The 115343-nt window shown below is 51.2% G+C and carries 100 protein-coding genes and 1 riboswitch (2 of these 101 running past the window's edge); of the genes, 54 read left to right on the forward strand and 46 right to left on the reverse strand.

All coding sequences use genetic code 11. The annotated features are described in order from the left end of the window. Positions 1-218: the start of a M20 aminoacylase family protein gene (locus tag GQE98_RS11505; protein WP_161315778.1), read on the reverse strand. Its footprint begins 958 nt before the window's first position; the window shows 218 of its 1176 coding nt (coding positions 1-218); the start codon lies at positions 216-218; the stop codon falls past the left edge of the window. Positions 219-476: 258 nt separating this feature from the next. Here GQE98_RS11505 and GQE98_RS11510 point away from each other — a divergent pair, with 258 nt between their 5' ends. Beyond that, complete coding sequence (locus GQE98_RS11510; protein WP_161315779.1) at positions 477-938, forward strand: PaaI family thioesterase; 462 nt, start codon at positions 477-479, stop codon at positions 936-938. A 2-nt stretch (positions 939-940) separates the two neighbouring features. Here the strand turns inward: GQE98_RS11510 and GQE98_RS11515 are convergent, their stop codons facing one another. Next, positions 941-1633, reverse strand: a complete 693-nt coding sequence (locus GQE98_RS11515; protein WP_161315780.1) for an NnrU family protein — start codon at positions 1631-1633, stop codon at positions 941-943. 123 nt (positions 1634-1756) lie between these two features. Further along, positions 1757-2002 carry a hypothetical protein gene (locus GQE98_RS11520; RefSeq protein ID WP_161315781.1) on the reverse strand — a complete coding sequence of 82 codons (246 nt, stop codon included), beginning with the start codon at positions 2000-2002 and terminating at the stop codon, positions 1757-1759. A 129-nt stretch (positions 2003-2131) separates the two neighbouring features. On the opposite strand from GQE98_RS11520, the gene gpt reads away from it, so the two are divergent. The 5 genes from gpt to GQE98_RS11545 all read left to right on the forward strand — a co-directional run bounded on the left by gpt (position 2132) and on the right by GQE98_RS11545 (position 8504). Beyond that, entirely contained in the window at positions 2132-2632 is a 501-nt protein-coding gene (gene gpt, locus GQE98_RS11525) for a xanthine phosphoribosyltransferase (RefSeq protein WP_161315782.1), read from the forward strand. Between the two features lie 4 nt (positions 2633-2636). Then, positions 2637-3437 carry a 2-oxo-tetronate isomerase gene (gene otnI, locus GQE98_RS11530; RefSeq protein WP_161315783.1) on the forward strand — a complete coding sequence of 267 codons (801 nt, stop codon included), beginning with the start codon at positions 2637-2639 and terminating at the stop codon, positions 3435-3437. Positions 3438-3533: 96 nt separating this feature from the next. Then, positions 3534-5327, forward strand: coding sequence for a chloride channel protein (locus tag GQE98_RS11535; RefSeq protein ID WP_161315784.1), 1794 nt, complete (start codon positions 3534-3536; stop codon positions 5325-5327). A 53-nt stretch (positions 5328-5380) separates the two neighbouring features. Next, positions 5381-7660, forward strand: a complete 2280-nt coding sequence (locus GQE98_RS11540) for an ATP-dependent helicase (RefSeq protein WP_161315785.1) — start codon at positions 5381-5383, stop codon at positions 7658-7660. Next, positions 7644-8504, forward strand: coding sequence for a 50S ribosomal protein L11 methyltransferase (locus GQE98_RS11545; protein WP_161315786.1), 861 nt, complete (start codon positions 7644-7646; stop codon positions 8502-8504). Before GQE98_RS11540 ends, GQE98_RS11545 begins: the two co-directional genes overlap by 17 nt. Positions 8505-8576: 72 nt before the next feature. Here GQE98_RS11545 and GQE98_RS11550 read toward each other — a convergent pair whose 3' ends face one another. After that, complete coding sequence (locus GQE98_RS11550) at positions 8577-9101, reverse strand: DUF1127 domain-containing protein (RefSeq protein WP_161315787.1); 525 nt, start codon at positions 9099-9101, stop codon at positions 8577-8579. A 45-nt stretch (positions 9102-9146) separates the two neighbouring features. Further along, entirely contained in the window at positions 9147-9428 is a 282-nt protein-coding gene (locus GQE98_RS11555) for a hypothetical protein (RefSeq protein ID WP_161315788.1), read from the reverse strand. A 211-nt stretch (positions 9429-9639) separates the two neighbouring features. Between GQE98_RS11555 and GQE98_RS11560 the strand changes: the two genes are divergently transcribed. After that, a complete protein-coding gene (locus tag GQE98_RS11560) occupies positions 9640-11643 on the forward strand; it encodes an aminopeptidase P family protein (RefSeq protein ID WP_202526238.1) in 2004 nt (667 codons plus the stop codon). Between the two features lie 13 nt (positions 11644-11656). Here the strand turns inward: GQE98_RS11560 and ligA are convergent, their stop codons facing one another. The 3 genes from ligA to GQE98_RS11575 are packed head-to-tail and all read right to left on the reverse strand — an operon-like array spanning position 11657 to position 16243. Continuing rightward, positions 11657-13762, reverse strand: a complete 2106-nt coding sequence (ligA, locus tag GQE98_RS11565; protein ID WP_202526239.1) for an NAD-dependent DNA ligase LigA — start codon at positions 13760-13762, stop codon at positions 11657-11659. Positions 13763-13767: 5 nt separating this feature from the next. Continuing rightward, the gene (gene recN, locus GQE98_RS11570) at positions 13768-15471 is read right to left on the reverse strand and encodes a DNA repair protein RecN (protein ID WP_202526240.1); all 1704 of its coding nucleotides are present in this window, start codon (positions 15469-15471) and stop codon (positions 13768-13770) included. Next, entirely contained in the window at positions 15443-16243 is an 801-nt protein-coding gene (locus GQE98_RS11575; RefSeq protein ID WP_161316282.1) for an outer membrane protein assembly factor BamD, read from the reverse strand. The genes recN and GQE98_RS11575 overlap by 29 nt, the downstream gene beginning before the upstream one ends. Positions 16244-16678: 435 nt before the next feature. Between GQE98_RS11575 and GQE98_RS11580 the strand changes: the two genes are divergently transcribed. Beyond that, complete coding sequence (locus GQE98_RS11580) at positions 16679-17065, forward strand: helix-turn-helix domain-containing protein (protein ID WP_161315789.1); 387 nt, start codon at positions 16679-16681, stop codon at positions 17063-17065. Positions 17066-17168: 103 nt separating this feature from the next. Here the strand turns inward: GQE98_RS11580 and lpxC are convergent, their stop codons facing one another. After that, complete coding sequence (lpxC, locus tag GQE98_RS11585; RefSeq protein ID WP_161315790.1) at positions 17169-18104, reverse strand: UDP-3-O-acyl-N-acetylglucosamine deacetylase; 936 nt, start codon at positions 18102-18104, stop codon at positions 17169-17171. A 128-nt stretch (positions 18105-18232) separates the two neighbouring features. Beyond that, positions 18233-18883: a uracil phosphoribosyltransferase gene (gene upp / locus GQE98_RS11590; protein ID WP_161315791.1), complete on the reverse strand. Its 651-nt coding sequence runs from the start codon at positions 18881-18883 to the stop codon at positions 18233-18235. Positions 18884-19131: 248 nt separating this feature from the next. Between upp and GQE98_RS11595 the strand changes: the two genes are divergently transcribed. Genes GQE98_RS11595 through add form a run of 10 tightly spaced genes read left to right on the forward strand, consistent with a single transcriptional unit; the run spans position 19132 to position 31512 of the window. Continuing rightward, the gene (locus GQE98_RS11595; RefSeq protein ID WP_161316283.1) at positions 19132-20115 is read left to right on the forward strand and encodes a BMP family ABC transporter substrate-binding protein; all 984 of its coding nucleotides are present in this window, start codon (positions 19132-19134) and stop codon (positions 20113-20115) included. An 11-nt stretch (positions 20116-20126) separates the two neighbouring features. After that, complete coding sequence (locus GQE98_RS11600; RefSeq protein ID WP_161315792.1) at positions 20127-21680, forward strand: ABC transporter ATP-binding protein; 1554 nt, start codon at positions 20127-20129, stop codon at positions 21678-21680. After that, positions 21680-22801, forward strand: a complete 1122-nt coding sequence (locus GQE98_RS11605) for an ABC transporter permease (RefSeq protein ID WP_161315793.1) — start codon at positions 21680-21682, stop codon at positions 22799-22801. The genes GQE98_RS11600 and GQE98_RS11605 overlap by 1 nt, the downstream gene beginning before the upstream one ends. Further along, entirely contained in the window at positions 22801-23772 is a 972-nt protein-coding gene (locus tag GQE98_RS11610) for an ABC transporter permease (protein ID WP_161315794.1), read from the forward strand. Before GQE98_RS11605 ends, GQE98_RS11610 begins: the two co-directional genes overlap by 1 nt. Next, complete coding sequence (locus GQE98_RS11615; RefSeq protein ID WP_161315795.1) at positions 23772-24638, forward strand: purine-nucleoside phosphorylase; 867 nt, start codon at positions 23772-23774, stop codon at positions 24636-24638. The genes GQE98_RS11610 and GQE98_RS11615 overlap by 1 nt, the downstream gene beginning before the upstream one ends. After that, the gene (gene deoC / locus GQE98_RS11620; protein WP_161315796.1) at positions 24625-25611 is read left to right on the forward strand and encodes a deoxyribose-phosphate aldolase; all 987 of its coding nucleotides are present in this window, start codon (positions 24625-24627) and stop codon (positions 25609-25611) included. Before GQE98_RS11615 ends, deoC begins: the two co-directional genes overlap by 14 nt. A 9-nt stretch (positions 25612-25620) precedes the next feature. Further along, on the forward strand, positions 25621-28005 hold the full coding sequence (locus GQE98_RS11625; protein ID WP_161315797.1) for an aldehyde dehydrogenase family protein: 2385 nt from the start codon (positions 25621-25623) through the stop codon (positions 28003-28005). Next, on the forward strand, positions 27995-29341 hold the full coding sequence (deoA, locus tag GQE98_RS11630; protein WP_161315798.1) for a thymidine phosphorylase: 1347 nt from the start codon (positions 27995-27997) through the stop codon (positions 29339-29341). The genes GQE98_RS11625 and deoA overlap by 11 nt, the downstream gene beginning before the upstream one ends. Then, positions 29342-30544: a phosphopentomutase gene (locus GQE98_RS11635; protein ID WP_161315799.1), complete on the forward strand. Its 1203-nt coding sequence runs from the start codon at positions 29342-29344 to the stop codon at positions 30542-30544. Between the two features lie 2 nt (positions 30545-30546). Next, on the forward strand, positions 30547-31512 hold the full coding sequence (add, locus tag GQE98_RS11640; RefSeq protein WP_161315800.1) for an adenosine deaminase: 966 nt from the start codon (positions 30547-30549) through the stop codon (positions 31510-31512). A 2-nt stretch (positions 31513-31514) separates the two neighbouring features. Here the strand turns inward: add and GQE98_RS11645 are convergent, their stop codons facing one another. Together GQE98_RS11645 and GQE98_RS11650 are read right to left on the reverse strand one after the other, a co-directional pair. Further along, positions 31515-32123, reverse strand: coding sequence for an OmpH/Skp family outer membrane protein (locus GQE98_RS11645; RefSeq protein ID WP_161315801.1), 609 nt, complete (start codon positions 32121-32123; stop codon positions 31515-31517). A gap of 382 nt (positions 32124-32505) precedes the next feature. Continuing rightward, positions 32506-33063 carry a nitroreductase family protein gene (locus GQE98_RS11650; protein ID WP_161315802.1) on the reverse strand — a complete coding sequence of 186 codons (558 nt, stop codon included), beginning with the start codon at positions 33061-33063 and terminating at the stop codon, positions 32506-32508. A 254-nt stretch (positions 33064-33317) separates the two neighbouring features. Between GQE98_RS11650 and GQE98_RS11655 the strand changes: the two genes are divergently transcribed. Continuing rightward, on the forward strand, positions 33318-34142 hold the full coding sequence (locus GQE98_RS11655; RefSeq protein WP_161315803.1) for a universal stress protein: 825 nt from the start codon (positions 33318-33320) through the stop codon (positions 34140-34142). 12 nt (positions 34143-34154) lie between these two features. Here GQE98_RS11655 and GQE98_RS11660 read toward each other — a convergent pair whose 3' ends face one another. Next, a complete protein-coding gene (locus GQE98_RS11660) occupies positions 34155-34709 on the reverse strand; it encodes a pseudouridine synthase (RefSeq protein ID WP_161315804.1) in 555 nt (184 codons plus the stop codon). 174 nt (positions 34710-34883) lie between these two features. On the opposite strand from GQE98_RS11660, the gene GQE98_RS11665 reads away from it, so the two are divergent. After that, a complete protein-coding gene (locus GQE98_RS11665) occupies positions 34884-35906 on the forward strand; it encodes a hypothetical protein (RefSeq protein ID WP_161315805.1) in 1023 nt (340 codons plus the stop codon). Here the strand turns inward: GQE98_RS11665 and GQE98_RS11670 are convergent. After that, a complete protein-coding gene (locus GQE98_RS11670) occupies positions 35903-38065 on the reverse strand; it encodes an HD domain-containing phosphohydrolase (protein ID WP_202526243.1) in 2163 nt (720 codons plus the stop codon). The two genes, GQE98_RS11665 and GQE98_RS11670, sit on opposite strands and share 4 nt — an antisense overlap. A 180-nt stretch (positions 38066-38245) precedes the next feature. Between GQE98_RS11670 and GQE98_RS18290 the strand changes: the two genes are divergently transcribed. Then, entirely contained in the window at positions 38246-38890 is a 645-nt protein-coding gene (locus tag GQE98_RS18290) for a transglutaminase-like cysteine peptidase (RefSeq protein ID WP_161315807.1), read from the forward strand. 69 nt (positions 38891-38959) lie between these two features. On the opposite strand, the gene GQE98_RS11680 is transcribed toward GQE98_RS18290, so the two are convergent. After that, complete coding sequence (locus GQE98_RS11680; RefSeq protein WP_161315808.1) at positions 38960-40303, reverse strand: TolC family outer membrane protein; 1344 nt, start codon at positions 40301-40303, stop codon at positions 38960-38962. A 791-nt stretch (positions 40304-41094) separates the two neighbouring features. Between GQE98_RS11680 and GQE98_RS11685 the strand changes: the two genes are divergently transcribed. The 4 genes from GQE98_RS11685 to GQE98_RS11700 are packed head-to-tail and all read left to right on the forward strand — an operon-like array spanning position 41095 to position 47588. Beyond that, positions 41095-43479: a type I secretion system permease/ATPase gene (locus tag GQE98_RS11685; RefSeq protein WP_202526244.1), complete on the forward strand. Its 2385-nt coding sequence runs from the start codon at positions 41095-41097 to the stop codon at positions 43477-43479. Between the two features lie 2 nt (positions 43480-43481). Beyond that, positions 43482-44810, forward strand: a complete 1329-nt coding sequence (locus tag GQE98_RS11690) for an HlyD family type I secretion periplasmic adaptor subunit (RefSeq protein ID WP_161315809.1) — start codon at positions 43482-43484, stop codon at positions 44808-44810. After that, complete coding sequence (locus GQE98_RS11695; RefSeq protein WP_161315810.1) at positions 44810-45532, forward strand: transglutaminase-like cysteine peptidase; 723 nt, start codon at positions 44810-44812, stop codon at positions 45530-45532. The genes GQE98_RS11690 and GQE98_RS11695 overlap by 1 nt, the downstream gene beginning before the upstream one ends. Beyond that, on the forward strand, positions 45522-47588 hold the full coding sequence (locus GQE98_RS11700; protein ID WP_161315811.1) for an HD domain-containing phosphohydrolase: 2067 nt from the start codon (positions 45522-45524) through the stop codon (positions 47586-47588). The genes GQE98_RS11695 and GQE98_RS11700 overlap by 11 nt, the downstream gene beginning before the upstream one ends. Positions 47589-47600: 12 nt before the next feature. On the opposite strand, the gene GQE98_RS11705 is transcribed toward GQE98_RS11700, so the two are convergent. The 7 genes from GQE98_RS11705 to GQE98_RS11735 form a co-directional block, all read right to left on the reverse strand. Continuing rightward, a complete protein-coding gene (locus GQE98_RS11705) occupies positions 47601-47918 on the reverse strand; it encodes a hypothetical protein (RefSeq protein ID WP_161315812.1) in 318 nt (105 codons plus the stop codon). Between the two features lie 151 nt (positions 47919-48069). Then, entirely contained in the window at positions 48070-48906 is an 837-nt protein-coding gene (locus GQE98_RS11710) for a trypsin-like serine peptidase (RefSeq protein ID WP_161315813.1), read from the reverse strand. 9 nt (positions 48907-48915) lie between these two features. Further along, on the reverse strand, positions 48916-49680 hold the full coding sequence (locus tag GQE98_RS11715; RefSeq protein ID WP_161315814.1) for an SDR family NAD(P)-dependent oxidoreductase: 765 nt from the start codon (positions 49678-49680) through the stop codon (positions 48916-48918). 38 nt (positions 49681-49718) lie between these two features. Then, positions 49719-50282, reverse strand: a complete 564-nt coding sequence (locus GQE98_RS11720) for a DUF924 family protein (RefSeq protein ID WP_161315815.1) — start codon at positions 50280-50282, stop codon at positions 49719-49721. 105 nt (positions 50283-50387) lie between these two features. After that, positions 50388-51815: a cation:proton antiporter gene (locus tag GQE98_RS11725; protein ID WP_161315816.1), complete on the reverse strand. Its 1428-nt coding sequence runs from the start codon at positions 51813-51815 to the stop codon at positions 50388-50390. 115 nt (positions 51816-51930) lie between these two features. Beyond that, on the reverse strand, positions 51931-52680 hold the full coding sequence (locus tag GQE98_RS11730; RefSeq protein WP_161315817.1) for a hypothetical protein: 750 nt from the start codon (positions 52678-52680) through the stop codon (positions 51931-51933). A 73-nt stretch (positions 52681-52753) separates the two neighbouring features. After that, on the reverse strand, positions 52754-53542 hold the full coding sequence (locus GQE98_RS11735; RefSeq protein ID WP_161315818.1) for an ABC transporter ATP-binding protein: 789 nt from the start codon (positions 53540-53542) through the stop codon (positions 52754-52756). Positions 53543-53623: 81 nt separating this feature from the next. Between GQE98_RS11735 and cobD the strand changes: the two genes are divergently transcribed. From cobD to GQE98_RS11760, 5 genes are all read left to right on the forward strand, one after another. Beyond that, complete coding sequence (gene cobD / locus GQE98_RS11740; RefSeq protein WP_161315819.1) at positions 53624-54658, forward strand: threonine-phosphate decarboxylase CobD; 1035 nt, start codon at positions 53624-53626, stop codon at positions 54656-54658. Positions 54659-54695: 37 nt separating this feature from the next. Further along, positions 54696-54884: riboswitch (cobalamin riboswitch) on the forward strand. Between the two features lie 121 nt (positions 54885-55005). After that, positions 55006-56034 carry a cobalamin biosynthesis protein CobW gene (gene cobW / locus GQE98_RS11745; RefSeq protein WP_161315820.1) on the forward strand — a complete coding sequence of 343 codons (1029 nt, stop codon included), beginning with the start codon at positions 55006-55008 and terminating at the stop codon, positions 56032-56034. A 1-nt stretch (position 56035) separates the two neighbouring features. After that, positions 56036-59776, forward strand: a complete 3741-nt coding sequence (gene cobN / locus GQE98_RS11750) for a cobaltochelatase subunit CobN (protein WP_161315821.1) — start codon at positions 56036-56038, stop codon at positions 59774-59776. After that, positions 59773-60405 (forward strand): cob(I)yrinic acid a,c-diamide adenosyltransferase, encoded by a 633-nt coding sequence (gene cobO / locus GQE98_RS11755; protein ID WP_161315822.1) that lies wholly within the window; start codon positions 59773-59775, stop codon positions 60403-60405. Before cobN ends, cobO begins: the two co-directional genes overlap by 4 nt. Beyond that, positions 60405-61868: a cobyric acid synthase gene (locus tag GQE98_RS11760; RefSeq protein WP_161315823.1), complete on the forward strand. Its 1464-nt coding sequence runs from the start codon at positions 60405-60407 to the stop codon at positions 61866-61868. The genes cobO and GQE98_RS11760 overlap by 1 nt, the downstream gene beginning before the upstream one ends. Here the strand turns inward: GQE98_RS11760 and cbiB are convergent. Beyond that, positions 61861-62868, reverse strand: a complete 1008-nt coding sequence (gene cbiB / locus GQE98_RS11765; protein WP_161315824.1) for an adenosylcobinamide-phosphate synthase CbiB — start codon at positions 62866-62868, stop codon at positions 61861-61863. The genes GQE98_RS11760 and cbiB overlap by 8 nt on opposite strands. Before the next feature lie 119 nt (positions 62869-62987). Between cbiB and GQE98_RS11770 the strand changes: the two genes are divergently transcribed. Genes GQE98_RS11770 through cobM form a run of 6 tightly spaced genes read left to right on the forward strand, consistent with a single transcriptional unit; the run spans position 62988 to position 69142 of the window. Then, entirely contained in the window at positions 62988-64013 is a 1026-nt protein-coding gene (locus GQE98_RS11770) for a sirohydrochlorin chelatase (RefSeq protein WP_161315825.1), read from the forward strand. A gap of 3 nt (positions 64014-64016) precedes the next feature. Next, a complete protein-coding gene (locus tag GQE98_RS11775) occupies positions 64017-64652 on the forward strand; it encodes a precorrin-8X methylmutase (protein ID WP_161315826.1) in 636 nt (211 codons plus the stop codon). Continuing rightward, the gene (cbiE, locus tag GQE98_RS11780) at positions 64649-65854 is read left to right on the forward strand and encodes a precorrin-6y C5,15-methyltransferase (decarboxylating) subunit CbiE (protein ID WP_161315827.1); all 1206 of its coding nucleotides are present in this window, start codon (positions 64649-64651) and stop codon (positions 65852-65854) included. The genes GQE98_RS11775 and cbiE overlap by 4 nt, the downstream gene beginning before the upstream one ends. Continuing rightward, complete coding sequence (gene cobI, locus GQE98_RS11785) at positions 65851-66555, forward strand: precorrin-2 C(20)-methyltransferase (RefSeq protein WP_161315828.1); 705 nt, start codon at positions 65851-65853, stop codon at positions 66553-66555. Before cbiE ends, cobI begins: the two co-directional genes overlap by 4 nt. Further along, positions 66546-68381: a precorrin-3B C(17)-methyltransferase gene (cobJ, locus tag GQE98_RS11790; protein ID WP_202526245.1), complete on the forward strand. Its 1836-nt coding sequence runs from the start codon at positions 66546-66548 to the stop codon at positions 68379-68381. The genes cobI and cobJ overlap by 10 nt, the downstream gene beginning before the upstream one ends. Next, a complete protein-coding gene (gene cobM / locus GQE98_RS11795; RefSeq protein ID WP_161315829.1) occupies positions 68378-69142 on the forward strand; it encodes a precorrin-4 C(11)-methyltransferase in 765 nt (254 codons plus the stop codon). The genes cobJ and cobM overlap by 4 nt, the downstream gene beginning before the upstream one ends. Before the next feature lie 8 nt (positions 69143-69150). On the opposite strand, the gene GQE98_RS11800 is transcribed toward cobM, so the two are convergent. Together GQE98_RS11800 and GQE98_RS11805 are read right to left on the reverse strand one after the other, a co-directional pair. Continuing rightward, positions 69151-69891 carry a cobalt-precorrin-6A reductase gene (locus tag GQE98_RS11800; protein WP_161315830.1) on the reverse strand — a complete coding sequence of 247 codons (741 nt, stop codon included), beginning with the start codon at positions 69889-69891 and terminating at the stop codon, positions 69151-69153. After that, positions 69884-70993 (reverse strand): cobalt-precorrin-5B (C(1))-methyltransferase, encoded by a 1110-nt coding sequence (locus tag GQE98_RS11805; RefSeq protein ID WP_202526246.1) that lies wholly within the window; start codon positions 70991-70993, stop codon positions 69884-69886. The genes GQE98_RS11800 and GQE98_RS11805 overlap by 8 nt, the downstream gene beginning before the upstream one ends. 45 nt (positions 70994-71038) lie before the next feature. Here GQE98_RS11805 and cobA point away from each other — a divergent pair, with 45 nt between their 5' ends. Genes cobA through cobS form a run of 4 tightly spaced genes read left to right on the forward strand, consistent with a single transcriptional unit; the run spans position 71039 to position 74466 of the window. Beyond that, complete coding sequence (gene cobA / locus GQE98_RS11810) at positions 71039-71839, forward strand: uroporphyrinogen-III C-methyltransferase (RefSeq protein WP_161315831.1); 801 nt, start codon at positions 71039-71041, stop codon at positions 71837-71839. A gap of 1 nt (position 71840) precedes the next feature. Then, positions 71841-73157: a cobyrinic acid a,c-diamide synthase CobB gene (locus tag GQE98_RS11815; RefSeq protein ID WP_161315832.1), complete on the forward strand. Its 1317-nt coding sequence runs from the start codon at positions 71841-71843 to the stop codon at positions 73155-73157. A gap of 1 nt (position 73158) precedes the next feature. After that, positions 73159-73671: a bifunctional adenosylcobinamide kinase/adenosylcobinamide-phosphate guanylyltransferase gene (gene cobU / locus GQE98_RS11820; protein WP_161315833.1), complete on the forward strand. Its 513-nt coding sequence runs from the start codon at positions 73159-73161 to the stop codon at positions 73669-73671. Positions 73672-73677: 6 nt separating this feature from the next. Continuing rightward, positions 73678-74466 carry an adenosylcobinamide-GDP ribazoletransferase gene (cobS, locus tag GQE98_RS11825; protein WP_161315834.1) on the forward strand — a complete coding sequence of 263 codons (789 nt, stop codon included), beginning with the start codon at positions 73678-73680 and terminating at the stop codon, positions 74464-74466. 14 nt (positions 74467-74480) lie between these two features. On the opposite strand, the gene hrpB is transcribed toward cobS, so the two are convergent. Both hrpB and GQE98_RS11835 read right to left on the reverse strand, forming a co-directional pair. Then, positions 74481-77000 (reverse strand): ATP-dependent helicase HrpB, encoded by a 2520-nt coding sequence (hrpB, locus tag GQE98_RS11830; RefSeq protein WP_161315835.1) that lies wholly within the window; start codon positions 76998-77000, stop codon positions 74481-74483. Next, complete coding sequence (locus tag GQE98_RS11835) at positions 76997-79120, reverse strand: efflux RND transporter permease subunit (protein WP_161315836.1); 2124 nt, start codon at positions 79118-79120, stop codon at positions 76997-76999. Before GQE98_RS11835 ends, hrpB begins: the two co-directional genes overlap by 4 nt. A 61-nt stretch (positions 79121-79181) precedes the next feature. On the opposite strand from GQE98_RS11835, the gene GQE98_RS11840 reads away from it, so the two are divergent. After that, positions 79182-79928, forward strand: a complete 747-nt coding sequence (locus GQE98_RS11840; protein ID WP_161315837.1) for a GNAT family N-acetyltransferase — start codon at positions 79182-79184, stop codon at positions 79926-79928. On the opposite strand, the gene GQE98_RS11845 is transcribed toward GQE98_RS11840, so the two are convergent. From GQE98_RS11845 to GQE98_RS11865, 5 genes are read right to left on the reverse strand one after another with little or no spacing between them, the layout of a single operon-like run. After that, complete coding sequence (locus GQE98_RS11845) at positions 79923-80411, reverse strand: ureidoglycolate lyase (protein WP_161315838.1); 489 nt, start codon at positions 80409-80411, stop codon at positions 79923-79925. The genes GQE98_RS11840 and GQE98_RS11845 overlap by 6 nt on opposite strands. A gap of 2 nt (positions 80412-80413) precedes the next feature. Next, positions 80414-81421: an allantoicase gene (gene alc / locus GQE98_RS11850; RefSeq protein ID WP_161315839.1), complete on the reverse strand. Its 1008-nt coding sequence runs from the start codon at positions 81419-81421 to the stop codon at positions 80414-80416. 30 nt (positions 81422-81451) lie between these two features. After that, positions 81452-81964, reverse strand: a complete 513-nt coding sequence (gene uraD, locus GQE98_RS11855; protein WP_161315840.1) for a 2-oxo-4-hydroxy-4-carboxy-5-ureidoimidazoline decarboxylase — start codon at positions 81962-81964, stop codon at positions 81452-81454. Then, complete coding sequence (puuE, locus tag GQE98_RS11860) at positions 81961-82893, reverse strand: allantoinase PuuE (protein WP_161315841.1); 933 nt, start codon at positions 82891-82893, stop codon at positions 81961-81963. Before puuE ends, uraD begins: the two co-directional genes overlap by 4 nt. After that, on the reverse strand, positions 82890-83645 hold the full coding sequence (locus GQE98_RS11865; RefSeq protein ID WP_161315842.1) for a GntR family transcriptional regulator: 756 nt from the start codon (positions 83643-83645) through the stop codon (positions 82890-82892). The genes puuE and GQE98_RS11865 overlap by 4 nt, the downstream gene beginning before the upstream one ends. A 164-nt stretch (positions 83646-83809) precedes the next feature. Between GQE98_RS11865 and uraH the strand changes: the two genes are divergently transcribed. The 11 genes from uraH (at position 83810) to GQE98_RS11920 (ending at position 97365) form a co-directional block, all read left to right on the forward strand. Further along, positions 83810-84163, forward strand: coding sequence for a hydroxyisourate hydrolase (gene uraH, locus GQE98_RS11870; protein WP_161315843.1), 354 nt, complete (start codon positions 83810-83812; stop codon positions 84161-84163). A 52-nt stretch (positions 84164-84215) separates the two neighbouring features. Beyond that, positions 84216-85682, forward strand: a complete 1467-nt coding sequence (gene xdhA, locus GQE98_RS11875; RefSeq protein ID WP_161315844.1) for a xanthine dehydrogenase small subunit — start codon at positions 84216-84218, stop codon at positions 85680-85682. Beyond that, positions 85675-88029 (forward strand): xanthine dehydrogenase molybdopterin binding subunit, encoded by a 2355-nt coding sequence (gene xdhB, locus GQE98_RS11880; protein WP_161315845.1) that lies wholly within the window; start codon positions 85675-85677, stop codon positions 88027-88029. The genes xdhA and xdhB overlap by 8 nt, the downstream gene beginning before the upstream one ends. Next, the gene (gene xdhC / locus GQE98_RS11885; protein ID WP_161315846.1) at positions 88026-89087 is read left to right on the forward strand and encodes a xanthine dehydrogenase accessory protein XdhC; all 1062 of its coding nucleotides are present in this window, start codon (positions 88026-88028) and stop codon (positions 89085-89087) included. Before xdhB ends, xdhC begins: the two co-directional genes overlap by 4 nt. Positions 89088-89165: 78 nt before the next feature. Next, positions 89166-90719, forward strand: coding sequence for an ABC transporter ATP-binding protein (locus GQE98_RS11890; protein ID WP_161315847.1), 1554 nt, complete (start codon positions 89166-89168; stop codon positions 90717-90719). Beyond that, complete coding sequence (locus GQE98_RS11895) at positions 90709-91785, forward strand: ABC transporter permease (RefSeq protein ID WP_202526249.1); 1077 nt, start codon at positions 90709-90711, stop codon at positions 91783-91785. Before GQE98_RS11890 ends, GQE98_RS11895 begins: the two co-directional genes overlap by 11 nt. After that, complete coding sequence (locus tag GQE98_RS11900) at positions 91785-92714, forward strand: ABC transporter permease (RefSeq protein WP_161315848.1); 930 nt, start codon at positions 91785-91787, stop codon at positions 92712-92714. The genes GQE98_RS11895 and GQE98_RS11900 overlap by 1 nt, the downstream gene beginning before the upstream one ends. A 34-nt stretch (positions 92715-92748) precedes the next feature. After that, positions 92749-93825, forward strand: coding sequence for a BMP family ABC transporter substrate-binding protein (locus GQE98_RS11905; protein WP_161315849.1), 1077 nt, complete (start codon positions 92749-92751; stop codon positions 93823-93825). A gap of 87 nt (positions 93826-93912) precedes the next feature. After that, positions 93913-94920: an adenosine deaminase gene (locus GQE98_RS11910; protein ID WP_161315850.1), complete on the forward strand. Its 1008-nt coding sequence runs from the start codon at positions 93913-93915 to the stop codon at positions 94918-94920. A gap of 3 nt (positions 94921-94923) precedes the next feature. Further along, positions 94924-96156: a cysteine desulfurase family protein gene (locus GQE98_RS11915; protein WP_161315851.1), complete on the forward strand. Its 1233-nt coding sequence runs from the start codon at positions 94924-94926 to the stop codon at positions 96154-96156. A gap of 9 nt (positions 96157-96165) precedes the next feature. Next, a complete protein-coding gene (locus GQE98_RS11920) occupies positions 96166-97365 on the forward strand; it encodes a urate hydroxylase PuuD (RefSeq protein WP_161315852.1) in 1200 nt (399 codons plus the stop codon). On the opposite strand, the gene GQE98_RS11925 is transcribed toward GQE98_RS11920, so the two are convergent. The 4 genes from GQE98_RS11925 to GQE98_RS11940 form a co-directional block, all read right to left on the reverse strand. Next, complete coding sequence (locus tag GQE98_RS11925; protein WP_202526250.1) at positions 97362-98192, reverse strand: GNAT family N-acetyltransferase; 831 nt, start codon at positions 98190-98192, stop codon at positions 97362-97364. The two genes, GQE98_RS11920 and GQE98_RS11925, sit on opposite strands and share 4 nt — an antisense overlap. Before the next feature lie 125 nt (positions 98193-98317). Continuing rightward, positions 98318-99535, reverse strand: coding sequence for a serine hydrolase (locus GQE98_RS11930; RefSeq protein WP_202526251.1), 1218 nt, complete (start codon positions 99533-99535; stop codon positions 98318-98320). A gap of 32 nt (positions 99536-99567) precedes the next feature. Then, on the reverse strand, positions 99568-100413 hold the full coding sequence (locus GQE98_RS11935; RefSeq protein WP_161315853.1) for a fumarylacetoacetate hydrolase family protein: 846 nt from the start codon (positions 100411-100413) through the stop codon (positions 99568-99570). 28 nt (positions 100414-100441) lie between these two features. Next, a complete protein-coding gene (locus tag GQE98_RS11940; protein ID WP_202526252.1) occupies positions 100442-101446 on the reverse strand; it encodes a zinc-dependent alcohol dehydrogenase family protein in 1005 nt (334 codons plus the stop codon). Positions 101447-101548: 102 nt separating this feature from the next. Here GQE98_RS11940 and GQE98_RS11945 point away from each other — a divergent pair, with 102 nt between their 5' ends. Next, positions 101549-102349 (forward strand): TSUP family transporter, encoded by an 801-nt coding sequence (locus GQE98_RS11945; RefSeq protein WP_161315855.1) that lies wholly within the window; start codon positions 101549-101551, stop codon positions 102347-102349. 6 nt (positions 102350-102355) lie between these two features. Here GQE98_RS11945 and GQE98_RS11950 read toward each other — a convergent pair whose 3' ends face one another. The 9 genes from GQE98_RS11950 to GQE98_RS11990 form a co-directional block, all read right to left on the reverse strand. Further along, the gene (locus tag GQE98_RS11950; protein ID WP_161315856.1) at positions 102356-105106 is read right to left on the reverse strand and encodes a sensor histidine kinase; all 2751 of its coding nucleotides are present in this window, start codon (positions 105104-105106) and stop codon (positions 102356-102358) included. Next, the gene (locus GQE98_RS11955; RefSeq protein ID WP_161315857.1) at positions 105106-105372 is read right to left on the reverse strand and encodes a hypothetical protein; all 267 of its coding nucleotides are present in this window, start codon (positions 105370-105372) and stop codon (positions 105106-105108) included. The genes GQE98_RS11950 and GQE98_RS11955 overlap by 1 nt, the downstream gene beginning before the upstream one ends. A gap of 37 nt (positions 105373-105409) precedes the next feature. Continuing rightward, positions 105410-105808, reverse strand: coding sequence for a response regulator transcription factor (locus tag GQE98_RS11960; RefSeq protein WP_161315858.1), 399 nt, complete (start codon positions 105806-105808; stop codon positions 105410-105412). A gap of 191 nt (positions 105809-105999) precedes the next feature. Then, a complete protein-coding gene (gene acs / locus GQE98_RS11965) occupies positions 106000-107940 on the reverse strand; it encodes an acetate--CoA ligase (protein ID WP_161315859.1) in 1941 nt (646 codons plus the stop codon). Positions 107941-108070: 130 nt separating this feature from the next. Next, the gene (locus GQE98_RS11970; RefSeq protein WP_161315860.1) at positions 108071-108796 is read right to left on the reverse strand and encodes an ABC transporter ATP-binding protein; all 726 of its coding nucleotides are present in this window, start codon (positions 108794-108796) and stop codon (positions 108071-108073) included. Beyond that, the gene (locus GQE98_RS11975) at positions 108796-109554 is read right to left on the reverse strand and encodes an ABC transporter ATP-binding protein (protein ID WP_161315861.1); all 759 of its coding nucleotides are present in this window, start codon (positions 109552-109554) and stop codon (positions 108796-108798) included. The genes GQE98_RS11970 and GQE98_RS11975 overlap by 1 nt, the downstream gene beginning before the upstream one ends. 11 nt (positions 109555-109565) lie before the next feature. Then, on the reverse strand, positions 109566-110723 hold the full coding sequence (locus GQE98_RS11980; protein WP_161315862.1) for a branched-chain amino acid ABC transporter permease: 1158 nt from the start codon (positions 110721-110723) through the stop codon (positions 109566-109568). Further along, the gene (locus GQE98_RS11985) at positions 110716-111732 is read right to left on the reverse strand and encodes a branched-chain amino acid ABC transporter permease (protein WP_161315863.1); all 1017 of its coding nucleotides are present in this window, start codon (positions 111730-111732) and stop codon (positions 110716-110718) included. The genes GQE98_RS11980 and GQE98_RS11985 overlap by 8 nt, the downstream gene beginning before the upstream one ends. A 106-nt stretch (positions 111733-111838) precedes the next feature. Then, on the reverse strand, positions 111839-113191 hold the full coding sequence (locus GQE98_RS11990) for an ABC transporter substrate-binding protein (RefSeq protein WP_161315864.1): 1353 nt from the start codon (positions 113189-113191) through the stop codon (positions 111839-111841). A gap of 207 nt (positions 113192-113398) precedes the next feature. On the opposite strand from GQE98_RS11990, the gene GQE98_RS11995 reads away from it, so the two are divergent. Further along, on the forward strand, positions 113399-115015 hold the full coding sequence (locus GQE98_RS11995; RefSeq protein ID WP_161315865.1) for a helix-turn-helix transcriptional regulator: 1617 nt from the start codon (positions 113399-113401) through the stop codon (positions 115013-115015). A gap of 13 nt (positions 115016-115028) precedes the next feature. Here GQE98_RS11995 and GQE98_RS12000 read toward each other — a convergent pair whose 3' ends face one another. Then, positions 115029-115343, reverse strand: the 3' portion of a protein-coding gene (locus tag GQE98_RS12000; RefSeq protein ID WP_161315866.1) for a hypothetical protein. The gene runs 234 nt beyond the window's last position; 315 of the gene's 549 nt are visible here — the last part of the coding sequence; its start codon lies off the right edge, out of view; the stop codon is at positions 115029-115031.

Raw genomic sequence — 115343 nt, forward strand, 5'->3', positions numbered from 1 at the left:
AGCCCGATTGCCCGATTGCCGTTTCCCTGCGTCAAGGTGCCGACGACGCCAGTTTTGGCTAGTCCGCGATGCACTTCAATGCCAAAACTTTCTAGCTTTTCCGCAACAAAATCAGAAGTCCGGTACTCCTCGAAAGCAGTTTCGGGGTGTTTATGAATTTCATGACGCCATTCCGTTAGTTCGGCATGCATCTCTTTGATTTCGGGGAGTATTTTCATTCTTCTGTTCCTTGTGTCATTCCGACTTCTGTTGGGATAACTCTATCACATTAAAATAACCTTCGACAATCAGGGCTGAAAATCTTCTCCTAGCGGGAGTTTCCAGTCAATTTGATATTTTCTAATTAGAAAATTTTAACGATAATCCCAAAGCAGGTTTATATATATTTAAGTAGCGTATAATCGAATATCACCCGTTTTCGTCTTACAGGAAAATCAGATCTTTCAGTCAAGAAAAGCTGAAAAAGGAAAACACCAATGAACGCCCTAGAAAAGAAGAAGAAGCTGGAAGAAACCCGCATGAAAATGACGGGCTTGCAGCAATTGCAGGCCGTGATTGAAGAAGGGCTTACTCCGGCAATTGAAAAGACGCTTGATTTCAAGCTATCCGAACTTTCTTTCGGAAAAACCGTATTTTCTGGATACCCTGGCGAGAAACACCTTAATCCAATTGGCACAGTGCATGGCGGATATGCTGCGACACTCCTTGACAGCGCCCTTGGCTGCGCTATCCACACGGTTTTAGAACCCGGGGAGCGCTATACGACGGTCGATCTCAACGTCAAGTATCTGCGAGCCATGCTGCCCGGCATGGGTAAAGTTACGGCGTCAGCGGAAGTTGTTCACAAGGGTCGGAAAATAGCCACGGCAGAAGCCCGATTGGTCGGCGAAGATGGTAAGCTCTACGCCACCGGAAATACGACCTGCGCCATCTATTAAGCCTATACAGGGCCAGGTGAAACGCCAATGACTAGAGGGTGGAGAAGGTAGAGTGCCGCGAACAGGACGACACCAAGTAAAATGCGCCACCATAACGGCTTGATCGACAGCGTCGCACGGCCTTGGATAATTGCCGCAAAGGGAATGTTGGACGTACGCGCTTCATATGCACCCCAGCCGTCCTTTAATTGCCGCGCTTTTTTTGCATCGATTAAAAATGTCCCGACAAATGCCAGCAGGCCAAAGGTACCAAAAAAGACGATCGATGTGAAATCACCGTTATTGACGATGTGTGCAATAGACCAGAGCATAAAGCTCCACATCATTGGATGACGAGTAATAGCATTGATGCCGCTATAGGCACTCTCTTTTCCAAGCAGTTTATCTGCTCCAACCGCCGTCGGGTTCGGGCTGGTTACCGCACTGAAAAACATTATGGAGGCAAGCAGCATCAGCAGCATCGCAAAATGCCGCCCGCCATTACCGGCATCCCAGAGCATTTCGCCAAAAGGGGCAGCGCGATAAGCCATCACCAACCAAATCAGGATTATTATCGATAGTAGGCTGAAACCAGCCATATACGCCTTTTCACCAATCCGTGAGACGACCCGTTCCCGCAAGACACTTGAGGGAACGATGTGAATTGAGAGAAATGCCAGCGCGGCGAGAATTAGTGCACCGAGGGTCCCTGTCATGATACTGCCTCATCGACTGAAATACGTTTAATTCGAGTTTCTCACCAAATTCCTGACATCAAAAGTGAATTTACATAGAAATTAGCATTATGTGAAAACCATCACCAAATGGAGAAGTCTCATTTAATGGCGATTTCCGTATTTATCAACCACCCGTACCCCCTCTTCTGTGAGCTTACAGACAAGCCAATCAGGTTTGATGGGGTTTTCAAACCACGTCTGCACCCACCCCTTTTTCAGACAGCTTTTAATGACTGTTTTACTAATCTGTTGCCCGTTTGGATCGAAAAGCGGCAGTTTACCGCCCGGCTGGTACCGGCCAAGACGTAGATACTTTATTTGTGCCGCGCTCGGGGATTTCGATGCCATCGTCAAAGCCTACTGCAATTCCATTACCGATAAAAGTCTTCCTGACAGGGCTTCAGGCGAAAAGGACACTTTAATTCTTGTCAAAGCGGGTTTAAAACATTGCCAACATAAATCTTGGGGGAACGTCAGATGTCGATTGGTGCAAACTATACGAAGTATTTTCCTGTTTCCTGGGAGGAATTGCATCGAAACGGCAGGGCGCTTGCCTGGCGTTTGATGGAAAAGGCGCCCTTTAAAGGCGTGATAGCCGTAACACGCGGTGGCCTGGTGCCGGCGGCCATTGTCGCGCGCGAGCTTGATATCCGGCATATTGATACGGTTTGTATCGCTGCCTATCGGGACGATAAATCCGTCGGCGAAGCAAATATCATCAAGGGTCTTAACCTTCCAGATGATGGTGAAGGTTGGGTCATCGTGGATGATCTTGTCGATAGTGGTATTACCGCGCGCCATGTCCGAAAGATGGTTCCCAAAGCCCATTTTGCGACGATTTATGCCAAGCCCAAAGGACTGGATCAGGTAGACACTTTCATTACGGAAGTCAGTCAGGATACATGGATTCTCTTCCCTTGGGATCAGGCTCCGTCCTTCGTTAAACCGATCGTTGAAGAGAATCGCGAGAGGAGCTAATAGGATGCCCCTGAACTTTGCGGCCAATCTAAGCTTTCTCTATCAGGATCTCCCCTTTCTGGATCGATTCGCAGCTGCGGCAGACGATGGGTTCAAAGGGGTAGAGTATCTTTTTCCCTATGCTTTCGATCCGGACGAGATAATTACACGACTAAATGACAATGATCTTACCCAAGTGCTTTTCAATCTTTGGGCGGGTGATTTCGAGAATGGTGAACGAGGCCTATCCAGTCTGCCGGGGCGGGAAGTTGAATTTCAGGCCAGCCTCGATCAGGCGATCGACTTTGCAACGGCGCTTGGATGCAAACGGCTACATGTCATGGCTGGCATCCGGGATACGACCGTTACTAAGGAAAAGCAGCTCACAGTTTACCGGAACAACCTGCTTAAGACCGCAAAAACCTGCGAACGCCTTGGAATTACGGCATTAATCGAACCTATCAATACAAAGGATATGCCAGGATATTTTCTTGATAGTGCAAGCATGGCGGCTGCCATAATTGAGGAAATTAACCACCCCAACCTACGCCTGCAATTTGATATCTATCACGTTCAGCGAACAGACGGTGATATTGCCAACCAATATAAACGACTGGCCCCTCTTATTCGTCATATACAGGTGGCAAACCCACCAAATCGCCATGAGCCGGACAACGGTGAAATCAACTATCCATTTATTTTTGACCTGCTGGAGGCAGAAGGCTATGACGGCTGGATCGGCTGCGAGTATGCGCCATCCGCCGGGACTTCGGAAACGCTGAAATGGGCCCATAGATATTTAGCGCAGGCGCCGGAAAAACATTGAAGTTATTGAAACTTTAAGACAACCACGATACACCTGAACATCATGGCGAATAATTTGCTTAAATAATAATAAATTTACTGGACGTTATGGCTAGACATGGCCGTCTCTGAAAACCCCAGAACCGGGGATAAAATACTCAGCCCTATCCTTACCGCGACGAGTAGTACGCCGGTCAAACTTATAGCTTGCGCCATCGCCATTGGTCTTCTCGCAGGTTATGGGGCCGTGGGGTTTCGGCTTTCTATTAGCGAGATTCAAAAATTGTTTTATGGTTACGGCAGCCAGGAGATTCTTTCTCAGGCGGCGAACCTGCCGTGGTGGCAAATCATGGCTGCACCAATCATTGGCGGGCTTATCGTCGGATTGTTCTGGAAATTTGTTTTACCGAATTACCGCGCACAAGGTGTCGCGGATGTTATGGAAGCGGTCATTGTCAATCGCGGCAAGATGAAGCTGGCACCAGGTATTGGCGGTCTCTTTGTCAACGCCCTGACGCTCGGTTGCGGTGGATCCAGCGGGCGCGAGGGGCCAGTTGTACACTTCTGCGCCCTAATTGCCAGTCAGCTCGGCCAGCGGTTTCGTCTTCCGTCCAAATATTATATGACATTGATTGCCTGTGGAGTCTCTTCCGGAGTCGCCGCATCTTTTAATGCGCCAATTGCAGGTATGTTTTTTGCGCTTGAGGTTGTTGTCGGCTCCTTGGCAACCCAGGCTTTTGCGCCAATTGTAATTGCATCTGTCATCGGAACAGTGATCAGTCGGGTTTATATTGGTGATTTTCCAGCCTTCATCATTCCCAATTACCAAATTGTCTCATTATGGGAATTTCCGGCAATTGCCCTTCTCGGCGTTGTCGCGGCAGCGGTCTCTTTGCTCTTCATTTGGAGCATTGGTTTTTCAGAAAGAACAATTGACCGCTTTCGCATACCGGAAGTCCTGCGGCCCGCCGCGGGCGGTGTTGTCCTCGGCACCATTGCTTTATTCTTTCCGCAAATTATCGGGGTTGGATATGAAGCAACTGATAACGCCCTTCAAGGGCATTATCCCCTCCTTTTGCTTCTCCTGCTGATCGTCGTGAAAACCATCGCCGTTGGAGTCACTTTTGGGGCACGCTTTGGCGGGGGCTTCTTCTCACCCTCGCTCTTTATTGGGGCCATGACTGGCGGGGCTTTTGGACTGATTGCAGCAACGGCATTTCCGGAAATGGCGGCAAGCCACGGCCTGTATGCCATTATCGGCATGGCTGCGGTGGCATCATCAATACTCGGCGCACCTATCTCAACGATCCTGATCGTGTTCGAGCTGACCGGTGACTATAAGATCTCCATCGCTGTGATGGTGGCCGTCTCGGTTGCGACACTGATCACAAAACATATCTATGGCCGAAGTATCTGGCAGACCCAGCTCCTCAACCGTAATGTCGATGTTAATGAAAGCCGCGCCCTCCGTCAGCTTAGCTTCCTTCAGGTACGGGGAATTATGGATCGGGAATTTATCGAAATCCCCAAGCACACACCAATGCGGGAACTGCGCAAAATCGTCAGCAATACCAATCATGATAAATTTGTCGTGGTGGAACCCGAGACCCATGAATTTATTGGCCGGATCGACTATAGCGACCTCAAGACCGGTCTCTTTGGGGACGAGCCACAGGAGAATGTCACTGCGCTTGACCTTGTGCATGAAGATAGCCCGGTTCTCTTTCCTGACACGAGTCTTAAATCTGCGGTAGAGATCATTGAAAAAGCCGGCATTGACCATGTTCCCGTCATTAACCGGGCAAATGAGCGACGACTAATTGGCATCCTTCACCATAAGGATCTGCTACATGCGTATAATGCGGCCCTGCTCTCCGCACAGGACGACGCGCGAGACAAAGTTTTCCGCTAACAACCGAGATCGACGGTAGCTTCAACCTCATCCATGGGCTATATCATTTAGCTATGGAAGACAGGTTTGACATAGGCAGTTTTGACGAAGCTGGAAATCGCCCAGCTACGGCAGACTTTACGTATCTTGAGGGGCTGAACAGTGGCCAGCGTGAAGCCGTTGAGGCGCTGGATGGACCAGTGCTGGTACTGGCCGGCGCCGGCACCGGGAAAACGCGCGTCCTCATCTCTCGTCTCGCGCATATTCTCAATTTACGGAATGTAAAACCTTGGGAGATACTTGCGGTAACCTTCACTAACAAGGCCGCCGCGGAGATGCAGGAGAGGACCGCTCATATTATCGGGCCTCAGGCAATCGAGATTAAACTGGGAACGTTTCACTCCATTGGAGTCTGGCTCCTCCGCCGCCATGCAGAACTTATTGGCCTCGATCGGAACTTTACGATTCTGGATACCGATGATCAGTTGCGCCTTCTTAAGCAGATCATGACCGAAGAGGGGATTGATCAGAAACGCTGGCCACCCCGCGGCCTCGCCGCGACCATTGACCGATGGAAAGATAAAGGCTTGCGCGCCGATCAGGTTCAGGGCGCAAACAGCTCAGAATTTGCCCATGGCAAAGCGGCCGCGCTTTACGCTATTTATCAGGAACGGCTGGCCGCCCAGAATGCCTGCGATTTCGGGGATTTACTGCTTCACGCCCTGACACTGTTTCAGAAGAATTCGGATATCCTGGCGCTCTATCAGAACCGATTTAAGTATATTCTCGTGGATGAGTATCAGGATACGAATGTCGCGCAGTATCTGTTACTCCGCCTGCTCGCCCAGAAGCATCGCAATATCTGTTGCGTCGGCGATGATGATCAATCAATTTACGGCTGGCGTGGGGCTGAGGTCGGCAATATTCTGAAATTCGAAGATGACTTTAGCGGCGCCAAGGTCATCCGGCTGGAACAGAATTACCGCTCCACCTCGCATATATTGGGCGCCGCATCCGGTCTGATTGCTCATAACGAGGGCCGCCTTGGCAAAACGCTTTTCACTGAAGGTAATGAAGGTGATCCCGTTATACTGAATGGCCTCTGGGACGGCCCGAATGAAGCCCGCTGGATTGCGGAAGAAATAGAAAATCATGAGCGTAAGGGCAAAAGCCTGAAAGACATGGCTATTCTGGTCCGCGCCAGTTTCCAAACCCGTGATTTTGAAGAATGCTTTTTAAGCATGGGGATCAAGTATCGGGTCATTGGTGGATTGCGGTTTTACGAGCGACGGGAAATCCGTGATGTGCTGGCCTACCTGCGTGTCATCAACCAGCCAGATGACGACCTGGCATTCGAGCGGATTTACAACCTGCCAAAGCGGGGGCTCGGCACCAAAGCCTTGGAGAAGCTCCGTGAGCTTGGCCGCGCAGAAAACCTTTCTCTGTCCCGCGCCGCCAAAATGGCCGTGGAAAAGGGCTTGTTCAAGGGCAAGCCACTTACCGCATTGAAAGACCTGATGGCCAGTTTCGATGACTGGCGGGCCCAGAAAGACCTGATCCCACCGGACGAACTGGTTGAAGCCGTTTTAGAGGAAAGCGGATATTTCGATATGTGGCGACAGGATAAATCGCCTGAAGCTGAAGGAAAGCGGGAAAACCTGAAAGAGTTGGTGCCCGCAATTGCTGAATATGAAAGCCTCGGGCAGTTCCTTGAGCATGTATCGTTGGTCATGGAAAATAACGCCGACAAAGGTAGCGACATGGTCAGCCTGATGACATTGCATTCGGCGAAGGGGCTGGAGTATGACATTATTTTCCTGCCCGGATGGGAAGAAGGGCTGTTCCCGCACCAGCGCGCGCTTGACGAAAACGGCTTAAAAGCCCTCGAGGAAGAGCGACGGCTTGCTTATGTCGGCATTACCCGCGCGAAGGAACGCTGCTACATCAGCCATGCCAGCAATCGCCGTATCCATGGCCAGTGGCAGTCTTCCCTGCCAAGCAGGTTTATTGATGAGCTTCCAAGTGACCATACAAAGGATCAGTCAGAACAAGGGATTTATAATAGTACGCGCCAGAGTGAAGGGTTTTCCCATACGAGCTGGCGGAACCCTGAAAGCTCTCATCTTGCCGAAATTTTGGGAAAAAGGGCACGCGCCAACCAACAGTTTGTCGATAACAGTACCAAGCCGGTTGACAAAGCGAGTAAGAGTGATGGTTTCGCGATCGGCAGCCGAATCTTTCATCAGAAATTCGGTTATGGCCGCATAGTGCGAAAAGATGGTCCGAAACTCGAAATTGCCTTTGAGAAAGCTGGCGTCAAGAAAGTGATGGAAAATTTTGTCCAGGCCGCCTGAACCAACCCTTTGGCAACTCGCCCTCACACTTCCCTTCGATCAGGTTGAAGGTATCTCCGATATTTTTGAAGAGGAAGCACTCACCATCTCAATGGAAGAAGCGGTTAGCGATGGTTCTCTTTGGCGCCTGAATATCCTGTTTCCGCAAGAGCCGAACGCCCAGCTCCTTGATCGACTCCCCGCAGACATTCCCATGGAACTCGCACCGTTGGAGCAAAAGGACTGGGTAAGTGAAAGCCAAAAGATGCTTCCCCCTGTTGATGCGGGTCGCTTTTACATTCACGGTTCCCACGATTCTCCGCACCCCGCCAACTCCCGCCATAATCTGCTGATTGATGCCGGAGCCGCGTTTGGAACGGGCCTGCATGAAACAACCTATGGATGCCTGCTTGCCCTCAATGATTTACGGAAAAGCCGGAGCTTCAGGAACCCGCTGGATCTGGGCTGTGGCTCTGGTGTCCTCGCCCTAGCCATCGCCAAGGCCTGGAACATTCCTGTCCTCGCCAGTGATATTGATGTCGCCGCCGTCATAGTAACCCGTGATAACGCAAAGAAGAACCAACTTGCACATCTGACAACGGCGGTTCTCTCTGCCGGGCTTAACAACCGGAAACTCTCGGAGATGGCGCCTTATGATCTGATTGTTGCAAATATTCTTGCTTGGCCACTTATGAAAATGGCACCTGACATCTCCAACGCACTTTCAAAGAATGGCGTTCTTGTCCTGTCAGGACTTTTAGGATCACAGGATGTAATGGTACGAAGTGCTTATCTACAGCAGGGATTAAACCTGAAGCGACGCTATGCAATCGGTACCTGGAACGCGTTGGTTCTTGGCCGATAATTTCCTGGAGGAATAAATTGCAGCCGATCCGCCCACAAATTGGGGAGGCGAAGGCGGATCAGCTGCAGACGATCAACCCGCTTTGCGCTGATCGTTTGTGTTGCTCGGTTGGGCGAGGTTGTCATTGGCGCGATATTTGCGGTCGCCTTTGATTGCAGCCTCAATTTCGCTACGTGTCAAACCAATGTCTGCCAACTCCCGGGAATTCATAGCCATCAAATGAACATATGCCGCCCGGGCCGTCTGTGCTTCCAAGAACTTGGTAATAAAGGACGTCCAGAAACCATTTTTCTTAACCGGTTCCAACTCCGGAGTTCCTTCAACAGCGCGGTCAATTTCAGCCCGGGTAATCCCGATGTCCCTCAATTCACGATCGGACATCCTGTATAGGGCGCCTTTAGCTTCCTCAATTTCACGATTCCGCAGATATTTGCCAACAGTGACCTGAAAGAGGGCCGATACTTTTTCAGCAAAATATTTGCTTCTTAGTTCGCGCGCCTTGTTTAGGTAATACTCTGTGTCTATTTCAGTGATATTCGTATTGACAGGCTCGATCAATGCGAGTGCCTCTACCTCTTTTTTACCATAGCTAATCATCTTGCTACTCCATATATTTCGATAATCCGATAGGTCGGATAATTCTTAGCTCTTGTTGCTTTTATTCGTCGGGTAAAAACAGTTTTCGTTTACTGCTTTACCGGTAATTCCATTGCCTTCGTTGAGCGCCTTCCCGAGAGGCCCCATTGACAGGTCAACTACTGCCGTATTTTCTTCAGTCGCAAGGCGCATACGGTTTCGCAGCGACTGCAGCACACCCGAAAGGCCAAAATGTCGATTGACCGAAGTCGGGTCAAACCGGACACCCATTACAGGCCCATACTGCAAATTCAACGCATCACCATATTTTTCGTTTCTTGCGAACATTTCACTTTCCTAACAAAGCAATCTTGATGACGCATATATTGCATTGCATTCATTAAATAACAATGACTTACATCACAATTTTGCCCGCTAAGATCGAAATGGTGCTCTGCAAAAAATGCATAGCTCACGTTGCACTTATGTTAAAAAAGCGCCATATTCTTCCTTAGAACCTCTATATTTTCAGAAGGTTGCCATATTTCAGGACTTTTCCATGGAAACTGCCAAGTTAAAACATGCCGTCGCCACATTACTGCCTCATCACGACAGAGATGAGGCAGAAGATATTTTACGTGCCACCGCGGCGGCTCCCCCGCGGGCAGATGAAAATGTCCTGCTTAGAAAACTTTTCCCCTCACTAGAGCAAGGTGAGATGAAAGAACTTGAACAAATCAAGGAAGGACTGCGTAAGGAAATCCGGTCTATTGTCCTAAATCCGCTTGCATCTGGAGAAAGGTTAGAAAAACTCCGCGAAGTAATGGCCGATCAAAAAGTTGATGGCTTCATTGTACCGTTAAATGATGAATTCCACGGTGAAGCGGCCCCCGCAGCGGCGGAACGATTGAAATGGCTAACCGGTTTTACAGGCTCTGCAGGATTTGCTGTCGTCCTGAAGGACACGGCAGCTATATTCGTCGATGGTCGCTACACCCTTCAGGTACGCAATGAAGTCGATGTTACGCTTTTCACCCCCCGCCACGTAAGCGAAGAACCGATGAGCGACTGGCTGTCCGACAATATGCCCGTTGGCGCCAAGCTGGCCGTTGATCCATGGCTCCATACGGAAGGCAACATGTCGTCTTTAAAAAAGATTGCGGCGGACATAGGGATTACGTTGAAACCCGTTTCAGAAAACCTGATTGACAAGGTATGGGAAGATCGTCCGCCCTCCCCCCTTGCGCTGGTCCAGCCGCAGGAGGAGCGTTTCGCCGGAGAAAGTTCCGCGAGCAAGCGTAACCGCATCGCTGCAAAGCTTGCAGATAATGATACTGATGCCATTATTCATACCTTGCCCGATGTCATTGCATGGCTGCTGAACATCCGCGGTGCAGACCTTCCCTGCACTCCTTTTGCGCTTGGATTCGCCATCACTCACAAGGATGCCACGGTCGACCTCTTTATGGAGGAGAGAAAATTCGCGGCCAATTTGCATGAACATCTCGGCAATATGGTAAGGGTGCATGCCCCTGCAGAGTTTGAATCCACACTGCTCTCGTTCAAAGGCAAGCATGTGCAGATCGACCCCTCGGTTACCAGCCAGTATATTGTTGATCAATTGACGGTAGCCACAGCACGTATCAGCCGTGCAGAAGATCTTTGTCTATTACCCAAGGCCATCAAAAATACCGTAGAAATAGAAGGATCGCGCCGCGCCCATGTTCGAGACGGCGCGGCCGTCGCAAAATTTCTGCACTGGCTTTCCATAAACGGCCCGACAGGAAATGTAGATGAGCTTTCCGCCGAAGCCAAGTTGCGAGCCTTTCGTGAGGTTGGGGAAAATTTCCGGGATTTGAGCTTCAATACTATCTCCGGCGCCGGACCGAATGGGGCCATTGTGCACTACCGGGCGAGCGAGGCCTCGAACCGTCAGTTAGAGACTGGCTCGCTTTATCTGGTCGATAGTGGCGCGCAATATCTTGATGGGACAACCGACATCACCCGAACCATTGCGATCGGGGAGCCAAATGCTGAAATGCGCAAAAATTTTACTTTGGTTCTTAAAGGGCATATCGCTTTAGCACGCGCTGTCTTTCCGAAAGGCACGACCGGTAGCCAGCTTGATACCTTGGCCCGTGCGCCGCTCTGGGCCGCTGGTCTTGATTATGATCATGGCACAGGCCACGGCGTGGGCAGCTATCTTTCTGTACATGAAGGGCCGCAACGGATTTCGAAAGCTCCCAGCACTATCGCTCTCGCGCCGGGCATGATCATCTCAAATGAACCCGGATACTACAAGACTGGCGCATATGGCATAAGGATCGAGAATCTGGTAACGGTTCGAGAAGTTACTCCCCCAGAAGGGGCGGAACGCCTTACATATGGTTTTGAGACATTGACATTCGCGCCAATTGATAAGGCTCTCATTGAAAAAAGCTTGCTGACTGACAGTGAAATCGCGTGGTTGAACGGTTACCACTACGACGTTTACGAAAAGCTTGAGCCTCAGTTGGAAGGAGACGCAGCACAATGGCTCCGCCGGGCGACAGCCCCGCTATAAACATCAAGCCATGCTAGCCGCCAATCAGGTCAAGCCATTCCTGCTCGTCTAGAATAGTGACGCCGAGATCTGTCGCTTTCTTAAGCTTCGACCCTGCATTTGCTCCGGCAACGAGATAATCTGTCTTGGCCGAGATAGATCCGCTCACCTTGGCGCCGAGATTTTCGGCTTTCGCCTTCATCTCCTGACGGGTCATCAATTCCAAAGTTCCCGTAAAAACGACGGTTTTTCCGGCAACGCTGCTCTCCAGTGTCGGAGCTTCAAAATCGACAACCGTAATTTCACGGAGGAGGTCGTCCAGCATACCCTGGTTTCGTTCCTCCTGGAAAAACTCAGTCACGGCATCGGCAACGGCGGCACCGATACCGTCAATATTCAGGAGTTCGGCATAGGCCTCCCCGGCGGCCTTCCCCGTCGCAGTGAGATGATTGCGTAAATTTGCAAAGCCAAGATAGTTCCTGGCAAGCAATCTTGCATTACCCTGACCGATATGACGGATACCCAAAGCATAGATAAAGCGATCCAGTGAAATTTCGCGCCGCTCGTCAATCGCATCAAACAGATTGCGCGTTGCTTTCTCACCGAACCCTTCCCGGTTCTTTATCCGTGTCAGGTTACCCTGCGCACTATCGCGCTTTTCTAATGTGAAAATATCGGCTGGACTCTGGATCAGGCCATCTTCATAAAAGGACTCAATCAACTTCGCACCAAGCCCCTCGATATCGAATGCATTGCGGGAAACAAAATGCTTGAGCCGTTCAACGGCTTGCGCGCGACAGATCAGGCCGCCAGTGCATCGACGGATAGCATCTTCCTTACCCGTACTTTCATTAATTTCCTTCACCGCGTGACTGCCACATATCGGACATTTAGACGGAAATTCGTAAGGCTTGCTGTCCTCTGGTCGTTTATCCAGATGCACCTGTACGACTTGCGGGATGACATCTCCTGCCCGCTGCACAACTACAGTATCGCCGACGCGGATATCTTTTCGGATGATTTCATCTTCATTATGCAAGGTAGCGTTCGACACAACGACGCCCCCCACCGTCACCGGATGCAGTCTGGCGACAGGGGTTAGGGCTCCGGTCCGCCCCACCTGAATCTCTATTTCCTCGATCACCGTTGTCGCCTGCTCCGCCGGAAACTTATGGGCGATCGCCCAACGCGGACTACGGCTGACGAAGCCCAGCCGGCTTTGCCATTCAAGACGATTAACCTTGAAAACGACGCCATCTATATCGTAATCCAGCTCTGCCCGAAGCTCTTCTATCTTCCGATAGGCGTCGATTGCCTCTTCCATATTGGCGCATACCCGTGAAAGCGGGTTTACAGTGAATCCCCAATCCTTAAAAACGGCTAGAACTTCCGACTGTTTCGTACCGGGAATTTCGCTCACTTCTCCCCAACCATAGGCGAAGAAGCGTAGATTGCGGGATTTGGTGATAGAAAAATCGAGTTGGCGCAAACTGCCCGCCGCTGCATTTCGTGGATTTGCGAAAATCTTTCCGCCATTCTCCGCTTGCAGGGTATTAAGAGAAAGAAAATCGGACTTCGGCATGTAGACTTCGCCGCGCACTTCGAAAATATCCGGAACTGAAGATTGCGCATCGGAAAGCTCTAGCGGCAGGTCTGTCACACCGCGTAAATTGGCAGTTATATCTTCACCTTCCTGGCCATCGCCGCGCGTTGCACCCTGTACAAACTTTCCTTTTTCATAACGCAGGCTCGCGGAAAGGCCGTCGATCTTGGGTTCAGCAAAAAAAGCCACGTCTTCTGTGGCTCCCAGACCAAGGAACCGGCGTATGCGCCCCTCAAACTCCCGCAGATCATCACCGCTAAAGGCGTTATCAAGGGAGAGCATGGGAACTTTGTGCCTGACCTTTCCAAATCCCTTGGCTGGCGTTGCACCAACATTTTGGGACGGGCTATCGGCTGTAATCAGCTCTGGGAAGCGCGCTTCCAGTGCAAGGAGTTGCTGTCGTAGTTGATCATATTCTGCATCGGAAACAACGGGGGCGTCATGAGTATAATAGGCTATGTCATGAGCTTTGAGTACCTCGGCCAGCTTGCTATGCTTGGCCCGCGCCTCTTCCGCTGACAGGTTTTCTACATCCACAATGATTATCCTTCAATAAGGCTGAGGGCGGCCGCTCGCGCTTCTTCGGTAATAGTGGCCCCTGAAAGCATGCGGGCAATCTCCTCTGTTCGCGCCGCCGGATTAAGACGGTCGACAGATGTAATCGAGACATCATTAATGTCAGACTTACGGATGTTCCAGTGCGCCTGTCCCGCCGCGGCAACCTGCGGCGAATGGGTAACCACAAGAACCTGCAGACCCTCCGCCAGCCGCTGAAGCCGCTCTCCAACAGCATCCGCCGTTGCCCCTCCGACTCCACGATCCACCTCATCGAATATCAGTGTTGGTGCCGACCCCACACGCGCCAGCACCACTTTCAGTGCTAGCATAAAGCGCGATAGCTCGCCTCCAGACGCAATCTTGAGCAGCGGTCCGGCGGCACTTCCGGGATTGGTAGAGACTAGAAACGCCACTTTATCTATTCCGTTCGGACCCCAGTTTTCATCTGGTAAAGTGCTGACCTCAGTAATGAATTTCGCGGCTCCAAGTTTAAGAGGCTCCAGTTCTGCCATAACCGCCTGATCCATTTCCGTTGCAGCGGCGCGCCTTTTACGGCTCAGGATTTTTGCCGCCTCCATATATTTCTCACGTGCTTTGGCTGCTGCCGCACGAAGGCTCTCTATTTCACGATCGCTTTCCTCTAAAGCTTTCAGGCGGGCCGTAAAGTTCTCAAGTAATTTTGGCAGGCCTTCGACTTCACATTTATGTTTACGGGCAGCCGCCCGGAGCGCAAACAACCTTTCCTCCAGCACCTCAAGTCCAGCCGGATCCATATCAAGGTCACCGGCAACTGAGTTAATGACGGTTTGCGCTTCCGCCATTTCAATCGCCGCCCTCTCCAAACTATCAAGAACTGGATCGAGCTTACCCGCCGCTTTATCAATCACACGCTCGACAGCGCGGGTTGCTGACCTGATCCGGTTTTCCACGCCGCCATGTTCGGCCAGGGCTTTTTCCGCATCCCTTAGCGCTTCCGCAATTTTCTCCGCATGCATCAGATTCGACCGCTGGGCCGCCAGGGTCTCTTCTTCTCCCTCTTCTGGCGCCAATTCTGTCAGTTCCTCTACCATATGCCTGAGGTATTCTTCATCAACGCGCGCTTGCTCAATCTCCCGAAGTACGGATTCGAGCTTTTCATTTGCCTTTTGCAAACTGTCAAAAAGGCCGCTAATGGCGACGACATCTTTTTCCAGGCGTGCATACTGGTCCAGCAACGCGCGGTGGCTCCGGGCATCGAGCAACCCCCGCTCTGCATTCTGACCGTGAATTTCAACAAGCATTTCCCCCACATTGCGAAGCAATCCGGCACTCACAGCCTGATCGTTAATACTTGCCCTGCTGCGGCCATCAGAGCCAAGTGTCCGTCGGAGAATTAGCGGCTCCCCTGCTTCCACCTCAATGTCTTGTAAGAAACTAAAGACAGGGTGGGCCGGACTTAGAGAAAATTCTGCTGTGACAGATCCTTGATCCGTCCCTGCACGAACAAGGCCTGCGTCCGCCCGAACCCCCAGCGCAAGCGCAAGACTATCCAGCAGAATTGACTTTCCTGCACCCGTTTCACCGGTGAGCACACATAGCCCGTTTTCAAAGGAAAGATCCAGTTTATCAATCAGAACTATATTGCGGATAGAGAGTTTTTCCAGCATTTCTGACCGTCGGTTAAAACACAGAGTTCCAGGCTTTAACAATCCAGGAATCCTCGTTCACTTCTGGCCTTAAGTAGTTTTCGTCCAGAAGCGCATAAGAATCTTGATACCATTCACTGCCAGGAAAGTTATAACCGAGAACTGCGGCGGCGGTTTGGGCTTCATTTGTGATGCCCAGCGTCATATAGGCTTCGGTCAACCGATGAAGAGCCTCCGGAACATGCGTCGTTGTTTGATACTGTTCGACGACGACACGAAAACGATTGATCGCACCAATCATATATTTTTGACCAAGATAATAACGCCCAACGGCCATTTCCTTGCCCGCCAGATGGTCACGGGTCAAATCGATCTTAAGCCGGGCATCCTGTGCATACTCGCTATTGGGAAATCGACGCACAAGGTTTTGCAGAGCGTCCAAGGCCTGACTGGTTACTTTCTGGTCGCGTTCCACGCCCGTGATCTGCTCATAATAAGAGATTGCAACGAGATAATAGGCGTAGGCGACGTCCTTGTTACCGGGATGAAGCTCGATGAATCGTTCTGCAGCCAATATTGCCTGATCATATTCATTACTTTGATAATAGGCAAAGGCGGACATAATTTGCGCCTTAGTCGACCAGACCGAATAAGGGTGCTGACGCTCGACCTCATCAAAACCTCTCGCCGCCTCGAGATAATTCTCGTTATTCAGATCCGCAAGCGCCTGATTATACAGCAGCTCCACCGGTTGTTCCACATAGTCTTCCGGTTCGTTCGAACTGCAGGCGGAGATTATAAATAGCAGTAGAAGACCGACGAACGCTCTGCTGATGCGTGAGAAAAAATGATATTGCAACTTGTCCCTCTTGGCTCTTGGCCGAATATACTCAGGTGCCGGGGCATTTTATCCAATCAACACGTTCAGGGGAAGTTATGGTTTCAGATTTCTTCGTTGCACGGCATTCATCTTAGAATTTGCCAGATTTTGAAGACTGGCAGATCGTCAGCTTCGCAAAAATTGTAAATTTTTATTCATAATAAAAGGCAGTATCAGAGCCACCTCTGATAAAATTAATTTATCTAATTATTGTTAGATTTTATGTATTTTCTTTTTCTACTTGCATGTGTTACATTACTTATAAGGGTGGAACTGGTATTCGATTTTCTCCTATAATAATACAAAAATTCTGTCGAATGTCTGGTACCGCTCTCGGCAGTAGCACAACTAAAATGATAAGCAAATGACTAAGAAAGGTACCAACCAACAATGGGTAAAGTCGCGAAAAGAGTCGACGATCATGTCGGCGAGCGGATTCGTGAAAGAAGAACTATGATGGGATTAACCCAGGAACATCTGGCAAAAGCGCTAGATATTTCATATCAGCAAGTTCAGAAATACGAAACGGGCGCCAACCGTGTAAGCGCTGGTAGATTATTTGAAATAGCTAAGCGTCTGGAAGTAGATGTTGCCTATTTTTTCGAAAATCTCGAGCCAGCTACGACAAGTATACCACTGGAGCATGGCGGCAAAAATCGCTCCACTATTGAACTTGTCCGTAATTATGGCGAGATTGACGAACCCGCTGTGAGATCGGCTGTCAGCGGTCTTATCAAAAGCCTCGCGGGAAAAGAAAGACGGCGCAAGTCCGCTTGACGGACAGGCCCAGATGATACCCCCGGCGCGGAAATTATTTCCGCGCCATTTTTATTTCTATTAACATATAAAGGTAAAGTAAGGGGTTACGCTGACTTTAAGGTCAATCTGTGGCTGGCGCGGCCGCCTTTTTGGTCGGCCAATGGGCCCCGCCGACATTACCAATCCGGACTGGGGCTTCCGTCGTATAACACCAGGCATCCTCATCAGAAAGAAACGCATGCAAGAGCTTGTTGTTCAATGCATGCCCGGAACGAAGTCCATAGAACTCCCCAATAATCGGTGAACCGGCCAAGTAAAGATCGCCGACCGCATCAAGGGCCTTATGACGAACAAATTCATCGTCGTAGCGCAAACCTTCTTCATTCAGAATATCCGCCCCGCTCAAGACGATGGCGTTATCAAGAGACCCGCCTTTGGCCAAACCAAGCTTTTTAAGTTGCTCAAAATCTCCAAGAAAGCCAAACGTGCGTGCACGAGACAACTCGTTCTTGAAGGTGCCATTACGCAGGTTGAAACTGCAATTCTGCTTGCCAATGCGCGGGTTGTCGAAATCAATTTCGAATGCAACGGAGATATTATCCGCTGGTGAGAGGCTCGCTTTCGCGGTGCCCTCGCTCACTTCAACCTCTTTCAATACCTTAATATAACGTCGTGGCGCATCCTGCTCAACCACATCAGCGCATTCCACAAGAAAAACGAATGGAGCGGAGGAGCCATCCATAACTGGAACTTCGGGTCCGTCCAGTTCAACAATCGCATTGTCGATACCGCATCCGGAAAAAGCAGCCATCAGATGCTCGATAGTGGCAACCTTGATCCCTGCCCGGTTTTCAACCGTCGTGCACATCATAAGGTCAGATACCGTGTTATATCTCGCCGGGATTTCTGACACTGCTGGATCGACATCGATGCGCTTGAAAACAATTCCGCTATTCACCGGCGCAGGCATCAACTTCATACTGATCAGCTTGCCACCATGCAGGCCAACCCCGGTACAACTAATACTGTTGCGCAATGTCTTCTGAAAAACGACCATTTTCTGCCACTTTAGTTTACTAATACGAATTGTGTAGCCTGAATGTACGTAAGCTACCCGGCAACAACAAATCAAACATTGTTACCAATTATTACTGCGCTGCACAAAATCGTGGTAAACAAAGTGTTTCACAGAGTACCATATAACCGATCACCGGCGTCACCCAGGCCGGGCACGATATACGCTTTCTCGTTTAATTTCTCATCGAGACCCGCAACATAAACAGTTACATCCGGATGGGTATCGAGCATGACCTGCACCCCCTCCGGTGCGGCAACCAGCGCCATGAACCGGATATTCTCCGGCAAAACATTGTGGTCCAGAAGCACATCAACGCCTGCCGCGGCGGAATACCCGGTTGCGAGCATCGGATCGACCAGTATGAAAAGGCGATCCTCGGCTGTTGGCAACTTTCGTAAGTACTCAACTGGCCTCTTCGTCACCGGGTCCCGATACATTCCAATGTGCCCCACCCGCGCCGCCGGCATTAATTCAAGCAGTCCGTCCGCCATGCCAAGTCCTGCACGTAAAATTGGAACAATGGCGGTTTTCTTTCCGGCCAGAACTGTCGCGTCCATCGGGCAAATAGGCGTTTCAATTTTTTCACTAGTTGTTGGGAGGTGACGCGTAATCTCATACCCCATCAACAGCGCTATTTCCCTTAGCAGTTGCCGGAAGGTTTTTGTCGAGGTTTTCTTGTTCCGCATATGACTGAGCTTATGAACAATAAGCGGATGATCAAGAATATGGAGATTCGGAAATCGCGGATCATAGGCCATGGATGAGATGTATTTCCCTATAGTGCAAACAGGTGAGCCCCAAATCATATCCGACTTCACTTTTAAAATCACTACTTAGGGAGCAAGAAAGACGATAAAATATAGCGGTCCGAAAATTTACTTCCTATACTTTACAGGATGCGACCTTAAAACTTAACCTGTCGGCCTAAGTTTGGTTTGGATTTAAGGTCGACCTCTTGTTCCTGAATTTGGAATGAGCCGGGCTTTAACAGGGAGTGACGAATATGATGAAGAAAATTGCCCTCGGGCTAATCGCGACTGCCGCGCTGACAATGAGTGGACTGGCGACAGCTGAAGACTTCAAACCCGCAATCGTCTTTGACATGGGCGGCAAGTCCGACAAGTCCTTTAACGAGGCAGCCTTCAATGGTGTCGAAGAATTCAAGAAAGATACCGGCATCGACTATTTAGAATATGAGGTCACGAAAGTATCTGAGCGCGAACAAGCGACAGAACGCATGGCCCGCAAAGGGGCCGATATTGTTGTCGCCATCGGGTTTGCCCAGGCGGCGGCCGTTGAAAAAGCCGCAAAGGCGCATCCCGATACAAAATTCACCATTATTGACATGGTCGTTGACCTGCCAAACGTGCAATCCGTTGTATTTCGGGAAGAACAGGGCTCCTTCTTGGTCGGCATAGCGGCCGCAATGGCCAGCAAGACCGGGAAGGTCGGGTTTATTGGCGGCATGGATATCCCATTGATCCGGAAATTCGCACTTGGTTACAAGGAGGGGGTCCTCTATGCGAACCCAAATGCGGAAGTGATCGAGAATATGACTGGTACGACGCCTGCCGCCTGGAATGATCCAACAAAGGGCAGTGAACTTGCAAAAAGCCAGTTTGACCGCGGGGCGGATGTCATCTTCGCGGCAGCTGGTGGCACGGGAATGGGTGTCCTGCAATCCGCCGCTGATGAGAATAAACTCGCGATTGGAGTCGACAGCAATCAGGACCATCTGCATCCGGGAACAATGCTGACTTCCATGCTCAAAAGAGTTGATGTCGCTGTCTACAACGCAATGATGTCCGCTAAAGACGGCACATGGAAGCCGGGCGTTCAGGTGCTCGGTCTGAAAGAAGATGGCGTTGGCTTTTCCGTTGATCAATGGAACAAGGGCGTCCTGACAGAAGACATGATCGAAGCGATGAACAAGGCGAAGGCCGACATCATCGCCGACAAGATCAAGGTCACAAACTATATGGACAAGTAAATCTGACCGTCATGTCAGAACAAAGTCCGGCGCTGGAACTGCGCCGTATCAATAAAAGCTTCGGCCCGGTCCACGCGAACAAGGATATTTCCCTGTCCGTGGATCGGGGAACCATACATGGCATTGTCGGCGAAAATGGCGCCGGAAAATCGACATTGATGAGTATTGTGTATGGCTTTTACCAGGCCGATAGCGGTGATATCTTGGTCAATGGCAAAACCTGCCGCATTGAAAACCCGCAAAGCTCAATAGAAGCGGGCATCGGTATGGTTCATCAGCATTTCATGCTGGTCGATACCTTTACGGTTCTTGAAAATATAATCCTCGGGATCGAGGGTGGATATCGATTGAAGGAAGGCCTGTCGGCGGCACGCAAGGAGCTTGTGCGCCTTGAAAAAGAGTACGCACTGGAAGTCGATGTCGATGCGATCGTTGGCGATTTGCCAGTTGGTCTTCGCCAACGGGTGGAGATTTTAAAAGCTCTTTATCGCGGTGCAGAGATTCTTATTCTGGATGAACCGACAGGTGTTTTGACCCCGCAAGAGGCGGATCATCTCTTTCGTATTCTTGATACCCTGCGTGAACAGGGAAAGACGGTCATCCTGATTACACACAAGCTTCGGGAAATCATGGCCATCACCGACAATGTTTCGGTTATGCGGCGCGGGGAAATGGTTGCGCATGTAAGAACAGGAGACACCAGCCAGGCTGCCCTTGCAGAACTGATGGTTGGTCGCTCGGTGCTTTTACATGTCGAGAAGGAGACAGCTGCTCCCAAAGAGACATTGCTTGCTATCCGCAATCTTAATTATGTGGATATTGACAGTGTTCCGCGCCTCAAAAATATAAATCTTGATCTCAGGGCAGGTGAAATTCTGGGCATTGCCGGTGTCTCGGGCAACGGTCAGTCAGAGCTGCTTGAAGTTCTTGGCGGCATGCTGGCCCCAACTTCGGGAAGTATTAAGTTTAAAGGGCAGGAGCTTGTCGGAAATAAAACTTTCACAGCCCGGAACCTCAGAAAAATTGGGCTGGGTCATGTACCGGAGGATCGGCACCGATCTGGTCTCGTTCTCCCCTTTAGTGCAAATGAATGTTCCATTCTCGGTTATCATGACAAGCCAGAGTACAACAGAGGTTTGCAGCTTGATCGCAACTCAATGGTCGAAACCTGTAACACCTACATCGAAAAGTATGACGTGCGACCGCCGGATCCTTACCTGAAAGCATCGGGCTTCTCCGGCGGAAATCAGCAAAAGCTGGTTCTCGCGCGCGAAATGGAACAGAACCCGGACGTCCTGCTGGTCGGTCAGCCGACGCGCGGTGTCGATATCGGCGCCATTGAATTTATTCATAAGCAACTTATCAAGATGCGTGATGCGGGCAAGGCTATCCTCGTCGTTTCCGTTGAAATCGAGGAAGTGATGTCCCTCGCCGATCGTATCGCCGTCATGTTTGATGGAGGAATCGTCGGTGAACTTCCCGCTGCGGAAGCAACCGAAACCCAGCTCGGATTAATGATGACTGGTGTTCGAGAACCCAAATCTGATGCAAAGGCAACTATCTGATGGCGGGAGAACAAGTCAAATTCGGCGCACCCCTCAAGATCCCCGGATGGGTAAATTATGCGTTGATCCCGTTCATAAACCTTGTTGCCGCCCTCCTTATTTCGGGCATAGTGATCCTGATCATCGGCGATAATCCAATTGAAGCACTACACGTCCTATTATATGGGGCGTTCGGATATCCCGAGGCTGTAGGCTACACGCTTTACTACACAACCAATTTCATTTTTACCGGCCTTGCAGTGGCCATCGCGTTTCATTGCGGCCTGTTTAATATCGGAGCGGAGGGACAGGCTGCACTCGGCGGATTGGGTGTCGGTCTGATTTGCCTAAACTTTGACGGGTTGCCTCTGTGGATCATTTTACCGCTCGCCATGCTGGCCGCTGCTAGTTTTGGGGCAGCCTGGGCCTATATTCCGGCCTATCTTCAAGCCAAGCGCGGCAGTCATATTGTGATCACGACGATCATGTTCAATTTCATCGCTGCCTCGCTCATGACCTATCTACTTGTGGAAGTATTAATCGATCCAAACGGTCAGTCCCCGGAGAGTCGCCCCATTGCCGAGACAACATGGCTCCCCTATTTCCATGATATCCTGAGCATGCCGCAGACGCCGCTTAACCTCTCTTTTCTCTATGCTCTTATATTAAGCGCTGGCTTCTACTTTCTCATCTGGCATACAAGATGGGGATACGAAATACGTGTCGTCGGCCAGAATGAGACCGCAGCCCGCTATGCTGGCATTTCATCTTCAAAAAACATCATCCTCGCCATGATGATTTCTGGCGCCCTTGCCGGTTTTGTCGGCATTAATGAGATTCAGGGCGTGCACCACCGTCTTATTCTCGATTTTACAGGCGGTTACGGTTTTGCCGGAATTGCAGTGGCACTGATGGGGCGCAACCACCCCATTGGCATATTTGTGGCGGCATTACTCTTTGGAGCGCTTTATCAGGGCGGGTCAGAACTGGCTTTCGAGATGAAATCCGTCAATAAGGAAATTGTCATTGTTATTCAGGGCCTCATTATCCTGTTCTCCGGCGCGCTTGAGCATATGTTCCGTCCCAAGATAGAAGCCGCTTACCGACGATTGGCTCGCGCCCGAACAGTGGAGGCGGGCTGATGGAGACATTCCAAATCATCATCCTGTTGCTCGACGCCACCTTCCGTATTGCGACGCCACTTATCCTTGCAGCACTTGCCGGTATGTTCTCAGAACGCGCCGGGGTTGTTGATATAGGCCTGGAAGGAAAAATGCTCGGCGCTGCCTTCGCCGCAGCTGCCGTTGCCGCCGTTTCAGGCTCGGCTTGGGTGGGCCTCGGCGCGGGAATTCTTACCTCAATTGCGCTGTCGATGCTGCATGCCTATGCCTGTGTTACCCATAAGGGTAACCAGGTGGTGTCTGGCATGGCCATCAATATCGTCGTTGCCGGGCTGTCGCCAACCCTCGCCTATGCATGGTTTAGTATGGGCGGACAGACCCCGCCCCTTGGCGGAGATGCCCGATTCAAATCCATAGTTCTGCCCTATGCTGAAACAGCAAGAGATGTTCCGGTTATTGGGTATATCTATGCGGAGCTGATCTCGAACCATAACATCATTGTTTATATGGCTATTGCGGCCGTACCGATTTGCGCCTGGATCCTCTATAAGACCCGTTTTGGCCTTCGCGTGCGTGCTGTCGGTGAAAACCCCCATGCGGTGGACACGGCTGGTATTTCCGTTGATTGGCTGCGCTATAAAGCATTGATTATGACAGGATTTCTCTGCGGCATTTCGGGTTCCTACCTCTCGACTGCCCATGGTGCGGGGTTTATACGCGATATGACCGCTGGCAAAGGCTATCTGGCCTTGGCCGCCCTCATCTTTGGCAAATGGCGCCCCGTGCCCACATTGTTTGCCTGCCTGCTTTTCGCCTTTACCGACGCGGTTCAGGCGCGCCTGCAAGGCGTGGAACTTCCTATCGTTGGCGTAATTCCGGTTCAGTTTATCCAGGCACTCCCCTATATACTCACTGTATTGTTACTCGCAGGGTTTGTTGGCAAAGCCCAGCCGCCGAAATCCATCGGCGAACCCTATATTAAGGAAAGATGATGACACTTGATCCGCATAAAGCCGCCGACTTCGTAAAGGATGCCGCGCCGGGGTTCACGCCGCGTGTCGGCATTGTCCTCGGCTCCGGGATCGGCGATCTCGCGGAAAAGATCGAGTTGGTGGCTAGTATCGATTACGAAAATATTCCTGATTTCCCGACCTCCTCGGTGGAGGGACATGCCGGGAGGCTCATTCTCGGTCGCCTCGGCGGGATGCCCGTTGCCTGCATGCAGGGCCGCGTTCATTACTACGAAGGTGTCAACCCTCAGGACCTCACGCTTCCCGTCCGGATGCTCAAACTTCTTGGTATCGAAATACTGCTTCTCACAAATGCCGCAGGTAGCTTCAAGAAGAAAATGGGCCCCGGCAGCCTGATGATGATTAGCGATCATATCAATTTCACGGGCCTCAACCCGTTGGTCGGTCCAAATGACGATACGTTTGGACCACGCTTCTTCTCGATGGAGGATGCTTACGACCCCATCCTCCGCAAGCATCTGGCGGCGGTCGCCAAAGAACTCGGCATCACGCTTCATGAAGGTGTCTATCTGCATTATCTCGGCCCCAATTTCGAAACACCCGCAGAGATCCGTGCTTTCAAGACACTTGGCCCCGATGCTGTCGGGATGTCGACAACGCCGGAGGTGCTTGTCGCCCGTCATTGCGGCCTTCGTGTCGCGGCAATCTCCAATATTACCAACCTCGCCGCGGGGATGAGCAAGACCCGGCTCAGCCATGAACAGACACTCGAATGCGCAAAAATAGCGGCGGCGGATCTTGAAAGTCTGGTTATCGTCTTTTTGGAAACCCTGAAAAGGGAGCTATTGAAAGCTCATATTCGGAGTACGGAAAATGGCGTCCATTAGCCCTCTAAAACCGGCCCCAGAAGGCCACGCGCGCAATCCCGGCATGCCGCTCGATCTGGATGTACTGGACCGAGTTCGCGTAAATTTAAGCGCGGTCGAGCGCCGGGCCGCCACCCTCCCCGGTCGGCGCACAGTGAAGAAGGCCTATCAAGCCGCCTGGCTGCTAAAGGCTGTAACCTGTATCGACCTCACTACATTAAGTGGAGATGACACCCCCGGCCGGGTCAAGCGCCTCTGCGCAAAGGCAGCACAGCCCGTTCGTTCGGATATTCTGGAAGCGATGGGGATGGCGGATCGCGCTATCACAACCGGAGCCGTCTGCGTTTATCACAGCATGGTCGAAACGGCGGTAGAGGGATTAAAAGGAACGAATATTCCTGTTGCTGCCGTCTCAACCGGCTTTCCGGCAGGGCTCAGCCCGTTCGATCTTCGTGTGAAGGAAATCGAAGCCTCTGTTGCAACTGGCGCGAACGAGATTGATATCGTCATCACCCGCGGCCATGTTCTGACTGGCAACTGGCAGGCGCTCTATGACGAAGTGAAAACCTTCCGCGCCGCCTGCGGGGATGCACATATGAAGGCCATCCTCGGAACCGGAGATATTGCCACCCTCCGCAATGTCGCGAAAGCCAGCATGGTTGCGATGATGGCGGGTGCAGACTTTATCAAAACCTCCACGGGAAAGGAAAGCGTAAATGCCACCCTGCCCGTTACCCTCGTCATGCTGCGGATGATCCGCGAATATCTTGAGATGACGGGGCATAAGGTCGGCTATAAACCGGCGGGCGGAATCAGCACCGCGAAAGATGTCCTGAACTACCAGATCATGATCAAGGAGGAGCTTGGTTCAGACTGGCTGGAGCCAGATCTATTTCGCATTGGCGCCTCGAGCCTGCTCGGCGATATTGAACGTCAGCTGGAGCATTTCGTCACCGGGCGCTATTCCGCTGATTTTCGCCATCCGATGGCCTGAGGAACAACCATGAGCATTGCAGAAATATTTGATAATATGGACTACGGACCAGCGCCCGAGAGCAGCGAAGCCGCGCTTCAGTGGATTGCAGCCCGAAAAGGCAAGTTTGATCACTTCATCAATGGGGACTGGGTCAAACCATCATCCAAAAAATGGTTTGAGAGCCTCAATCCCGCGACCGGCAAGTCGCTTGCGAAAATCGCCACGGGGAATGCGAGGGACATTGATGCCGCCGTTTCCGCAGCCCGCGCTGCGCAAAAAGGATGGCGTGATCTCGGCGGCCCTGCCCGTGCGCGGTATCTATATGCTCTTGCCCGCGCGATCCAGCGTAATGCCCGTCTGCTTGCCGTTCTGGAGACGCTGGATAACGGCAAACCGGTTCGCGAAACCCGCGATATCGACATACCGCTTGTCGCACGGCATTTCTATCATCACGCCGGATGGGCGCACTTACAGGATCAAGAATTCGGTGACTTTGAACCCATGGGCGTAATTGGCCAGATTATCCCCTGGAATTTCCCGCTTCTCATGCTCGCCTGGAAAATCGCCCCCGCGATTGCGGCGGGAAACACTGTCATTTTGAAACCCGCAGAATATACATCGCTCACCGCGCTTTGCTTCGCCGAGATCTGCAAGGACGTTGGCTTGCCCGAGGGCGTCGTCAATATCGTAACCGGCGACGGCAAAACCGGCGAGGCTCTGGTCAAGCATCCCGATATTCACAAAATCGCCTTCACCGGCTCAACCGAGGTGGGCCGCTTGATCCGCCAAGCAACTGCCGGCAGCGGCAAGCATCTCACATTGGAGCTTGGCGGAAAATCCCCCTTCATCGTGTTCGATGATGCGGATCTCGACAGCGCGGTAGAAGGTGTTGTTGATGCCATCTGGTTCAATCAGGGGCAGGTCTGCTGCGCCGGATCCCGCCTCTTGCTGCAGGAGGGCATCGCGGAGAAAATGGTCGCAAAGCTCCAAAAGCGGATGGAGACATTGCGCATTGGCGACCCCCTCGATAAGTCCATCGACATGGGCGCGATTGTCGATCCTGTTCAACTCTCCACCATTAAATCGCTTGTTAAGAAGGGCGCAGTTGAGGGTGGTACTGTCTGGCAACCGAAATGCGACATGCCGGAAGGCGGCTGTTTCTATCCGCCGACCTTGATCAGCGATGTTACCCCTGCATCAACGGTTGCGCAGGAAGAAATCTTTGGCCCCGTCATCGTTTCCATGACCTTCCGTACACCGGATGAGGCTGTCGCGATTGCCAATAATACCCGTTATGGGCTCGCGGCCTCGGTCTGGAGTGAGAATATCAATCTCGCCCTCGATATCGCGCCGAAGCTCGATTGCGGTGTGGTCTGGATCAACTCGACCAACCAGTTCGACGCAGCCTGCGGCTTTGGCGGAAACCGCGAGTCCGGTTACGGGCGAGAGGGTGGCCATGAAGGCATGATGGAGGTTTTGAAGCCGAAATTCCTCTCCAGGCTACCGTCTTACAAAGAAACAAAAGCCCCTACGCCGGCAGACTATAAAACTGGCGCAACTCTCGCTGATCTTGACCGCACGCCAAAGCTCTATATCGGCGGCAAGCAGGCCCGGCCGGATTCGGGCTACAGCCTGCCGGTCTTCTCCGCGAAGGGGGACAAGATCGGTGAAGTCGGCGAAGGCAACCGCAAGGATATCCGCAACGCGGTGGAGGCAGCGCGCAAGGCGACCAGCTGGACCAAGGCGAGCAGCCATAACCGCGCGCAGGTTCTTTATTATCTCGCGGAAAATCTGGACATCCGGAAAGCGGAATTTGCGGACCGCCTCAAACTCATGTCAGGCGTCAGCGCGAAAAAGGCACAAGCGGAAGTCGACGCCACCATTCAACGGCTCTTTTCCTATGGCGCCTGGACGGATAAATATGAAAGCGCCGTTCATTCTCCACCAATGCGCGGGGTGACCCTCGCCATGAAGGAACCAATTGGCACGATCGGCATCGTTTGCCCAGATGACAACCCGCTTCTCTCCATGGTTTCTCTTGCGGCCCCTGCCCTTGCCATGGGCAATCGCATCATCCTGATCGCATCGGAACGGCATCCGCTCACGGCCACGGACTTCTATCAGGTACTGGAGACATCCGACATGCCTGCGGGCGCGGTGAATATCATCACAGGCCCGCGCGATGAACTCACAAAAACCCTCGCCGAGCATGATGACGTGAAGTCCGTCTGGTATTTCGGCCCTCAGGGCGGCAGCCGGCTTGTCGAAGCCGCCTCCACCGGGAATATGAAACGGACCTGGGTCAATAACGGAAAGGCGCGGGACTGGTTCGACATTGCGCAGGCTGAAGGCCGCGAATTTCTCGCCCAAGCAACGCAAATCAAGAATATCTGGATTCCTTATGGCGAATAAACCGGCTGAATTTTTCCCGCAGGAGATTATCCGCCGGAAACGCGACGGCGCAACCCTGAGCGAGGCGGAAATCATGTTCATGGTGCGGGGCCTAACAGATAGTTCCATATCTGAAGGACAGATCGCGGCCTTCGCCATGGCCATATTCTTTCAGGGCATGAGCATGGAAGAACGCGTCGCCCTCACCCGCGCCATGGTGCAGTCGGGCCATGTCATGGACTGGACGAAGGCGGACCTTGGCAGACCCGTCGTCGATAAGCATTCCACCGGCGGGGTCGGTGACAAGGTAAGCCTGATGCTCGCACCCATTGTCGCAGCCTGCGGTGGTGCTGTCCCGATGATCTCCGGGCGTGGCCTTGGCCATACGGGCGGAACCCTCGATAAACTTGATAGCGTGCCGGGCTATAACACCGCGCCAGATCCGGACCTGTTGACCAAGACGGTCAAGAATATCGGCTGCGCCATCATTGGTCAGACAGACGACCTCGCCCCTGCCGACAAGCGATTCTATGCAATTCGCGATGTCACCGCCACGGTGGAATCCATCCCGCTGATAACCGCGTCGATCCTGTCCAAAAAGCTCGCGGCGGGGCTGGATGCGCTGGTGATGGATGTAAAATTCGGCTCTGGCGCGTTTAAGGAGGATTTTGATGAGGCGACGGAGTTGGCCCGCAGCATCGTCGCGGTTGCGAACGGTGCAGGACTCCGAACATCTGCCCTGCTTACGGATATGAATGAGGTACTGGGCAGGACTGCAGGAAATGCGATCGAGGTAAGGGAGACGATCGATTTCCTGATGGGCCGGAATGTTGATCAACGCCTCCTCGACGTTGTACTCGCGCTGGCAGCGGAAATGCTGATCATCGCCGGGATCGCCGATGAGGCAACGGCACCCCATGCCGTAAAAGGTGCACTCGGCAGCGGTACAGCAGCGGAGAAATTCGCGCAGATGATCGCCGCACTCGGCGGACCGAAGGATTTAATGACAAATATGGAGGCACATCTCCCCCTCGCGCCGATCCGCCGGGACGTAATCGCGCCGAAGCGTGGCTATCTCGGCACCATGAATGTCCGGGAGATAGGCGTCGCTGTCATGGATCTCGGCGGAGGTCGGCACAAGGCATCGGACAATATCGACTATGGTGTTGGTCTCACTAATATTGCCGGGCTGGGTGCGAAGCTGGGCCCGAGAAATCCGATCGCGACAATTATTGCCCGGAGCGAAGCCGATGCGGCGCGAGCGGAGAAACGGATCCTCAATGCCGCCACCCTGACAGAGCCCCCCCCTGCCGCATTTCCCGCCGTTCGAACCCGTCTCACAAGGGAGGATTTATAGATGCGCGCCATTCTGATCGTTCTGGATAGTTTCGGACTGGGCGCCGCCCGCGACGCGGAAGCCTTCGGGGATGTGGGTGCGGATACCTTCGGCCACATTATCGAGGCCGCCGCCGCAGGCCGCGCGGACTCACCTGAGCGTTCCGGTCCGCTCAAGCTGCCCAACCTGCAAAAGCTCGGATTATTCGCGGCGCATGATGATTATATAGGCAAAGATGGGGGTACGGTTAGTTTCGATGCCCTTTATGGCGTGGCACAAGAAAAGAGCAAAGGCAAGGACACGCCATCTGGGCACTGGGAAATGGCCGGTGTCCCTGTACTATTCGATTGGGGATATTTCCCGAAAACCATCCCTACATTTCCAAAAGACCTGACCGACGCCCTGATCGAGCAAGGGGAACTTCCCGGTATTCTGGGGAATTGTCATGCGTCAGGCACGGAGATAATCGAGCGGCTGGGCGATGAACATATGAAAACTGGCAATCCAATCGTCTATACCTCCGCAGACAGCGTTTTTCAGATCGCTGCACATGAGGAAACTTTCGGCCTCGACCGTCTTTATGCGCTCTGCGATATCGCGCGAGACCTAGTCGATCCGCTCGGGATAGGGCGCGTCATCGCCCGCCCCTTTATCGGAGAGAATGGGGAATTCACACGAACAGCGAACCGGAAGGATCTCGCCGTGCCTCCACCTGAACCGACCCTTCTCGATAAAATGACCGAGGCAGGACGGCAGGTGATATCCATTGGAAAGATCGGCGATATATTTGCGCATCAGGGAACCGGTGAAGTTGTCAAGGCTGCCGGTAACATGGCGTTAATGGACGCCACGATGAACGCAGTAGCCAGGGCAGAGAATGGCAGCCTGATCTTCACCAATCTTGTCGATTTTGACCAGTCCTTCGGTCATCGGCGGAATATTGCGGGATATGCCCAGGCACTGGAAGAATTTGACGCCCGTCTGCCAGAGTTGCGGTCTGCCCTGAAGGAGGGAGATCTTGTTATCCTGTCGGCGGATCATGGCTGCGACCCGACCTGGCCGGGAACGGATCACACAAGAGAGGTCGTCCCCATTATTGCCTTTGGCGCAAATATTCAGGGCCAGTCCATTGGAGAACGGGAAAGCTTCGCTGATATCGGCCAGTCGATAGCTCAGCACCTTGGCCTGCCGTCGCTGGCATATGGCAAAAGTTTCCTGAACTGAATATGGTCAAGAAAGCGGAGCTCCATGTTCATCTTGAGGGGACCATGCCACCTGCGCTGGTCCGGCAACTCGCGGCGGGAAATGGCTCCATAATTGATCCCACGACATTCAAGTCCGAGACTGAATTCGCGTGGAATGATTTCTGGCACTTTCTCGATTGTTACGACAAGGCCGCTGCGGCAATCCTGACGAAAGAAGACTATCGACTTGTCACCTATGACTATCTTGCAAGATGCGCGCAAGAAGACACGATCTATGTGGAGATGTTTTCCTCTCCCGATCATGCTGCGGAAGTTGGCATGAGCTATGCCGACCATTTGGAAGGAATCGCTGCCGGGATAGAGGACGCCTATAAAGAGTTTGGCATCATCGGGCGAATTATAGTCACCTGTGTCAGGCATTTCGGCCCCGAGAGAGCCCTCAAGGTAGCGGCGCAATTCGTGGGCACCCCCCACCCCTATGTCGTTGGTTTTGGCATGGGAGGAGATGAGGCGCAGTTCCATCCGAAAGACTTTGCGCCAGCCTTCCGCTTGGTCAGCGAGGCCGGATATCCGACAACTACCCATGCCGGGGAATTCGGCGGGCCGGAAAGCATCCGGGCCAGCCTGAAATATCTGTCTGTCAGCCGCCTTGGGCATGGTGTTCGCGCGATTGAGGACGCGGCACTGATACAGGAACTGGCAGAGAAGAAAATTCCGATGGAGCTTTGTCCGGGGAGCAACGTTGCCACTGGCCTTTATAATGACAGACGTAGCCACCCCTTTCGGGTTTTGATGGATGCGGGATGCATTGTGACGCTCAATTCAGATGATCCGCCTTTTTTTGCCACTTCCATCGGCCATGAATATGAAAAAGCTGCGCGAAACTATTACTTATCTGACAAGGATCTGGGAAATATTACGCGAAACGCAATATTTGCCAGTTTTTGCGACGATGCATTAAAGGAAGAACTACTCGCGAAAATCTAAACTCAGTTCTTTTTCGCGGGGGCCGCTCCCTGTTCCATATCCTCCAATTTGATATCGACTTTTGGATTCGCTTTGTTAAACCTGCTCAAGACTTCTTCCGTAATATCCATTCCCGGATTAAAAAATACGGTCTTGGCTCTATCAATCCCCAGATTGACACCTTTTTCCTTACTGACATCCGCGGCAAGGCGTACAATGATTTCACGAAAGCGTAGTCGAATACCAACAAGCACTTCATTCATTTTGCCATTTATTACCTGAAATTCCCGCTGGAGATTTTGCCGCTGAACATTCAGTTCTGATAACTTCTTCTGATATGCATCCGGTGACAAAATAGCCCGTTGCTTATCAAGGGCTTCCTTCTCAGTGAGTAAGGCATCGCCGCGCTTATTTAGCTCATCCACCTTGGTTTTAAGCAGGGCCTTGACATTTTCTTCCGCCTTTTTGGAAGGTTCCGACGCCTGCAAAATAGAATTTATGTCGACGATGGCTACAATTGCCTCAGGTATTTTGGATTGGGCATACGCCAGTGAAGCCCCTTGCAAATTCTGGGTGAAGGCAATAGCGAAAATTACCAGCCCGATAGCGAACGCCCGAAATCTTATTGTCAATGCTCTCTCCGAAAAAGTGGGGATTTCTAATGAGCTTCATAACACCGCTAGTCGAATAAATCCAGAACCGTCATGACAGGCTTATGAACTCACAATAAAAATTAGGGATAGAAAGAGACAAAATTATGATTCAGGTTTTTCTATCCGGCTTATTTCACAATTAATACAGCATGAGGGAAACGGATAATCACCTCCTTCACATTGTCATTCTTGTATCGTAATGACTAACTCCCGCCGACGCAGCGTGACTTAAAAGCCAAAAACTGCGCTCCCCTTCTTTACAAAAGTTAACGGGTCTCAGTTATATAAAACAAGATCAGTCATGATGTTTAGCTTTCAATATTTTTGCAGCCATTCAGGCTCCAAAGTGCCCAGAAAAGGTTCACCCTTCCCAAATTTCCATGTATTCATCTATGGATTCCTCTAAGAGAATTGGTGTTCTCTCGGCCGTCCCTAAATATAGAAACCCAACGATCTGATCTGTTTCCGACGCCCCGAGAGCCGCGTTAACTTTCGGATCGAAGCAGGTCTTTCCCGTTCGCCAGATGCCTGCATAACCCAACGCATGCGCGGATAACATAATATTTTGGGCGGCTGCACCTGCTGACAGGATCTGTTCGACGCCGGGCACTTTCGGATGTTCTTCCACCTTTGCGATGACAATGATTACCATCGGCGCCCTGAGTGGTTTATTACGTTCTTTATTAAGCATCGCCTCCGATGCGTCAGGATCCCGAGCTTTCAACGCATCCTCAAAAATTCTGCCAAGCTTTTCCCGCGCACTGCCTTCAATTACGATAAAGCGCCAAGGGCGAAGGCGGCAATGGTCGGGGGCACGAATAGCCGCCTGCATCATGATATTCAGGTCTTCTTTTCCGGGTGCCGGCGCAATCAGCTTTGCTGAAGATTTACGCGTTACTAGTGCTTCTATGGCATCCATCTATCGAAATTCCTTTGTCTCAAATTAGGTATAATCGGGCTGTCTTTCATAACAGAGAAAAGGTGAACTGCCTATGCGGTAAGAAAATTACCGGTTGTTATCGGCGAGAACAACTCCTACCTCAATAATAAGTAAGGGGGTGATTATGTTTCAAGGAAGGCGCAAATATAGTTTTGTCTCAAATCAATGCTGCCCCTCAGAAAGCCAATCACAATGAACTATCTTCGCTCAGGGTTGAGGAAAGGGAAAGTGCAATGTCTATAAAAACCATTTTGTTCCATTTGAATAACGATTCGCAACTGGAAGCCCGCATAGAGGCGGCTCTTGGTCTGGCTGTTGAACATGATGCGCATTTAATTGGGTTGTACACTATTGCCCAGGTCACAGTTCCAACATCCTTTATGGGATATGTCCCGCCGGAGTTCATTGAACACTCCCGCAAGATTGAAGAGGATAATGCAGCTGAGGCAAAAGCTAAACTCGAGAAACTTTCAGCAAAGGTAGACCGCACTGTTGAAGTAATTGTTGCAGAGGGATATGCGCCGGATCTGATTAACGAATACGCACTATCCGTTGATTTGGTGATCGTGGGTCAGGGCGATCCTGATGCCGAAAATAACGCGCAAACACGCTATATCGCTCAAGAAATTGTCGTAAGCTCTCCCCGACCTGTTTTGATTATTCCCTTTGCCGGAAATTATAGAAATTTCGGAAGCCATGTTCTGGTCGGCTGGAACAACACCCGTGAATCCTCCCTCGCCCTGCATGAGGCATTGCCTTTCCTGAAAAAAGCAGAGAAGGTTACCCTTGTGCGCGTCAACGCAACCGAGGATGAGTCCGTTAAAACGGACCATATTATGGCCCATCTTGAACGGCACGGAATTAAGGCGACCTTCAAGTCTGGTCACTGGCCCGGTATTGATGTCGGCGATGCAATACTGGATGCTCTTGTCGATTATAGCGGGAACATGCTTGTCCTTGGAGCCTACGGGCATAGCCGCCTAAGGGAGATGATCCTTGGTGGCGTTACCAAGAATATTCTTGAGCATATGACGGCTCCCGTCCTGTTTGCACATTAAGGTGGGGGCCAGTTAAAATATTTCTTCTCTCTTAACCTCGCGCCAACTTCCGGGTTCGAGATCGGCCAAGTGAAGCTTTCCAATCCTTTTACGGATAAGCCTTAATGTCGGATGGCCGATTGCTCCGGTCATCCGGCGCACCTGTCGGTTTTTACCTTCCGTCAGAGTAAGCTGTATCCAGCAGGTTGGAATGGATTTACGAAAGCGGACCGGTGGGTCGCGCGGCGTGATTTCTGGTTGCGGGGATAAAAGAGTTACCTGGCACGGCTTTGATCGATATCCCTTTAGTTCCAAACCGCTGGCTAGTCTATTAAGCGCCTGTTGCGTCGGGACGCCTTCAACTTCTGACCAGTAAATCCGTTCATGGCCATTATTCGGATCCAGCAGCTTTTTGATAAAGGGACCGTCATCACTTAAAAGAAGAAGTCCCTCGCTATCCTTATCAAGGCGGCCCGCCGCATAAACACGCGCTGGCAGCCCGAACTCAGCGAGGGTTCTCTGGTCTTTTTCCCCGGTAAACTGGCTAAGTACACCGTAGGGCTTGTAAAAAGCGATATATCTTGGCATTTGTATATGGCAGGCTGAATAAAATGGCGCTCAGGAGTTTCGGCAAAATGAAAAATTTTGATGGCATCATCTATAGATTATCAAAATTTTAGGTAATTTTAGCGATGTTACAAGACGTAACTTCTGCGCCCCTGTCAAGGATAGCCACGCAACCTATTTGGAAACCCGCATTCGATGGACGATATTTCTACGGCGATAGTTCGCTTTATTGGACATAAGGAAGAAGATGCCCAACAGCTAGGTTGGTTACTTTCCAATGCCGCGAATGCAAAATTTTCGTTCGAACATACCGCCTGCCTCGATAACTTTATAAAAAACAGCCACGCCCAGCAAGGCCAAGTGATTATTCTGGATTTAACAGAAAATTCCGAAAACCGATTTGAAGCAGTGGCCCTTTTGGGCGAGAAAATTCCCCAAACGCCTGTTGTCGTTCTCACCGGTGATGACGAAAAAATTGGCCGCAATGCCATTCATGCAGGCGCGCAAGACTATTTGGTTAAAAGCCAGCTCACGACCGAGAGTATGTCGCGCAGTTTGCTAAACGCCATACAGCGCCATCAGGGGCATCAACGAAGTGCGGAAACCGCCCCGCTCCTTGATTCCGCAACCGCGGTACTTAACCGCCTTCCCATTGGTGTCATTCTGGTAAATGCCGATACCAAAATCCTGTTTTTTAATGGCAAAGCAAAACGTTATCTTGAACAAGGGGATGGTCTTGCGATCAGCACCGACAGGGTATGCCGCGCAACACTGCCAAGCGAGAGTCGTGCGCTCGCTAAATTGTTGTCTGATACCCTTTCGCCGGCCGACGCCACCAAAACTGAAGGTGATTTCGCGATTTCCCTTACCCGCATGGAAAGTGATTATCCGTTGAATGTGATGGTTGCCCCCATCGGTACTGGCGCAGCGGGAAAAGGGGCGGTTCTGTTCGTATCGGACCCCTCTGAACCTGTCGAACTGTCTGTCGAGACTATATGCAAACTATATAACTTAACACCCGCCGAAGGGCGGCTTGCACTAGGCCTGACGAATGGGTACAAATTGGATGATCTCGCGGCGGAATGGGGCGTCAGTATGCATACCGTCCGCTCTCAACTCCGGCAGATTTTCCGAAAAACAGATACCAGCCGGCAAAGTGAAGTGGTTAAGCTCATTCTTACCGGTCCCGCTGCATTACAAGCCACCAGCCTTCTTTAAGGTTGATCGTCCTCAGCGGGATCACTCTCCAAATTCTCAGAGAAATATTTCCAACTCTCTCTCCCGCCCCTGTTCTCGAGGTAATTAATAAGTGCACTGACCATTCGACGGTCGAAACGTGTATCAGCAGCCTCCAGTAAATTCTTCACAGCCGCACTAAAGCTGAGCGCGCCGCGATAAGCGCGTGGGCTGACCATGCCGACAAACGCATTGGCGACAGAAATTATGCGGGCCGCCTCGCTAATCTCTTCGCCAACAAGGCCATTCGGCTGTCCGGTGCCGTCGAAATTTTCCTGCAGTTGACGCAAGCTATTGGCAATGGGCAGATCAAAATCGACATCGTCTAACAGATCTGCGCTGGCAAACAAGCTGTTGCGAATGATTTCCATCTCTTTTTTGGTCAGGTTTTTGGTCTTTGTCAGGAGTTCCGGCGGAACCAGAATTTTACCAATATTCATCAGATTTCCGGCAATATCTACCGTCCGCACGAGTTCTTCAGAGGCACCCATCTCCTCCGCAATGGCCACCGCAACGACAGCAACGCGGCGTGACTGATCGGCCGAATAAGGATCACGGCGATCGACAAAGGCAACCAGAGTTGAGACAAGGTCGCGAAGGACGGCTTCCCGGCGTTCCTGCGCGATCACGACATCAGAAATATCCTGAAAGACGGTCAAGACTTCCTTGCTATTTACTCGCGCAGACCGTAACGGCACAAAATCGGATTTTATAATCCGGACGGGCCCCGTCTTCTCTAATGCATTTAATCGGCTGATCAATGATCGTGGTTCATAGTCCTGGCGCACAAGATTGGTCATTTCGATAATTTCCCGAGCCTGCTCAGGCCCCAGAACACTTGCCGCTTTTTTGCCGATCATTTCCTCTTGCGTGATTTCCACATTTTCAGCGGCCACACTATTGGCGAAAGTATATTTGTCCTCAGCGTCAAAGACCGCAATGGATGTCGGCTGTTGATCGGTTACAATTTTTAGAAACTCACTGCGCTCTTTTAACTGTTCAGCCATTTCCTTATAACGCACTGCAAGTTCTGCGGCACGAATGGATGTTCCATGCCGCCAGACAGCAACAACCGTTCCAGCCACCGCAAAAATGAGCAGCATAAAGATACCGAGCATTATTGAAAGGCGCTGATCGGTCTCCGCCAGCGCCTCTTTTTCCGAAACTGTTCGCACAAGGAACCAGGGTGCCACCGTTAGCGCTCGTCCCGTCACCAGGACCTTGCCACCCAAATAATTCGACACGATGGCAAAATCTCCCGGATTATCGGCGACAAATGCAGCAGCCAAATCATTCTTTGAACTTAATTTACGTTCAAGAGCCAATGTGCCATCGGCAAGTGGAGAGATATACTGTATAAGTTTGCCGTCGCGGCGCACTAGATAATTTTCAGCGGTCTGAAGGGTATCCCCCGGTTGGAACAACAACGGGAACAAAGAGGTTTCCACGGTTCGAAGTCCAATAACATAGCCAATTATATCTTTTAGGCTGCCTTCATCCTGGACAGCAAAAATTGGCCAGACAACACCCATCGTCGGATCACCATTGATCCCTTCATACAGGTCAATCAGTGATGGTTCCCCGTCACCAGCTTTCGCCATAGCGGCGCGTATAGTGGGATTCATGGGCGGCATATTGCCACTGGAGACGAGAAGCTTTCCCGTCGCATCCGTAAGCCCGATACCCGCCCGACCTGGCCGGGCCACATTTGCCCTGATTTGCGGTTCTTCTGGTTCCCAGAAACCACTGATAACCGCCTGATTATTGAGTAGATTAATAAGATAGCCTGCTTCGGGCACCTCAGAGATGGAGTTACCATTCTCCTCAGTCTCGATAACCAGCTGTGTCAGATAAACCTGCAAGGAGGCATTCGTTGCAAGGGTGCCGATTGCCTGTTCCTGTTTACGCAACCAACCATCAACACTCGCCGCCCGGCTATCCGCAACGATGCCAAGGCGCACTTCCCAATTGCGGATATCGCGCTGTCGCTGCTCCTCGACAAATTTAAACGTGCCCCATATGCCCGCAATAACAACAGCCATAAGCAGCAGGACGCCAAAAGATAGAGCTTTGTAAGTCTTTTTCTTTCCCAATACGTCTAATTGATTATCCGACATAAATGCCCCGGTTTTATTCTTCATTCAACGGCAGAATGCCTGGAAACTCTTTAAGATAGGTAAATCCGCAAACTCAACTTACGCAAAAACAGCCTTGCTGTGCAATCACATTAGATATACCGCTCAGTCTTTATTAAGGATTTATTGGCCATAATACCATCTGTTAGCCAGACAAACATTAAGATTGAGAAAAGAGGCACTCCAGTGACAGGCGCAAGATCACAATTTTTTGCAATATTAACGATTTGCATTCTTGTTACCTGTGTTCTGGCTTCACCTCGCATTTCAGAAGCAAAATCTGGGGGCCTATTCGGCTATCAGGCAACGCCCTATTCCGGCCTGAAGCCTTTCCCCAAATGGCGAAAGGTGCTTGCGACATACAAGGACGAACCGGGAGATTGCGTATCGGGGAAGTATAACCGATGCGCACATCAAAAATGGCTTGCCCTTATCGAAGAATGGCGTGAGCTACCCAAAGAAGAGCAGCTTAAAAAAATCAACCGACATATGAATCTTTTTCGCTATATTCTCGATCCGGTTAACTGGGGCGTGCGTGACTACTGGGAGATCCCGAAGGAGTTTTTTGCCCGTTTCGGCGACTGCGAAGACTATGCAATTGTCAAATACTTTACGTTGCGAGCCTTAGGCTGGCCTGACAAGGATATGAAAATCGTCGTTCTCCAGGATGTAAACCTTGGAATCGCCCACGCCATTCTGGTCGTCAAATATAAGGGTAAAAACCTGGTTCTCGACAACCAAATCGGCCAGGTTGTCGATGCCACCCGTATTCGCCATTATCGCCCAATATACTCGGTTAATGAAGCCGGTTGGTGGCGTCACAAGCCATAGCCGCCGCGCGAATAAAAAAAGCCGCGCTCTAGTTTAAGGCGCGGCTTTTAATAAAATATCCGGAAGTAATCAGCCTTTTTCCATCGGTGTCGCTTCTGTCGGCAGGGTCACACCGAGGGTCGAGTTCAGTCGACCCATGGTCGCCAGCAACCTGTACTTTGCGAACTTGACGGAATATTCAACTGTTACCAAAGAGGTTCGTGAATTAAAGAGCTCGTTATCCGCATCAAGAAGATCCAGCAAATCCCGCTGTCCAATCTCAAATTCCTGTTTATAGGTTGATGCGACTTCAGTATTGGCAACAACCGCCGCGGCCAATACTTCTGCACGTGCCTGTGACCGTGCGAGAGAACTCCAGCTCCGGCGAACCTCTTCTTCTACAAGCCTCTCAAAACGGCGCTTGCGTTGTTCAGTCTCTGCTTTACGGGCAATTGCTTCCTTCTCACGGCCTTCGTCGATACCGCCACGATAAAGGTTGTAGCGCAATCGGACCATCGCGAGGAAATCGTCGTTATGCCCCTCAACGCCATCCAGATTATTATCAGCAGAGCCACCAACTTCAAGGTTTATCGTCGGGTAATAACTTGCTTGGGTGGCCCGCACCTCTGCTTCAGAGGTTTTGATATCGGAAGAGGCAAACTTTATGTCCGGGTTACTATCAAGGGCAATCGCCACAACATCCTCGATGTTGTCAGGAAGAACGCTATCACTGAATTCAGGAAGTTCCAGATTGGCAGGTTGTATTCCGACAACTCTTCGATACGTAATTTCCGCATCATCCTGTGCCCGCATAGTCTCGACGAGCGTGTCTTCCGCCGCGGCGAGGCGTGCAAGTGCCTGCTGATCGTCGCCAATACCGCTTTGCCCGGCTCTTACGCGATCCTGGATTTCATTTAGGGTCCGGCGATGCTTTTCAACATTCTCTTTCGCAAGTTCAACAATTTCAAGACTGCGAAGAGTATCAAGATAAGATCGTACAGCATCAAGAGCGATAGCTTCCGCCCGCTCCCGAACACGATAGGCGGCACTGTCAACCCGGTTTCCCTGACGGCTCACCTCAGCGCTTCTAAATCCGCCGTCATAGAGAGTCTGTACGAGCAGAAGGCTCGATTCCGTACGCCGTAGATCCTCATTGTCAATGGTGACTGTATCAGTCCATTCGTAACCGATGCCCGCCTCAAGATCGAGCGAGGGAAGATAAAGGCCTTCGGCCTGCTTTAGTTCCTGGTCAATCGCACGACGGTTTGCCGATGCTTCGGCAATTTCTGGATAGGTCGATACTGTCTGCTGTACAGCTTCGGTTAGTGTTTCGGATTGCACGGCCCCCACCGCTATAAAGCTTCCGAAAACTGCAGTTAGAATACTGGCGGAAAGCACATTTACTGTCTTCGCCGCACTGTTTCTAAGCTTCATGCCCCTCTCCCACTATGTCAATTTTGCATATTCAACGATTATTTCAAACTAGCTCAAATTCGTAGATTTACTGCAAAACTTCCAATTTAAACTCATATTTCATCTGCGCCCAATCTACGCATTGTTGCAGCCGGCAGGCAACGATATATAGCCATGACGTCCCCATATTATACGGGGAGCCGGACAGCCTGTTGCCAAATTACCACAGAAACTCATGATGGGCTTGCTGGCCGAATTATCCTGTATGTTCCGACTATGATCACTTTTTTCATGCGATCTGGATAAGCAGCACAACTCGGCTTTCATCTCTTCATGGGCAATCATGGTTAATTTTTGTTGAATAATTGGGTAAAATTCCGCAACTATGCTTATAAATTTGGCTGACTTAACAGGCCGGTCAAGAGGGATGCCTTATGAAATTTCAGAGCTTGGGCCACTTTATCTGAACTTAAGAAATACTTTTTTGCCAGTACGTTAACTGCATTTTCATGAAATAGGCGTTGAATGACCGACAGTGCACACAATTCGTCAAACGCAATGAATTTCGCAAATGTACAGCAGAGGCGATGAGGCAAAACTCTGGAGGCAAATGATCGGTCGTCATCATTCCTCCAGCAAAACTTAAAAAAGCCGAATTTATCGGCAAATCTCGAACGGGAAGACGTTTATGAGATCAGAGTTAATGAAACGATGGGCTATCTGTCGTCCCTACTCCTGTTTAAAAGGAAGAATTACGGGATCTGGCATTAGTGCAAGTAGGGGGAAAATTGGCGAATGATAAGGACAAGTCTGTGAGTGAAAATTCGCGCAATCCCCTGCCACTGAGCATCAAGGCGGCGGCGGATGTCTTCGCCACCAAAAAAAATGAACAGAAGATGCAGAAAAGCGATCTGAAAATTCGCAAACCTAATGCATCTGAGTCAACCGAAGCGGATGCCGGCCCCGACCGGGAATACCGACCTAAAGTCGAAAGCAAGGGAAGCTGGCAGATCAATCTTTCGGAGGTAACCCGTGCCGACCAAGACCCCTTGCTTGGTTGCCTTGTGGCGCTAACGAAACTTTTCGATAATCCGCGAACAGCGGATGCCCTGATCTATGGCCTGCCGCTTGAGGACAACAAACTGACGCCCGCATTATTTGTCCGGGCAGCGGACCGGGTTGGCATCAGCGCCCGCATTACCAACCGTAAAATTGAAAAAATACCGGAAGTCGTCTTACCCTGCGTGATCCTTTTGAATGATCGGAGGGCTTGCATCTTACTCTCCCGGGAGGATGGGAAGGCCAGCGTCATTTTTCCAGAAACCGGTGAAGGAAATGATAGCCTGCCATTAAAGGAACTGGAAGAGGCCTACGCCGGATACGCCATTCTCACGCGTCCAAGCTTCAAGTATCGTGTCGATAAAGATGAAAAACTGATGGAACGGACGGGCTCCTGGTTTTGGGGCACCATGTGGCAATTCTGGCCAACCTATCTTCAGGTCATTATCGCCGCTTTCCTGATCAACAGTTTCGCACTGGCGAGCCCCCTCTTTATCATGAATGTTTATGACAGGGTCGTCCCCAACAGAGCAATTGAAACGCTCTGGGTGTTGGCAATTGGTGTCGTTACGGTGATTGGCTTTGATTTGCTGCTGAAATCACTAAGGGCCTACTTTGTCGATAATGCCGGAAAACGGGCCGATGTCCTTCTTTCCAGCCGTATTTTCGAACAGGTTCTTAATCTGCAAGTGAAGGCCCGCCCGGCGTCCGCGGGGGCCTTTGCCAATCATTTGCGAGAATTTGAAACCTTGCGGGATTTCTTCACCTCCGTCACGGTGACCGCACTTGTTGATCTACCCTTCCTCGCCATCTTTCTGTTTATAATTTACCTGATAGGCGGGCCGCTCTTTATCATTCCCGCAACCGCGGTTCCACTCGTCCTTCTTATCGGTTTATTCCTGCAATGGCCGATGCGTCGTGCGGTGTCAAAAACCTCCGAAGAGGCCGCCCAGAAGCACGGAGTTATCATTGAGACGATTTCCGCTCTCGACACAGTCAAAAGCATGGGGATTGAAGGGCACATGCAAAAGGAATGGGAGCGGTTTGTCGGAAAAACCGCCGAAACAAGCGTTGCCGCACGTTTCTTTGCCGGCCTCGGCATTAATCTTTCTGCAGCCGCTATGCAGCTGGTTACCGTTGGCGTCGTTGTCTATGGGGTTATCCTTATGGGAGAACCTGATTCCAGTATCACTGTCGGCGCCTTGATTGCCTGCACAATTCTGACGGGCCGGACAATGGCCCCACTTGGCCAGATTGCCGGACTGCTTACCCGCCTCAATCAGGCCATGGTGGCCCTAAAGGGACTTAATCACATCATGTCCCTGCCAGTTGAACGGGGTGCAGGGAAGCATCAACTCAGCCGCCCTAACATTCAGGGTGATATCGAGTTCAAGGATGTAACGTTCAAGTATCCGGGCAGCGATCTTCCCTCACTCAACAATGTATCCTTTAAAATTCGAGCCGGTGAAAAGGTGGGGATTATCGGACCGGTTGGATCTGGAAAAACAACGATTTCCCGCCTACTGATCAATCTTTATGAGCCAGATGAAGGCGCCGTTTTAATTGATGGAACGGACATCCGGCAAATTGACCCATCGGACATTCGTCGAAGTATTGGCAGTGTCATGCAGGATACGACGCTTTTCCAGGCTTCCGTACGCCAAAACATTACCTTGGGCCACCCGCAGGCAGATGACGAAATGATTTTGAATGCGGCAAAACTTTCCGGTGTTCACGATTTCATCTCCAGGCATCCTCATGGTTACGACCTGCATGTCGGTGAAAAAGGGGCGACAATGTCTGGCGGACAGCGGCAGGCAATTGGCCTGGCTCGCGCATTCCTGCCCAATCCACCCATCCTGATGCTTGATGAACCGACGAGTTCCATGGACATCAACTCCGAGCGGCGATTAATCAGTCGTATTCGAGAGTATATGGAAGGAAAGACCGTTCTACTGGTGACACATCGTACCTCGCTCTTTTCATTAGTTGACCGGATCATCGTGCTCGGCAATGGCAAAGTCGCTGCGGATGGCCCGCGTGATGAAATCCTGAAGTTAGGCCAAAGCGCCAATGCGCCTTCTAAATCAGTGACGACAAGTGTCACGAAATCACCGCGACGCGAGCCTGAGGACTGATCATGGCAACAAATTTGAAATGGAATGATTCAGATTTCGCCTCGGATGTCGTGGCTGCAAAAGTACAGGGGCCTCATCCGCGCGCCTTTCTGCTGTTGTTCGGGATAATTGCGTTTTTTATCGTCGGGTTCATCTGGGCAAAAAATGCGGTACTGGATGAAGTAACCCGTGGTGACGGGAAAGTTATTCCTTCCAGCCAAGTGCAGATTATCCAGAATCTTGAAGGCGGCATCCTGCGGGAACTATTGGTTCGTGAGGGGGATATTGTCGAGAAAGGACAGATCCTGCTGAGAATTGACGATACAGGATATGCGTCGCGCGCCGGAGAAATTGAATCCAACTATCTCAATCTTATGGGACGTATTGCGCGTCTGGAGGCTGAAGCCACGGGTGAGCCGCTTTTATTCCCCGCAGAGCTACTGGCTGAACGGAAAGACATTACCGTCCGGGAGCAGAACCTGTTCAATGCAAGACAGGCGGAGTTACAATCGCAAATTCAGATCCTCCGTCAGCAGGCCCAGCAACGAAATCAGGAAATTGCTGAGATCAACGGGCGGTTAAGACAGCTGCGCGCGAGCCTTGGCCTCGCGAACGAGGAGATGGAAATAACGGCACCGCTTGTTAAGAAAGGGATCGTTCCAAAGGTTGAATCTCTCAAGCTACGCCGTGAAATTAATGACCTAAGGGGGCAGATTTCAGCCTCCGAGCTTTCCAAACCACGTGTTGAAGGCGCATTAAAGGAAGCCAACCAGCGTATCGAGGAAAAAATACTCAGCTTTAGAAGTTTGGCCTCTCAGGAGTTGAGCCAGACCCGGGCGGAATATGAAGCCGCGCGTCAGGCCATCCTTGGCGTCAAAGATCGCGTCGCCCGTACAGATGTCCGCTCTTCCGTTACCGGTGAAGTGAAGGAAGTGAAGATTCAGACGATTGGTGGCGTGGTCCAGCCGGGCCAGGATATCATTGAGATTGTTCCTATCGACGATACGCTTCTGGTGGAGGCCAATATCCGACCGGCCGACATTGCCTTCCTTCGGCCTGGGCAGGAAGCCACGGTCAAAATCACTGCCTATGATTATTCGATATACGGTGGGTTGCCGGCTAAGCTGGAAAGGATCAGCGCAGATACGATTGTCGATGAAAAATCCGGGGAAAGCTATTACCAGATTATTGTACGCACCGATCAGAATTTTCTAAAGCGCGGTACCAACACCTACCCGATCATTCCTGGCATGGTCGCCTCCGTCGATATCCTGACAGGGCAAAAAACTGTGCTCGATTATATTATGAAACCAATCCTGAAAACACGCGACACCGCGTTGAGGGAACGCTGATGAAACCGACCGTATTTATCAAGCACACAATCGCCGCACTGCTCGCGGGCTATATTATTGTCGGGCCTGCATCCAGTCCTTCGCTCCGTGCAGAAGTGACAGAGAAAGGACTGTTCGGGTTGATCGAGATATCATCGGATAATCTGACGGCACTGCCGCTTTGGCTAAAAGTCAAAGCAAGTTTTCCAGAACTCGCAGACGCGGCGGCGAAATGCGATGCCCGGATTGAGGATTGTCAGTCACAACAAATGACTTTATGGCGAACAAAAATCGCCGAGCTGCAATTCTCTCCCGAACGCATCCAAATGCGGGAAATAAATCGTTTTCTCAACGGCTGGAAGTATATTCCAGATGAGACTGAGGCAGAAGCAAGCACGGAAAATCATTGGGCGTCCCCGCTTGAGTTCCTTTCAAACGGTGGTGGATCACGGGATTTTGCCATTATGAAATACGTCAGTTTAAAAGAACTTGGATTTGACCCGGATGCCATGCGGATCGTTATCGCCAATGATGTGCTTCGGAACAAGGTACAAGCAGTGCTAAGCGTCACACTTCGCGGACAGCGTTACGTTCTGGACAGTCTAAACGATACAATCCTGGAAGAGCGCTTCGTCAACTATTACGTCCCCCTTTATTCAGTTAATGAGAATACAAGATGGGCACATATTCCACAGGATTTCCTGATTGCACAGGATGACGCAGGGAGTAAGAATGATGACTGATGCGACAGTTAAGCTCGACCTGAATTCATTTGTTTCCGACACCCCCCCAGAAGACAAGGCTTTTACCCAGGGCGCGCCTTGGAAATTTGTGGCTCTTTTCCTAACTGTCTTTGCGATTTTGGGATACTTCCTGTGTGACTATGCGATCGAAGCCCGCAAACAGGAATTAGTCAATGAGTTGCAAAAGCGGCTTGATGTCAGTGCGTCGGGGAAAGCCCAGGTAATGGAAACCTGGCTGGCGGGCACTGTTGAAAGTGCCAACCGCATTGCAACCAATGATCTTTTCCAGCTTTTTGCGACGGAAATTAATCTTGTGGGAAGTGGCAACATTACCAAGTCTCTGAGCGATCAACTGCCCTACATGCAAAACGCTTTCTCTAATTTCGCTAATCAGGATGGCCTTATCGGCGCCTATCTAATCGGAAAGGACGGACGGGCATATCTCGCATCAGGCGGCGCACCGTCTTTGACGGAAGAACAGAGGGCTACGGCACAGGAACAGTATAAACAGTCAACGGTCACTTTCCTGCCAATTCGCGCGAGTGACGCCGGTCTGGTCTTAGACTTTCTGCTGCCCATTCATGCGGCGCAAGCCAGCTCTGCCGGCAACGACGCAGAGATCGTCGGCGTACTTCTTCTCTCGGTTCCGGCTTCAGAGCAACTTTCAGAACTTCTGAAGGCGCCCCTTTTTAATTACCAGCCGGAACTGACACGGCTGTATCAGAAAATGGATGGCGGATATTATGAACTGTCCCCCCTGAAACCACCCTATCTCTCCGCAACCGAGGAAACCAATCTGGAATCCGGCGCCATTGATTTTCAGGAAGTAAGCGCTGAAAACGGCGCAACCTCATTCTTATCGGGCGCACTTGTCCCAAATACAAACCTTGTGGTTTTTCAGCAAATTTCCAGCTCTGAGGCGCTGGCTTCCCTTCGAACCTATGCTCTGTTCGTAGTAGGTCTTGCGGTCAGTTTTCTTATAATCGTCTTTACCATTCTCATTGTAATCTGGCTGACACTTAAGGGGCAAAGTTCCCGTGCGCTGGCCCACCAATATAAAGAGTTTGCTACACAAATAAACACGCAACGACGACTTCTTGGCAGTATCAATAACACAATCGACGAACTAATTGGCCTGACCGATCCGGAAGGGCGTTATATTTATGCCAATCCGTCACTTGCCCGAATTGCGGATTATCCACTTCGATCTATTCCCGGCAAAACGGATCGGGATTTATTCGGTGAAAAAGCCGCCCGGGACCTTGCCGAATATGACCGCAAAGCCATTGCAACTGAACAGACCGTCAATGCCTTTGTCGAGATTGAGACGGGAGATACAGTAAGAATCCTGCGGATTGCCAAATCCCGCTTCCTAAATGAAGACGGCGCTTTTTTGGGCATAGTCACAATCAGCACCGACATTACTGACTATGTAAACTTCCAGCGCCGCAAGGAAGAGATGGACAGGAAAGCCATCACTGTTCTCTCCCAGATGCTGGAAGCCAACGATCCCTATCTTTCGGATCATTCAATAAGAATGGCGCAACTTGCCAATCATATTTCTGTTGAACTTGGGCTCCCCCCTGAGATGATAAAAATCATTAATACGGGGGCCCACCTCTCTCAAATCGGCAAAATCTCTATTCCGCGGGCAATCCGGGAAAAGGATGTACGACTGACCGAGAAAGAGCAGGAGGTGATGCAGAAGCATGTTCTGATAGCAGAAAAGATTCTGGCCAACGCCGATGTTGAGACAGAGGTACTTGATGCTGTCACACAGATTAATGAACATCTTGACGGCAGCGGCTATCCAAGAGGCCTGACCAAGGATGACATTGATATGCCCGCTCGTATTCTCGGGATGGCCGATATTCTGATTGCCCGAATTTCGCCGCGGTCTTATCGCAAGGCGATTAGCGTCGACGAAGCGCTCCGCGTATTTAAAACCAATCCGGAAAAATACGATCTGGACGTTGTTGACGCCATGATACGATTTTTCGAGACGGAAATCGGCGCTAACTTCAAGGCGAATATCGAGAAGAAGAGGAAAAAATAACGAGGTCTTTTTTTATGACTCGTCGGAAACGATATTACTTTTCAGATATAAATCTGTCGCATCCGGCAGATCTTCCGACGAAACATTGCCAAGAGTGAGATCTGTGCCTGAAATTGTCAGCGTACCGGTCCCCTCCTGACCGCTTTCGCCAAATTCCATAGCGCCATTGCCCTCTTCTGCCGCGATGTTCAGAGCATCAAATAACGCATCCAGGTCAACCGTCCCGTTCTCATCCAGTTCAAGGAACGCCAGATCTGTATTCGCCGCACTTTCAGACGCCATCTCGCTGTCTTCATCCGGCTGAATTTTATCGTTTTGTTCGCTACTCATTATCGCTAATATCCCTGCGTCCGTATGACTTGAGACGATGCCCATGGTTAATTATTTGCTACCCTAGCCATTGGATCGACTGATTTCATCCCTCATTTGAGGTAGATTACAATAAATTTCGTTATATTTTCATAAAATTTTATTTTTTTGATCATTTTGTCAACTTGGAGATACGCTCACCAAACATTTGTACGGACACGGCAATACCTTCAGATGCCCCATTGGACAGTGTTAATGTCGCGACATGAATTCCCAGCAGGGTATATGACTGTCCAATCTTCAGAAAAAGAGGTGATCCAGAATCACCCTGGGTCGCATCGCATTGATGCAGCAGAACAAAACCGGATTTGCTCTGCACAAGATTGTTGATCTCACAGTCTTCATCTGCTGTCAGTATATGGGCAATATCCCGGCTATAACCGGCCTGCACGACAACGGCCCCCTTGGATAGACGATCCTTCAAATCGAGAAGATTTAAATCTGCGGGTCTTGCAAACCCGAATTTATTCCCCAGCGGTTCTTCAAGCCTTGCGATGGCCCAGTCGGCTTCCGGTGCCGGTTTCCTTGTGGATTGAACAGGTTGCCGCCCATCGGACAACTCAAAGCTTTCGATCTTGGAATGAGCCTTTACCACTCCTTTTTCATAACCTAGAACGAAATGAAAGGCACTTGGAACCGACCATTTATTTCGCCGCGTGTCCCAGAAACAGTGTGCCGCTGTCAACACGAGAGACGGTCCAACAAGGATACCCGTACAATGGCTGCCATTGCGGTTTAGCCGGCCGATCGTGCGCCAGGGATCTTCAGCTATCCTGACGCGCACACGGTTATCCTTTCCCTTGATCCCCGGCACCGTTAGAGCTTTATCCTGGGAGGGCATATCAGCGCGGGCGCCCGCCGGGAACAGAACACCCGCAAGGATAAAAATATGAACAAATATGGCTAGTTTCTTGAGGCTAACTAGTGATAACCGAGCTATAAGCCTCATCTTATTTACCTAGATAGGGAGTCCAACCCTCTTGCGGAGGTCCTCGTCGCGAATGGATAGCTCTTGCCCCGCCAGATCATTGGCCGCTTCACTGCACAACCAGGCAAGGGCTTTTGCCGGCTCTTCTGCCGAGGCGAGATTTTCCCGCGGTATCTGGCTGACTGCATTGATACCAGAGGCACGGATCGTAACCTGCATTTCTGTATCGACAACACCTGGGGCAAACCCGAAAACACGAACCCCCTTCTCGCCCGCCTCCAAGGCGGTCGCTCGTGTCATCATGTAAACACCCGCCTTGCCGGAGCAATAGGCGCTCCAACCTTCCATTGGGCTATGTGCAGCGCCGGAGCTTATATTGATGATCACGCCGGATTCCTGACTTAAGAAATAAGGGAGAATAGCGCGGGTCCCGTGGTAGACCCCGACAAGATTTACCGAAATATTGCGCGCCCAGTCCGCTGGATCGCTGGTGGCAATTGCACCAATCGGGTCGACTATCCCGGCATTATTAATCAAGGCATCGATCTGGCCATAACGATCCATTGTCTCCGCGATCATCTTTTCCACCGCCGCATAGTCGGAAACGTCGCAACTCGCCGCAAAAGCTTCGCCTCCGTTATTTTTTATTTGTTCGAGAATACCACTGCAGGAACTGGCCGAGCGGGCACTCAAGCAAATCTTAGCCCCTTCTCGAGCAAGCTCAAGGGCCGCGGCGGCACCAATACCCCGGCTGGCACCGGTAACAATAATAACCTGATCTGATAGTTGACCCATTAACTTAATTCCTGATCGTTTTTAATAGTAAAAGTAACCTAAAATGAAGAATTTGGCTCCGTCAGGAACGCCTCTTCCTCATTCGTGCTTTGCCGATTGAGTTGCTTGTTCCGGTGCGGAAAACGACCAAATTTCTCTATTATATCATAGTGGCGCTGCGCATATTCCACCAGTACATCCGACTCCAGCTCCTGAAATAGCTGAAGCGACAGTTTCTGATCCTCTAGATCTTCGCTATGTTCGAAGGGGAGTGCCGCGAACTGCTTCTGCACGGGGCTAAGCTCATCATAGAACCCTTGCGACAAGATATGCCGGGCAATCTCGCGGGCCTTACCATCTGCAGAAAACGCCCGCGCGGTGTCTCGGAACATATTGCGCGTAAATTGATCATACAGCAGAATTAAGGCAAGAGAGCCCCGTGCACTCTCCGTCCAATCGAGATAATCACCTGCTTCTGCCTTTTCAAAATCTTCTAGAAACTGGCTCCGAATGCTGGCATCGAACTCATCATCCTTCTTGAACCAAACGTCTCGCCGCTTTCCGTAGTTCTCATTGCTTTCAGGCAAAAACCAAAAATCGAGAATTTCCTGAATTCGGTCCATCGGCGGCCTCACTGGGTTTGTACTTTTAGTTTACAATTAGATTAGGCAGAAAACATTTGCTCGAGAAATCTATAGATCACAGCGTAAAGTGGCAAGACAGTGGCGCTATTCTCTATTTTTATTTTCCTTGTTCCGCTCCTCTTCAAGAACAGCCTGATATGCCGCCGCATCCTCACTCTGGATAATAGTTTCTGAACCGTCCGCAGGAAAAGATGGAGGACCCATGTCGTCTGGCGCCAAGTTAGCTGAAGCCTGTCCTTTCGGTAAGGTCCCGTACGTAACCGAGCCAAAATATCCTGTCGCAGACCTGACAACACGAGCAACCGCCACGGTTTCCTTGCCAAAGGCCTTATGCCAGAAAAGTTTAAAATTACTCGCCTGCCCGGCTGCAACGCTTTGCGCGCGCCGCGCCGTCAAAAGCCAAAGAGGGCTAATCATCAGGCTCAGGGCAATCACCGTGATCATCAACTGTGAAATATCGCGGGATACATAGCCACTCCCGCCCCCGATGGCCATAAGAAGAAACGAAAATTCTCCAATCTGGCCCAGCGCGGTCCCGGCAATAAAGGCAGAACGCCAGTCAACGCCAGTCACCCGTAAAATTACAATATTAATCGCTGTTTTACCGATGACAACAATCAGAAGCATCACGACCACGAGGCCAAAATTCTGCCAGATATAGGTAATATCTATCAGCAGTCCAATCGACAGAAAGAAAATCATAAGCAGAATGGACTGAATTGGTTGGGTCGCCTCGACAATACTTTTGCGTTCCTGGCTGTTGCCGATGATAAGCCCCGCCAGAAACGCTCCAAACGCCGGCGATGTTCCAAGCAGACCGCTGATCGCGGCAAGTCCAAGGCAAAAGACTATTCCGAAAAGCGGCGTCAGGTCTGCATGGCCAGATATTACCTTCAAGAAAGGGAGATGGATGCGTTCCCGGCGGCTCAGAAAGAGGATAAGTCCGATCAGGAACGCGACGGCCAATCCCAGTGTCAGGAGCAGTATTGGCACATTCAACTCTTTACCCGAAAGGCTGCCGACAATAAGCAGCATAGGCACAACGGCAAGATCCTGTGCAATCAATAGACCAAGTGCGATATTGCCGGTCCGTTGATTCAGCTCCCCGATATCCTCCAGTATCTTTACTGCCACGGCCGTCGAACTGATTGACAGGCTGAACGCCAACAGCAATGTCAGTTGCCACGGCCAGTCAAGATAGAGCGCAACTAAACCCACCACGACATAAGAGACGGCTACCTGAAGGATTACACCACCAATAGCCGTTTTCCAGATGCGCATAAAGGATTTCAGGTTGAGCTCCATCCCGATGAGATAGAGCAATAACAGCACACCAAGTTCCGCCAGGATTTCCACATTTTCGCGGTCCTCGACAAAGCCGAAATCAGAGCGACCGAGCACTATTCCTGTAAGCAGATACCCAACAATTGCTGGCTGTTTAAGCCGTGTCATGATCATCCCAAAAACCAGGGCGATCGTTGCAATTATGGCAATATCCGTGAGTACGTGCATATAGTGATTCAGAACCTGCGAAAAAATGCAGTAAAAAAAGAGGGTACGATCACAGGTGAAAAATCGCAAGGCACCTCGAGATATTTATCGTTTTTTTCTGGTGACTAACCTGCTTTTAGCACTGCACATCCCAAAAATGCTTTATCTCCGCCGCGGATATTCGAAAAATATCGTCGACAGCCAGACGATAGTATCGCGCTAACCGCTCCAAAAGAACAAGTTCACTCAAATATTCTTCCTCGCACTTGAACTGATCACAAATTTCCTGATCGCTCATCAAATGGAGTGCGCGTAATTGCATGGCAACCCTATGACAATTGGCAGCTCTTGACTGATCCGCCGACCGTATCACCAAGGAAATGAATTTGTCGGTTGCTCCTATCAGCTTCTCAGCCGAATAAAGCAGTACACTGGAACGTACGAATTGTCGGCAAACCTTTGTGACGAAGAAGCCTTTTGGCAATGGATGAAGTTCAAGATATTTCTGGACAACCAGTCGCCGGTTGAAAACCAATTTTTTGGGCATGATCCGCGAGAGGCTTAAAAACGCAGGTGCATAAATTGCCAGTTGCCGAAACGTCATTAATTTTTCCAAAAAGCGATACTCTGCTAACCAGAAACGGTGTTTCACAGCAGAAAGGCCAACCAACTCCCCCTCAACAGTATCACGGAGAATAGTTCGCTCCTTGTTCTCCTTTAACAAAACAGATTCCACATACGCTCGCGTCACCTGATTATCTATCAAGAATGGGCGCATCCAGAAATTCCGCATCACCCGTTCGTTATTCCAGGGCAGGTTATCTCGAGGGGTCAATAATTCGGCAGCCAGGAGGCTATAATTCTTGTCATATTTCATGAATATCACGCGACTCGCCTGGATAAAAAGTACTGGTCAGACGCTTGCCAGATACGCTACGTGATTACCAAATAGGAAGAATTCAGGCTGAATTGGTCGACACCGACATTTGAATCGGTCCGTCTTTGCGTTTATTCCAGAATTGCGAGACATATGGATTGTCGGTATGCCCCGCTTCGCGCACATCACCAGTCCAGACGACACGGCCTTCATGAATCATGGCAATCCGGTCAGAGATAATTCGCGCCGTCAGCAAATTACTGGTGATTGCCATTACGGTGCTACCAAGTTCGCGGACATTATTGAAAATCTGGTCATTAATGACGTTACTCATGATCGGATCAAGCCCGGCCGTCGGCTCATCAAGGAATAAAATCGGCGGGTCACCCGCAATTGCACGGGCAAACCCCACACGTTTCTGCATGCCCCCAGAAAGCTCCGCAGGGAATAAATCAGCCACATCCGCCGACAGTCCGACGGAACGCAGCTTTTTTATTGCCATTTCCTTGACATCCTGCTTTTTCATGCTGCGCTGCTGAGTCAGGCGAAAGCCGATATTTTCCCAAACACGAAGGCCATCAAATAGGCCCGAGCGCTGAAACAGGATGCCGAATTTTCGAAAAAACTCCATCCTGTCCTTTTCCGCCATATCGTTGACTTCAACACCGTCAAGCAGGATCGAGCCGCTATCGGGCTTTATCAACCCTAGAATACATTTCAGCGTCAGCGTTTTACCAGCGCCGGAGGGGCCGATCAGCGTCAATATCTCTCCGGTTTTCACCTCAAGATTAATGCCATTCAGAATCGGAACGCCGTCGAAGCTCTTATAAAGATCCTTAACGACAATTTTATTTGTTGCTGCCTCCGTCATGGGCATGAAACTACAGGATAAATTTGCGAAAACAAACAGCATTCTGCTATGACGAACCAGTTTTACGGAGACAGTGTTTAGATGATCCCGACATTTCCGCTAGAGAATGAAAAAAGCCGGCAATTTCACGGCGGCAATCTTGAGCGTGCCAAAGCAGAATTCGGTCATGATTTGTCAGACTGGCTGGATTTAAGCACCGGAATTAACCCCCTGCCCTATCCGGTGCCACCGTTGGGGACCGATCTTTGGCAGCGATTACCGGAGTCACGCGCCGAAGCACAATTACTTCAGGCCGCCAGGCAATATTATAGTCTTTCCGAACCGGCAGGGATCTGCGCATTTCCGGGCACACAGGCCGCCATTCAGATGCTACCCAGGCTGACACCGCTAACTGAGGTGGCCGTCCTCTCGCCAACCTACAATGAACATGCAGCCTGCTGGCGGCGGGCGGGGCACCGTGTAAAGGAAGTCGAAGACATTTCAGCTATACCGGACACCACGACCATCGTCATCCTTGTACATCCCAACAACCCCGATGGCCGCATCTACAACAAATCGGTATTGCTGGAGCTTGCAAATACGTTAAAATCACGGAATGGCTGGCTTATCATCGATGAAGCGTTCGCAGATGTGATTCCGGAACTATCCCTTATGCCGGACCTGTCCGACAACCGCATATTGATACTGAAATCCTTCGGAAAGTTTTTTGGTCTTGCGGGCCTTCGGCTCGGTTTCCTGGCCGGTCCGCGCGACTTCATCAGCATCATCCAGCAGGAATTGGGCCCTTGGGCAGTCAGTGGCGCTGCTCTCAAGATCGGCACACAAGCCCTTTCTGACACCAAATGGATCGACATGACCCGAAATCAGCTAAAAAAGGCTACGTTGCGATTGTCCAACATGTTAGGCGATACTGGCCTTAAGGGCGTCGGCGGGACTGATCTTTTCCATCTGACAGAATCGCCCGAGGCTCCCTTGCTTTTTCGGCATCTTTGCAAAGATGCAATTCTGGTTCGTTATTTTCCGGACCGTCCCGAAAAACTCCGTTTTGGGTTGCCCGGACAGGAAAGTGACTGGCTACGTCTTGGAAAAAGCCTTGACCGTTGGGCAAATCGATAAAAGCACCGTCAATGGATTGACAGCGGCGACGTTCCGCCTTAGCGTCCGGCTCGATGGTTCCCAATCAGGGATTATAAGGGAATGCGGTGCGATCGAAAGATCAAAGCCGTGGCTGTCCCCGCAACTGTAAGCGACTAGCCTGCACATAAAACCACTGAGATAATCGGGAAGGTAAGTGCCGGTGCCATTCGCAAGCCAGGAGACCTGCCATCACCTGTATCAATATCTGCTGCATGACGGAGGATCATGATGAGCGTAATGACATTGCGAAATCCGCACCCTATTTCCAAAAGCCCCTGCCCGGCCAACCCTTTGGCCTGCGCGACATTTTCCCCCGGAGTAATGATATGAGTGAGAAAATACCGGCAACCGTTATCACCGGTTTCCTCGGCGCGGGCAAGACCAGCCTGATCCGCCACCTGATCGAAAATTCGGACGGACGGAAGTTAGCACTTATTATCAATGAGTTTGGTGATCTTGGTGTCGACGGCGACCTTCTCAAGGGATGCGGCAATGAAAATTGCACGGAAGAAGACATTGTCGAACTTGCGAATGGATGTATCTGCTGCACGGTTGCCGATGACTTCCTCCCGACCATACAGAAAATTCTGAGCCGGAAAGATCGTCCCGATCATATTATTGTCGAGACCTCAGGTCTTGCGCTTCCGAAACCGTTGGTCCGGGCGTTCGGATGGCCGGAAGTTCGGACGCAAGTGACCGTCGACGGCGTCGTCACTGTAATTGATGGGCCGGCCTATCGTGACGGCCTGTTTGCCGCCAATCCTGATGCGGTGCAGGCGCAACGTGAAGCGGATGAGATGCTGGATCATGACAGCCCGCTGGAAGAACTGTTCGACGACCAGATTAACTGTGCTGACATGATCATTTTCAACAAGGCTGACCTTCTCGAGGAATCAGAAATATCCACGGCAGCCGCCGAATTGAAAGGTCGCCTCCGTCCACAGGTAAAAATGTTGCAGACGAGCCATGGCAAGCTGGATGCGCGAATCCTGTTGGGTCTAGGCGCGGCGGCAGAGGATGATCTCGACACCCGGCCTTCTGTCCATGATGACGCCGATGATCATGAACATGATGATTTTGAAAGCTTCGTTTTGGAAGTCGGCGAAATCACATCGCCGGATGTCCTGATATCAAAACTGGAAGCTGCCATCGCTGCCGAAGGTATTCTGCGAGTGAAAGGCTTTCTTTCCGTGAAAGACAAGGACATGCGGCTTGTTCTGCAAGGCGTCGGGAACCGGTTACAGCATTACTTTGACCGGGATTGGGCGACCGATGAGGAGCGTATCAGCAAGCTAGTGATAATTGGCGAGCATGATATGGATCAGGCGGCCATTACCAAATTGATATTGGGCTAACATGCATCTTCTGGCGGCCATACCCGGCGGGATCGCCGATGGATCGGAAGCGGTGGACCTGGCGCAAGCGCCCGGCGATATTGTTTTTCTATCGGCAGCGGATACCGAACTTTCCAGTCTCGCGCTGTGTCAAAAGGAACGATCCGACACGCCTTCGCTCCGGCTTGCCAACACAATGCAGCTTTCCCATAACCTCTCCGTCGATATGTACGTCGAGGACATCGTTGCCAATGCAAAATTGGTGGTCGTCCGGCTTTTGGGCGGGATTGGCTATTGGCCTTATGCGGTAGAGAAAATCACTGACTCTTGCCGCGCGAAAGGAATAAAGCTCGCGTTTTTGCCGGGCGACGACAATCCAGACGAAGAACTCGCCGCTCTCAACACGGTGCCGCACAACACATCACATCGGCTCTGGCGGTATCTTGTCGAAGGCGGGAAGGAGAATTATTCTAGTTTTCTTGATTACTGCGCATATTTGCTGGATCAGAAATCGGACTGGCAAGAGCCCAAACCTTTGCTAAAGGCCGGTCTATACTGGCCAGGCCGAAAGCAAATGGGCGTCTCGGATATACGGGAAATCTGGAAAGAGGACGCACCAGTTACCGGCATTATATTTTACCGCGCACTTTATCAGGCCAACAACCTCGCACCGGTGGATGCGCTGATTGATGCTTTAATAAATCGCGGTCTTAATCCGCTTCCCATTTTTGTATCCAGCCTGAAGGATCCCGTTTCCGCTGAGATTGTGGAGCATATGCTCAGGGAAGCGCCACCATCTGTTCTGCTCAATGCTACTGGGTTTGCCGTATCAAACCCCGGCGCCAAGCGGAAAAGCACGCCCTTCGATGTAGCCGATTGTTCAATACTTCAGGTTATATTTTCTGGAGGCAACCAAACCCAATGGGAAGAGGGCATCACAGGCCTCTCGGCACGTGATATTGCCATGAATGTTGCCCTGCCGGAAGTCGATGGACGCATCCTTTCACGTGCCGTGTCCTTCAAGGCAGATGACGGCTATGATCAGGGCACTCAAACCAATATAATCGCCTACAAGCCGGTACCAGACAGGATTGATTTTGTTGCTGATCTCGCGGCGAACTGGAGCAGGCTACGAAATACTAGGGTTGAGGATCGGAAAATTGCCCTTATCCTCGCGAATTATCCCAATAAGAACGGGCGGATTGGAAATGGCGTCGGTCTCGACACACCTGCCGGTTCGATCGAAGTCCTAAACGCGCTAAAAACACAGGGTTACAACGTTCGCGACATTCCTGAAAATGGCAATGCGTTGATCGAGGATTTGCTGGATGGACCGACCAATGATCGACGCCGGATTAGAGTAAGAAAGAGTGGCCTAACTTATCCCCTCTCCCGCTATCGCGAATACTTCAGAGCGTTACCAGAAAAGCTACAACGCGAAATCACCGAAAGATGGGGAGCCCCTGAACAAGACCCGTTCATCGAGGGTGATCAGTTCCTGCTCGCGGCCCGGCGTCTCGGGCATGTGATTGTCGGCATCCAGCCCGCGCGCGGCTATAACATCGACCCAACAGCAAGCTATCATGATCCGGACCTTGTTCCGCCGCATGGCTATCTTGCCTTCTACGCCTGGCTTCGGGAAGAAGAAGGCGTACATGCCGTCGTCCATATGGGCAAGCATGGAAATATGGAATGGCTGCCCGGCAAGTCCGTTGCCCTGTCCCGGGAATGCTACCCGGAGGCTGTATTTGGGCCGACAGTGCATCTCTACCCCTTTATCGTGAATGATCCTGGCGAGGGAACGCAGGCGAAGCGCCGCGCCAGTGCTGTCATTATCGACCATTTGACGCCACCCATGACCCGTGCGGAAAGTTACGGTCCGCTCGCCGATCTGGAACGACTTGTAGATGAATATTATGAGGCCGCCGGTGTGGACCCTCGACGCATCGCCCTGCTGCGAGAGCAGATTCTTGAACTGACTGAGATGTCCGGCATCAATATTGACTGTGGAATTGCACCTGACGAACCAGAAGATGAACGACTCACCAAGCTCGATAATTATCTTTGCGAATTGAAGGAACTGCAAATCCGTGACGGTCTTCATATTTTCGGAAGATCGCCTACCGGGCGACAGCTTACCGATCTGTTGGTCGCGCTCCTACGCATTCCACGCGGAGATGGCGACGGCGCGAATGCCTCCCTTATCCGCAGCATCGCGCTGGATCTCAATTTGCTGGAGGATTTTGACCCGCTCGATTGCGAGATGGGCGCAGAATGGACGGGCATCCGACCGGAGGTCCTTGATTTTGAAGGAACCTGGCGCTCCAATGGCGACACCGTTGAGCGGATCGAACTGTTTGCGGCGGCCCTTGTTTCCGGTGGAACTACACCAGATGAAAATTGGCATCGAACAAAAGCTGTACTGAACGGGCTTGAAGTCCATCTCCGTCCGACGGTCGAAACCTGCGGCAAGGCGGAGTTGAGCGGCCTACTTAAAGGATTGAACGGGCAGTTTGTCGAACCCGGCCCCTCCGGCGCGCCAACCCGGGGACGAAACGATGTTCTCCCGACGGGGCGGAATTTCTATTCTGTCGATAGTCGCGCGGTCCCGACCCCGACGGCCTGGCTGCTGGGATGGAAATCCGCCGGCCTGCTGGTCGACCGTTATCGGCAGGAAAACGGCGCCTGGCCGAAAACCATGATCCTGAGTGCCTGGGGCACCTCTAATATGAGGACTGGCGGCGATGATATTGCTCAAGCGCTAGCGCTAATGGGCGTTCGACCAACATGGGACAAAGCCTCAAACCGGGTGACAGGATTTGAGATCATGTCCGCGGAGTTGCTGGATCGACCGCGCGTTGATGTAACCCTTCGTATATCCGGCTTTTTCCGCGATGCCTTCCCGCAGCAGATGGCGCTTTTTGATAGTGCCGTTCGGGCTGTCGCTGCATTGGATGAAGACGAAAAAACCAACCCCCTCGCCGCGCGTGTCCGTGCTGATAAAGATAAACTCGTGAAGGCGGGCATTTCCGAAGAAATTGCGGAAAAGCGAGCGGGTTATCGCCTTTTCGGCAGTAAGCCGGGCGCCTATGGTGCAGGATTACAGGCTTTAATCGATGAAAAAGGCTGGACGGACTCATCTGATCTCGCGCGCGCATACATCGCATGGGGTGGTTATGCCTATGGTGCTGGCGAAGAAGGTAAGGCAGAACAATCCTTGTTCGAACAGCGGCTCGGCCATGTGGAGGCCGTTATCCATAATCAGGATAATCGGGAGCATGACCTCCTCGACAGTGACGACTATTATCAGTTTGAAGGCGGCGTGACGGCCGCCGTCCGGCATATCAAAGGCACTCAACCGATTGTCTACCACAATGACCATTCACGCCCGGAAAGCCCGAAAATCAGAACGCTGGAAGAAGAAGTGGGCCGCGTCGTTCGGGCCCGCGCCGCCAATCCGAAATGGATCGAGGGCGTGATGCGCCATGGCTACAAGGGTGCGTTTGAGATAGCGGCCACCGTTGACTATCTTTTCGCGTTTGCTGCCACGGCACATGCCGTAAAGGATCATCATTTTGATGCGGTTTTTGACGCCTATCTGATGGACGGACGGGTCCGCAACTTTCTGGAAGAGAATAACCCCGACGCCCTGAGCGAAATGGCCGACCGGTTTCAGGAAGCGCTTGACCGCGACCTTTGGCGTCCCCGACGCAACACTATTCACGATGACCTTGCAAAGCTGAAACGGGAGGGAACCCGATGACCACCAAGCTGACTCCGGAAGAAATTGCCCGCGCCAATGAAAAAGCGGCAAAGAAAAAAGCAGCTCGCGATAAGATGCTGGCAACAAAAACAATCGAGAAAGGTTTGCTGATTGTCCATACCGGCAAGGGTAAAGGCAAATCCACGGCAGCCTTCGGCCTCGCCGCCCGTGCGATTGGCAACGACATGAAGGTCGGCGTTGTGCAATATGTAAAAGGGAAATGGGAGACCGGGGAGCGCAAAGTTCTGGAAGCCTTTCCCGAACAGATCGAAATTCACACAATGGGCGAAGGCTTTACCTGGGAAACTCAGGACCGGGAGCGCGACATCCGTGCCGCCGAAAAGGCTTGGGAGAAATCCAAGGAAATGATCGAGGCGAGCCGCGGCGACAATCCCGCCTATGACATGGTGATCCTTGATGAGCTGAACATCGTACTTCGATATGACAGCCTCCCGCTTGATGAAGTGATCGAGTTCCTGAAGAACAAGCCGGAAAAGCTGCATGTTGTCGTAACGGGACGAAATGCAAAGGAAGAGCTAATCGAGATTGCTGACCTGGTCACCGAGATGACGCAGATCAAGCATCCCTTCCGCTCCGGCGTCAAGGCACAGGTCGGGATCGAATTCTGATGACGGCCACCCTCATGCTGCAAGGAACGGGTTCAGACGTCGGCAAGTCGTTGCTTGTCGCTGGTCTCGCCCGTGCCTACAGCAATCGGGGGATGAAAGTCATGCCGTTCAAGCCGCAGAATATGTCGAACAATGCTGCCGTTACAGTCGAGGGGGGCGAGATCGGACGGGCGCAGGCGCTTCAGGCGAGGGCAGCGAGAACACCCCTTCTGAATGACATGAACCCGGTGCTGCTGAAACCGCAGAGCGATATCGGCGCGCAGGTGATTGTGCAGGGCAAAATGTGTGGGTCCGCTGTCGCGCGCGACTATCAAAAGATGAAACCCAGATTACTCTCCAAGGTGCTGGAGAGTTTCCACAGGATCGGGGAGAAGGCCGACCTTGTTCTTGTGGAGGGTGCCGGAAGTCCTGCCGAGGTCAACCTTCGCGCCCATGATATCGCGAATATGGGGTTTGCCGAGGCCGCCGATGTGCCGGTCGTATTGATCGGGGATATCGACCGGGGTGGTGTCATCGCGCAGATTGTCGGCACGCATATGCTGCTCTCCACGTCTGAACAGAAGCGAACGAAGGGCTATATCATTAACAAATTTAGGGGAGACGTCTCCCTGTTCGACGATGGCCTTAAGGTCATAACCGGGAAAACGGGCTCTAAAAACTTCGGTGTCGTTCCTTTCTTCCCCGAGGCACACCACCTTCCCCCGGAAGATGCCTTCTCAATCACGTCGCAGGCCCCGCGCGAAGATGCCGTCAAAGTTGCTGTCCCTGTTTTTTCCCGCATTGCCAATTTCGACGATCTGGACCCCTTGTTGGCAGAACCTGGCGTAACAGTACATATGGTGCGGCCCGGCACCGCCATTCCCGCTGGCATGGATGTTGTTCTGCTGCCGGGCTCAAAAGCCACGCTGGCCGACATGGATTTCGTTCGGATGCAGGGCTGGGATATCGATATCCAGGCTCATGTCCGGCAGGGGGGGACGGTCATCGGTTTATGCGCGGGATACCAAATGCTGGGCCGGACACTATCCGATCCCGGAGGGATAGAAGGACCCGCCCGGAAAATAGACGGACTCGGTCTTCTCGATTTCGAAACCACCCTGACGACAGAGAAAAAGCTGGTTGAGGAGGATGGCAAGGACCATCTGACCGGCAGCACAATCCGGGGATATCATATGCATGTCGGCCGCAGCGTAGGACCGGCACTTGACAGGCCCTTTGTCACGCTAGCCTCGGGTCCCGATGGGGCGATATCGCCGGATAAGCAAATCATGGGCGGTTATCTACATGGATTATTTTCAAACGATGAATTTCGGTATAAGTTGTTTAACCGGTTTAAATCACAAAACCATAAAATTGATAACTTTGAATATCTTGTAGAAAATACCTTAGATAATCTCGCAAAACATATGGAGCGTCATCTTAACCTTGACGGCCTGCTGGAGGTTGCCAATGGCATCAGCTAAAGCTGTATATCACAAAGGCGAGACCAAGAAGCAGCGCCATGATCAAGCCGCCTGCGACCCGGTAAAGAAGGAGGGCACGCAAGATATGCTCCGGCCCGATCTCACGCGCGCCATTTTCGTTCATCCATCCATCCGGAACTTCGACACCGTCATAAATGCGTGGCCCGGCCAGCGCGACGTCAAGTGCGCCCGCCATTGCCGCCTCCGGCCAGCCGGCGTTAAAGCTCCTGTGACGAGACGCATCCCTGAACATCGCCTTGAGGGCGTTCTTCGCATTTGCTCCCTTTACCAAGCAGGCAGCAATGACGATCAAAAAACCTGTCAGCCGCGCAGGAATATAATTGACCGCGTCGTCAATCCGCGCAGCGGCCTTGCCAAAGTATTCATATCTCTCGTTTCGATGCCCTATCATGCTGTCGAGGGTATTGATCGCCTTGTAGGTACAAAGGCCCGGCAATCCCAGCGCTGCAAACCAGAATACGGGAGCGACAGTCCCATCGGAGAAATTCTCGGCAAGGGACTCAATGGCGGCGCGCGAGATTGCACTCTCATCAAGGCTCTCAGGGTCGCGCCCGACAATATGAGAGACCGCCTCCCTCCCCGCGTCAAGACTTTGATTAAGACCAATCATCACATCGCGAACGTGAGTATACAGCCCGCGCCAGGCAATCAGGCTACTCGCCAGAATTGCCAGCAGGATCATGCCCGCCGGAAAAGTCTGGCAGAGCAGGGCAAGGACATATCCCGCAATTGCGGCAGCGGCGATGACAGCCGCACTGCATTGAATACCCCGGATCAATTTCTGTCGGCTACTCTCCCTGCTGTTGTTAGTACGGCCTTCCAGCACGGAAATCAGCTTACCCAGCAGGACTACGGGATGTGGAATGATCCGGTACAACCATTTGGGATCCCCCGCCAACGCGTCGATAATCAGCGCCAGCAGGACTATCAAGGGCGGCGTGTAAAAGGCAGAATTAGTGGTAAAAAGCAGGCTGGACATCGTCGCAACATGATATGGGCAATGATGTGCGTCAATCCTTTATCTGATACTCTGGGCCACGGCCCATCATTAAAACAAGGTTTTGCACGAAGAACACCGTGCACAAAAGGGAGCCGATTATGACGGAAAAATATGGCGTAATGGTATGCGGTCACGGTAGTCGGGACGAGGGAGCGGTCAGCGAATTTGCCTCCGTTGCCAAAGGAATTGCCGCCCGCCTGCCCCAATATCAGGTCGAATCCGGCTTTCTTGAATTTGCAACGCCCATCATTCGTGATGGGTTGGACAAGCTTCGAGAGAGTGGTCATAACCACATCCTTGCCGTTCCGGGCATGCTATTCGCTGCGGGCCATGCGAAGAATGATATTCCTTCCGTTCTCAACCGCTATGCCGCCGAGCATGAGGGCTTGACCATTTCATATGGGCGCGAGCTGGGCATCGACCTCAAGATGGTGCGTGCGGCAGGGGAACGCATTAAGGAAGCACTCGCTCTTGCGAAGGACGACGTGCCGCTGCACGAAACCATGTTGGTCGTGGTCGGGCGCGGGGCATCGGATCCGGACGCAAACTCCAACGTCACTAAGGTCATGCGGCTTCTTTGGGAAGGGCTGGGCTTTGGCTGGGGGGAGACGGTGTACTCCGGCGTCACTTTTCCACTCGTGGAGCCGGGGTTGGAGCATGCCGCCCGGCTCGGATACAAACGCATTGTCGTTTTTCCCTATTTCCTGTTTACCGGTGTCCTCGTCAATCGCATTTATGACTATACGGACAAGGTCGCTGCGGCCCATCCGGAGATCGAGTTTATCAAGGCTCCCTACCTGAACGATCATCCGCTGGTGCTTGACTGCTTCGCCGATCGCGTAGAGGAAATCCTGAACGGTCAGAACAATATGAACTGCGGCATGTGTAAATATCGAGAGCAAGCGCTCGGGTTTGAGGACGAAGTCGGCCTCAAGCAGGAAAGCCATCACCACCATGTGGAAGGGATTGGCACTGGCGACCATAGCCATGATCACAAGCATGACCATAGTCATCAACATGAGCATCATGGACATGGCGACCATGCGCATGATCATGCGCATCATCCCTACCCCCATGCCGATCACCCGCTGGGTCCGGTTAGCATGAAGAAGAGTGACGGCTGAAGCATGTATGACTATTTGCGCGATCCGGCGGCAATTTATGAGGAGTCCTTCGCGACAATAGAACGCGAAGCTGATTTCGCAGGATTTGATGCAGCAATGCAGACGGTCGCCACCCGCGTCATTCACGCCTGTGGCATGCCGGAGATATTACCTGATCTGGCCTATGATCCAGAAGCAGCCAATGCGGCTGTTTCAGCGCTTCGTGCGGGAGCACCAATTTTTTGCGATTGTGAAATGGTAACCCATGGCATTATCCGTCGGTTTCTGCCGGCCGGGAATGAGATCATCTGCACACTGAACAACCCGGAAACACCTGACATTGCCGCGAAGAAAAAAACGACACGATCCGCCGCGGCGATCGATCTCTGGCTCGACCGGATCGAGAATTCCGTGGCTGTTTTTGGCAATGCGCCAACGGCCCTGTTCCACCTCCTTGAGCAGATTGAGAACGGCGCACCAAAACCTGCCGCGATCCTAGCCTTTCCGGTTGGCTTCGTTGGCGCGGCGGAATCGAAACAGGCACTCATCGACAGCCAGATCAATGTCCCCTATATCACCATGCGCGGCCGTAAAGGGGGGAGCGCAATGGCTGCCGCCGCCCTCAATGCACTCAGTAGCCTTGCGGGAAAATCAGAATGACGGCCTGGCTCAGCATAGTCGGAATAGGTGAGGACGGGCTGGAGAGTATTTCCCCTGCCGCCCGGCAGGCAATTGAGAACGCAACCCTGCTCGTCGGTGGGGAGCGGCACCTTGCCATGCTGCCCGATGACGGGCGGGAGCGAGAGACATGGCCCAGCCCGTTGATGACCCTTGTCGATGAGATATTGGCTCGGCGCGGGGAGAATATCTGCATCCTTGCGACCGGCGATCCCATGCATTACGGCATCGGCGTGACCTTCGCAAAACGGCTTCCAGCGGAGGAACTGGCGATCTTCCCGGCTCTCTCCGCCTTCAGTCTTGCAGCAGCGCGTCTGGGGTGGGATTTATCCCGGACCGAGCAAATCACTTTGCATGGCCGGCCACTGGAATTGCTGGTCCCGCATCTCGCGCCGGGCAGTAGAATTCTCGCTCTCTCTGATACAGGTAAAACGCCATCCGACGTCGCGGGACTTCTCCAGAAAATTGGCCTTGAGAAGACGGAGATGTCTGTGTTGGAGCATATGGGCGGTGTGGCAGAAAAAATCTATCATGGAAACGCCCGGGACTTCCATGGTAAAACCTTTCGCGACCTCAACACGATTGCTTTACATTGCCCGGCTGAGGCAACTGCGCAACTCTACTCGCGAACGCCCGGTCTTCCCGATAACGCGTTTAATCACGATGGCCAGCTTACCAAGCAGGAAATCCGCAGCGCAACGCTTTCTGCCCTTGCCCCGTTTCCGGGAGAACTTCTCTGGGATGTTGGCTCAGGTTCAGGTTCCATCGCCATAGAATGGATGCGGCATCACCCGGGAAATCGCGCAATTGCGATCGAGCCACGGGAGGATCGCCAGTCCCTGATTGAGACGAATAGCCGAAAACTGGGCGTGCCTCAGCTAAACCTCGTCAAAGGAAGTGCGCCGGACGCTCTCGCTGATCTCAGTGCGCCGGACGCCATCTTTATCGGCGGCGGCCTCAGTCATGAAGGCGTTTTTGAAGTCTGCTGGTCGTCACTCAAACAGGGCGGTCGTCTAATATCGAACGCCGTCACCATCGAAGGCGAGCAGCGCCTTTTTGATATTCATAACCGCTTTGGCGGCACGTTGACACGACTGAATATTTCACGCGCGGAAAAAATCGGTGGCTTCACAAGCTGGAAGCCATTTCGACAGGTAACGCAAATACGATTGGTAAAAGAATGACAGGTACTCTTTATGGTCTTGGGATAGGTCCCGGAGATCCGGATCTCATTACGCTGAAAGCGCTCAAGCTGTTGCAGGCTACAAAGGTGCTCGCCTATCCGGCGCTGGAAGATGGCGACAGCCTCGCCCGGGCTATCATCGCACCACATCTGAATGAACCTAAAACCGAAATCGCCGTGCGTATCCCGATGACGGTTGAACGGGCACCGGCACAGGCCGCCTATGATGACGCAGCGGTGGAGTTGAGCGAGCATCTCAAGAAAGGAGAGGACGTTGTCGTCCTATGCGAGGGCGATCCGTTTTTCTATGGATCCTTCATGTATCTTTTCGGGCGGATCGCCGAGACCTATCCCGTTGAGGTAATCCCGGGCGTTTCTTCCCTGACGGCTTGCGCCACGGCCCTGCAATCGCCGCTTTCGGCACGGAATGATATTCTGACCGTGCTGCCTGCGCCGCTCCCTTCTGAAATATTGCGCGACCGTCTCCGCGATACAGATAGTGCCGCCATCATGAAGGTCGGGCGGCATTTTGCGCGCGTCCGCGATGTCATCCTTGACCTTGGGCTTGGAGAGAATGCCCGGTATATCGAGCGTGCAACAATGGAGGCAGAAAGAATCCTCCCTCTTACCGAGGTGCCGGAAGATGCTGCGCCCTATTTCTCCATGATCCTTATTCATAAACGAGGACAGGCATGGAAATGACGCCACCAACGGCTATCGTCCTGCTAAACGAAAGCGGTCGCGGAACTGCGACGCGCCTGCAGGCCGCCTACCCCGAAGCACTTATCCATGGGCTTTCCGGACGAACTGATGACGCCGATATTACCTTCACGCAAACGGCCGCCCATCTGCAGGAATTGTTTCGTGCAGGCACGCCAATTATTGGCATTTGCGCCGCCGCTATTCTGATCCGCTGCCTCGCCCCGGTACTGCGCAACAAAAATGCCGAGCCGCCGGTGATTGCTATTGCCGATGATGGGAGCAACATCGTACCACTTCTGGGTGGTCATCACGGAGCAAATAATCTGGCCAGGGAAATCGGGATCAAGCTGGATGCACATGCGGCGATCACGACGGCAAGCGATATTCATTTTAGTATCGCATTGGACGCTCCACCAGCCGACCTTGCCCTCGCCAACCCCCAACATGTGAAAGAGTTTATGGCGCGGCTCTTAAGCGGTGAGAAAATCCACATTGAAGGCGCACACGACTGGTTGAGTGCCTCCAACCTGCCATTCGCGGATGACGGAACACTAACAATCGAAGTCACATCCAATGTCGGCAAAGGCAGCGGAGACCGACTTATTTACCACCCAAAAACGCTGGCGCTTGGCGTTGGCTGTGAAAGAGACACACCACCCAACGACCTGATTGATTTGGTAAAAAAAACGCTCTCATCGGCGGGCATCAGCCCGCTTGCGGTTGGTGCAGTTTGTTCAATTGACCTGAAATCGGATGAGGCAGCTGTTCACGCGGTTGCCGCCCATTTCGGTCTGTCTGCGCGCTTTTTCTCTGCGGCTGAACTGGCGAAGGAAACCCCTCGCCTTGTGACACCTTCCGACATTGTCTTCAAGGAAGTTGGATGCTATGGCGTCAGTGAAGGCGCTTCGCTCGCCGCAGCCGGACCAGAAGGAAAATTGATCATCCCAAAAGAAAAATCACAAAGAGCGACCTGTGCCGTCGCCGAATCCCCGACGCCCATCGATTCTGAAAACACCGGACGACGACAGGGAAAACTCTCAGTCATTGGCATTGGCCCCGGACAGGAACCCTGGCGTACACCTGAGGCAAGCCACCTTATTCAGGAGGCGACCGATCTTGTCGCTTACGGTCTTTATCTTGACCTTCTGGGGCATAGCATTGATGGCAAGACGCGCCATGACTTCGGCCTTGGAGAGGAGGAAAAGCGGGTCCGCGCGGCACTTGATCTTGCTGCGAAAGGAAAGAATGTCGCCCTTATTTCTTCGGGCGATATTGGTATTTATGCGATGGCAACACTCGTGTTCGAGCTCATTGATCGAGAGCACAATCAGGACTGGGGCCGCCTCGATATCCAGGTTACGCCCGGTATCTCCGCACTGCAGGCCGCTGCCGCGCGGGCCGGCGCGCCGCTAGGACATGATTTTTGCACCATCTCGCTCTCCGATTTACTCACCCCCTGGGAAGTGATCGAAAAACGTATTAAAGCCGCCGCAGAGGGAGATTTCGTTATTTCCTTTTATAACCCGGTCTCCATGAAAAGGCGGACACAGCTTCACGCCGCGAAGAAAATTCTGCTGGAACATCGCCCGGCGAATACGCCCGTCATCATTGCGCGTAATTTAGGCCGCGAGACGGAAAATGTGTCCTTCGTGTCGCTGAATGATCTCGATCCAGAAGAGATCGATATGCTGACCCTCGTTATGGTGGGCTCCAGCGAGAGCCGCCTCACCACCACAAATTCAGCGACTAAGAGCTGGGTCTATACACCACGCGGATATAGCGGCAAGCAGTCCGGCAAACCCATTAAAACAGGAACAGAGACATGACAGTTTATTTCATTGGCGCCGGACCGGGCGCCGCGGACCTCATCACTCTCCGTGGCCGTGACCTGATCGCCAGCAGTCCTGTCTGCCTCTATGCGGGATCGCTGGTGCCAGAGGAGATCCTGACCCATGCACCCGATGACGCTCTTATCATCGATACCGCGCCACTCACCCTCGATGAGATTATCGATGAAATGGTCAAGGCCAATGACAAGGGGCTCGATATTGCCCGCGTACATTCGGGTGATCCCAGCCTGTATGGCGCCATTGGAGAGCAAATGCGCCGCCTTGATGACCTTGGTATCGACTACTCAATCACACCCGGCGTACCGGCATTTGCCGCCGTAGCTGCTACGCTCAAAACCGAATTTACCCTGCCGGAAGTAAGCCAGACAGTTATCCTCACCCGCACGTCAATGAAAGCGACGGCGATGCCAAACCAGGAGGATTTGAACACTCTTGGTGCGTCCGGCGCAACGCTCGCCATTCATCTCTCCGTTCGCAACCTCCGGAATGTAACTGCGGAACTAATTCCCCATTATGGCGCGGATTGCCCGGTTGCCGTCGTGTTCCGCGCAAGCTGGCCGGATGAACAGATTATTCGCGGTACACTTGCGGATATCCGGGAAAAAGTTCGTGCCGAGAAAATCACGAGAACGGCACTGATTATTGTTGGCCGCGTGCTGGAGGCGAAGGGCTACCGGGACAGTGCTCTCTACCACGCGGATCATGTGCATGTTCTCCGGCCAAAGCGAAAGGCATAGAATAAGCCCTATAGGCCTAAATGCAGAAGGAGCGCCTTAACATCAGAAAAGCGGGTGCAGTCGGGCAGCGCCGGGCGCTCAATCATGATAACCGGAATGCCCAATCGCCTCGCCGCCTCTATTTTTGCGTAGGTCGCGGTTCCCCCGCTGTTTTTGCTGACGAGAAGGTCAACCCGCCTTTCACGAAGCAAGCTGAATTCATCCTCTACCGAAAAGGGACCACGTCCCTGGATAAAAGAGACCTCACTTCTCTGCGGCGCAAACTCAGCTTTTTCGATGCTGCGTACCAGAAAAAACTTATCTGCGATATCTTCAAAAGGAGCGAGTTCCTGCCGACCGACGGTTAGAAAGATACGATTGTAAGCGCACAATTTACTTGCGGCGTCTTTTACACTTGCAACTGAGACCCAGCAATCACCGGGTTGTTGCTTCCACTCAGGACGCTGAAGCCTTACAAAAGGTATATCTACCACGGCACAGGCATTAATGGCATTTCGCGTAATTTTGTCTGCGAAAGGATGGCTTGCATCTATCACAAAATTGATATGATTGTCTGTGATGAACTGTCGAAGCCCCTCTTCTCCCCCAAACCCGCCAACGATTGTATTTCCGGACAGATGCCCCGGATTGCGCGTACGTCCGGCGAGAGAGGTAATCAGTTCAACGCCAGGATGGCCCGCAAGGGACTGGTTCAATCTCACTGCGTCATCCGTTCCCCCAAGCAGGAGAATTTTCCTCAGATCAGCCATCACTTCGACCCACCAGATGCCCGGATCGATCGAAAATCAAAATATTAATCATGACTGCTCCCCCGGCGATGTCCGACGCGACCTCTTTGGCTCTTTTTGCCACAAGATCGGCAAGCGATAGCTCCGCCTCCCTCGAATATTGGAGCACTTGCATCGCGGTGTTTGCCTCTCTTGTCATTTCCATCAACTTTCTATCCGCCCCGAGTGTGGCCAGTTGATCGGCCAGCCAGTTGAAGTCAACACGGCTACGCCCCGAATGGAGATCCATATGACCCTGCGCAAGCTTGGTAATCTTGGCGAAGCCGCCCGCAATTGTCAGGTGAGGCACCGGATGCTTTTTCAGATACTTCAACACACCACCGGCAAAATCCCCCATATCCAGAAGAGCGGTTTCAGGGAGATCATAAATCGCGGCAACTGCCTTTTCGGACGTCGAACCCGTACTCGCAGCAAGATGGGTAAGGTTGTTTGCCCGCGCAACGTCAATGCCACGGTGAATGGACGCGATCCAGGAAGCGCAGGAATAAGGCACAACAATGCCGGTCGTGCCCAGAACTGACAGCCCCCCAACAATGCCTAGCCGTCCGTTCATCGTATGGCGCGCGAGTTCCTCCCCATTCTCGATGCCAATTTCAATCTCGATATCTGGGGATTCGCCAAACTCCCTGATAATTTCCGTGACTACCTCCGTCATCATTTGGCGTGGGACGGGATTGATGGCGGCCTCACCAACAGAAATTGGAAGACCCTCTTTTGTAACGGTCCCCACGCCCTCACCCGCCTGAAAGCGAATTCCACTACCTGCGGTTCCACGCCGGACCGTCGAGATAACCCGTGCAAGATGCGTAACATCAGGGTCATCGCCCGCATCCTTGATGATACTGGCACGCGAAAAATCCGCGCCCTTTTCCTCTGTCGCCAGCGCAAAGGCAGGTGTCTGGCCACGCGGCAGGGTTATTGTTACCGGATCGGGAAACTCCTCGCTAAAAAAAGCCGTCAACGCCGCCTTCGTCGCGGCAGTTGCACAGGCGCCCGTGGTCCAGCCATAGCGCAATTCCTTTATGGATTTCTCTTTCATGGATACATTTATAGGCGTCAGCATCACTGATGGCTAGGCGTCATGAGAATAGATGTGTAAAAGAGGGATATGGATGAAATTTTGAGTAAATTACCCGCCTTTGAGCCGGGTTCCGTTTGGTTGGTTGGCGCGGGTCCCGGTGACGCGGGCTTGCTGACTTTATATGGATATGAAGCGCTGAGACAAGCTGACGTACTGGTCTATGATGCGCTGGTCGGGCAGGATATTTTGAGCCTGACCGGGCCGGATACCATACTTGAATATGCTGGCAAGCGGGGCGGCAAACCTTCGCCGAAACAGACTGATATTACGGAGCGGCTGATCACCCTCGCACGGGAGGGTAAAAGGGTTCTGCGCCTAAAAGGCGGCGATCCCTATATCTTCGGCCGTGGCGGAGAGGAAGCCTTGATGCTGGCCGCCCACAATATCCCTTTTCGGGTCATTCCGGGCATTTCTTCAGGTGTTGGCGGTCTTGCGTATGCGGGCATCCCCCTCACCCACCGGGAAACAAATTCCGCCGTCACTTTTCTCACGGGTCATGATGCGAGCGGTGAAGTGCCAAACGTCAATTGGGAGCATATCGCGAAGGGCTCCCCCGTTATTGTTATCTATATGGGCCTCAAGCATATTGCGACGATCACAGAGCGGCTGGTCAGCTTCGGTCGACCAAAAGAGGAACCCGTTGCCGTGATTTTCAGAGCGACAACTGAAAATCAGAGGGTTGTTGTTTCGACATTGGAAAAAGCTGCAGAGGATGTAGAGGCAAGCGGGCTTAAGCCTCCTGCCCTAATTGTTGTTGGGGATGTCGTAAAACTGCGGCCTGACCTTGACTGGTATAGCCGTTTTCTCGACGGAAATAGAGGGGCATAAAATGGCTCCCTCGAGTGCCCCAGCCATCCTCATTGCCGCGCCAGCCTCCGGATCGGGAAAGACAACCATAACACTGGCACTCCTGCGAGCATTCAGGCGAAACGGTATCAAAGTCGGCTCTTTCAAGGTTGGCCCCGATTATATCGACCCGGCATTTCATACGCACGCTAGCGGCAAAGTCTGTTTCAATCTTGACCCTTGGGCAATGCGAAAGGATTGTCAGGCAGCAGTGCTTGATCAAGTGATGAATGACTGCGAGCTAGTTGTTGGTGAAGGGGTAATGGGGCTTTTCGATGGAGCTCGTGATGGAACCGGATCAACGGCCGATGTCGCAGCCGAATGGGACTTGCCAATCATACTTGTAGTAGATGCGAAAGGCCAAGGCGCGAGTGTAACTGCCCTTCTCGAAGGATTTAACAATCACAAAAGTAATATTTGCCTCTCTGGCGTGATTTTTAACAAGGTCGGCGGCCCCGGCCATGTTCATCTCCTTTCAGAGGCAGCCGCAAAAGCAGGCATACCGGCTCTCGGCTTCATCCCGAAATCGGACGACCTCGCCATAAACCATCGACATCTGGGTTTGGTTCAGGCACGGGAGAAGCGAGATCTGGACGAATTTCTACAAAAAGCTGCGGACATGATTGAAGACAGCTGCGATCTTACAGCTATACGAGAAATCGCAAAGACTATTCGGTCTCAAGGTGACACGCCAGCAAGCGCCATTCCGCCGCTCGCGCAACGGATAGCCATCGCAGAGGATGATGCTTTTGCGTTTACCTATCCCCATATTCTGGCAGAATGGCAAAGATCGGGCGCAGAAATTAGCTTCTTTTCCCCCCTCGCTGATGAGGCACCAAAGCCGGATGCCGATGCGATTTTTCTACCCGGTGGATATCCCGAGCTATATGCAGCAATCCTCGCCGCTTCTGCGAATTTCAAAACAGTGGTGCGCGCGGCGGCTGAGGCAAGCAAACCTGTTTATGGGGAATGCGGTGGTTTCATGACTCTTGGCAATAGCCTCACCGATAAAAATGGATTATGTCACGAGATGCTTGGGTTATTACCTGTAGAGACATCTTTCGCCACACCTAAATTGCATCTTGGGTACCGTAATGCGACTCTGAAAGCTAATTGCATTCTTGGGAATTTAAACGAAAAATTTTCGGCGCATGAGTTTCACTATGCATCGATAAGCGAGGCCGATAAGACGCCCCCGCTCTTTGATATATCGGATGCGTTGGGGAAAGATCTTGGTTCAGTCGGCGCAACTCTGAATTCAGTTTCAGGTTCCTTTATCCATCTGATTGACCGGAGGTAACATGACTGGAAAAATCTCCCTTATTCTTGGTGGCGCGCGTTCCGGCAAAAGCCGGTTCGCGGAAAAGCTGGTGGTCCAGACCGATGCCCCACGGCTTTATCTTGCAACTGCGCAAGCCTTCGATAGTGAAATGGAAAGACGTATTGCCAGCCATAAACAAGACCGCGGATCTAGCTGGACCACCATCGAGGAACCTATCCATCTCGCCGAAGCACTTTCCCTGCACTCTGCTCAATCTAATATTATTCTGGTGGATTGCCTGACACTCTGGCTTAGTAATCTCATGGGTCACGATTTACCCATTGAGCAGGAATTTGACAAGCTTTTGACGGCCCTCTCAAAACTTCCCGGACCGGTTATACTTGTCTCCAACGAAGTTGGTCAGGGTATAGTGCCAGAAAATGCTCTTGCACGCGCTTTCAGGGATCATGCTGGAAAACTGCATCAGCGGATAGCAGAAATCTCCGAAGAGGTTTATTTTATAACCGCGGGACTACCACAGAAACTGAAGTAGGCAAATATGACTGACCCTCAATCACGAATACCAACGCCCTACAAAGGGAGCTGGGTGCAGGACTTTCTGGTGGCTCTGGTCTTCCTGACCCGGCTGCCTATTCGTCCAGACTTCACCTTCAATATGACGGCGCTCAAGTCGGCTTGTCGGGTCTTTTCCCTGATAGGCCTTATTGTCGGGGGGGTGACCGGGACCATCTATATCCTTGCGACATTTATGGGCTTACCGCTTCTTGTCTCCGCCCTCCTGGCGGTGGCGGGACAGGTAATTATAACCGGCGCCCTTCACGAGGATGCAATTGGTGATGTCGCTGATGGTTTCGGTGGTGGCGCGGATAAAGTGAAGAAGCTCGCTATCATGCGGGATAGCCGCGTTGGAACCTACGCGGTTGTCACCCTCATCTTAATCATCGGACTTAAAGTCGCCGCGCTCGGGAACATGCCTGATCCGCTAATGGGCTTTGCCATTCTTGTCGTTGCAGCCGCTGTCAGCCGAGGCCTGATAACCTGGGCACTTTACCTGCTCCCCAGCGCACGCGACGAAGGGCTTGGTCATGGTGCAGGAAGGCCGGAGATTATGGCGCCATTGGTATCGGCAGTCCTTTGCACATTGATTGCCATACTCATTTTAGGGCCACATCTTGGGGCCGTTGCCCTCCTGTCCGGAATTATCGGTGCCGGCATGATGGGAGTGATTGCAAAGCGTCAGATAGGAGGGCAAACAGGCGATGTTCTGGGCGCAATTCAACAGGTTTCAGAAATCTTTATCCTGATCGCCTGCCTCATGGCAATTTAATAGTCGGGTTACTCTCAAGTTTTGCGTGGTTTCACGCGATGGGTTGCCTCCGCCTGCATAGGATCATCAGGCCAATAATGTTTTGGGTAACGCCCCTTTAGGTCTTTCTTGACATCGACATAGGTGTTTTGCCAGAAACTGGCCAGGTCCTGCGTAATCTGAACCGGCCGTCGCGCCGGGGAGAGAAGATGAATTGACACTGGAACGCGCCCTTCTGCCAATTTCGGCACCGAGTATAGGCCAAAAACTTCCTGTAATCGCACCGCAAGAACCGGGTTCTCTGGATTACTGAAATCAAGACGGATTTGCGATCCGCTCGGCACTTTCACTGAAGGCGGCGCAAGCTTTTCAAGACGCAACTGCTGTTCCCAACTTAAGCGGCTTTTAAGGATTTCCAGCATACTTAATTCCTGTAAATCCGAGAGCGAAGACTTGCCCGCAAGAAATGGTAACAGCCAATCTTCAAGGGTTTCTTCAAGTGCCGACATTGATAAGTCAGGCCATCTACCGCCAGTATCATGAAGCCTTACGAATTTAACCCTGTCCAGAAATGCAAGACTTTCAGTATTCCATGGCAGTGGCTTTAACTCCTTACCTTTTATAGCAGTTAGCAACGCCGTTGAAATCTCCTCCGGGGCGGGATGTTTGATCCGCTTTTGATCCAGAACGACTGCGCCCAATTTACGTTCACTCACCGCAATCACTCGTTCCTTTTTCTCATCCCAATAGACGCGACGCACGGAGGAAATCTGGTGTTGAAAATAGGTCTCGATATCTTCCAATGATATCGGCGCCGCCAAGTCAATTCGGGCATCTCGCCCCTTCCCATCCAACTCAGCGACAACGAGAAACGGCTCACTTTTAAGCTTGTCATTTTCACCTAGTCGGGCCCCCCGGCCGCCGGACAAACGATATTGAACTTCACTCCTTTCTCGTAACTCACCTATACGATCCGGGTAAGCAAAGGCGAGTAACAAACCAGCCAGACTATTTTCTTTTGAACCCATTTTAATTGAAAGGCGCCGTGCAAGATCATCTCTTAAACGCAGAACCTGCGTAACAGGCCCCCCATCTCTTTTTGTCGTTCTGCTTTTCCTGGCCTCATCAAGAAGTTCCAGACGCGTGCCTATATCGGAGTTTGGAAATTCGCGATCACGGCGCAAAATGTCCCTTTCCGAGAGCAACGCGGCAATATCTACGGCAAGGCTGTCCATATTTATTTTTCGCGCCCTTAACACCATACCAGCGAGCCTTGGATGAAGCGGCAACTTAACGATGTCCCGCCCCAGATTTGTGATTTTCCCCAAGACATCGAGTGCGCCAAGGGCCTGAAGCATATCCTTGCCTTGCGCAATCAGGCCAGGTGGTGGCGCGTCCATCCAGAATAAGTCGGACACGTCCTGTATACCCCAATTGGCAAGTTCCAGGACAAGAGGGCTTAAATCAGCCGTCATGATCTCGGGCGAAGCAAATTCAATAAGTCCACGATCCTCTGCCGCAGTCCAAAGACGATAGCAAACACCGGGACCTTGCCGACCGGATCTTCCCCTTCTCTGATCTGCGGAAGCCCGCGCAACCTTGCGGGTTACGAGTGACGTCATACCGCTATTTGGATCAAATACCGGGCTTCGGGCGAGTCCGGCATCAATAACAATCTTTACACCTTCGATAGTGAGGCTTGTTTCCGCTATATCCGTTGAGAGAACTATTTTCCGCCTTCCCTTAATGTCAGGCAAGACAGCTCTATCCTGATCTCGCAGCGGCAAGCTTCCATAGAGAGTAAGCACCTGCGCCTCCGCGAGCATAGGCGACCCTGACAACAGCTTTTGAGTCCGGCTAATTTCCCCAACACCGGGTAGAAATACAAGAATATCTCCCTCCGCCTCCAGAAATGCCTGCTCAACAACCGCCGCAGTAGTCTGCTCAATCCGTTTAGACGAGGGGCGCGAAAGGAACCTGGTTTCAACCGGAAACTGACGCCCTTCACTCTTGATAACCGGTGCACCGTCCAAAGCATTTGAAAGGCGCCCCCCTTCAATTGTTGCAGACATCAACAAAAGCTTTAGATCATCTCGCAAAATCTCCTGCACCTGCCGGGAGAAAGCAAGCCCCAGATCAGTCTGCAGGCTCCGTTCATGAAATTCATCGAATATGACTAGCCCGACACCCGCCAGTTCGGGGTCAGCCTGTATGCGACGGGTCAAGATCCCTTCAGTCACCACTTCAATCCGGGTCTGGCGGCTGACTTTACTATCAAGGCGCACGCGGTACCCAACGGTCTGGCCAACGTCTTCTCCCAACAGTGCCGCCATGCGATGGGCGGCGGCACGGGCGGCCAGTCTGCGTGGCTCCAACATGATGATTTTTTGATCACCTAGCAATCCTGAGTGCAGCAGGTAAAGCGGTACCAGTGTAGTTTTACCTGCGCCAGGCGCTGCCTCCAGAATAGCCGTTGATGATTTTTCAAAGGCGGCTGATATTTCCCCAAGGCAATCGACAATGGGCAAACCGGTTTTCGCAAAATCAATGGTCATGTACGCCTCGTATACCCCAAAAGCAGCCGTAACATTGATGGAAACAGGGTAAGTGCTGCGATACCGGCAAAGATCGCACCAAAGACTATTTCCGTTCCAAACCGGACTGTCGGCGGAAAGGTGGAAACTGAGAATATAATGAACCCGATCGCGATAATACCGCTTGAGGCAATTATTCCCATTGATTGTTCCCGTAATGCCGGCGCGATGGAACTCAATCCTTTTTGCGGAAAGCCATGACGCTTGAACGCCAGCGCCAGATGGATTAACGCATCAACCGCAATACCAAAGCAAACGCTGACGGCGGGCGCAGAAATAATATCCACCGGCACAGCCCACCATCCAGCAGCGCCAAGTATCGTCACCGGAATCAACGCAACCGTACCTGTCATCGTAAGGGCGACTTTCCAGTTGCGACTGACTATCCAGGCAATAATGCCGAACAGTATAAGCAAGGTGCCAATTCCGGTAAACAAGCTCCGCGCGACAAGTTCCGAGAGACGTCCCTGCAGCATGTAAATACCGCCCGTGAGCACGGGTTCGAATCCAGCCGATTTAACTGTTTCATGGAGCCGGGACAACACCTGATTGCGCGGCTCTTCCCGCCCCGTTTCTCTCATGCGGAGAATATAAAGCACCTGATCCCGGTCCTCATTCAGAAAATTATCAGCAACTTTATCATTGATACCAAGCGACAATAGGCTGACAATTTCCCGCCACGGTAACAGGAGTGCAAGTGGATGCGAATTTGCCTCTGCCAATAATGCTGGCAGCGAGATTATCGTCCCGACATCACGCTCCTTGGCAAGTGCTTGATGTAAACGCCACATAGCTTCATAACCGACGTCACTATCAAGGCGCCCCCCATTCTTCAGGCCCACAACCAGATTCAAGGGACTGCTACCTCCATTTTTATCAACAAAGGCAAGCCCTTCGTAAAGGTCAGACTCTTCTTCAAAATATGAAAGAAGGCTTGGATCAGTATTGAGCCGGAACAAACCGGGAGTGGCAGCAAGGGCGATCAATATCAGACTGATGCCAATCCCCAGCCGAAAATATCCGGCCAGGTTAGTTAATCCATCATTATGGGGCGTATTTCTTACTTTTCGTTGTCTTTTTGAAAAGAGTAAAAAAGCGGGATAAAATAGATAGCAGCACAAAAGCGCCATGATCGCGCCCACTATTCCTCCTGCCCCCAATTGGCGCAATGGTTCTGCCGCCACATTGAAAAGTGTCGCGAACCCCAACAGGGTCGTTACCATACACCAGAAGGACGCTCGATAGGTTTCTAATAGAGCAAGTTTTACGGATTCTAGTGCATCCGCTGTCGTGGTATTACGCCAATTTGCTGTCAGATAGATGACTTGAGACTGGACTAGGACATAGACAATGATCGCAAGATTTGCTGTCAGGATACCAACCGGTTGGCCTATCCCCTGCAGAACGAGAAAGGTCAGGAAAACAGCCGTAATACCGCTCAGGCTAGCGCCGAGGACGATTGGTACTGACCTAAAAACTATCCACAATATGCCAGCAAAGATCATAAGGGATACGACACTAAAAATCTTAAGATCGCTTGTCAGGCTTCGGCGGATATGCTCAACGATATAGGGCATTCCTGAAAGACGAACGTGGAATGTCTCACCGTCATTGAAAATCCGCGCTGCCGCTTCTATCTCCGCTATTAACTCGGGAGGTGACGGCGTTTCCACGAAAGCGATAATCAAGGTGGCACTGCTGTCCGCGCTTATCAGCAGGGGCCGCCAAAATGGGCTCTCGCTCGCCGCCTTAACATCTTCTGGACCACTCGCGACACTGACGAGACGCTGGATACCTGAAATTTTTTCTATGTCTGCTGAAAAGCTGGAAAGCCTCTCATAATATCTAGGGGAAAAAATATCCCGTCCAGCAACACTGATAATCAGAAATTCATCTGATGGAAAAAGAGCATGAATATTCGCAGACTCTATAAGTTCGGGATCGTTCGAGCCAAAAAAGAAATCAGGGGACACTTCAGGACGCAGATCAACGAACCGCATGAACAGCACGGCGATTAGGGCTATTGCCAATATACAGGCTGCAATCAGGCGGATCTTAAGCGGTTTAAAAAAAGAACCCATAGGCAGGCCATTTCTCCTGTGGCAATATATTAGCGGTTATCTCAGGCTAATATAGGATTACATGCTCCAACGGATCGCCGAAATAGAGGATCACTCACTTTCCGCCATCCCGGCGCTCAGAACTGATGTTTATGATGGCTGGCAATTGCGGTTTGCCCGAAACCATACACGCCGCGCAAATTCGGTCAATGTCGTATCTCCTGGCGAACTCCCTTTGAACGAAAAAATCAAACACTGCGAAACGGCCTATGCAAAAGAGGGGCAGCCCTGCCATTTTCGCCTGACACCGCTCGCTGATGAAGGTCTGGATGAAGCTCTTGCCGCGCGTAGCTATGGGCTATATGGAGAAACAGAGGTTAGAATATGTAACCTTGATAAAGTTCCTGTCTCTGGCACCCATACCGATGTCGTCGATTTTGATGCGAAGGAGAATTTTTGGCTGAATGGGGTGGCTGCTCTCACCGGACAGGACAAAGAAAAACAAGCGGTCTTTCGTGAAATGGTATCCTTGATCGATCTTGATATTCAGGCGGTCGCGATCTTGCGGGGAAAGGAGATTGTTGCCTGCGGCATGGGGGTACAATCATCGCGCTGTATCGGGCTTTTTGAATTCGCAACACATCCCAATTTCCGGCGGCGAGGATTTGCCGGCCGAATTGCCCGCCATATGCTCAGCAAAGCAAAGACCCAAGGGCTTACCCAAGCTTATTTACAGGTCGTAACTGATAATATTATGGGTAAGCAATTCTGGAAACAGGTGGGGTTTCGCGAATCTCTTTATCGCTACCACTATCGCAGCAAGCTATAGAGTGAGAGTGATATCCTGATCCTCGAAATATAATTCATCACAATTTGCGCCTTCTCCGCCCCTGTCAATAACCAGAAAATCACTGACTTCGTTAAGCGCGAGTACAGGATGATGCCAGACACCAGCATGATAATTGACACCCTGTTTCCCGTTGGCCTTGAATGCACGTAGATCCTCCGGACGAACGGTCTCTCCTTTTGGCGCGACCAAAACGAGATAAGGTCGATTATTGAGAGGGACAAATGCCTGACTTCCCTTGGGATGCCGCTCCACCAAACGGATGGTGAGCGGATAATCGAGCGGAGTTGCCCTAAAAATATTCACCAAGACCCGCCCATTAAGGTCTGTCTCAACACTTGCAAGATCATGAAAGCGGATGGTGGACCCGTTATTGATTGGAAAATTTTCTGCGCCTTCTGTCTCAATCACATCACCAAAAGGAGCGAATGCCTCACGTGTCAAGGGTTCGATCTTGAGTGGCATACCTATGACCTCACAATATGACCAAACAGCCGTAACCTGCTTATTCCGCCATCCGGGATTATATTGAGCCTTACATGACTGATCGGACCGATATTCTCCAGTTCCGATTCGAAGGTATGAATGGCATCCATAGAAAGTTTCTGTTCGGGAAGCAGCGTTTTCCAGAACATACTTTGTGTTACAAGCGATTCTTCCGTGCCCCCTGTAACCATTGCGCCAAGTATTGAGCAGCGATCAGGGAAGTTGCCTTTAAAATGTGCTGTATCGACTTCAATCTTTGATATCACACCCGGATGCCCAAGCGTGATTAATGCCCAGTCGTTTCCAGGTTCACGTCGACGGCGAGTTTCCCAGCCATCCCCCATATTAATACCGCGCCCAGGTGCCAGAATTTGTGAAGGTGTGCCATAATGCTGGTCACTTGCGGCGATCCCTCGCCCTCCATTAACCAGCGCCGCCAAATCAATCAATTCTTCGGGGTCCTGTGTCTCCCAATGGCATTGTACAATCCCGTAAACCCTGAGCCGCGCAACTCCGCCATCTGGATAGATGTTGAGCCGTAAATGGCTCCAGGTTTGGGCATTTGAAATTGCATGAATATGATGACGATCACCCATCAAGCCCACTGCGGGAAGAATTTCTGTCCAACTCGTATTCGCGTCCGGCTCGCCCTCTACAAGGCACGCGTCGATTGAGGCCGACGGTGGGAAATTTCCTGTAAAATGGCTGGTGTCGATGTCAACACCCTGAATTACACCAGGTAACCCCAGACGTATGATACAGTAATCATGACCTTCCCCCCGCTTGCGCCGACTTTCCCAGCCATCCATCCATTTCCCGTTTTCATCATACTTATCGGCCACAAAGATTGGTGGTGCAGGATCAATTAAACGAGATTTATCCGCAAAGAAATCATCCGTCGCATATATCACTTCCGCCCCAAGCTTTGGGGAGACGAGATTAATATATTTATCCGCTAAACCCGCGGTCTCAATTGCTGGCAAACTCATACGCATCTCCATATAGATCGTAGCCTTTGTTTAAAGATCAGCCAGACGAAAACGGGCTATCTTATTAATTTCCGCAATCGCCGTTTTAAGCTCTTCCTGTATCTCGTTTTCCAGCCGTACTTTAAAATCGGCCAGGATTTCAAAACGGTTGCTGTTCTTGACCGCCTTAATAAAGGGAAATCCAAATTTTTTCTTGTAAGCATCGTTATATGCCTGAAACGCGGCATATTCCTCTGCTGTACAATTATCCAGCCCCGCCCCCTCCTGCTCTGAGGTAGAGGCCGCTGTCAATCCGCCCTCAATTGCGGCTTTTCCAGCAAGATCCGGATGCGCCTCAATAAGTTTCCGTTGTTCCGTTTCGTCCGCCTCTAACACGATACGGGCCATCAATCCTGCCAGTACCTCAATCTCGTTATGCTTCTCCGATATGCCGGCGGCCCAGGCACGTTCCGCCACCCATGGAGAGTGCTCATAAACATCAGCATACTGATCTAGAAATTGAACACTGTTCATTTTACTAGGCAATGTTCGAAAATAAGTCACGGATTTGATATTTCCTGGGAGGGAGGATGATGATCATGCCAGTGTCGGGCGATATCTATGCGCCGGCAGAACCAAACCGCATCATGCCCGCGTACATACTCTATAAATCGCTTGAGTCCGGCAATACGCCCTGGACGCCCAGCCAAGCGGCAATGCAGCCCGATCGACATCATCTTTGGACTTGTCTCGCCCTCTTCATAGAGAGTATCGAAACTATCCTTCAAATAGGTGTAGAACTGGTCACCACTGTTAAACCCCTGCGGAGAGGCAAACCGCATGTCGTTGGCGTCAAGCGTGTATGGGATAATCAGTTGCTGGCGCCCCGCCTCATAAATCCAGTAGGGCAAATCATCGTCATAAGCGTCTGCATCATATAGAAAGCCACCCTCCTCGGCGACAAGGCGACGGGTATTGGGACTGGTCCGTCCCGTATACCACCCCAAGGGGCGGTCGCCAGTCATACGCGCAATAATCTCAATCGCTTTTTGCATATGAGCTCGCTCAACGGCTTCCGGGACATCCTGATAGTTAATCCAGCGGTAGCCATGGCTGCAAATCTCGTGGCCAAGGTCGATGAAGGCGCGCGTAACGTCCGGATTCCGCTCTAACGCCATGGCAACACCAAAAATAGTGAGGGGCACGTCATACTTCTCAAACAAATTCAGCAAGCGCCAGACACCTGTGCGACTGCCATATTCATATATCGATTCCATGCTGATATGCCGCGCACCAGCAAGCGGGGTTGCCCCAATAATCTCGGACAGAAAGGATTCCGATGCATCGTCCCCATGCAGGATGCAGTTCTCTCCACCCTCCTCATAATTCAGGACAAACTGAACGGCAATGCGCGCATTTCCAGGCCACTTCGGATCGGGCGGCAAACCACCATATCCAATCAGGTCACGCGGATAGTCCTGGTTCTCACTCACATCGCCGTCCGGGATTTTCCGGCCTCTTTGATTGGTTTGGCAAAGATCGAGTAAAGATCGGCTTTTTCGTCACTTTCACAAAGGTTGAGTTGATCTTCACATGCCTTTAAATGCGCTTTCATCAATGCAATCGCATGATTTTCATTACGGGCAACAATGGCATCAATAATTTCTGTATGCTCATCACAGCTACATGGGGAAAGGGTTCCTTTTTGATACTGAACAATGATCAAAGAAGTGCGCGAAACAAGTTCTTTCAAGAAGGCCAGCAACGTTTTATTTCCCGCAACTGCAGCCAACATCAAATGAAAATCTCCCGACAATCGGACCCAGGCCTCATGATCTCCTTTTTCCAAGCTGAGGCGTTCGGCTGCCACAGAACGTCTCAACTCCCCAATATTCTCCGGCGACTGATTTCGTATCGCGTCACGGATCATCCCTTCTTCTATCAGACGGCGCGCCTGCATGACTTCCCGTGCCTCTTCCGGTGAAGGCTCAGCGACGAAAGCGCCACGATTTGGCTGTATTCTAACAATTTTCTCATGGGCAAGCCGCTGGAGAACAGTGCGAATAACTGTCCGACTAACGCCGAATATCTCTCCTAATGTGTCCTCAGAAAGCTTGGTGCCTGGCGCGAGCCTTTGCTCGAGAATGGCCGACAGCATCTCATTATAAATACTATCATTCTGAGAGGTCGTTCGGGAAGCTTTTACGACTCCCTTTAAAGCGGCTGTTGGGGCAGTCCGGCTCATGCATATTCCTTAATATTCTTTATTCCCTCGCCTTATTTATACAATACATAATTTTATTGTATACAAAAATAATAAATTATGTGGACAATCGAGATTGTGTCATGCAAAGTTTTGGTTCTCCTGACGAGAACCATTGGGATAAGGGCCATTCTTCAAGGATAGCAATGGGTAAACTGACAACACATGTCCTGGATACCGCTGCCGGAGCTCCGGGAAAAGGCATTCGGATCGATCTATTTCGACTGACGTCGGATGATCGAAAGTTGATCACTACCGGCTACACCAATGCGGACGGACGGTGCGCCAGTCCACTTCTTGAAGGCGATGCGTTTTCCTGCGGTCAGTATGAACTCCTGTTCCATGTGGGGCCTTATTTTGAAGGCACGGGAATATCACTGCCAGAACCGAAATTTCTCGACGAAGTAGTATTACGTTTTGGCATCGCCAACACAAATGAACATTATCATGTCCCCCTCCTCATCTCGCCTTATGGCTATTCCACATATCGGGGGAGTTAAGGAAAATGGGCAGATATAATTCAACGACAGCTTACGAAGACGGATATCGCCCATGCGCCAAACGATAAAATATGTTCACCGAGGTGAAATTGTGGAGCTGGCAAATGTTGCCCCGACAACGACCGTGCTCAATTATCTCCGCTATGAACAAGCGCTGACGGGCACAAAAGAAGGATGCGCCGAAGGGGACTGCGGCGCCTGTACCGTCGTGTTGGGTGAATTGGCAAACGATAAAGTTCGATATCAAGCTGTTAACGCCTGCATTCAGTTTCTGCCGACACTCGACGGCAAGGAGCTTATTACCGTTGAAGATCTGAAGTTAAAGGATGGCAAACTGCATCCGGTGCAACAGGCTATGGTCGATGCCAATGGCACCCAATGTGGCTTCTGTACGCCGGGCTTTGTTATGTCCCTCTTTGCCGAAATGCATTCAGATCGCATAGCCGATAGAGCACATATCGACAATGTGTTGGCGGGAAATCTATGTCGCTGTACCGGGTACGGGACTATCATCGATGCGGCCATGAGTGTTGCTCAATCAGGGGTTAGAGATAGTTTTCACGAACAGGAAGCCAAATCTATTGCCCTGCTTGAGGTTCTTCAGAAAGACTCCGGGCTTCGCCTGACTTGGCAGGGACGATCCTATTTTGCACCAAAAACAATTGATGAATTAACCGACATACTCCTGGATTACCCGGATGCGACACTTCTTGCAGGTGCAACAGATGTTGGCCTCTGGGTTACCAAGCAACATCGCGATTTAGCGACGATTATCTATCTTGGTCAAATTCAGGACCTGAAGAATATTGAAAAACAGGACAATGGGCTGAAGATCGGTGCTGGAGTGACCTATAGTGACGCCTGGGCCCCTCTTGCAGAACTCTATCCCGACTTTGGCGAGTTGATCCGCCGCATTGCATCCACCCAAATCCGCAACAGCGGCACTATTGGCGGAAATATTGCCAATGGTTCACCGATCGGGGATACACCTCCTGCGCTGATTTCTCTGGATGCACGCCTGCATTTAAGGTCAAAAGACGGTCCAAGAGAATTACCACTTGAAGAATTTTTTATTGAGTATGGCAAACAGGATTTGAGACAGGGGGAGTTCGTCGAGGCCGTTTATTTGCCGTTTCCGAAGGCGGAAAGTCAATTCGCGACCTATAAAATCTCCAAGCGCTTTGATCAGGATATTTCGGCTGTCTGCGCCGCCTTTAACCTCACACTTAAGGCAGGAAAGGTCGAAGATATCCGTATTTGCTATGGCGGTATGGCCGGCACACCCAAACGTGCGAGCAAAACCGAAAAGGCGATCACCGGAAAGTCATGGACAGACTCAACGATATCAAATGCCCTATCCCGTATGGAAGAGGATTTTCAGCCGCTCTCGGACATGCGGGCAAGCCAGCGCTACCGAATGCTAACCGCGCAGAATTTGCTCCGGAAATTCTATATTGAAACGACGACGCCGGAAATTCCAACCCGGATAGTTGGCGAAAGAGGGCTTGCCAATGCGTAACCCGCCCCTCAGCCGAAATACCATCCGCGGGGCTGCTCACTCCCCCAGACACCACGACAGTGCGGCAAAACAGGCGGCCGGTGAAGCCCTGTATATCGACGATATAGCAGAACCGAGAGACCTCCTTCATCTGTATGTTGCGCAGAGCGAGAAAGCCCACGCGAAAATCTTGAAACTGGATGTATCGGCCGTTCGGAGCGCGCCGGGTGTTGTTGTCGTCCTGACAGCCAATGATGTGCCCGGGGGTAACGATGCCTCTCCCATTGCAGGCGACGATCCCGTATTCGCAGAAGATATTGTCGAATATGCGGGGCAAGCGCTTTTTGCCGTCGCCGCAGAAACCCTCGAACAAGCGCGCAGTGCGGCAAAACTTGCCGTTGTTGAATATGAGGAATTGCCCGCCATTGTGACAGTCGAAGAGGCAATGGCCGCGAATTCCTTCGTCCTGCCTACTCGGGAAATTCGCCGCGGCGATGCACGGGCGGCGATTAAAAAAGCAAAACATCAACTCACACAACGATTTGAAATCGGGGGCCAGGACCATTTCTATCTGGAAGGCCAAATTGCTCTCTCACTCCCCGGTGAAGACGGTGATATTTTTGTTTACTCCTCTACCCAGCACCCAACGGAGGTCCAACATAATGTCGCGAAATTCCTCGATTTGCCAGATCATTCGGTTACGGTTGAGGTGCGACGCATGGGGGGCGGTTTTGGGGGAAAAGAGACTCAAGGCGCCTGGTTTGCGGCGATGGCCAGCCTCGCCACAAAACTAACCGGCAGACCCGCCAAAGTCCGTCTCGACCGAGACGATGACATGATCATGACCGGCAAGCGGCATGATTTTGTTGTTATGGTCGAGATGGGTTTTGATGATGACGGGCGTGTCAGTGGCGCCGAATTTATCTTTGCCTCCCGTTGTGGAAGATCTGCAGATTTGTCCGCCTCCATAAATGATCGGGCAATGTTCCATGCAGACAATTGTTATTACTTTAAGAACATCACCATAATCTCCCACCGGTGCAAAACACATACCGTATCCAATACTGCTTTCCGCGGTTTTGGTGGGCCACAAGGGATGCTGGCGCCAGAGCGAATGATGGATGCCATCGCCTGCTACCTTGGTAAAGACCCTCTTGAAGTACGCAAGAAGAATCTCTACGGCAAGAAGCCCCGCAATATAACCCCCTACCAAATGACGGTTGAGGATAATATTGCGCCAGAGATCATAGCCGAGCTCGAGAACAGCTCTAACTATGCCGCTCGCCGGAAATCTATTCGCGCTTTTAACGAAACAAGCCCTTATCTTAAAAAAGGAATTGCCCTCACGCCCGTAAAATTCGGCATTTCTTTCACTGCTAGTCACCTTAATCAGGCGGGTGCACTGCTTCATGTCTATACGGATGGCAGCGTCATGCTCAATCACGGCGGAACTGAAATGGGCCAGGGCCTCTATATCAAGGTTGCCCAGGTGGTTGCCGAGATCCTGCAAATTGACATAGAGCGGGTCAAAATTACCGCAACCCGGACTGACAAAGTGCCAAACACCTCTGCAACCGCCGCCTCATCCGGGGCAGACATAAACGGGAAAGCGGCGGAGGCTGCCGCCATCGCCATCAAGGAAAGACTAATTCAATTTGCAGCCAAGTATTATGGCACCAAAACGTCAGAAATCACTTTTCTGCCGAACCGTATCCGAATTGGAAAACAGGTGGTTGCTTTCAGGGATCTGGTGCAATTGGCCTATATGAACCGGATCTCCCTTTCCGCCACCGGCTACTATCGCACGCCTAAAATTCACTATGACGCGGAAACCTTTAGCGGACGTCCCTTCTATTATTTCGCCTATGGTGCTGCTGTATCGGAAGTGTTGATCGATACCTTGACTGGTGAGAACAAGGTCGTGGCCGTCGATATTCTTCATGATGCGGGCAAGAGTCTGAATCCTGCGGTCGACCTTGGTCAGATCGAAGGGGGATATATACAGGGGATGGGATGGCTGACAACGGAAGAGCTTTATTATGATTCCAACGGAATCCTGAAAACTCACGCACCTTCCACATATAAAATTCCCGCCTGTAGCGATCGCCCGGCAGTGTTCAATATGAAGATTTTTGAGCGCGGTGAAAATGTGGAGGAAACCATTTTCCGATCCAAGGCTGTCGGCGAGCCACCACTGATGCTCGCCATTTCCGCATTTAATGCCATTGCAGATGCGATCTCCAGCGTCGCTGACTATCGCCTATACCCGGAACTTAACGCGCCGGCCACACCGGAACAGATCCTGATGTCTATACAGAAGATAACTGAATCTGCTCGGTCGAACAGGGTGACGGAAGCAGCGCAATGAGTAATTGGTCTGAGATAGTCAACGCCTATGATGCAGGTCAGGATGGCCCTGCCATTCTGGTTACGGTCGGCCGCATCAAGGGTTCAACACCGCGCGAAACTGGCGCAAATATGCTAATCACGGCAACGAACTGCTTTGGTACAATCGGTGGCGGACGGCTTGAGCATCTGGCCATCAGCGAGGCCCGTAGTCTCCTTAACGATGCGGACAAGTCAGTTGGAATACATGAATTGCCGCTGGGCCCTGAACTTGCACAATGTTGTGGTGGCTATGTTGAACTACTCCTGAACAAATTCCAGGAAAATGAAGCCCGATCTATAGTTAACCGGTTAAAGTGTACAGATAAGAATTCCGTTCTTTTGTTTCATTGGTCCCAGTCTGAGTGTCGTCACCAGATAATCTGTGAAACAGATAGTTTGCTTTACCTCGATAAACCGCTGCAAACGGCAATAGAACGGAGATTTACCTTACCCGGCACAGAAATCATCGAGAGTGGGAAAACAACCGACAAGACCTTTACACTGGTTCAATCCCTTCAAGAAGCTGAATTTCATGTCACAGTTTTCGGAGCCGGCCATGTTGGAAGAGCTCTGGTCACGGTCCTCTCTTCGCTTCCGTGCAAGATTTCGTGGATTGATTCCCGCGAAATCGAATTCCCGGATAAAGTTTCTGCAAATGTAAAAATCATTGTAACGGACAGCCCCGTCAGCGCGGTAGCCGACAGCCCGACGGACAGCTATTTTCTCGTGATGACGCATAGCCATCAGCTTGATCTGGAAATATGCGAGAAACTGCTAACAACAAGAAAACATGCTGCCTTTATCGGCCTCATTGGCTCAAGAACAAAAAAGGTTAGGTTTGAGAAGCGATTAGCGACAAGAAGAGTCGACACTTCCGTCATTGCCCGATTAACCTGCCCGATTGGGTTGCCGGAGCTAAATGGAAAACGTCCTGCGGAAATTGCGCTAAGTGTCGCGACGGATCTTTTACGTCGTCATTATAATTCCAGAGACAGTAAAGTGCCGGACGATTGGAGTGAAATCCAAAACTCGCCCTGAAAAAGCTTTACCAGATAGCGACAACGACAGAAGATGGCACAGTAGTGATGGAGAGAGTAATTTCGGGGGACAGCAATAATGAACGATAGTGAGGGGGCAACACCGCAGCTCGAACTGCGGGGAATAACAAAGGCCTATCCCGGCTGCCTTGCCAACGATCATATCGACCTTAAAATCATGCCGGGTGAAATCCATGCATTGCTTGGTGAGAACGGCGCAGGGAAAAGTACGCTCGTCAAAATTATATACGGCGTCCTGGAAGCGGATGAGGGGGAGATTTTCTGGGCCGGCAACTCTGTTACTATTCCCAACCCTCATAGTGCCCGTAAAATCGGTATCGGAATGGTCTTTCAGCACTTTTCCCTGTTTGAGGCGATGACGGTTACCGAAAATATCGCACTCGGGATGTCTGGCCGGCAGGATATGAAGGCGTTGGAACGGGATATTATCGAGATATCCAACAGTTATGGCTTACCGCTGGAACCAAACCGGCAAGTTTATACGCTCTCAGTTGGCGAAAAACAGCGTATTGAAATCGTCCGCTGTCTTTTACAGAACCCAAAACTTCTTATCATGGATGAGCCAACATCAGTGCTCACGCCGCAAGAAGCCGATAAGATGTTTGAAACACTGAGGCGCCTGTCTCATGAAGGTGTTTCTATCCTCTATATCAGCCACAAACTGGATGAAATAAAAGCGCTTTGCCATAAAGCAACAATTCTGCGTGGCGGTAAATATATCAGTGAGTGTGACCCCACGAAAGAGACGGCGAAAAGCCTCGCTGAAATGATGATTGGGACTGACCTCCATGCGCCGGAACATCACGAAAAACCAGATAGCGGTCCGGTCCGGCTGAAGGTTAGCAACCTCTCAATCAATGCCGATGCGGAATTCGGCGTAGACCTGAATGCCATAAATTTTGAAGTCCGCAGCGGTGAAATTTTTGGTATTGCGGGCGTTGCGGGTAATGGCCAAATTGAGCTTCTCTCTGCATTAAGCGGTGAGACAACTTGTAGTGATGCGGAAGCCATCACACTGGACGGAGAACATATTGGCCGGCTTGGGCCGAACCCAAGGCGTGACCTTGGACTCGCTTTTGTTCCCGAGGACCGCCTCGGTCACGGATCAGTGCCTGAGATGATGCTGACAGAGAATGCTTTTCTAAGCGGCTATAGCCGCATGGCACTATTAAACAGCGGGTTTATCAACAATGGCAGTACGGCCGAATATGCGAAGGAAATCGTGGGGAAATTCGATGTACGAACGCCTGGTATATATCACACCGCCAGCAGTCTTTCGGGGGGAAATCTGCAGAAATTTATCGTCGGCCGTGAAGTTCTGCAAAAACCTGACGTAATAATTATTGCGCATCCGACTTGGGGCGTGGACGCGGGAGCGGCCGCGTTCATTCACCAGACGTTAATTGACCTGGCCGAGGCAGGCGCTGCCATAGTTGTCATCAGTCAGGACCTCGACGAACTTTTTGCGATAAGCAACCGCATAGCCGTAATTGCAGAAGGGCGTTTATCCGTTGCCCGGAACCTTAATGAGATATCAGTTGAAGAGATTGGAGTGCTGATGGGCGGCACGCATGAGACTGCCGAAAAAGCGGAGGCCTTAAATGCTATTTAAGATCGAGAAAAGGCCCGAACCGTCAAAGTCGATGGTTTATCTAACGCCTATTATAGCATTGGCGCTGACAGTGCTTTGCAGCATCATCCTCTTTGAGGTTTTGGGGGTCAATCCAATAGAGGCGCTGTACCAGTTCTTCATTGCTCCCCTGAATACAACATACGAATTTTCCGAATTATTCGTTAAAGCCACGCCGCTGATGCTTTGTGCGATTGGGCTTTCTGTCGGCTTTCGGGCCAATGTCTGGAATATTGGCGCGGAGGGACAATTGACGATGGGCGCCATTGTCGGCAGCAGTCTTTTTATCTATTTTCCGGAAACTGACAGTGTTTTTCTGTTGCCGGCGATGATAATTCTAGGAGCCGTGGGAGGCGCCGCCTGGGCCGCCATTCCCGCATTTTTCAAAACACGCTTCAACGCCAATGAAATCCTGACCAGCCTGATGCTGGTCTATGTAGCGCTCCTGCTCCTTTCCCTTCTGATCCACGGGCCGTGGCGTGATCCGGCGGGTTTCAATTTCCCTGAGTCGCAGACCTTCAGCGAGAGTGCGGATATGCCTATACTGATCGCAGGGACACGGATGCATTTTGGAACTCTTCTGGCTTTATTTGCTGTATTGGGTGCCTGGGTTATGATGGCGCGCACGCTTATTGGGTTTCAGGTGAAAGTCATCGGTGAAGCTCCGCGCGCCGGTGGGTATGCGGGCTTCAGCCAGAAGAAAATCATCTGGTTCTCGCTTCTTTTCGCAGGGGCTCTGGCCGGTGTTGCGGGACTTTCCGAGGTAAGCGGCCCTATTGATCAGGTTGTACCTTCCATTTCTCCGGGATATGGCTTCACGGCAATTATCGTAGCCTTTCTGGGACGCCTTCATCCCGTTGGCATTTTCTTTGCCAGTCTGCTGATGGCGCTCACCTATCTTGGCGGAGAAACCGCACAGATCAACTTAGGTCTGCCTGTGGCCGTCACGGGTGTTTTCCAGGGAATGGTGCTCTTCTTTCTGCTCGCCTGCGATGTTCTCGTCCATTATCGGTTCCGCCTAAATATTGCTAGAAAGGCCATATCATAATGAGTGGATTTGATTGGTTAGTTCCGGTTTTCCTCACCGTTATAACGGCGGCAACCCCTCTGGTTTTCGCAGCGCTCGGTGAACTTGTGACAGAAAAATCCGGCGTACTCAACCTTGGGGTCGAGGGCATGATGCTGGTCGGCGCCGTTAGCGGGTTTATCACCGTCCTTGCAACAGGCAATTATTTTCTGGCTGTCGGCGCGGCTGCTCTCGCCGGCGCGATTATGGCTTTTCTATTCGGCATCCTCACCCTGTCGCTAATGGCAAACCAGGTCGCAACGGGCCTCGCGCTTACCCTGTTTGGGGTGGGCCTGAGCGCATTGATGGGGCAGGATTTTGTCGGCGAACCGGTTGCCGCGCTCACCAAGCTTAATATCGCCGGCCTATCGGACATCCCCTTCATTGGTCCCATTCTGTTTGGACAGGATGCGCTGGTATATTTTTCTTTTATCATGGTCGCCGTGGTAAGCTGGTTTCTATATAAGACAAAAGCCGGGCTGGTTCTGCGGGCCGTGGGCGATTCTCATAATGCTGCACATTCAATCGGTTATCCGGTCATTGCTATTCGCTATATGGCGGTCATGTTTGGCGGGGCGATGTCGGGCATTGGCGGCGCCTATCTGTCTCTCGCCTATACGCCGATGTGGGCAGAAAACATGACGGCTGGACGGGGCTGGATTGCCCTCGCCCTCATCGTTTTCGCAACGTGGAAGCCAGGGCTGGTTCTGGTTGGCGCCTATATGTTCGGCGGCATAACTATTTTGCAGTTGCACGCGCAAGCCGCGGGACTTAACGTTCCCTCACAAGTGCTTTCGATGCTACCGTATTTGGCGACCATAATTGTTCTCGTCCTGATATCGAAAGATGAATCCCGAATTCGAAAGCATGCCCCGGCTTGCATTGGCAAGATTTTCCATCCGGCGGCATGAGAACAAAAATTTTCTATTTAAGAAGGAGAAAGTAATGTTACGAAAACAACTCTCAGGCCTGATCGGTGCCGCAGCATTGGCAGGTGGATTGCTCATGGGTGGCACAGCCACTGCCGAAGATAAAATTGGCTTTATCTATGTCGGCCCAATTGGCGACCATGGCTGGACGTATCGCCATGAGTTAGGGCGGCAAGCCATACAAAAAGAATTCGGCGATAAGGTGAAAACAACTTTTGTTGAAAGCGTAAAAGAATCCAGCAGCGAGCCGGTAATCCGGCAGATGGCCGCAGATGGCTATAAGTTAATTTTCACGACTTCCTTTGGCTTCATGAACCCTACTTTGAAAGTCGCCAAACAGTTCCCCGATGTGAAATTTGAACATGCCACAGGCTACAAGCGCGCTGACAATGTCAGCACTTACTCCTCGCGCTTTTACGAAGGCCGTTATGTTGTCGGTAAAATCGCCGGTAAAATGACTAAATCTAACGTGATCGGTTATGTCGGCTCTTTCCCAATCCCCGAAGTGGTTCGTGGTATCAACGCAATGACGCTTGCTGCTCGTAGCGTCAACCCCGATGTCACCGTAAAGGTCGCTTGGGTGAATACCTGGTATGATCCAGGCAAAGAAGGTGATGCTGCCAAAGCTCTTATTGACCAAGGTGCAGATATCATTTTGCAGCATACTGACAGTCCCGCTCCGCTCCAGGTTGCGGAAAATCGCGGTGTATGGGCCGTGGGTCAGGCTTCGGATATGACCAAGTTTGCTCCCAAGGCACAGCTCACTGCTATTATTGATAACTGGGACGGGTACTATATTGCACGAACAAAAGCGGTTCTCGACGGAACCTGGAAGTCAGAGGATACATGGGGTGGACTGAAGTCCGGCATGGTCGAACTGGCCCCATATAACGAGGCGATCCCCGCTGATGTTGTCGCTCTCGCAGAGGAAACCAGAAAAGGTATCGAAGACGGTTCTATCCTGCCTTTTGCCGGTCCGTTTAACAAACAGGATGGCTCTGTCGGCGCTAAAGAAGGGGAAGCGTTAGATGATGGAACCCTGCTTGGTTTGAACTGGTACGTTGAAGGCGTTGAAGGAAAACTGCCAAAATAATTTCCTTTAAATTTCTGTATCCCCGCCAGCTCCTGGAATTTCGGCGGGGATACATTTTTTCTGATTAACTTGAAAGATGTACGGCCAATGAATGATATGAAAACCTTCATTCAAAAAATGCCGAAAGCAGAGTTGCATTTGCATATCGAAGGCAGTCTGGAACCGGAATTGATGTTTGCGCTTGCACGGCGCAACAAGGTCGAAATCCCGTTTGCAACTGTTGAAGAAGTACGGGATGCCTATCATTTTTCAAACTTACAGGATTTTCTTGATATTTATTATCAGGGAATGAGTGTCTTGCTGGAAGAACAGGATTTCTATGACCTGACCTTCGCCTATCTTTCCAAAATGTATGAGCAGAATGTCATCCATGTGGAAATATTCTTTGACCCGCAGGGACATACAAGCCGGGGCGTCCCATTCGCAACGGTAATCAACGGTATAAGCCGGGCACTGGATGAGGGGCTTAAGAAATATGGTATTACCTCGAAGCTGATACTTTGCTTTCTGCGCCATTTGAGTGAAGAGTCCGCTTTTGAAACGCTCGAACAGGCTCTTCCTTATCGGGAGAAGATTATTGCAGTTGGTCTGGACTCGTCAGAGATGGGGTTTCCTCCCGCTAAATTTGCCCGTGTTTTCGAAAAAGCCAAAGCAGAGGGATTTCTCGCGGTTGCCCACGCTGGAGAAGAAGGGCCGCCGGAATATGTCTATGAAGCTCTTGACCTCTTAAAAATTGATCGACTGGACCATGGTAATCGAGCTTTGGAGAATGACGCACTCGTCAAACGACTGGCGGAGAGCCAAATAGCGCTCACGGTCTGCCCACTCTCAAATTACAAACTTGCCGGGGTCAAGGATATGCGCTTGCATCCCATAAAAAGAATGCTAGACCTCGGATTGAAGGCGACAGTCAACTCTGATGATCCTTCCTATTTCGGCGGGTATGTAAATGAGAATTACGAAGTCATCACCGAAAGCCTTGACCTGACAAGAGCCGAGATTTTGACACTCGCACGAAACGGTTTCGAGGCGAGCTTCTGCAGCGCCGATGAAAAACAGGCCATGATTGCCCGGCTTGAGGCTTATGGGATCTAGGCGATGCCGAGCCAGAGAATAGAGCCCCGCCAAATTACCTTTGCAGGAGAAGTGCTGTCTCTTCCGGTCTATCTGGATTATCAGGCGTCTACTCCACTCGATCATCGGGTCGAAACAGCGATGTCAAACTGGACGCATGGCTTTACCGGTAATCCGCATAGCAGCAACCATATATTCGGCCATCAAGCGCGACGTATAATTGAAGAGGCACAAACACATATAGCCTCGCTTATTAACGCACGCCCCCACGAAATCATTTTTACCTCTGGCGCAACCGAGGCTAATAATCTTGCCCTGCTCGGCGTCGCCAGAGCACATGAGGGCCGACGCCATATTATTTCCGTTCAAACTGAGCATGAGGCCGTGTTGCAACCGCTTGAATATCTTGCGACACATGAAGGCGTCGAAGTGACCTTGCTGCCGGTTGATAAAGATGGCCTGATCGATCATGGAGCTCTAGTCTCGGCAATCCGCCCAGACACAATTATAATATCCGTTATGGCCGCTAATAACGAAACGGGTGTTTGTCAGGATATCGCCCGCATCGGCCAGATATGCACTGAACGAAGTATCGTTTTTCACAGTGACGCCGTACAGGCCCTCTCAACAGAGGCAATAGACGTCACAGCACAGAATATTTCCCTCCTCAGCTTGTCCGGACATAAACTATATGGCCCGATGGGTATTGGTGCGCTTTACGTTCGTGAGGGAACTGACATTGCGCCCCTGATCTATGGCGGCGCACAACAACGATCTATTCGTCCCGGCACCCTTCCGACCGCCCTTTGCGTTGGCCTCGGTGAAGCTTGCCGAATATTGGCGAAATGCCGGACTACGAACCGCAATCATCTCAATAAGCTTCGCTCCTCAATGGTGCAGAGATTAAGCGCAGAACTAAAGAATTCTGTACGCCTGAATGGAGACATGGCGCCGCATATACCGGGATGCCTCAGCCTCAGCTTTGCAGGTATTGACGCAGAGGATCTACTTCATGAGCTCCCTGATCTCGCGCTCAGTACCGGGTCGGCCTGTAGTTCAATGAACGGGAAACCTTCTCATGTACTAAAAGCAATGGGGATGAAGGCTGTCGATATAGCAGCAACGATAAGGCTAGGACTGGGACGCACAACGACACAGGCCGAGGTACACTATGCAACGGATCAGATCATCGCGGCGTATAATACACTTCAGCCCGGCAAGACGACAAACATAACCCATCAAAATGGAATGCATTAGGGGGCATTAATGGAATTAGAATTGATGGAATGGGTTCAACTCGCCGTCCGCTGGATCCATATGATTACCGGTATCGCCTGGATCGGCGCATCATTCTATTTTGTCTGGCTTGATATGAATCTTACGACGCCGGAGAAGGATGGGTATAAGGACAAGGCTGGTGTTGGTGGAGAGCTTTGGGCCGTTCATGGCGGCGGCTTCTACGAGGTGCAAAAATATCGCCTCGCCCCGCCAGAGATTCCACAAACACTTCATTGGTTCAAATACGAAGCTTACTTTACCTGGATCAGCGGGTTCCTGCTACTGGCGATCCTGTATTACTTCGGCGCAGATATCTATCTCATAGATAAGAATATTGCCGATATCTCAACAGATGCAGCAATCCTGATCGGCTTGGGATCGATCGTTGGCGGCTGGCTCATTTACGACTTCCTCTGTAAATCACCGCTGATTAACAATCAGTTCGCCTTCGGCATCATTCTTTTTGTCTTGCTCACCTTGGCCGCTTTCGGCCTGTCGCAAGTATTCAGTGGTCGCGGTGCTTACATCCATGTTGGCGCGATCATGGGAACAATTATGGTAGCGAATGTCCTGATGGTTATAATACCGGGGCAAGTCGCGCTCGTATCTGCCGCGAAAAAGGGAGAGGCACCAGATCCGGTATATGGCCTTCGGGCGAAACAAAGATCCCTACATAATAATTATTTCACGCTGCCCGTCCTGTTTATAATGATCAGCAACCATTATCCCATGACATACGGCAACACCTATGGGTGGCTACTGCTGGCAGGCATATCGCTCGTGGGCGTATTGGTCCGGCACTATTTTAATATGAAGAACCAGGGTAAGGCTAAACAGGGCTTTATTCTTCTTCCCATTGCCTTTGTTCTTTTTTTCGCCATAGCCTATGCGGCAGCTCCCAAATCGGAGGATGTGCCCGCTGAGAAAGTATCCTTCTCAACGGTTCAAGCCCTCATTCATACGCACTGCGCCAGTTGCCATGCAGCGAAACCCACGAATACGGACTTTGAAAGCCCCCCAAAGGGGGTTCGGCTGGAAACGCCAGCACAGATCGCACGCGAGAAAACCCGCATCAAACAACAGTCTGTTGATACGAAAACCATGCCGCTAGGCAATCTCACCCAAATGACAGATGAAGAGCGAAAGATCATCGGCTGGTGGATTTCACAAGGCGCCTCTACGGATTAGGAGTAAACCTGAACTGGATTGTCTGTAACCTTAACAGTTGGAGCCTTTTCTTTCCTGTCCCGTGAAAAGTGCCTGATATATTTGCTCGTAACATTTTCCGTTTCGACAATCACGCATACGTCAATTGTATTAAAATCATGATCGATGACCGCACCATCTCCGATATAACCACCAAGGCGTAAATAGCCCTTCAAAAGCGGTGGTAATTCGCGCTGCACAAGTTCAACATCAACTTCTTTCCGCTTCATCATTTTCATCGGGATATAGTGCTCCTCCAAAGCCCTCGGGCGTAGATGCCCTGGAGCCTTATGGAAATGATGCAGATAAGATAGCACGCGGGCATGTTCCTTCAGATTCGTGCCATGAATACTTCCGCAGCCAAACATAATCTGGACTTCATGAGTATGGATATAGGCTGCAATACCGCGCCACAGAAGCTGCATTGCGCCACGACGGCGATATCCCGCATCAATACAGGAACGACCCAACTCCATGATCTCTCCCGGAAATACATTCAGGTTACAGAGATCAAATTCCGCTTCAGAATAGAAGCCACCATTCTTTTGGGCGACGCTGCTACGCAAAAAGCGATAGGTGCCAACAACATACGGTGCAGCTTTTGTCCCTTTCTCGAGGTCAATTACCAACAGATGATCGCAAATTGCGTCGAACTGATCTACATCACGGGATTGCGCAAGGCAAAGCGCCGAAGGCTTGGCCCCCATTTCCTCATAGAAAATGCGATAGCGCAGGGCTTGCGCCGCATCCAAATCGGCAGCGCTCTGCGCCAGGCGAAGTTCCAGATTATTAAATCGTAACGGTTCCAAGATATACTCCTACATACTCTTACGAGAGACTGAAGGAGTTTTTCTCAAATATGTATTGCAGACTAATGTCGCCTAGATGACAGATAAGTTTCCTTTTTATGTCAGGAGTGCGACACCGTCCGGCGTTAATCCACCATGGCCTGATAAACCAAGGCCCGAAGTTCCTTGCGCAGTGGGTGATAGCTGCTGGGGATAAACTGCGTCAGGAATAAAACTGTCATATCTTCCATTGGGTCAACCCAAAAAACAGTGCTTGCCATGCCGCCCCAACCGAAATCACCGGGCGACCCCATCATCTGGGACAATGGGGGATCCATCATCACCCAGCCACCGAGACCAAAGCCCACACCAACAAAAGACACCTCGGAAAAAACAGGCTGTCCATATTGGGCAAGATCTCCATCGAGGTGATTTTCCGTCATAAAATCCACGGTGCGAGGACCCAAAAGATGACCGCCGTCGAAAGCCCCGCGACAGCGGAGCATCTCAGCGAACTTCAGATAATCAGAGGCCGTCGAGATCAATCCGCCGCCGCCAGAGTAGCAGGTTACGCTTTCCATTCGAAATGCACTTTTTTCCGCCGGGTCCATCACTGTGAGAGCCCCCGCCGCATCAGCCCCGTATGCAGTGGCATAGCGGTTGATTTTTTCTTTCGGAATTCCGAAATCCGTATCACCCATGCCAAGCGGAGCAAAGATATTATCGTAAAAAAATGATTTGAGGTTTTGACCCGAAATAATCTCCACCAGACGCCCAACAACATCGGTCGACACACCATAATTCCAGCGAGTGCCGGGATTAAACAGCAAAGGCATTTCAGACAGATTCTGGATTTGGCTTTCCAGCGTCCCTCGCGTCGGCCCAAAATCCATTTTATTGGCTTCGTAATGTTTGCCGAGGATTCCTTCATTAAATCCATATGTCATACCGGACATATGGGTGAGCAGGTTATGAATCGTTATCTTGCTCGTTGCCGGTTCCGTGTCGTCAATACTACGTGCCTGTGGCCTCAGAACCTGCATATCCTTGAAGGCCGGAATAAACTCTTCCAGAGGATCATCCAGATGAAAGAGCCCTTTTTCATACAGCATCATGAGGGCAACCGATGTGATCGGTTTGGTCATCGAATAAAATCGCGCCATGGTATTATCTTTCCATGGAACGTTATTCTCCCGGTCCGCCTGTCCGATAGACCTGGAATAGGCGATTTTACCGCTCCGTGCGATTAATGTCTGTGCCCCTGCGAGCTTTCCGCCTTCAACATACCGATTCATCCAATCGGTAATATTATTTAGGCGTTTAGGGTCAAAGCCAAGACTTTCGGGCTGATGAACGGGCTTCACGATATGCGATCCTTTTCCTGAGTTCCGGTTTCTTAGGCTTGAACGGTTTTCTGCAGCTGTATGCCGAGACCCTCAACGCCGAGTTTCATTTCCTGCCCCGGTTTAAGAAATACGGGGTTTGGCTTTATTCCCATTCCTACGCCGGGCGGCGTGCCCGTGGAGATGACATCCCCAACGTTTAACGTCATGAATTGACTGAGATAGGAAATAATCTCCGCGACGCTGAACACCATGGTCGCCGTACTACCATCCTGCCGGCGAACGTTATCTACATCCAGCCAAAGATTAAGCGCCTGCGGGTCCGGCACTTCATCGCGCGTTACCAACCATGGACCGAGAGGACCGAAGGTATCGTGGCTTTTCCCCTTTGTCCATCCTCCGCCACGCTCTGACTGGAACTCCCGCTCAGAGACATCATTCGCCACGCAGTAACCCGCAACATGATCAAGAGCCTCCTCTTCCGTCACATATTTGGCGCGCTTGCCGATGACAACCGCAAGTTCAACTTCCCAGTCAGTTTTCCTGGAATTGCGCGGGATCTCAACATCATCATTGGGGCCGCAAACTGCCGACGTCGCTTTCATAAACAGAATGGGTTCCTTCGGAACCGGCTGGCCCGCTTCGGCCGCATGATCGGAATAATTAAGCCCGATACACATGATTTTCCCAATATTCCCGACACAGGCTCCAATTCTTGGCTCCCCTTCAACTACCGGCAAGGACTCAAGATCAAGATCGCTTAACTGCGCAAGCCCCTTATCTGACAGCACGTCACCCGAGATATCTGCAATAACGCCAGAAAGATCCCTGATCTTGCCTCCCTCATCTAGAACTCCGGGTTTTTCTGAACCAACTGGGCCATATCTTAGTAATTTCATTTTTTCTTCTTTCGTTTACGTCACGCACTTAAATTGTAATAACAACTTTGCCGAAATGACCGGCCTTCTCCATAATTCTATACGCCTCTTTCGCATCCTGAAAGTCAATCACGGCATCAATAACCGGGTGGATATTATTATTCGAAAGAGCATTATTCAACCGAGCAAACATATCACGCGGCCCCACGTATATCCCCTGAAGAGTAATAGATTTTCGCATTATAGATGTCGGGTCCATCAGACCGCCCGTCAGAACACCCACAAGCGAAATACGGCCACCAACTCGCACCGCTGCGACGGATTTTTCGAGCGTTCCTGCGCCGCCCACCTCAACCACAAGATCAACGCCATGTCCATCCGTCAACTCGAGGACCTTCTCTTCCCAGTTCGCGTGTTCACGATAGTTGATCACCTCATTCGCACCGAGTGACTTGGCTCGCGCAAGTTTCTCATCACTGCTGGAAGTCAGGATAGTCCTAATGCCCGAGGCTTTTGCAATCTGTTGCGCAAATATTGAGACACCACCGGTACCCAGCAGAAGAGCCGTTTGTCCAACGCCCGCCTTTCCGCCATCAATCAGGCAATGCCATGCAGTAAGACCCGCGCATGGTAATGTTGCCGCTTCTTCAAAGGAAAGATGCGCCGGTATGGGTAGCGCGCCCCCTTCTTTTAACAATGCATATTCACACAGAAGGCCATCGATTGGACCACCGAGAGCGCTTGGCATCACGTCGTCATGAATTGGACCGCTCAGCCAGTTCTGGAAAAAGGTGCCGACAACGCGATCCCCTGCGCTAAACTCCGTTACTCCTGCCCCAACTTCCTCAACGACCCCCGCGCCATCAGAATTCGGAATTCTTTCCCCGGCAATACCCCGTGCGGCAGCATTTTTTATAGTCGAGAGATCCCGATAATTGATAGAGTTTGCCTTAAGACGTACCAATATTTCACCGGCGCCGGGCTTCGGGATATCCCGATCGACCATCTTCAGGCCATCGACACCGCCTTCTCCGTTAATGACCCAAGCTTTCAAGACTTCTTCTCCAGAATGATTATTTAATCGTCGACAATGCGATAAATATGTTGGCGGCGATGCTTTTTTATGTTCCATAGCTTGTCATGAACGGTTTCTACCGTGACAAGTTTTTTTGTTTTGAATGCGACCGCAACCATGATCACCCAATATCTTCCGGAATTCAATCTTTTCCATTTACTCGTTGTGTGTATCGCCTTTGCGTTGGGCGGATTTGTAAAGGGTATCTCGGCTTTTGGCCTCCCGACTATCGCTGTTCCAATAATCGTCTTCTTCATGTCTCTGCCCGCAGCAGTCTCTATCATGACAGTACCGATGGTCATCACCAATTTTGTGCAGATGTTAATCTCCGGACAAATAAAATCATCAATCGCTCGACACTGGTTACTGCTTCTAGGCCTGTTTATTGGGTTACCGATTGGCGTATTCATGCTCTCTGCAGTCGATACGAAGTATCTTCTTATTGCGGTCGGCGGGTTTTTGGTTGTTATTTCAGGTCTTGAGTACTTTGGAGTTTCATTCTCCTTTCTGGGATCCCATGAAAAGATTTCCGGTCCGACAGTTGGTTTCACCGCAGGTATTATTGGCGGCATTACAACGCTATTTGGCACACTGCCGGTCTTTTTCTTCATCGCGCTCGGCCTGGAGAAGGAGAAATTCGTTGGCGCTGTTAGCGTGATGCTTTTTGGTGGAAGTATTTTCCTGTTGTTAAGCCTTCAGAGAATGGACTTTCTAAAACCCACAGAAATTGCCTACAGCCTTATCGGGCTGGCACCGCTCTTTGCCGGAATGTGGGCGGGAACCAAGGTACGGCATCTTATCGATCAGAAGACATTCAAGAAATTTGTCCTGATTCTTGTTACCCTCATAGGCTTTCTCATGATCTACAGGGCCTATAACTGATAACCGCTATTCGGCGGAAAGCCGTATATCTTGCCGGTCGGCCCGAGGAACTGTAAAGGTAAAGACTGCGCCGCCTTCCGGTCTATTCGCGACCCATATCCGGCCGCCAAGGAAAGTGACGATTTCGCGGCAAATGGCGAGGCCCAGCCCGGACCCTTGTGGCTTGTCCTCTCCGCGATCAATTGATTGATGGAACTTCTCAAATATCCGGCCCATCATATGCTCGGCTATTCCCTTTCCATTGTCTGACACTCCGACTTCCAGCATGTTATTCCTTGCCGTGACGGAAACACCAATTCGTCCTTCCGCCTTGTTGCAGAATTTAATGGCGTTTGAAACAAGGTTTATGATGACCTGGATCAACTGATCTCTGTCTGCCCGCACCATTGGCAAATTTTCCGGGATATATGTTTTAACCTCGACATCATTTTCCTGGATAAGGCCGGCCAGCGCGGCCATGGCCTCGCGTACAGTTGCCGCTATATCGACCGTATCCAGCGACCAGTCCATTTGCCCCGCCTCCATACGTGCGAGATCGAGGAGTTGATCAATTAATCGCGTCAGACGTGAACTCTCCTTGATGATGACGTTCAGAAACCGTTCACGTTCTTCGGGAGAAACTTCTGGGTTATCCACCAAAATTTCACCAAAGGCCCGAAGTGAGGTAAGCGGGGTTCTGAGTTCATGGCTAACCATGGACAGGAAATGATCCTTCAGGGAATCCAGCTCCTTTAGGCGCTCATTGGCATTCCGAAGCTGTGCCGTTGCGCGCTCGAGTTCTGCGGATTTCTGTTCCAGCCGATGGCTATATTCAATTACCTGACTGGTTTCATCCAGAATACGGTAGACTTCGTCGAGCCCGACAATTTCGCCCTTTACCACGGAACCAACCATCACCCGCGCGGTTGCAGAACCGATTGCGCCGGCCAGCATTTTTTCGGCGAAGTCTAGCAAGGCCGCGTCTGCAGAGTGGTTTTTACGCAGGTTAATATCCCGCTCAGCCGCAAAATCCGAAAAGGCTTGTGCCGCCCGTTGAACTCCGACGAACCGTCCCACCAGCTGCTGCAAATCCGCAACCGTAGCGGAACCGCGCCAGTAGCGGCTATCGCGTTCATCGTCCGTATGCCCGAACACATCCACAAAAAGCGTTCCCTGAATACGTTCGATAGCCGTTTGGTGCGACGAGAGTGAGACAATCCAGTAAGCCCCGATATTGACCAACATGCTCCAGAACAGGGCATGCGTCAGGCGATCAAAGCCTTCCAAACCGAAAAGCGCATAAGGCCTTAGGAATGTTAAACCATATGGCCCTTGCTCGATAAAGCTGATGGGCAGCCAGCCGGACTGAGCAAAGGAAGGGAGCAGCAACGTATAGAGCCAAACCAGAAAACCGAGCGCAAGCCCTGCCATTGCCCCGCGATAGGAGGCCCCTTTCCAGAAAATCCCCCCAATTATCGCAGGCGCGAATTGCGCCGCTGCCGCGAAAGAGACAAGCCCGATAGTCACGAGAGAATAAGACTCGCTAGCTATCAGATAGTACGCATACCCCAATATCAGGATTAGCAGGATACTCACCCGACGGATCGTGAGAAGCAATCCGGTGAGGTCATCATTTTTGTTTATATTCAGTCCCTTCCAACGAAGAAGGAATGGCATGATCAGATCGTTGCAGACCATCGTGGCGAGTGCAATTGACGCAACAATTACCATGGAAGTCGCCGCCGACAATCCACCGATAAACGCGATGAGGGCGAGGAAAGCCTGATCATGAAATAGCGGCACTGTAAGCATAAACATATCCGCATCTGCGGAAGCGTTTCCGAAGGACAGGCGACCCGCGAGCGCAATGGGCAACACAAAAATATTGATCACCAGAAGATATAACGGGAACAGCCAGGTTGCCTTGCGGAGAAAAGATTCATCGGGATTTTCGACAGCCGTCATATAGAACTGTCGGGGCAAACATATGATTGCCGCCATGGATAAAATAGTCATCGTCATCCAAAGGCTGTAGTCACTATCTCTGGAAACAGTGAAAAGAGTTTCAAGCCCGCTGTCTGCGGCCGCCGAGAAAAGGTCTGCGAAACCATTATAGAGACCAAAAGTCACAAAGAAGCCGACAGCAAGAAATGAGACCAGTTTAACTACTGACTCGAAGGCGATTGCGGCTACCAATCCTTCATGATGTTCACTCGCATCGATATGGCGCGTCCCAAAGAGAATAGCGAAAAGTGCGAGTGCAACAGCGACAATCAGGGTTGTATCAATAAAAAAGATTTGTTCATTCGGCGCATGCAGTATTGCCGTTTCAGACGAACTGACAAGTATCCGAAAGCTGGTGGCGATGGATTTAAGCTGGAGGGAAATATAGGGCATGGTGCCAACGACGGCAATTATCGTCACAAGCCCCCCCAGTCGGGCATGCTTGCCATAGCGCGAGGCAATAAAATCGGCAATGGAGGTAATCCGGTGTACTTTGCAGATCCGAATTATCTTGACCCAGACAACAGACCAGAGAATGAAAACAAGGGTGGGACCAAGATAGATAGTCAGGAAATCAAGGCCTCGTGTAGCGGCAAGGCCAACACTGCCATAGAAGGTCCAAGAGGTGCAGTATACGCCAATAGACAGAGTGTAAATGTAGGGATTCCGCGTCAGTGGCCAGCCTTTCGCCGATCGCAGGTCAACAAACTGGGCAATGGCAAACAGTAGGCCGAGATAAAGGATGGAAACCGCGAGAACCAGGCCGCCGGACATCACATGTTCCCTCTGCCATGTGTCGGCCGATCAACCCGCGTTTGCGCTTCAGGTAGCTCGATGGTTTTCTCCGTTCCACGCCGCGCCCCTAGCGCCGTCATGATTATCGCAAATGCCCATAAACCGAAAAGATAGAGAAAGCTGAGCGGTATACCCAGCACACGGCTCACGACGTCAAATAGTGAAAGCATGGGTGGTGTTAAAGCAACCAGACAGACAACGAAGAGTAGGATTGACCATTCCTTTTTGCGTCCGGTTCTTATCATCCGATTATTCCAATTTCATCTGCATCAATCTGCAAATTCAGGATTGATTAGCCTGCATAGGCGGCTTTGATGGCGCGATAATATCCTTAACCATCTTGCCGAGCGCTCGTGTTGAAAAAGGCTTGGTCACGAACTCATCCGCCCCGAGAAGCATGGCCCGCTCTTTATCCACTTCGCGACTTTTGGCAGACAACATGATAATTTTCAGATTCCGGCAGGATTCATTGCCGCGAATGGCCTCGCAAACTGCGAAACCGTCCTGCTTGGGTAACATTATATCCAGGACCACCAGATCAGGGACATAGTCATCAATGGCCCGGAGTGCCTGATCCCCATCCCGCGCCACTCTTACCGTGAAACCGGCCTGCCTTAAGATAAACTGTAAGGACAAAACAATATTTGGTTCGTCCTCCACCACAAGCACTGTATGCGTCATATTGCCGTATGCTCCCTAGACTATCTAAAGAGTATTCAAAGGCTGACGAAATTGTCCGGCACCTAAAAGACGCTCTCTTGTATCAACAACCTCACTCTTCAGTTCCCTCGCAATAACAATACCCCATTTTTTAGGATATTGTCATTGCACATTCTTGTACCGACAGGAGGACAGGCTTGCAGACCTGCAGGCTACTTATTCATCCTGTTTTCGATCAAATCCTCAACCACTGCCGGTTCGGCCAAGGTCGACGTATCGCCAAGGCTACCGTAATCATTCTCGGCAACTTTACGCAATATACGTCGCATGATTTTGCCCGACCGTGTTTTTGGTAATCCGGGTGCCCATTGGATCAAGTCCGGCGTCGCAATAGGACCAATTTCCTGACGAACCCACTTGACGAGGTCCAAGCGCAATTCCTCCGTCGGTTCAACCCCCGTGGTCAGAGTGACATAGGCATAGATGCCCTGCCCTTTAATGTCATGGGGATAACCGACGACCGCAGCCTCCGCTACCAATTCATGGGCAACAAGTGCACTTTCCACCTCGGCAGTTCCCATCCTATGACCGGACACGTTGATCACATCATCAACACGTCCGGTAATCCAGTAATAGCCGTCCTCATCCCGCCTGGCACCATCGCCCGTAAAATAGAGTCCGGGGAAGTTGGAAAAATAGGTCTGAATAAAACGTTCATGATCACCATAAACAGTCCGCATCTGGCCCGGCCAGCTATCCTTAATGCATAGCATGCCCTCACATGCACCCTCTAAAGTCTTTCCTTCTCCATCGACCATAACCGGGTCTATTCCAAAGAATGGAAGTGTTGCGGATCCCGGCTTGAGGTCCATCGCGCCGGGAAGAGGGGAAATCAGAATACCTCCAGTTTCCGTCTGCCACCAGGTATCGACGATTGGGCAGCGCCCCTCGCCGACAACATCGTTATACCATCGCCAAGCTTCCGGATTGATGGGCTCACCAACCGATCCCAAAAGGCGTAATGATTTGCGAGAGGTTTTCTTGACCGGTTCATCCCCTTCCCGCATTAACGCTCTAATCGCGGTTGGGGCTGTATAGAAAATGTTGACTTGATGTTTATCGCAGACTTCCCAAAAGCGCGAGACGGTCGGGTAATTTGGCACCCCTTCGAACATCAGTGTGGTTGCGCCATTAGCAAGCGGTCCATAGACAATATAGCTATGACCCGTCACCCAGCCCACATCGGCCGTACACCAGTAAATATCGCCATCATGATAATCAAACACATATCGATGCGTCATTGCCGTATAAACGATATAACCGCCTGTCGTATGCAACACGCCTTTCGGCTGGCCCGTTGATCCAGAGGTGTACAAGATAAAGAGAGGGTCCTCCGCATTCATTTCCTCAGGCGGGCACTCCGCGTCAACCTTGTCCATCTCCTCGTGATACCAGACGTCGCGGCCTTCAACCCAATCGATTTTACCACCCGTACGTTTAACGACAATACAGGTTGTACAGTCTGGGCATTCTGCCAGCGCTTCATCCGTGTTTGCCTTGAGAGGGATTGGTCGTCCGCCACGAACGCCTTCATCGGCAGTGATCACGCAGTTCGATTTACAATCTCGAATGCGGCCCGCTAATGCGTCTGGCGAAAACCCGCCGAACACGATCGAATGCACAGCTCCGATGCGGGTACAGGCCAACATTGCGACTGCGGCCTCAACAATCATCGGCATATAAAGGGTAACGCGATCCCCCTTTTTAATACCTTGTGCCTTAAGCACATTTGCAAATTTACATACCTCAGCATGTAGTTCGCGATAGGTCAGTGTCTTATCATCATTTGGATCGTCCCCCTCCCAGATAATGGCAGGGCTGTCGCCTCGGGATTCCAAGTGACGGTCAAGGCAGTTGTAACTGACATTCAAGGTCCCGTCATAGAACCATTTGATATGAAGGTCATCTTTCGCGAAGGAGACGTCTTTTACTTTCGTATAAGGCTTAATCCAGTCAATTCGCTTGCCGTGTTCACCCCAGAAGGCGTCCGGATCCTCAATTGATGCTCGGTACATCGCCTGATAGCTCGTTTTATCGGCCCAAGCTGTTTTCGCTAGTTCCTGAGGTACGGGATATAGATCCTTTGCTGACATCCTTCTAAGTCCTTTCACCCAACATACAGATTTCAATGCCTAAAACTTTGGCAATAAATGACAGGGTATTTATGCGTTCCTCTCCACCTAAATACAACCCAAATGTCAGAAAATACTAAATTATCCACGCTTAGATAGCTAGATACTCATGCCGTAAGTCCTGGTCATCCAGAACCTGCTGTGCGGTTCCACGAAATGCAATCTGTCCCATATCCAGAATAAGTGCCTTATCCGCAAGCTGCAATGCCGCGACAGCATTCTGCTCGACAATAATCGTTGTAATTCCCAGCTTTTTGACCTCAAGCAGAATTCTCTCGATTTCCTGTACGATTACAGGAGCAAGGCCCTCATAGGGCTCATCCAGGAAAAGTAATTTAACATTCCGAGCGAGTGCACGCGCAACAGCCAGCATTTGTTGCTCACCACCAGACATTGTAACGGCATCCTGATTCCGTCTTTCGCCAAGGCGCGGAAAATGATCATATATACGCTCTATTTCCCACCCCTTTGGCTCCGCCACCTGAGCAAGCATCAAATTCTCTTCTACCGTCAACCCACCAATAATTCTGCGGTCTTCTGGAACGAGCTGGATACCTGCCTGCGCCGCCTGATAGGCCTTAAGGGTATGAATAGCCTCACCGTTAAGATAGATCTCTCCACGCTTTAAAGCGGGACTATCGACGCGAGCAAGTGCTCTCAAAGTAGAGGTTTTCCCCGCCCCATTCCGGCCCAGCAACGCAACGATATCGCCTTCTTCAACGTCGAAGGAAACCCCTTGTACGATGTAAGATTCACCATAGTAGGCGTGTATATCCTTTACACTGAAATAGGGCATTTTTTCTGAAGCCTCCGTCATCAATGAGCCCCTCCCAGATAAGCTTCCTTGACCTTCGGATCCTCACGCACGCTTTGCGGATCTCCGCCGGCGATGATCTGTCCGCGGGCCAATACGCTGACCTTGTCGGCAAGACTGAAAACAACATGCATGTCGTGCTCAATGATTACCTTTGTCATGCCACGGGACTTGATCTTTTTCAAAAGTTCAATTGTCTGATTGGTATCATGGCGTGCCATGCCGGCAGTAGGCTCATCGAGCAACAAAAGCCTCGGCCGCAAGATTAGGCACATGCCAAGTTCTAACCGGCGCTTGTCCCCCCGACTGAGGCTGCCTGCCTCGGTCATCATCATTTCCTTTAGCCCAACATCCTCGAGGATATGTTCCGCATCATCACGCAGCTCTCCCTGACGGCTAAGCAGTTCACCAGCGTTTAATCGGAACGCCCCATCACGATGGGAAAAAGCCGGGATCATGACATTTTCAAGTAATGTCATTTCCTGAAAAATCTCTGGCGTCTGAAATACGCGGGCGACGCCAAGCTGGGCAATTTCGTGAGGCTGTCGACCCGTCAGCACCTCTCCCGCGAACGTCACCTTGCCTGTGTCTGGTTTCAATCTACCGATACATACATTCAGGAGCGTCGATTTACCGGCACCGTTAGGGCCGATGATTGCATGTGTCGTCCCCTCCTCAACATGAAGATTAATATCGGAAAGAGCACTGAGTCCACCAAAGCTTTTATTAATATTGTCCAATTGAAGAACGAGACTGTTCATAATCTACCCTCTCACTCCCCTGCCTGATTTCGCGCTTCAACGGATTGTGTTTTTGCATTGCCGCCACCTGACTTGAAGTAATCATAAATGCGCCGAAACCCTTCAACCAATCCGCCTGGTAGAAAGATCACAATGACCATGAACAAAAGACCTAAGGTCAGATGCCAGCCGCTGCCGACAAACAGGCCGACGACTGGTACCACAAACTCAAGGACGCTGTCTGGAAGGAAGGAAAATGCCTGCGTCAGCACGTTATCATCGAAGGCAGAGAAAATATTCTCAAAATACTTAATTAGACCTGCGCCCAACATTGGGCCGACCAAGGTACCGGCGCCGCCAAGAATTGTCATCAGGACGACTTCACCCGAAGCTGTCCACTGCATCCGCTCCGCTCCCGCCAGCGGATCCGTAACCGCGAGAAGGCTGCCTGCCAGTCCAGCATACATACCGGAAATGATAAACGCCGTTAGCATATAAGGGCGTGTATTAAGGCCTGTATACCTCATACGATTCTGGTTCGACTTGATACCTTTGAGCATCAGGCCAAAGGGTGACCGGAAAATTCTCATGGAAATGTAAAAACAGACAATCAGTAGCACTGCACAAAAATAGAACCCTGGATAGCCGCTCATGGTCTCGCCAAAGAGATCCGTGCTTGGCAAACCCGCAGCCTGCTCCTGTGAAAATAAGCGATCTAGAATACGTGGGTCAGAGCGGGCTAGCTGCAACCCTGTTTCACCATTGGTTATCGGCGTCAGAACTGAATAGGCAAGATTATAGGACATTTGCGCGAAGGCGAGCGTCAATATGGAAAAGTAGATACCCGTCCGCCGCAGGCTCAGAAACCCTATAACTGCCGCCAAAATACCAGCAAACAACACACCAAAGATCACCGCCGGAATGACATTCATCGTCAACAACTTGAACGACCAGACAGCGGCATATGACCCGACACCGAGAAAGGCCGCATGACCGAAAGAAAGATATCCGGTCAAACCAAACAGGATATTGAAGCCGATGGCGAAAATTCCGTAGATCGCGAATTTTTGCAACAGGTCCGGATAGTTGCCACCGATAGGGTCCAGCCAGATAGGCATCGCCAAGATGGCAGCAGCAAAAATGATCACGACAAATGTGTCATTGAGAAGCAGCTTCTTGGTATTAGTCATCCATCACTCCAGCACGGCCTAAAAGCCCACGTGGCAAGACCAGTAAAATTACGACAGCGACGAGATATAAAATGATCTGGTCGATCCCCGGAAAAATCTCCTTCACCTCATTCATGGACGCAAAAGATTGCACAATCCCGAGTAGGAACCCGGCCATTACAGCCCCCCCCAGGGAACCCATACCCCCCACAACAACAACGACAAAGGACAGCACCAGAAACTCCATGCCAAGATGATAGTCAGGCGGGAGGATGGGGGTATACATCACACCGGCAACACCGGCGACAACGGCTGCGATTGCAAAGACCACCGTAAATCGCCGTTCAATGTTGATTCCAAGCAACCCGACAGTCTCGCGATCACGCATCCCCGCCCGAACCACCATGCCGTAAGTCGTGAACTGCAAAAAAGCGAAGACCGCAAAAATTATCAGTCCCGAAAAACAAAGGTAGATAAGACGCCACCACGGATAAACGAGGTTATCTCCAAGTCCGACCCAACTCCCAACATTTGCGCTACCTGCAAGGATATCAGGTGCGGGCTGCGGGATCGGATTGGCCCCAAAATATGCTTTGATGATTTCCTGAATAACGATTGCGAGACCGAAGGTCACCAGGATCTGTTCTGCATGGGGACGTTTGTAGAAATGCTTAATCAAGCCCCGTTCCATAACGTAGCCGACCAATAACATGAAAGGGATGGCCAACATGATAGAGAGCGGCACAGAATAGTCGATGATTATCCGCCCTGTATCTCCGAACCAGCTTTCAAGATAAGGCTGTTCTTTGTAAGCAACAAAAGCCGTAACTCCTTCATCACGGACTTTAGCGGAAATGGTGACAAGCTTTTGAAAAGTAACGGCACAAAACGCACCAAGCATGAATAGCGCGCCGTGGGCAAAGTTTACAATACCCAATGTTCCGAATACCAGCGTCAGACCGAGCGCAATAAGGGCATAGGCCGCCCCTTTATCAAGTCCATTCAATATTTGAATAAAAATGGCATCCATAAAATCTACCCCGAACCACTTTGCTCTTTTTTAGCAGGCTATTTCGTTCTGCTTTACCGCGGGTTGACGTCCTCCCAAACAACCAACCCGCGGATGGCAAATGAACCTACATCTTCACTTCATATGGACCGAGAGATCCACCGAAGATGGTCCAATCATATTCGACCTGTGCACGAGGGGTAACGTCTACCACCTTCAGGAGATCGAACTGGCTTGACGGATTTTCATTACCGCGCACCACAAGAACATCCTTGAAGCATTGATGATCTTCTGCACGATAGAGCGTCGGGCCGTTGCCCATACCGTCGAAATTGAAGCCTTCAAGCTGCTTAATGACTTCTGGCGGATAGAACGTACCAGCCATCTCGCAGGCGTTTGCATAGAGCAAGGTCTGCACATAGCAGGTATGGGCTGCCATTGACGGCGGGGCTCCATATTCCGCCCCGAAGGACTGCACAAAGGCTTTCGACCCTTCATCCTGCAACGACCAATTCCAGTTCGTTGTGCCAAGAATACCCTTGATCGCATCGCCTGCGCCTTGCGCCATCAGACGCGAGAAGAGCGGTACAACGATCTCGAAATTCTTACCATTGACCTGCTTGTCTCGCAGCCCGAACTGAACTGCCTGACTAAGCGAGTTGATCATATCCTTGCCATAGTGGTTGAGGATAAGAACGTCAGCACCCGAATTGAGAACCGGCGTGATATATTGCGAGAAGTCACCTGCGCCAACAGGTGTCTTGACCGCATTGACAGTTTGCCAGCCAAGCGCTTCGGTTGAGTTCTTGATCGACTCTTCCTGCGTCCAGCCCCATGTGTAATCCGCTGTCAAATGATAGGCGCGTCGGTCGGACCCATATTCCTTGTTCAAAACTGGGGCCAGCGCCGCGCCGGACATATAGGCATTGAAGAAGTGACGGAAACCATAGCGTCGCTTATCCTTGCCTGTTGTGTCGTTTGAGTGGGTTAGACCTGCCATGAAGATAATGCCCTGCTCCTGACAGAGCGACTGCACGGCGACAGCCACACCGGAAGAAGACCCGCCAGTTACCATCAGAACGCCATCTTTCTCGATCATGCGTTTTGCCGATGCGCGAGCGGCGTCTGATTTTGTCTGGGTGTCGCCTGTTGCGTAGGTTACCTTCTTACCAAGGACCCCATTACCGGACAGCATCGATGGCTTAAAGGTATTCAACATTCCGCCATCACCCTCACCGTTCAGATGCTTTACGGCGAGCATGTAAGCGCGAAGCTCGTCCGCGCCTTCATCGGCATAAGGGCCGGATTGCGGCACATTAAAGCCAAGCTTTAGCTCGCCTGTGTTCTTAGGATCATTGCGGAATTCTTGTGCCCAGGCATCCTTGATAAAGATGCTCGGAGTTGCAGCGACCAGACCGCCGACAGCACCAGCCTTGAGAAGGCCGCGGCGCGACATGCCTGGTTTTTTGATATCGCTCATGAATCGTCTCCCATATTCAAGTGAATCATCCCCGGACAGGGGTGCTTGTGTTTTATTGATTAGGCACAAACATCTCCCCGACGTGTAAAAATTTCACATTTTTGCCACTATTCCCATTAAAACCTTGTAAAACACCGTTTTTTTATGTAAATAATTTCTAATATATTTTGTAAATTTGTAAATTATTGTAAATTTATGGAGGCTCAAATGGCAAAGTCACCTCTACTTGGAAATCGTTTGAGACGATTACGCAAGGAGAGAAAGCTGACTCAGGTTGAGCTTGCTGACCGTCTTGGCATATCCGCGAGCTATCTGAATCTGCTGGAACATAACAGACGCAGCATTACCGTTCCGCTGTTGCTGCATTTAAGCAAAATACTGAAAGTTGACCCACACGTCTTTTCGCCTCAGGAAGAAGGCCACCTGATTGGTGAAATGACGGACGCCTTGAAGGATCCTCTATTCTCCGATCATGATTTCACTGATGAAGAAATTGCCGAAATGGCAGCTGACGCGCCCGCTCTCAGTTCAGCTTTCAAGAAAACATATGATGCCTTTAAAACCGCGCAAACAGATTTACAGCTTTTGAGCGAGCGACTATCGCAGGATTTCCTTTTTGCAGGCTCTTCATTTCGATTGCGGACTCTTGTTACCTCAATCATGTCATCAACCGAAATCGTCCATGACAATGAAGATTTGAGCTCAAAAGACCGTAAGGAGTTCCTCCAGATTGCACTTAAAGACAGCGAAGCACTAAATGATACTGTTAATGAAATGCTCGGTGTAGTCGGAGATGGCAGCCTGACCGGGAAAACCTGGGCTCCCTCCCCAAATGAAGCGGTATCTGATTATATTCAGGCCCATAATAATTACTTCGACAAGATAGAGCGGGCAGCTTCGGAATTTCGCTCTTCCTTCAACGGTTTAGGCCTCCTGTCAACACATGTCATGACGGATTACCTATTGGAAAAGCATGGTATTGAAGTCGAATTTGCCAGTCGCGACAGCCATAATACCGAAGCAACCCTGTATGACGAGAAGAACCACTCACTTGTTCTCTCGAAATCATTGCCGCAATCAAGCGTCAAGTTTCATCTTGCATTGCTCCTCGGTCAACTTACATTTGCCGATCTTTTTCAGGAACTGGTGGAGGCTCCCGAGCTACCGACAGAGGCCGCCAAACAAAAAGGAATTGCCGCGCTCGCCAATTACTTCGCCGGGGCCTTTTTGTTTCCCTATGAAATGTTTTTCCAATCGGCGGAAGATCTGCATTATGACATTGAGCTTTTACAGCAGCAATTTGATGCAAGCTTTGAACAGATCTGTCACCGCTTGACGACACTGATGCGACCCGGTAGCAGCGGCGTACCCTTTCATCTGATCCGAAGTGATATCGCCGGAAATATCTCTAAACGGTTCAGTACTTCAGGCTTGCGCATTCCGCGATATGGCAATTCCTGCCCGCGCTGGGTTCTTCACGCTGCGTTTTTGACCCCTGGCACGCTTTGTCCGCAAATTTCAGAAATGCCGGATGGCCAGCGTTTCTTTTCCATCGCGCGAACCGTCACCAAACCGAGTCTGGGTTACGCCCAACCAAAACGCCAATATGCCATCAGTATCGGGTGCGATATTGCTGAGGCGCACCGGCTGATTTATGCCGACGGCCTTAACCTAACAGCCCCCAAGACCGTTATGCCTGTTGGGATAACCTGTCGGCTCTGCGAGCGATCGAACTGTGCCCAGCGAGCAGCTCCCCCGCCACAACAACCCCGCCAGACAACGTCACAAAAGCGCAATATCTCGCCGGGCATTGGCGATTTATAGAAAAGGCTGAATCTTAATAATTGTTGAGAATAAGCTGTCCTTTTGCAGTCCGGCGAACCGCACCATCGCGAATGGCGACAAATTCGAGTTCCATATTCACCCCGCTGAGGGTCCGTTTATAAACCTGCATATCATAACCACCTGTGTCATTGATCGCCATAACATAGACGGTCAAGGTCTGCTTCATCAGCTGCGCCCAAGAGATTGTTTCGCCGGCGTAAACATCCCCTCCCTTACTGTCCTTCCAGACATTGGGACGATCCGTTTTGACAAAGGTTAAAGTAGTTTCCTTCAGATCTTCCTTTGGACTATCAGACGTACCCTTCTG

It is taken from the genome of Sneathiella litorea, assembly GCF_009882915.1.
GTDB classification, from domain to species: domain Bacteria; phylum Pseudomonadota; class Alphaproteobacteria; order Sneathiellales; family Sneathiellaceae; genus Sneathiella; species Sneathiella litorea.

What these genes read in the sequence shown, in the direction of transcription:
- xdhC (WP_161315846.1), top strand. Translation starts at nt 88,026, where the DNA reads ATGAGTAATTGGTCTGAGATAGTCAACGCCTATGATGCAGGTCAGGAT.
- GQE98_RS11900 (WP_161315848.1), top strand. Translation starts at nt 91,785, where the DNA reads ATGAGTGGATTTGATTGGTTAGTTCCGGTTTTCCTCACCGTTATAACG.
- acs (WP_161315859.1), bottom strand. Translation starts at nt 107,940, where the DNA reads ATGTCAGCAAAGGATCTATATCCCGTACCTCAGGAACTAGCGAAAACA.
- GQE98_RS11595 (WP_161316283.1), top strand. Translation starts at nt 19,132, where the DNA reads ATGAAGAAAATTGCCCTCGGGCTAATCGCGACTGCCGCGCTGACAATG.
- upp (WP_161315791.1), bottom strand. Translation starts at nt 18,883, where the DNA reads ATGGCCTATGATCCGCGATTTCCGAATCTCCATATTCTTGATCATCCG.
- GQE98_RS11985 (WP_161315863.1), bottom strand. Translation starts at nt 111,732, where the DNA reads ATGGATGCCATTTTTATTCAAATATTGAATGGACTTGATAAAGGGGCG.
- gpt (WP_161315782.1), top strand. Translation starts at nt 2,132, where the DNA reads ATGTCGATTGGTGCAAACTATACGAAGTATTTTCCTGTTTCCTGGGAG.
- GQE98_RS11960 (WP_161315858.1), bottom strand. Translation starts at nt 105,808, where the DNA reads ATGACGCATACAGTGCTTGTGGTGGAGGACGAACCAAATATTGTTTTG.
- GQE98_RS11735 (WP_161315818.1), bottom strand. Translation starts at nt 53,542, where the DNA reads ATGACGGAGGCAGCAACAAATAAAATTGTCGTTAAGGATCTTTATAAG.
- GQE98_RS11770 (WP_161315825.1), top strand. Translation starts at nt 62,988, where the DNA reads ATGACGGAAAAATATGGCGTAATGGTATGCGGTCACGGTAGTCGGGAC.
- GQE98_RS11935 (WP_161315853.1), bottom strand. Translation starts at nt 100,413, where the DNA reads ATGAAATTACTAAGATATGGCCCAGTTGGTTCAGAAAAACCCGGAGTT.
- uraH (WP_161315843.1), top strand. Translation starts at nt 83,810, where the DNA reads ATGGGTAAACTGACAACACATGTCCTGGATACCGCTGCCGGAGCTCCG.
- cobS (WP_161315834.1), top strand. Translation starts at nt 73,678, where the DNA reads ATGACTGACCCTCAATCACGAATACCAACGCCCTACAAAGGGAGCTGG.
- GQE98_RS11695 (WP_161315810.1), top strand. Translation starts at nt 44,810, where the DNA reads ATGAAACCGACCGTATTTATCAAGCACACAATCGCCGCACTGCTCGCG.
- GQE98_RS11520 (WP_161315781.1), bottom strand. Translation starts at nt 2,002, where the DNA reads ATGGCATCGAAATCCCCGAGCGCGGCACAAATAAAGTATCTACGTCTT.
- GQE98_RS11580 (WP_161315789.1), top strand. Translation starts at nt 16,679, where the DNA reads ATGGGTAAAGTCGCGAAAAGAGTCGACGATCATGTCGGCGAGCGGATT.
- GQE98_RS11720 (WP_161315815.1), bottom strand. Translation starts at nt 50,282, where the DNA reads ATGGACCGAATTCAGGAAATTCTCGATTTTTGGTTTTTGCCTGAAAGC.
- GQE98_RS11725 (WP_161315816.1), bottom strand. Translation starts at nt 51,815, where the DNA reads ATGCACGTACTCACGGATATTGCCATAATTGCAACGATCGCCCTGGTT.
- GQE98_RS11955 (WP_161315857.1), bottom strand. Translation starts at nt 105,372, where the DNA reads ATGATAAGAACCGGACGCAAAAAGGAATGGTCAATCCTACTCTTCGTT.
- GQE98_RS11615 (WP_161315795.1), top strand. Translation starts at nt 23,772, where the DNA reads ATGACACTTGATCCGCATAAAGCCGCCGACTTCGTAAAGGATGCCGCG.
- GQE98_RS11660 (WP_161315804.1), bottom strand. Translation starts at nt 34,709, where the DNA reads ATGCCAAGATATATCGCTTTTTACAAGCCCTACGGTGTACTTAGCCAG.
- GQE98_RS11665 (WP_161315805.1), top strand. Translation starts at nt 34,884, where the DNA reads ATGGACGATATTTCTACGGCGATAGTTCGCTTTATTGGACATAAGGAA.
- GQE98_RS11950 (WP_161315856.1), bottom strand. Translation starts at nt 105,106, where the DNA reads ATGTCCGGCGGCCTGGTTCTCGCGGTTTCCATCCTTTATCTCGGCCTA.
- GQE98_RS11905 (WP_161315849.1), top strand. Translation starts at nt 92,749, where the DNA reads ATGTTACGAAAACAACTCTCAGGCCTGATCGGTGCCGCAGCATTGGCA.
- lpxC (WP_161315790.1), bottom strand. Translation starts at nt 18,104, where the DNA reads ATGGTCGTTTTTCAGAAGACATTGCGCAACAGTATTAGTTGTACCGGG.
- GQE98_RS11840 (WP_161315837.1), top strand. Translation starts at nt 79,182, where the DNA reads ATGCTCCAACGGATCGCCGAAATAGAGGATCACTCACTTTCCGCCATC.
- GQE98_RS11600 (WP_161315792.1), top strand. Translation starts at nt 20,127, where the DNA reads ATGTCAGAACAAAGTCCGGCGCTGGAACTGCGCCGTATCAATAAAAGC.
- GQE98_RS11515 (WP_161315780.1), bottom strand. Translation starts at nt 1,633, where the DNA reads ATGACAGGGACCCTCGGTGCACTAATTCTCGCCGCGCTGGCATTTCTC.
- cobA (WP_161315831.1), top strand. Translation starts at nt 71,039, where the DNA reads ATGGATGAAATTTTGAGTAAATTACCCGCCTTTGAGCCGGGTTCCGTT.
- deoA (WP_161315798.1), top strand. Translation starts at nt 27,995, where the DNA reads ATGGCGAATAAACCGGCTGAATTTTTCCCGCAGGAGATTATCCGCCGG.
- deoC (WP_161315796.1), top strand. Translation starts at nt 24,625, where the DNA reads ATGGCGTCCATTAGCCCTCTAAAACCGGCCCCAGAAGGCCACGCGCGC.
- GQE98_RS11635 (WP_161315799.1), top strand. Translation starts at nt 29,342, where the DNA reads ATGCGCGCCATTCTGATCGTTCTGGATAGTTTCGGACTGGGCGCCGCC.
- GQE98_RS11715 (WP_161315814.1), bottom strand. Translation starts at nt 49,680, where the DNA reads ATGGGTCAACTATCAGATCAGGTTATTATTGTTACCGGTGCCAGCCGG.
- GQE98_RS11710 (WP_161315813.1), bottom strand. Translation starts at nt 48,906, where the DNA reads ATGAGGCTTATAGCTCGGTTATCACTAGTTAGCCTCAAGAAACTAGCC.
- GQE98_RS11690 (WP_161315809.1), top strand. Translation starts at nt 43,482, where the DNA reads ATGGCAACAAATTTGAAATGGAATGATTCAGATTTCGCCTCGGATGTC.
- cbiB (WP_161315824.1), bottom strand. Translation starts at nt 62,868, where the DNA reads ATGTCCAGCCTGCTTTTTACCACTAATTCTGCCTTTTACACGCCGCCC.
- GQE98_RS11800 (WP_161315830.1), bottom strand. Translation starts at nt 69,891, where the DNA reads ATGGCTGATCTGAGGAAAATTCTCCTGCTTGGGGGAACGGATGACGCA.
- add (WP_161315800.1), top strand. Translation starts at nt 30,547, where the DNA reads ATGGTCAAGAAAGCGGAGCTCCATGTTCATCTTGAGGGGACCATGCCA.
- GQE98_RS11805 (WP_202526246.1), bottom strand. Translation starts at nt 70,993, where the DNA reads ATGCTGACGCCTATAAATGTATCCATGAAAGAGAAATCCATAAAGGAA.
- cbiE (WP_161315827.1), top strand. Translation starts at nt 64,649, where the DNA reads ATGACGGCCTGGCTCAGCATAGTCGGAATAGGTGAGGACGGGCTGGAG.
- GQE98_RS11990 (WP_161315864.1), bottom strand. Translation starts at nt 113,191, where the DNA reads ATGAGCGATATCAAAAAACCAGGCATGTCGCGCCGCGGCCTTCTCAAG.
- GQE98_RS11980 (WP_161315862.1), bottom strand. Translation starts at nt 110,723, where the DNA reads ATGACTAATACCAAGAAGCTGCTTCTCAATGACACATTTGTCGTGATC.
- GQE98_RS11540 (WP_161315785.1), top strand. Translation starts at nt 5,381, where the DNA reads ATGGAAGACAGGTTTGACATAGGCAGTTTTGACGAAGCTGGAAATCGC.
- GQE98_RS11995 (WP_161315865.1), top strand. Translation starts at nt 113,399, where the DNA reads ATGGCAAAGTCACCTCTACTTGGAAATCGTTTGAGACGATTACGCAAG.
- cobM (WP_161315829.1), top strand. Translation starts at nt 68,378, where the DNA reads ATGACAGTTTATTTCATTGGCGCCGGACCGGGCGCCGCGGACCTCATC.
- GQE98_RS11835 (WP_161315836.1), bottom strand. Translation starts at nt 79,120, where the DNA reads ATGGGTTCTTTTTTTAAACCGCTTAAGATCCGCCTGATTGCAGCCTGT.
- GQE98_RS11895 (WP_202526249.1), top strand. Translation starts at nt 90,709, where the DNA reads ATGCTATTTAAGATCGAGAAAAGGCCCGAACCGTCAAAGTCGATGGTT.
- GQE98_RS11700 (WP_161315811.1), top strand. Translation starts at nt 45,522, where the DNA reads ATGATGACTGATGCGACAGTTAAGCTCGACCTGAATTCATTTGTTTCC.
- GQE98_RS11510 (WP_161315779.1), top strand. Translation starts at nt 477, where the DNA reads ATGAACGCCCTAGAAAAGAAGAAGAAGCTGGAAGAAACCCGCATGAAA.
- GQE98_RS11845 (WP_161315838.1), bottom strand. Translation starts at nt 80,411, where the DNA reads ATGCCACTCAAGATCGAACCCTTGACACGTGAGGCATTCGCTCCTTTT.
- GQE98_RS11625 (WP_161315797.1), top strand. Translation starts at nt 25,621, where the DNA reads ATGAGCATTGCAGAAATATTTGATAATATGGACTACGGACCAGCGCCC.
- cobO (WP_161315822.1), top strand. Translation starts at nt 59,773, where the DNA reads ATGACCACCAAGCTGACTCCGGAAGAAATTGCCCGCGCCAATGAAAAA.
- cobU (WP_161315833.1), top strand. Translation starts at nt 73,159, where the DNA reads ATGACTGGAAAAATCTCCCTTATTCTTGGTGGCGCGCGTTCCGGCAAA.
- cobD (WP_161315819.1), top strand. Translation starts at nt 53,624, where the DNA reads ATGATCCCGACATTTCCGCTAGAGAATGAAAAAAGCCGGCAATTTCAC.
- GQE98_RS11535 (WP_161315784.1), top strand. Translation starts at nt 3,534, where the DNA reads ATGGCCGTCTCTGAAAACCCCAGAACCGGGGATAAAATACTCAGCCCT.
- GQE98_RS11890 (WP_161315847.1), top strand. Translation starts at nt 89,166, where the DNA reads ATGAACGATAGTGAGGGGGCAACACCGCAGCTCGAACTGCGGGGAATA.
- GQE98_RS11920 (WP_161315852.1), top strand. Translation starts at nt 96,166, where the DNA reads ATGGAATTAGAATTGATGGAATGGGTTCAACTCGCCGTCCGCTGGATC.
- cobJ (WP_202526245.1), top strand. Translation starts at nt 66,546, where the DNA reads ATGGAAATGACGCCACCAACGGCTATCGTCCTGCTAAACGAAAGCGGT.
- hrpB (WP_161315835.1), bottom strand. Translation starts at nt 77,000, where the DNA reads ATGACCATTGATTTTGCGAAAACCGGTTTGCCCATTGTCGATTGCCTT.
- GQE98_RS11560 (WP_202526238.1), top strand. Translation starts at nt 9,640, where the DNA reads ATGGAAACTGCCAAGTTAAAACATGCCGTCGCCACATTACTGCCTCAT.
- GQE98_RS11910 (WP_161315850.1), top strand. Translation starts at nt 93,913, where the DNA reads ATGAATGATATGAAAACCTTCATTCAAAAAATGCCGAAAGCAGAGTTG.
- alc (WP_161315839.1), bottom strand. Translation starts at nt 81,421, where the DNA reads ATGAGTTTGCCAGCAATTGAGACCGCGGGTTTAGCGGATAAATATATT.
- GQE98_RS11970 (WP_161315860.1), bottom strand. Translation starts at nt 108,796, where the DNA reads ATGACGGAGGCTTCAGAAAAAATGCCCTATTTCAGTGTAAAGGATATA.
- GQE98_RS11705 (WP_161315812.1), bottom strand. Translation starts at nt 47,918, where the DNA reads ATGAGTAGCGAACAAAACGATAAAATTCAGCCGGATGAAGACAGCGAG.
- cobI (WP_161315828.1), top strand. Translation starts at nt 65,851, where the DNA reads ATGACAGGTACTCTTTATGGTCTTGGGATAGGTCCCGGAGATCCGGAT.
- GQE98_RS11605 (WP_161315793.1), top strand. Translation starts at nt 21,680, where the DNA reads ATGGCGGGAGAACAAGTCAAATTCGGCGCACCCCTCAAGATCCCCGGA.
- GQE98_RS11650 (WP_161315802.1), bottom strand. Translation starts at nt 33,063, where the DNA reads ATGGATGCCATAGAAGCACTAGTAACGCGTAAATCTTCAGCAAAGCTG.
- cobW (WP_161315820.1), top strand. Translation starts at nt 55,006, where the DNA reads ATGAGTGAGAAAATACCGGCAACCGTTATCACCGGTTTCCTCGGCGCG.
- GQE98_RS11555 (WP_161315788.1), bottom strand. Translation starts at nt 9,428, where the DNA reads ATGTTCGCAAGAAACGAAAAATATGGTGATGCGTTGAATTTGCAGTAT.
- GQE98_RS11915 (WP_161315851.1), top strand. Translation starts at nt 94,924, where the DNA reads ATGCCGAGCCAGAGAATAGAGCCCCGCCAAATTACCTTTGCAGGAGAA.
- GQE98_RS11865 (WP_161315842.1), bottom strand. Translation starts at nt 83,645, where the DNA reads ATGAGCCGGACTGCCCCAACAGCCGCTTTAAAGGGAGTCGTAAAAGCT.
- otnI (WP_161315783.1), top strand. Translation starts at nt 2,637, where the DNA reads ATGCCCCTGAACTTTGCGGCCAATCTAAGCTTTCTCTATCAGGATCTC.
- GQE98_RS11610 (WP_161315794.1), top strand. Translation starts at nt 22,801, where the DNA reads ATGGAGACATTCCAAATCATCATCCTGTTGCTCGACGCCACCTTCCGT.
- GQE98_RS11775 (WP_161315826.1), top strand. Translation starts at nt 64,017, where the DNA reads ATGTATGACTATTTGCGCGATCCGGCGGCAATTTATGAGGAGTCCTTC.
- xdhB (WP_161315845.1), top strand. Translation starts at nt 85,675, where the DNA reads ATGCGTAACCCGCCCCTCAGCCGAAATACCATCCGCGGGGCTGCTCAC.
- GQE98_RS11815 (WP_161315832.1), top strand. Translation starts at nt 71,841, where the DNA reads ATGGCTCCCTCGAGTGCCCCAGCCATCCTCATTGCCGCGCCAGCCTCC.
- GQE98_RS11655 (WP_161315803.1), top strand. Translation starts at nt 33,318, where the DNA reads ATGTCTATAAAAACCATTTTGTTCCATTTGAATAACGATTCGCAACTG.
- GQE98_RS11975 (WP_161315861.1), bottom strand. Translation starts at nt 109,554, where the DNA reads ATGAACAGTCTCGTTCTTCAATTGGACAATATTAATAAAAGCTTTGGT.
- cobN (WP_161315821.1), top strand. Translation starts at nt 56,036, where the DNA reads ATGCATCTTCTGGCGGCCATACCCGGCGGGATCGCCGATGGATCGGAA.
- GQE98_RS11550 (WP_161315787.1), bottom strand. Translation starts at nt 9,101, where the DNA reads ATGATTAGCTATGGTAAAAAAGAGGTAGAGGCACTCGCATTGATCGAG.
- GQE98_RS11670 (WP_202526243.1), bottom strand. Translation starts at nt 38,065, where the DNA reads ATGAAGAATAAAACCGGGGCATTTATGTCGGATAATCAATTAGACGTA.
- xdhA (WP_161315844.1), top strand. Translation starts at nt 84,216, where the DNA reads ATGCGCCAAACGATAAAATATGTTCACCGAGGTGAAATTGTGGAGCTG.
- GQE98_RS11760 (WP_161315823.1), top strand. Translation starts at nt 60,405, where the DNA reads ATGACGGCCACCCTCATGCTGCAAGGAACGGGTTCAGACGTCGGCAAG.
- GQE98_RS11680 (WP_161315808.1), bottom strand. Translation starts at nt 40,303, where the DNA reads ATGAAGCTTAGAAACAGTGCGGCGAAGACAGTAAATGTGCTTTCCGCC.